The 115343-nt window shown below is 62.3% G+C and carries 85 protein-coding genes and 2 tRNA genes (1 of these 87 only partly in view); 35 read left to right on the forward strand and 52 right to left on the reverse strand.

Translation table 11 applies throughout. The annotated features are described in order from the left end of the window. The 3 genes from BUS06_RS14560 to BUS06_RS14570 form a co-directional block, all read left to right on the forward strand. Positions 1–104: the 3' portion of a quinone-dependent dihydroorotate dehydrogenase gene (locus tag BUS06_RS14560; RefSeq protein ID WP_074264903.1), read on the forward strand. Its footprint begins 919 nt before the window's first position; 104 of the gene's 1023 nt are visible here — the last part of the coding sequence; its start codon lies beyond the left edge, outside the window; its stop codon occupies positions 102–104. A 143-nt stretch (positions 105–247) separates the two neighbouring features. Next, positions 248–1045 (forward strand): cystine ABC transporter substrate-binding protein, encoded by a 798-nt coding sequence (locus tag BUS06_RS14565; protein WP_074264904.1) that lies wholly within the window; start codon positions 248–250, stop codon positions 1043–1045. A 53-nt stretch (positions 1046–1098) separates the two neighbouring features. Continuing rightward, positions 1099–1758 (forward strand): amino acid ABC transporter permease, encoded by a 660-nt coding sequence (locus BUS06_RS14570; protein ID WP_074264905.1) that lies wholly within the window; start codon positions 1099–1101, stop codon positions 1756–1758. Between the two features lie 75 nt (positions 1759–1833). Here the strand turns inward: BUS06_RS14570 and lepB are convergent, their stop codons facing one another. The 5 genes from lepB to BUS06_RS14595 all read right to left on the reverse strand — a co-directional run bounded on the left by lepB (position 1834) and on the right by BUS06_RS14595 (position 7265). Then, positions 1834–2526: a signal peptidase I gene (gene lepB / locus BUS06_RS14575; protein WP_074264906.1), complete on the reverse strand. Its 693-nt coding sequence runs from the start codon at positions 2524–2526 to the stop codon at positions 1834–1836. 141 nt (positions 2527–2667) lie between these two features. After that, positions 2668–3699 carry a Gfo/Idh/MocA family protein gene (locus tag BUS06_RS14580; protein ID WP_074264907.1) on the reverse strand — a complete coding sequence of 344 codons (1032 nt, stop codon included), beginning with the start codon at positions 3697–3699 and terminating at the stop codon, positions 2668–2670. Positions 3700–3783: 84 nt separating this feature from the next. Further along, positions 3784–4485 carry a FadR/GntR family transcriptional regulator gene (locus BUS06_RS14585; protein WP_074264908.1) on the reverse strand — a complete coding sequence of 234 codons (702 nt, stop codon included), beginning with the start codon at positions 4483–4485 and terminating at the stop codon, positions 3784–3786. Positions 4486–4819: 334 nt separating this feature from the next. Beyond that, entirely contained in the window at positions 4820–6343 is a 1524-nt protein-coding gene (locus BUS06_RS14590) for a mannose-1-phosphate guanylyltransferase/mannose-6-phosphate isomerase (RefSeq protein WP_143787603.1), read from the reverse strand. A 388-nt stretch (positions 6344–6731) separates the two neighbouring features. Beyond that, positions 6732–7265 carry a GNAT family N-acetyltransferase gene (locus BUS06_RS14595; RefSeq protein ID WP_074264909.1) on the reverse strand — a complete coding sequence of 178 codons (534 nt, stop codon included), beginning with the start codon at positions 7263–7265 and terminating at the stop codon, positions 6732–6734. 1179 nt (positions 7266–8444) lie between these two features. On the opposite strand from BUS06_RS14595, the gene BUS06_RS14605 reads away from it, so the two are divergent. The 7 genes from BUS06_RS14605 (at position 8445) to BUS06_RS14640 (ending at position 26043) form a co-directional block, all read left to right on the forward strand. Further along, a complete protein-coding gene (locus tag BUS06_RS14605; protein ID WP_074264911.1) occupies positions 8445–9179 on the forward strand; it encodes a Crp/Fnr family transcriptional regulator in 735 nt (244 codons plus the stop codon). 228 nt (positions 9180–9407) lie between these two features. After that, positions 9408–10118, forward strand: a complete 711-nt coding sequence (locus BUS06_RS14615; RefSeq protein ID WP_074264913.1) for a 4'-phosphopantetheinyl transferase family protein — start codon at positions 9408–9410, stop codon at positions 10116–10118. Between the two features lie 330 nt (positions 10119–10448). Then, positions 10449–20402, forward strand: coding sequence for a hybrid non-ribosomal peptide synthetase/type I polyketide synthase (locus BUS06_RS14620; RefSeq protein ID WP_074264914.1), 9954 nt, complete (start codon positions 10449–10451; stop codon positions 20400–20402). Between the two features lie 3 nt (positions 20403–20405). Continuing rightward, positions 20406–22736 carry a condensation domain-containing protein gene (locus tag BUS06_RS14625; RefSeq protein ID WP_074264915.1) on the forward strand — a complete coding sequence of 777 codons (2331 nt, stop codon included), beginning with the start codon at positions 20406–20408 and terminating at the stop codon, positions 22734–22736. Positions 22737–22804: 68 nt separating this feature from the next. Next, positions 22805–23956 carry an SGNH/GDSL hydrolase family protein gene (locus tag BUS06_RS14630; protein WP_074264916.1) on the forward strand — a complete coding sequence of 384 codons (1152 nt, stop codon included), beginning with the start codon at positions 22805–22807 and terminating at the stop codon, positions 23954–23956. Between the two features lie 197 nt (positions 23957–24153). Further along, on the forward strand, positions 24154–25068 hold the full coding sequence (locus BUS06_RS14635; protein ID WP_074264917.1) for a transcriptional regulator: 915 nt from the start codon (positions 24154–24156) through the stop codon (positions 25066–25068). 84 nt (positions 25069–25152) lie between these two features. Then, a complete protein-coding gene (locus BUS06_RS14640; RefSeq protein WP_074264918.1) occupies positions 25153–26043 on the forward strand; it encodes a hypothetical protein in 891 nt (296 codons plus the stop codon). Between the two features lie 33 nt (positions 26044–26076). Here the strand turns inward: BUS06_RS14640 and BUS06_RS14645 are convergent, their stop codons facing one another. After that, the gene (locus tag BUS06_RS14645) at positions 26077–27153 is read right to left on the reverse strand and encodes a glycosyltransferase family 4 protein (RefSeq protein WP_074264919.1); all 1077 of its coding nucleotides are present in this window, start codon (positions 27151–27153) and stop codon (positions 26077–26079) included. A gap of 33 nt (positions 27154–27186) precedes the next feature. Then, entirely contained in the window at positions 27187–28293 is a 1107-nt protein-coding gene (locus BUS06_RS14650; RefSeq protein ID WP_074264920.1) for a glycosyltransferase family 4 protein, read from the reverse strand. Between the two features lie 337 nt (positions 28294–28630). Between BUS06_RS14650 and BUS06_RS14655 the strand changes: the two genes are divergently transcribed. Both BUS06_RS14655 and BUS06_RS14660 read left to right on the forward strand, forming a co-directional pair. Further along, a complete protein-coding gene (locus BUS06_RS14655) occupies positions 28631–30115 on the forward strand; it encodes a flippase (protein WP_074264921.1) in 1485 nt (494 codons plus the stop codon). Positions 30116–30122: 7 nt separating this feature from the next. Beyond that, positions 30123–31229: an acyltransferase family protein gene (locus BUS06_RS14660; protein ID WP_074264922.1), complete on the forward strand. Its 1107-nt coding sequence runs from the start codon at positions 30123–30125 to the stop codon at positions 31227–31229. 5 nt (positions 31230–31234) lie between these two features. Here the strand turns inward: BUS06_RS14660 and BUS06_RS14665 are convergent, their stop codons facing one another. After that, entirely contained in the window at positions 31235–33286 is a 2052-nt protein-coding gene (locus tag BUS06_RS14665) for an acyltransferase family protein (RefSeq protein ID WP_167379389.1), read from the reverse strand. Positions 33287–33662: 376 nt separating this feature from the next. Between BUS06_RS14665 and BUS06_RS14670 the strand changes: the two genes are divergently transcribed. Next, a complete protein-coding gene (locus BUS06_RS14670; RefSeq protein WP_074264924.1) occupies positions 33663–34583 on the forward strand; it encodes a glycosyltransferase family 2 protein in 921 nt (306 codons plus the stop codon). 25 nt (positions 34584–34608) lie between these two features. Here BUS06_RS14670 and BUS06_RS14675 read toward each other — a convergent pair whose 3' ends face one another. The 3 genes from BUS06_RS14675 to BUS06_RS14685 form a co-directional block, all read right to left on the reverse strand. Next, positions 34609–36159 carry a hypothetical protein gene (locus tag BUS06_RS14675; protein WP_074264925.1) on the reverse strand — a complete coding sequence of 517 codons (1551 nt, stop codon included), beginning with the start codon at positions 36157–36159 and terminating at the stop codon, positions 34609–34611. Positions 36160–36222: 63 nt separating this feature from the next. Next, entirely contained in the window at positions 36223–37440 is a 1218-nt protein-coding gene (locus BUS06_RS14680; protein WP_074264926.1) for a glycosyltransferase family 4 protein, read from the reverse strand. Then, positions 37428–38531 (reverse strand): glycosyltransferase family 4 protein, encoded by a 1104-nt coding sequence (locus tag BUS06_RS14685; protein ID WP_074264927.1) that lies wholly within the window; start codon positions 38529–38531, stop codon positions 37428–37430. The genes BUS06_RS14680 and BUS06_RS14685 overlap by 13 nt, the downstream gene beginning before the upstream one ends. A gap of 323 nt (positions 38532–38854) precedes the next feature. Here BUS06_RS14685 and BUS06_RS14690 point away from each other — a divergent pair, with 323 nt between their 5' ends. Continuing rightward, the gene (locus BUS06_RS14690; RefSeq protein ID WP_074266098.1) at positions 38855–40246 is read left to right on the forward strand and encodes a glycoside hydrolase 5 family protein; all 1392 of its coding nucleotides are present in this window, start codon (positions 38855–38857) and stop codon (positions 40244–40246) included. A gap of 76 nt (positions 40247–40322) precedes the next feature. On the opposite strand, the gene BUS06_RS14695 is transcribed toward BUS06_RS14690, so the two are convergent. From BUS06_RS14695 to BUS06_RS14705, 3 genes are all read right to left on the reverse strand, one after another. Then, positions 40323–42536: a GNVR domain-containing protein gene (locus BUS06_RS14695; protein WP_074264928.1), complete on the reverse strand. Its 2214-nt coding sequence runs from the start codon at positions 42534–42536 to the stop codon at positions 40323–40325. Positions 42537–42628: 92 nt separating this feature from the next. After that, the gene (locus BUS06_RS14700) at positions 42629–43843 is read right to left on the reverse strand and encodes a polysaccharide biosynthesis/export family protein (RefSeq protein WP_254368846.1); all 1215 of its coding nucleotides are present in this window, start codon (positions 43841–43843) and stop codon (positions 42629–42631) included. Between the two features lie 268 nt (positions 43844–44111). Then, positions 44112–45230, reverse strand: coding sequence for a sugar transferase (locus tag BUS06_RS14705; RefSeq protein ID WP_074264929.1), 1119 nt, complete (start codon positions 45228–45230; stop codon positions 44112–44114). A 418-nt stretch (positions 45231–45648) separates the two neighbouring features. Between BUS06_RS14705 and BUS06_RS37440 the strand changes: the two genes are divergently transcribed. Then, positions 45649–45861, forward strand: a complete 213-nt coding sequence (locus BUS06_RS37440; protein ID WP_143787519.1) for a hypothetical protein — start codon at positions 45649–45651, stop codon at positions 45859–45861. Between the two features lie 63 nt (positions 45862–45924). Here BUS06_RS37440 and BUS06_RS14715 read toward each other — a convergent pair whose 3' ends face one another. The 4 genes from BUS06_RS14715 to rnr form a co-directional block, all read right to left on the reverse strand. Beyond that, positions 45925–46347: a helix-turn-helix domain-containing protein gene (locus BUS06_RS14715; protein WP_074264931.1), complete on the reverse strand. Its 423-nt coding sequence runs from the start codon at positions 46345–46347 to the stop codon at positions 45925–45927. Positions 46348–46900: 553 nt separating this feature from the next. Next, positions 46901–47596, reverse strand: coding sequence for a ribose-5-phosphate isomerase RpiA (rpiA, locus tag BUS06_RS14720; RefSeq protein ID WP_074264932.1), 696 nt, complete (start codon positions 47594–47596; stop codon positions 46901–46903). A gap of 139 nt (positions 47597–47735) precedes the next feature. Further along, positions 47736–48485, reverse strand: coding sequence for a 23S rRNA (guanosine(2251)-2'-O)-methyltransferase RlmB (gene rlmB / locus BUS06_RS14725; RefSeq protein ID WP_074264933.1), 750 nt, complete (start codon positions 48483–48485; stop codon positions 47736–47738). A 172-nt stretch (positions 48486–48657) separates the two neighbouring features. Further along, on the reverse strand, positions 48658–51156 hold the full coding sequence (gene rnr, locus BUS06_RS14730) for a ribonuclease R (protein WP_074264934.1): 2499 nt from the start codon (positions 51154–51156) through the stop codon (positions 48658–48660). A 273-nt stretch (positions 51157–51429) separates the two neighbouring features. Between rnr and BUS06_RS14735 the strand changes: the two genes are divergently transcribed. Both BUS06_RS14735 and BUS06_RS14740 read left to right on the forward strand, forming a co-directional pair. Continuing rightward, a tRNA-Leu gene (locus BUS06_RS14735) sits at positions 51430–51516 on the forward strand. Between the two features lie 222 nt (positions 51517–51738). Continuing rightward, a tRNA-Leu gene (locus BUS06_RS14740) sits at positions 51739–51825 on the forward strand. A 167-nt stretch (positions 51826–51992) separates the two neighbouring features. Here the strand turns inward: BUS06_RS14740 and BUS06_RS14745 are convergent. Further along, on the reverse strand, positions 51993–52919 hold the full coding sequence (locus BUS06_RS14745) for a LysR substrate-binding domain-containing protein (RefSeq protein WP_074264935.1): 927 nt from the start codon (positions 52917–52919) through the stop codon (positions 51993–51995). Between the two features lie 109 nt (positions 52920–53028). On the opposite strand from BUS06_RS14745, the gene BUS06_RS14750 reads away from it, so the two are divergent. Together BUS06_RS14750 and BUS06_RS14755 are read left to right on the forward strand one after the other, a co-directional pair. Beyond that, positions 53029–54123, forward strand: a complete 1095-nt coding sequence (locus BUS06_RS14750; protein WP_074264936.1) for a tartrate dehydrogenase — start codon at positions 53029–53031, stop codon at positions 54121–54123. Between the two features lie 207 nt (positions 54124–54330). After that, positions 54331–55641: an MFS transporter gene (locus tag BUS06_RS14755; protein ID WP_074264937.1), complete on the forward strand. Its 1311-nt coding sequence runs from the start codon at positions 54331–54333 to the stop codon at positions 55639–55641. Between the two features lie 25 nt (positions 55642–55666). On the opposite strand, the gene BUS06_RS14760 is transcribed toward BUS06_RS14755, so the two are convergent. The 5 genes from BUS06_RS14760 to BUS06_RS14780 form a co-directional block, all read right to left on the reverse strand. Then, entirely contained in the window at positions 55667–57046 is a 1380-nt protein-coding gene (locus BUS06_RS14760; protein WP_074264938.1) for an FAD-binding oxidoreductase, read from the reverse strand. 17 nt (positions 57047–57063) lie between these two features. Then, complete coding sequence (locus tag BUS06_RS14765) at positions 57064–57840, reverse strand: transporter substrate-binding domain-containing protein (protein WP_074264939.1); 777 nt, start codon at positions 57838–57840, stop codon at positions 57064–57066. Positions 57841–57902: 62 nt separating this feature from the next. After that, the gene (locus BUS06_RS14770; protein ID WP_074264940.1) at positions 57903–59057 is read right to left on the reverse strand and encodes a pyridoxal phosphate-dependent aminotransferase; all 1155 of its coding nucleotides are present in this window, start codon (positions 59055–59057) and stop codon (positions 57903–57905) included. Between the two features lie 174 nt (positions 59058–59231). After that, positions 59232–60251, reverse strand: coding sequence for a 2-keto-3-deoxygluconate permease (locus tag BUS06_RS14775; RefSeq protein WP_083611427.1), 1020 nt, complete (start codon positions 60249–60251; stop codon positions 59232–59234). A gap of 292 nt (positions 60252–60543) precedes the next feature. Further along, positions 60544–62292 (reverse strand): methyl-accepting chemotaxis protein, encoded by a 1749-nt coding sequence (locus BUS06_RS14780; protein WP_083611428.1) that lies wholly within the window; start codon positions 62290–62292, stop codon positions 60544–60546. Positions 62293–62747: 455 nt separating this feature from the next. On the opposite strand from BUS06_RS14780, the gene BUS06_RS14785 reads away from it, so the two are divergent. Beyond that, positions 62748–63914 carry an acyltransferase family protein gene (locus tag BUS06_RS14785; RefSeq protein WP_083611429.1) on the forward strand — a complete coding sequence of 389 codons (1167 nt, stop codon included), beginning with the start codon at positions 62748–62750 and terminating at the stop codon, positions 63912–63914. 20 nt (positions 63915–63934) lie between these two features. Here BUS06_RS14785 and BUS06_RS14790 read toward each other — a convergent pair whose 3' ends face one another. Further along, positions 63935–65287, reverse strand: coding sequence for a chloride channel protein (locus BUS06_RS14790; RefSeq protein ID WP_074264941.1), 1353 nt, complete (start codon positions 65285–65287; stop codon positions 63935–63937). A gap of 291 nt (positions 65288–65578) precedes the next feature. Between BUS06_RS14790 and BUS06_RS14795 the strand changes: the two genes are divergently transcribed. The 8 genes from BUS06_RS14795 to BUS06_RS14830 all read left to right on the forward strand — a co-directional run bounded on the left by BUS06_RS14795 (position 65579) and on the right by BUS06_RS14830 (position 77471). Further along, positions 65579–66796: an MFS transporter gene (locus BUS06_RS14795; protein WP_074264942.1), complete on the forward strand. Its 1218-nt coding sequence runs from the start codon at positions 65579–65581 to the stop codon at positions 66794–66796. Positions 66797–67101: 305 nt separating this feature from the next. Beyond that, the gene (locus BUS06_RS14800) at positions 67102–67968 is read left to right on the forward strand and encodes a TetR/AcrR family transcriptional regulator (RefSeq protein WP_074266101.1); all 867 of its coding nucleotides are present in this window, start codon (positions 67102–67104) and stop codon (positions 67966–67968) included. A 154-nt stretch (positions 67969–68122) separates the two neighbouring features. Continuing rightward, entirely contained in the window at positions 68123–70621 is a 2499-nt protein-coding gene (locus BUS06_RS14805) for an acyl-CoA dehydrogenase (RefSeq protein ID WP_074264943.1), read from the forward strand. Between the two features lie 93 nt (positions 70622–70714). Next, positions 70715–72124 (forward strand): 3-oxoacyl-ACP reductase, encoded by a 1410-nt coding sequence (locus BUS06_RS14810; protein WP_074264944.1) that lies wholly within the window; start codon positions 70715–70717, stop codon positions 72122–72124. Then, complete coding sequence (locus BUS06_RS14815) at positions 72121–73038, forward strand: MaoC/PaaZ C-terminal domain-containing protein (protein WP_074264945.1); 918 nt, start codon at positions 72121–72123, stop codon at positions 73036–73038. Before BUS06_RS14810 ends, BUS06_RS14815 begins: the two co-directional genes overlap by 4 nt. 142 nt (positions 73039–73180) lie before the next feature. Then, positions 73181–74482 (forward strand): acetyl-CoA C-acetyltransferase, encoded by a 1302-nt coding sequence (locus BUS06_RS14820; RefSeq protein ID WP_074264946.1) that lies wholly within the window; start codon positions 73181–73183, stop codon positions 74480–74482. 87 nt (positions 74483–74569) lie between these two features. Further along, a complete protein-coding gene (locus BUS06_RS14825) occupies positions 74570–76339 on the forward strand; it encodes an AMP-binding protein (protein WP_074264947.1) in 1770 nt (589 codons plus the stop codon). Between the two features lie 139 nt (positions 76340–76478). Continuing rightward, positions 76479–77471, forward strand: a complete 993-nt coding sequence (locus BUS06_RS14830; RefSeq protein ID WP_074264948.1) for a DUF1571 domain-containing protein — start codon at positions 76479–76481, stop codon at positions 77469–77471. Positions 77472–77506: 35 nt separating this feature from the next. Here the strand turns inward: BUS06_RS14830 and BUS06_RS14835 are convergent, their stop codons facing one another. The 6 genes from BUS06_RS14835 to BUS06_RS38540 all read right to left on the reverse strand — a co-directional run bounded on the left by BUS06_RS14835 (position 77507) and on the right by BUS06_RS38540 (position 81811). Beyond that, on the reverse strand, positions 77507–77896 hold the full coding sequence (locus BUS06_RS14835; RefSeq protein ID WP_074264949.1) for a hypothetical protein: 390 nt from the start codon (positions 77894–77896) through the stop codon (positions 77507–77509). A gap of 82 nt (positions 77897–77978) precedes the next feature. Continuing rightward, positions 77979–79556: an FAD-binding oxidoreductase gene (locus BUS06_RS14840; protein ID WP_074264950.1), complete on the reverse strand. Its 1578-nt coding sequence runs from the start codon at positions 79554–79556 to the stop codon at positions 77979–77981. A gap of 19 nt (positions 79557–79575) precedes the next feature. Beyond that, complete coding sequence (locus BUS06_RS14845; RefSeq protein ID WP_074266102.1) at positions 79576–80034, reverse strand: hypothetical protein; 459 nt, start codon at positions 80032–80034, stop codon at positions 79576–79578. A 278-nt stretch (positions 80035–80312) separates the two neighbouring features. Continuing rightward, entirely contained in the window at positions 80313–81137 is an 825-nt protein-coding gene (locus BUS06_RS14850) for an anti-sigma factor family protein (RefSeq protein ID WP_074264951.1), read from the reverse strand. After that, positions 81137–81655 (reverse strand): sigma-70 family RNA polymerase sigma factor, encoded by a 519-nt coding sequence (locus tag BUS06_RS14855; protein ID WP_074264952.1) that lies wholly within the window; start codon positions 81653–81655, stop codon positions 81137–81139. The genes BUS06_RS14850 and BUS06_RS14855 overlap by 1 nt, the downstream gene beginning before the upstream one ends. A 24-nt stretch (positions 81656–81679) precedes the next feature. After that, entirely contained in the window at positions 81680–81811 is a 132-nt protein-coding gene (locus BUS06_RS38540) for a hypothetical protein (RefSeq protein WP_302050853.1), read from the reverse strand. Positions 81812–82281: 470 nt separating this feature from the next. Between BUS06_RS38540 and hfq the strand changes: the two genes are divergently transcribed. Then, positions 82282–82743: an RNA chaperone Hfq gene (gene hfq, locus BUS06_RS14860; RefSeq protein ID WP_074264953.1), complete on the forward strand. Its 462-nt coding sequence runs from the start codon at positions 82282–82284 to the stop codon at positions 82741–82743. A 98-nt stretch (positions 82744–82841) separates the two neighbouring features. Here hfq and BUS06_RS14865 read toward each other — a convergent pair whose 3' ends face one another. After that, positions 82842–83078, reverse strand: coding sequence for a hypothetical protein (locus BUS06_RS14865; protein WP_074264954.1), 237 nt, complete (start codon positions 83076–83078; stop codon positions 82842–82844). 210 nt (positions 83079–83288) lie between these two features. Between BUS06_RS14865 and BUS06_RS14870 the strand changes: the two genes are divergently transcribed. Both BUS06_RS14870 and BUS06_RS14875 read left to right on the forward strand, forming a co-directional pair. After that, positions 83289–83471, forward strand: coding sequence for a hypothetical protein (locus BUS06_RS14870; protein ID WP_074264955.1), 183 nt, complete (start codon positions 83289–83291; stop codon positions 83469–83471). Positions 83472–83608: 137 nt separating this feature from the next. Beyond that, positions 83609–84826 (forward strand): low temperature requirement protein A, encoded by a 1218-nt coding sequence (locus tag BUS06_RS14875; protein ID WP_074264956.1) that lies wholly within the window; start codon positions 83609–83611, stop codon positions 84824–84826. Positions 84827–84984: 158 nt separating this feature from the next. Here the strand turns inward: BUS06_RS14875 and BUS06_RS14880 are convergent, their stop codons facing one another. The 14 genes from BUS06_RS14880 to BUS06_RS14945 all read right to left on the reverse strand — a co-directional run bounded on the left by BUS06_RS14880 (position 84985) and on the right by BUS06_RS14945 (position 98855). Beyond that, complete coding sequence (locus BUS06_RS14880) at positions 84985–85713, reverse strand: DUF2968 domain-containing protein (RefSeq protein WP_074264957.1); 729 nt, start codon at positions 85711–85713, stop codon at positions 84985–84987. Positions 85714–85761: 48 nt separating this feature from the next. Further along, positions 85762–87153: a sigma 54-interacting transcriptional regulator gene (locus BUS06_RS14885; RefSeq protein ID WP_074264958.1), complete on the reverse strand. Its 1392-nt coding sequence runs from the start codon at positions 87151–87153 to the stop codon at positions 85762–85764. A 10-nt stretch (positions 87154–87163) separates the two neighbouring features. Further along, positions 87164–88963: a TadG family pilus assembly protein gene (locus BUS06_RS14890; RefSeq protein ID WP_074264959.1), complete on the reverse strand. Its 1800-nt coding sequence runs from the start codon at positions 88961–88963 to the stop codon at positions 87164–87166. Position 88964: 1 nt separating this feature from the next. Then, a complete protein-coding gene (locus BUS06_RS14895; RefSeq protein WP_074264960.1) occupies positions 88965–89324 on the reverse strand; it encodes a DUF3613 domain-containing protein in 360 nt (119 codons plus the stop codon). Positions 89325–89346: 22 nt separating this feature from the next. Continuing rightward, the gene (locus tag BUS06_RS14900) at positions 89347–90168 is read right to left on the reverse strand and encodes a tetratricopeptide repeat protein (protein ID WP_074266103.1); all 822 of its coding nucleotides are present in this window, start codon (positions 90166–90168) and stop codon (positions 89347–89349) included. 80 nt (positions 90169–90248) lie between these two features. Further along, entirely contained in the window at positions 90249–91262 is a 1014-nt protein-coding gene (locus tag BUS06_RS14905) for a type II secretion system F family protein (RefSeq protein ID WP_074266104.1), read from the reverse strand. Beyond that, positions 91262–92272: a type II secretion system F family protein gene (locus BUS06_RS14910; protein WP_074264961.1), complete on the reverse strand. Its 1011-nt coding sequence runs from the start codon at positions 92270–92272 to the stop codon at positions 91262–91264. The genes BUS06_RS14905 and BUS06_RS14910 overlap by 1 nt, the downstream gene beginning before the upstream one ends. Continuing rightward, positions 92265–93629: a TadA family conjugal transfer-associated ATPase gene (locus BUS06_RS14915; protein WP_074264962.1), complete on the reverse strand. Its 1365-nt coding sequence runs from the start codon at positions 93627–93629 to the stop codon at positions 92265–92267. Before BUS06_RS14915 ends, BUS06_RS14910 begins: the two co-directional genes overlap by 8 nt. Positions 93630–93632: 3 nt before the next feature. Further along, positions 93633–94874: a fimbrial protein gene (locus tag BUS06_RS14920; RefSeq protein WP_074264963.1), complete on the reverse strand. Its 1242-nt coding sequence runs from the start codon at positions 94872–94874 to the stop codon at positions 93633–93635. Positions 94875–95021: 147 nt separating this feature from the next. Beyond that, positions 95022–96476 carry a type II and III secretion system protein family protein gene (locus tag BUS06_RS14925; protein WP_074264964.1) on the reverse strand — a complete coding sequence of 485 codons (1455 nt, stop codon included), beginning with the start codon at positions 96474–96476 and terminating at the stop codon, positions 95022–95024. Positions 96477–96516: 40 nt separating this feature from the next. Then, complete coding sequence (gene cpaB, locus BUS06_RS14930; RefSeq protein ID WP_074264965.1) at positions 96517–97461, reverse strand: Flp pilus assembly protein CpaB; 945 nt, start codon at positions 97459–97461, stop codon at positions 96517–96519. A gap of 91 nt (positions 97462–97552) precedes the next feature. Continuing rightward, complete coding sequence (locus BUS06_RS14935; protein WP_143787520.1) at positions 97553–98050, reverse strand: TadE/TadG family type IV pilus assembly protein; 498 nt, start codon at positions 98048–98050, stop codon at positions 97553–97555. Then, positions 98047–98544 carry an A24 family peptidase gene (locus tag BUS06_RS14940; RefSeq protein WP_074264967.1) on the reverse strand — a complete coding sequence of 166 codons (498 nt, stop codon included), beginning with the start codon at positions 98542–98544 and terminating at the stop codon, positions 98047–98049. The genes BUS06_RS14935 and BUS06_RS14940 overlap by 4 nt, the downstream gene beginning before the upstream one ends. A 149-nt stretch (positions 98545–98693) precedes the next feature. Next, positions 98694–98855: a Flp family type IVb pilin gene (locus BUS06_RS14945; protein WP_074264968.1), complete on the reverse strand. Its 162-nt coding sequence runs from the start codon at positions 98853–98855 to the stop codon at positions 98694–98696. A 653-nt stretch (positions 98856–99508) separates the two neighbouring features. Here BUS06_RS14945 and BUS06_RS14950 point away from each other — a divergent pair. The 4 genes from BUS06_RS14950 to BUS06_RS14965 all read left to right on the forward strand — a co-directional run bounded on the left by BUS06_RS14950 (position 99509) and on the right by BUS06_RS14965 (position 105201). Then, positions 99509–101017 (forward strand): collagen-like triple helix repeat-containing protein, encoded by a 1509-nt coding sequence (locus BUS06_RS14950; protein ID WP_074264969.1) that lies wholly within the window; start codon positions 99509–99511, stop codon positions 101015–101017. Positions 101018–101153: 136 nt separating this feature from the next. Then, a complete protein-coding gene (locus BUS06_RS14955; RefSeq protein WP_074264970.1) occupies positions 101154–102584 on the forward strand; it encodes a collagen-like triple helix repeat-containing protein in 1431 nt (476 codons plus the stop codon). A 224-nt stretch (positions 102585–102808) separates the two neighbouring features. Next, entirely contained in the window at positions 102809–104509 is a 1701-nt protein-coding gene (locus tag BUS06_RS14960) for a ShlB/FhaC/HecB family hemolysin secretion/activation protein (RefSeq protein ID WP_074264971.1), read from the forward strand. A gap of 206 nt (positions 104510–104715) precedes the next feature. Beyond that, positions 104716–105201: a DUF2147 domain-containing protein gene (locus BUS06_RS14965; protein WP_074264972.1), complete on the forward strand. Its 486-nt coding sequence runs from the start codon at positions 104716–104718 to the stop codon at positions 105199–105201. A gap of 144 nt (positions 105202–105345) precedes the next feature. On the opposite strand, the gene BUS06_RS14970 is transcribed toward BUS06_RS14965, so the two are convergent. The 6 genes from BUS06_RS14970 to typA form a co-directional block, all read right to left on the reverse strand. Continuing rightward, positions 105346–105801: a transposase gene (locus BUS06_RS14970; RefSeq protein WP_074264973.1), complete on the reverse strand. Its 456-nt coding sequence runs from the start codon at positions 105799–105801 to the stop codon at positions 105346–105348. A 204-nt stretch (positions 105802–106005) separates the two neighbouring features. Then, positions 106006–107103 (reverse strand): cell division protein ZapE, encoded by a 1098-nt coding sequence (gene zapE / locus BUS06_RS14975; protein ID WP_074264974.1) that lies wholly within the window; start codon positions 107101–107103, stop codon positions 106006–106008. Positions 107104–107195: 92 nt separating this feature from the next. After that, positions 107196–108626, reverse strand: coding sequence for a dihydrolipoyl dehydrogenase (gene lpdA / locus BUS06_RS14980; RefSeq protein WP_074264975.1), 1431 nt, complete (start codon positions 108624–108626; stop codon positions 107196–107198). 151 nt (positions 108627–108777) lie between these two features. Beyond that, positions 108778–110064 carry a 2-oxoglutarate dehydrogenase complex dihydrolipoyllysine-residue succinyltransferase gene (gene odhB / locus BUS06_RS14985; protein WP_074264976.1) on the reverse strand — a complete coding sequence of 429 codons (1287 nt, stop codon included), beginning with the start codon at positions 110062–110064 and terminating at the stop codon, positions 108778–108780. 123 nt (positions 110065–110187) lie between these two features. Continuing rightward, positions 110188–113049 (reverse strand): 2-oxoglutarate dehydrogenase E1 component, encoded by a 2862-nt coding sequence (locus tag BUS06_RS14990; protein ID WP_074264977.1) that lies wholly within the window; start codon positions 113047–113049, stop codon positions 110188–110190. A 404-nt stretch (positions 113050–113453) separates the two neighbouring features. Next, positions 113454–115280 carry a translational GTPase TypA gene (typA, locus tag BUS06_RS14995; RefSeq protein ID WP_074264978.1) on the reverse strand — a complete coding sequence of 609 codons (1827 nt, stop codon included), beginning with the start codon at positions 115278–115280 and terminating at the stop codon, positions 113454–113456. Positions 115281–115343 lie beyond the last annotated feature (63 nt).

A 115343-nucleotide genomic window follows, 5' to 3' on the forward strand; every position in this document is an offset into this window, starting at 1 on the left:
CGCGCGCTAAACTCGCCGCCGGCGCGGCGCTGGTCCAGCTTTACACGGGCTTCATTTACCGCGGCCCGGCGCTGGTAGCCGAATGCGCGCAGGCGCTGGCTTAAACTAAGGCTATGCCTGCCCGGGCAACGCCCGGCCACGTTATATAGGCATAAACAAACAGTATTTGAGTATTGATAGTCTGCTTTGTTATCCTTTCCGATGTTCTAACCGCCCGTCTGGGCAAAAAAACGAATAAAGGAAGACGATGAAATCTCGCTTGCTGAAAAAACTCCTCGTGGCTGGTCTGATCGGCGCCTCGTTCACCGCCGTAGCCGCCCACGCAGCAGACCTGCTCGATCAGGTCAAGCAAAGCGGCACGCTGCGCATCGGCCTCGAAGGTACGTTCCCGCCGTTCGACTCCAAGGCGCCGTCGGGTGAGCTGGTCGGGTTTGACGTGGATATCGCCAAAGCGGTCGCGCAGAAGCTCGGCGTGAAGCCGGTGTTCGTGACGACCGAATGGAGCGGCATCATCGCGGGTCTGCAGGCCGGCAAGTTCGATGTGATCGTCAACCAGGTCGGCATCACGGACGCGCGCAAACAGGTGCTCGATTTTTCGCCCGGCTACACGTTCTCCGCGGCCCAGCTGATCCAGCGCAAGGACGACTCGCGCGAGTTCAAGTCGCTCGACGACCTGAAGGGCAAGAAGCTCGGCGTGGGCCTCGGCACGAACTACATGGATATGGCGAAGTCGGTGCCGGGCATCGACGTCAAGACCTATCCGGGCGCGCCTGAGTATCTGGCTGACCTCGCCGCCGGCCGTCTCGACGCCGCGCTCAACGACCGTCTGATGCTGGCCTATCTGCTGAAGACTTCGCCGCTGCCGCTGCGCACTGGTGCGATGGTCGGCACCGGCACGCCGTCGGGCATTCCGTTCAAGAAGGGCAATCCGAAGTTCGCCAAGGCGATCGACGATGCAATGACCCAGCTCGAAGCGGATGGCACCTTCACGAAGATCTCCGAGAAGTGGTTCGGCATCGACGTCACGAAGCCCATCGCGAACTGAGCCCCACTGAGCGTTTATGATGTGCGCTTTGCTGCGCACATCACTCATCGCCCATGTCCACCACTTCCCTGCTCGTCCAATCGCTTCCGGTGCTCGCTCAGGGCGCCATTCTGACGGTCAAGTTCGCGGTCCTGTCGATGATCTTCGGACTGCTTGCCGCCAGCGTCATCGCCGTGATGGGCATCAGTCACAACCGCGTGTTGAACTGGATCGCACGCGTCTACGTGAGCCTGATGCGCGGCACACCGTTGCTGGTGCAGATCTTCGTGATTTACTACGGCTTGCCGAGCCTCGGCATCTCGCTCGATCCGACGCCTGCGGGTGTGATCGCGCTGTCGGCTAATGTCGCGGCGTATCTGTCGGAGAGCATGCGCGGCGCCATCCTCGGCATTCCGAGTGGCCAGTGGCTCGCGGCTTACAGCTTAGGTCTGTCGCGGCGTCAGACGCTGCGGTATGTGGTGGCACCGCAGGCACTGCGCATCGCCGTGCCAAGTTTGTCGAACAGTCTGATCAGCCTGATCAAGGACACTTCGCTGGTGTCGGTGATCACCGTGACCGAGCTGTTGCGCAGCGCGCAGGAAGTAATTGCGTCGACCTATCAGCCGCTGCCGCTTTACCTCGCTGCGGCGGCCATCTACTGGGTGCTGTGCCAGGTGCTCGAATGGGTCCAGCACTGGTACGAACAGCGCCTCGCACTACCCACGCGGCACTGAGTCACGTGTGAGGCGAGGCGTGCGGCGTGCCCCCGCCTCGCAGCGTGAGCGCAAGCGAACCTGATCGGCGAGCGCTCAGCGCGCCGCCAGCGGCGCATCCAGCGGCGCCCCGAAGCGGCTGAAGCGCGGCTCGTAGTAATGATCGGGGTCGAGCGAGAACGCGACGCGACGCGTGCGGCCCATCAGTTCCGTGCGCGGGAAAAAGCCGAAGTAGCGTGAATCCGCGCTGTTGTCGCGGTTATCGCCAAGCATCAGATACTGGCCCGGCGGCACGACCACCGGCCCAAACGAATTGCGCGGGCTCGGCGAATCCGGCGAAAGCCGCACGATATGCGACACACCGTCGAAACGCTCAGTCAGATAGTCGCCCGGCGACGACGCATCGCCCGGCAGCGGCCCGAACTTGAGCGGTTGATAGGCCGCGCGCACGCCGTTCACATACAGCACGTTGTCGCGCATCGCCACGCTGTCGCCCGGCAAGCCGATCAGCCGCTTGACGAGCAGTTCGTGGGCCGCCGACGACTCGATCGTGACGATGTCGCCACGCTGCGGATCGTGCAGATGCGCGATCGCGATATGCGTGAGCGGCACGCGCAGGTCATACGCCATCTTGTCGACGAGGATGCGGTCGCCCTCGCGAATGGTCGGCAGCATCGAGCCGCTCGGCACCACGTTCCAGTCGGCGATCGCACTACGGAACAGCACCATCAACACAATAAACGCGACAAGGCTCTTGTTGTCGCGCCACAATTTTCCAAGCATGCGCATCGAAAGCGGCTCCTGCGGAAGGTAATCGAAAGCTTCGGCGGCGCCTGGGCACCGCGTCCGCGCAAATCGTACCACCGCGGCACACCGTGCGCGTCACGGGTGCCCGCAGCGCAGCACTGCCCACACCGCCCTTCGCGCGGCTCACTCTCCCGCGAAACGCAGTCCTAGTGCGGACCGCGCCGCGTCGGTCATCGCAATCATCTGCAATGACTTCGCGTGCGGCATCACCGGACTCTCCAGTTGCCCCGCCCGGATCAGCTCGCAGAAATGCGCGGTTTCATAGTTGAGGCCTCCGCCTTCGAACGGCACATCCAGTTCGACGACGCGCCCATCGGCATAGCGGATCGTGGCGCGGGCCGGGTTCCACCAGTTCTCGTGGATCGTGACGTGTCCGCCCGCCGCCAACAGCAGCGCATCGCCCTTGCCATGCAGGTCGAGCCCGCAGAACAGTTGCGAGATGCCGCGCTCGTGCTGGCTATTGAGGCTCGCAAAAATATCGACGCCGGTCGGCCCGAGCCGGCCGAGCGTCTGCACCTCGAGCGGCGCACCGAGCCAGTCGACGGCCAGGAACATCTCGTAGATGCCGATGTCGAGCAGCGCGCCGCCCGCGTGTTCGAAGGAAAACGACGGATGATCGGGCGGCACGTTCGCCGCCGAACAGCCGGCCCGCACAAGGCCGATTTCGCCGATGGGGTCGTCAGCCAGATGGGCGCGCAAAGCCCGATACAGTGGATAGAAAGGCGGCTTCATCGCCTCCATGAAAAGCCGTCGCGCACCGCGCGCGGCCGTCAGCACGCGTTCGAGCTGGGCGGCATTGATCGTGGCCGGCTTTTCGCACAGCACGTGCAGGCCTGCCTCGAGCGCCGCGATCGCGTAGTCCACGTGGCTGTCCTGCAGCGTGGCGATATAGAGCGCGTCGATACCGCTGGCGAGCAGCGCGTCGAAGCTCGCGCACGCCGTGCCGCCAAACTCCGCGGCAAAAGCCGCCGCCGGTTCGGCGCGGCGCGACCAGAGCGCGGTCAGTTGCGCGGCTTCGACATGCGCGAGGCCCTGGGCAAAGCGGCGGGCGATACGCCCCGTGCCGACGATGCCCCAGCGAATCACGGTGGGGTTCACAGAGGATAAGTGTTCAGGCGCGTCCCCTCCGGGGACGGCTTCCAGAGCGTTGTTCATGTGGCGTTCGAGTTCCGGTGCGGTAGAGACCAGGCGCCATTGTCGCCCAGGTCTCCCCGATCGCACGCAACCGCGAACCGCCAACTAAGCCGAAAACGTGCTGCCGATCTCTTCCGCTGTGAAATCGATCAACGCGAGCGAAGCCGCTTCCGCTTCCTTCGCATCGCGCCGCTCGATCGCCGCGACCACGCGCCCGTGGTTCGCCACCACGGTCTCCCACGCGCCCGGCCTGGCCGTCACGATGGGATTGGCAGCCGCCAGCGCACCGCGGATGATCGCAGCCATCTGCTGGAAGAACTGGTTGCCGCTCGCCACCACGATGCGCGTATGCAGCAGCTCGTCGGCCGCCTGATAGCCGGCCTCGCCCGGGCGGATGGTGCGGAACGCGTCGTAGGCATCGCGAATCCCGGCAATATCCGCCGCACTGCCGCGCGCCGCCGCCTGAGCGCACGCACGCGGTTCGATCAGGATGCGAAACTCAATCACATCGCGCAGAAACACCGGATCGGGCTTTGCACGAAAACGCCAACTCACCACATCCTCATCGATCATCCGCCAGTCGCGCATCGGCCTGATGCGCGTGCCTATCTTCGGCCGCACATCGAGCATATCGCGCGCGAGCAGCATCGACAGCGCTTCACGCATCACAGTTCGACTCACATCGAACTCTTTGGACAACACATCCTGCGGTGGCAGCACAGCGCCATATTTTTCTTCGACGATGCCCGTGACGAGCCCGTCCATGACCTTGCTGACCAACGAACGATCCTTGTTTCCCTGTTCCATGACACTCTCCCCGAAAGCGGGTTATCCCCCCGCGTAGCCTGTTGATCAAGCGGCCCTCGTGTGTCGTTTTGTATTGTTTGTTGTTGTATTAATCGATACGGTGCTAGCTTAAAAACAGATGCGCCAGTTGGGAAACGTCCTGACAGGGTTATCCCTCTGAAGAATTGTTTCGTTCATGTAACGCGCTGGCCGAAGAAGCGCGCCAAGCTTGCGTGATAAGCGTGCGCGGGCCTCACAGATTGCATCGTGCGACGACGCACGCAGCGTCGTCGATTGGCGGATCTACAACAGCTTGTGTCCGACAGCGCACAACCTGGCTCCGGTAGCGGACGGTTCAGCGACCCGAAGTGTCGCTACTCTCATGTGCCGCCTCCGGGGCACGGCCATATTGATCGTCGAAGCGCACGATATCGTCCTCGCCGAGATAGCCGCCCGATTGCACCTCGATGATTTCGAGCGGTGTCTTGCCCGGATTCTCGAGCCGGTGCGTCACGCCGAGCGGAATATAGGTCGACTGGTTCTCCGACATCAGGAAAGTCTCCTCGCCGCGCGTGACGCGTGCCGTGCCGCGCACGACCACCCAATGTTCCGCGCGGTGATGATGCATCTGCAGCGACAGACGGCCGCCCGGGTTCACCACGATGCGCTTCACCTGGAAGCGCTCGCCGCGGTCGATCGAATCGTAGAAACCCCACGGCCGCTGGACCTTGCGATGCTCCTGCACTTCCGGGCCGCGCTCGGTCTTGAGGCGGCTGACGATCGCGCGCACGTCCTGGACACGGTCCTTGGCGGCGACCAGCACCGCATCGGCGGTTTCGACCACCACCACGCCCGACAGGCCGACGCATGCGACCAGCCGGCCATCCGAATGCGCGAAACTGTCGCTCGAACCTTCGAACAGCACCCGGCCGCGGCCAACATTGCCATCGGCGTCCTTGCCCGACGCTTCCCAGACCGCATCCCAGGCGCCGACATCGGACCAGCCCGCGACAAGCGGCACGACCACGCCGGCGAGACCCGCCTCGGCACCGACCTGTTCCATCACCGCATAGTCGATCGAATCGGAAGGACAGGCTGCGAAAGCCGACTGATCGAACTGGCGTGCGCCGGTGCTGTCGAGCGACGCCCGCGCAAACGACTCCACGCACGTCGACGCGATCGAGGGACGGCAACGCGCAATGGCGGCGAGCCACACCGACGCGCGCACCACGAAAATGCCGCTATTCCACCAATACCCGCCGCTCTCGACGTAGCGTTCGGCCAGTTCCCGATCCGGCTTCTCGACGAAGCCGTCGATTGCACACGCCCCTTGCAGCCCGACCGGCGCGCCGATCCGGATATAGCCATAGCCCGTCTCTGCCCGCTCGGGCGGCACGCCCAGCGTCACGATGGCACCCTGCGCGGCATGCAGCACCGCTTGCGCAAGCGCCGCGACGAACGCCTCGTTGTCGGCAATCAGATGATCGGCAGGCACGACGATCAGTACCGGATCCGGGCCGTCGGGCAGATCGGCCTGCGCGGCAAGCGCGGCGAGCGTCAGTGCCGGCGCGGTATTGCGCGGCGACGGTTCGACCAGAACACGCGGCACGCCGCCGCAGCGCTTGAGCCGCTCAAGCGTGGCCAGATGCAGATCGCCGCCGCATACGACGATCGGCGCAGCCCGCACGAAGCCCGGTGCACCCTGAGACTGGCGCTCGCCGGCAAACAGGCGCTCGAGCCGATGAATTGTCGATTCGAGCAGCGACTCATCGCCGAACAGGTTGATCAGCTGCTTGGGGCTTTGCTCGCGCGACAACGGCCACAGCCGCGTGCCTGAGCCACCCGCGAGAATCACGGGCTGCACGACGCAGTCTTCCATTGCCTCGCGTGCCAGTGCTGGCTGCGCAGCCGGCGATGCAAATTCGTTCAAATTGAAATTGTTCATTCGAGCCTCTCCAATGCACACCCCCAGAGCCCCCGCGACCCTGATTGAATCCGACACAATAGGCGTGATAGTTTGATTGGAGCATGCTCAGGCAGCCCGTCTCTGTTCGTACCCACACACTGCCTCACGGGCCAGGCGGCCTTCGATCTGTCTCTACGGGTTCATAGGCGCCAAAGCCGGAAAGACGTACCGACGCCATTGCCGTTCATGTGGTTATAACGATTAGAATACCGAAATAATTAACGTTCTTCGCCGACAGATAACTCGCGAATGGATGCCATCTCTGGCAGCACGCGGCGATTCGGGGCCCACGCCGATGTGCTCACAGATTTTCGAACGTACCCGCACCCGACATGATGCTGCGCTCGCGCCGGGCAAAGGCCATCGGCGCCCGGACGTTACGCGTGCGGCACGTCAAACCGACAGATAGCGCGCCATGGTCGAGGAATGGCCCCTCCACCTTGCGAAAGCCGAACTGCTCATAGAAGGCACGCATGCCTACTGGCGCAGTCACTCGCACGAGGATTCCCGGCCAGCGCTCCGCCGTCGCCCACAGAACCCGCTCGATCAGTTCCTCGGCCGTGCCGTCGCCGCGCCTCGCCGGGCTTGTCAAGACCTTGTCGAGCACCACTTGCGGATGCTTCGTATCGACGCGCCGAATCCGCGCATACGCCATGATCGGCATTGCGTGAGACATGTCTTCGGCCGCGAAAACGTGCAGCGCGTATTCGTCGCGGCCATCGGCGTCGAGACACAGGTGCGACTGTTCGACGACGAATACGGCGCTGCGTGCGCGCATGATCAGATACAACTCACGTACCGTGCATTGCTCGAATTCGAGCGTCTTCCAGTTCATCGCGCGTCCCCTCCTGCGATTTATTCGACAGGACCTGGTCATTGCCATGCACGCAAGGTACGCCGACGCTCCTTTCGAACTCGGTGCGCAAGCGCACCGACGACAAGACGTCACAAGCAGTCAAATGCGAACAACCGGGAAGGACAGAACGGCCTCGAACTACACCTGATCCATGACACCAGTAAGTCGTTGCAGGCACAACCTCGGCATATCTGCCTCAACGACTCAGGAGTCAAGATTGCATCGAAAATCGCGTGCTTCAACTCGCGCCACGCATCGGCCACACACAAGTCACACATCGTGCAGCGCATGTACGCCGCCGACTGTCGTGGACGACTCGTCGACTTCATCTATGCACATCGCTTCGGCCCGCACACGCATGACGTGATGCACGCGGCACTTCGCAATCCGTCAACTGGACAAGCCTGCTCGCGCATGTTCCATCGTGTCGTCCAACTGTTCATGAACGATTCACCAGGTGCCGTTTAACGCGAACGATACAGATGCCGCACTTGAGCCCGAGGTATGCAGAATTAATACTGAAGCACCGTTTTTTTAGCGCTGACGCGATCCGCTGGATCACCTGACTGCCCCACAGCGCGCATGGAACCTCACTCTACGCATTTCGTTGTAGCGAGTTCGAGAAGGTTACGTCGACATCGAACTGGTCGTCAAAAACCACTTCCGTGCGCCAGCCCACGCAATCCGCTAACCACATGTGAATCATTTCTGAGTCATCTTGGACGGCGGTGTATGGTCCCGCCCAGCTAGCATTTCGGCGTCGATTCGCCTTGCTCCGCCGCCTGTCCGACACGAACTAACGCAATCCGATCAAAGACTTGAGTCAAAAACAAATGCTTCGGGCGCGGCCATGACCAGGGAGGCCCCTGGTACAAAATTGAAACAAAAACGCACATTTTGCAGCGCAAACCCCCATTGACCTCTTCGCTGCGTCGCACCAGTACTCATTCCGGACAAGCTGGCACAGTCCTCGCTAAATGAGAAGCGCAACACCAGCGCCGATGTACACAACCCAAAAATAACGCTGGCGCGCAACAGCCATACGGGGCCCGCACTGCAAATCCATGACCGCTCGCCAGGCGGCAACGCAAGACGGATGCAGGGACGGGTAGAAAAAACAAGGAGCTGCCTCACGCGGCTCCACGCGAGGACCGAATCATGCTTACGCTTCAATCCGATCTGCACGGCAATCATTTGCTTGGCGCACTGCCCTCCCATGAGTGGCAAGCCATCGCCCCTCACCTCGAACTCGTCCATCTGCGCACTGAACAGCTTCTGTGCGATTCCGGACAACGTATTCATCACGTTTATTTTCCGACTACCGCGATCATCTCGATGTTGTCGACGATGGAAGACGGCAGCTCGGTTGAGATCGCCGCAGTTGGACGCGAAGGCATGACGGGCGTTCCGGTATTGACGGGCGGCGAGACCATGCCTAACCGAGTGCAGGTGCAAAGCGCCGGTTTCGCCTATCGCATGACGGCGCAAGCCCTCAGCCAGCAGTTCGCGCGCTCCGACTTTCTGCGCCGCCTGCTGATGCTCTATATGCATGCTCTGCTCACGCAGGTTGCACAGACCGCGGCATGCAACCGCCATCACTCGCTGAACAAACAGCTGTGCCGCTGGCTGCTGATCGAGATCGATCGCGTCGCCTCGAACGAGCTGACGGTCACACAGCAACTGATCGCGGACATGCTCGGCGTACGCCGCGAGGGCATCACCGAAGCCGCGGGCAAGTTGCATGACGACGGCCTGATTCATCACAGCCGTGGCCATATCAAGGTACTCGACCGCAAGGCGCTGGAATCGCGTGCATGCGAATGCTACGGCCTCGTGAAGCGTGAGTTCGACCGGTTGCTGCCGCGTATGCGTCAGGCCGACACGGTCAGCTAAGCCTTCACCTTCGTTCGCGCAGTTGCAGTAATAGAAGAAGCATCGCGCTGCCTTCGAGAGCGTCCTTACGCCAGTTCGTTGAACTCTGGCGGCACGATTCGCGAAAACGCGAATCCCAAAAAGGCGCCGAAGGGCGCGTGATAAAGCCGGCGTCCTCCTGAACGCCGGTTTGCTGTCCTGTGCGCCGCGACGCGTGGGTGTCGCTGCCAGTCGAATCCAGGTTTTTCAATGTCCTCTTCTCTCCTCACACCGCCCTCTGCACAGGAAGTGCATGTCTGGCAGTGGGATCTCGATGTCTGCGGTGACGATTTCGATCGGCACTGGGCCATGCTGTCGACGCAAGAGCGCGAGCGCGCCGACAAGTTCCGCTTCGAACGGCATCGCCGTCGCTATGTGGCAGGTCGAGGCGAACTCAGGGAACTCCTGAGCCGCTATCTCGGCTTATCGCCGCGACAGGTCGCCCTCGACTATGGTCCCGACGGCAAACCGTTCTGCAACCTCCAGCCTGTCGGATGGACGGTCTGCTTCAACCTCAGCCACAGCGAGAGTGCGGCGGCTCTCGCCATCTCGAACGGCTTCGAAGTCGGCATCGACGTAGAAAACGTTCGACCGATCGAAGAGTGTGTGCCACTCGAAGTGTTCTCCATACAGGAGTGCGCGGAATTCAGCGCGTTGCCGGATGAAGAACGGCAAGAGGTCTTCTTCGAAAGCTGGGCGCGCAAAGAAGCCTGCCTGAAAGCGCTCGGCACCGGCTTTACCCTGCCCCCGGCCCATTTCGAGTTCGATCTGTCCATTCGCGGCGACACGACACCGCGCCTAGTCGGCGGCGAGGCAGAGGAAGCAACCCAATGGCGCATCTGTGCCCTGTCACCCAGTTCGACCTGCGCGGGAGCAGTAGCGGCCCGAAGCACGGACTGGTCGATTGTCGAAATGAATTGACGGACGGCGTCTGCTTCAACGTCGTGCGGTCTGTTCTCCCGTCAGATTCCAGGCTTTAGCGCGGGCGCCTGACACGCTCTGAACACGCAATCTCGTCGAGCTGATGTGTTGTTGAATCGCTCGTGTGTGCGAAGGCGTACGGAGAGGTGGTCCGCGAAAGATTAACTTTCACTTACAGCATCTTTCGCGCTTGAGACACGGGTCAGGTGCAGAGAGCCTCGTGCTGCTTGCGCCTGCCGGGACCGGCCGCCGTTATGTGCGCTAGCTGCGCGCTAATGGCCAGGCGTAGCTCAGTACAAGGCCTTCATCTAAATTATTAGAGAGCGGCAAATGTCACACAGAGACAACTATCCAGGCGACTTGCCGAACGGGGCAGGTCATGTACCTGGCGTGGCAGCGTGCTTCGATGTCGTATGTGCAGAGTTTCGCGATCATCTTGCTGTGATCGACGCAACGGGTGAAGAGCGTTATGCCGACCTCGGCGAACGGTCGGCCCGCCTTGCCACCGTCCTGTCCCGCATGGGACTGGAACGAGGCGAGCGCTGCGCCATCATGGTTCCACGCAGTCGCGACACGCTGGCCCTGATGCTGGCGATCCTGCGCGTCGGCGCCGTCTACGTGCCGCTGGATCCGGCCTATCCCCGCGCACAACTCGATTTCATCGTGGCCGATTGCTCGCCCAAGCTCATCATCGCGGAAGGGGCGGCTCTCGCCAGCGTCGGCGACCTGAATGGCGCGGCGGTCGATCTGTCGGATATCGTGACATCGGCGGAGACGGTGGATCCCGCTCCGCTCCAGGCTTGCGGCCGCGACGACCCCGCCTACATCATGTACACCTCCGGCTCGACCGGCAAACCCAAGGGCGTGATCGTGCCGCACCGCGCGATTCTGCGTCTCGTGCATGGCCAGAGCTTCGCTGAGCTGTCGCCGCAGACGCGCTTCCTCAACCTGGCGCCGCTCGCTTTCGATGCCAGTACGCTGGAGATCTGGGGTCCGCTGCTGAACGGCGGGTGCGCTGCGATCATCAACGAGGTTCAGCCCTCACTCGACACGATCGCCTCCGAGATTGCGCGACTCGGCGCGACCGGCGCCTGGTTCACAGCCGGCCTTTTCAATGCGCTCGCCGACTATCGGCCGGAAGCCTTTCTTCCGCTCAAGGAGGCGCTGACCGGCGGCGACGTGCTGTCGCCCGTCCATATCCGCAAGGTCATGGAGGCGCATCCCGAGCTGCAGATCATCAATGGCTACGGCCCGACCGAGAACACGACCTTCTCCTGCTGCTACCGCATTCCGCGCAGTGGCGAAGCCCTGGCAAATGGCGACGCCATTCCGATCGGCGACGCCATCGCGGGCACGCGCGTCTATATCGTGGACGAGAAGCTCGTGCCGGTTGTCGAAGGAGAAGTCGGTGAGCTCGTCGTGGGCGGTGACGGCGTGGCGCTCGGCTACCTCAATCGCCCCGAACTGAGCGCGGAGAAGTTCGTCGACGACGTCTTCAGCCCCAGCGGCAAGCTCTATCGCACCGGCGACCTGGTGCGCCGACGCCCGGACGGTGCGATCGATTTCTTGGGTCGCAACGACCGGCAGATCAAGATCGCCGGCAAACGTATCGAGCTCGATGAAATCGAACATGCCCTGCGTGCGGCTCCCGGCGTCGCCGATGCGGCGGTGGCGGCATTCGATGGCCGCAGAGGCAAGTCCATCGCCGGCTTCGTGAAGGCCGATGCGGCGGAGTCTGAAGTCTTCCTCGCCGGGCTACGCGCTTACCTCAAGACTGCATTGCCCGACTACATGGTGCCGACGGAGTTGCGTGTCCTGTCGGCCTTTCCTCTTACGCCCAACGGCAAGGTCAACCGCAAAGCGTTGCTCGAGGAACTCGCGCAGGCCGATGCGCGTGCAGCCGCATCAGCTGCGGCGCAGCAGGTGGACGACGATATCGCCGGCAAGCTGGCAGCCGTGTTCGAGGGAATTCTCGGCAACCCCGTGGATCGCCGCGCGAACTTCTTCGACCTTGGACTGCGCTCGCTGGATCTGATGCGGGCCCACGCCATCATCGCGCGCGATGTAGCGGCAAAGATGGCGCTAGTGGATCTGTTTCGCCATCCCAATGTCGAGGCGCTGGCCGCGCACCTGCGCACCACCCTCGGAGCGGTAAAGAACGAGGCAATCCGGCAACGCCGGGATGCCCAGGGCGGGGCAATCGCCGTCATCGGCATGTCCGGACGGTTTCCGGGCGCGCGCAATGTCTCCGAGCTGTGGGCCAACATCCTCGCGGGACGCGACTGCATCACCCATTTCGACGTGGCGGAACTGGAAGACAGTTTCGACGAGAGCTCGCGCCGCGACGTCAGTTATGTCAAGGCACGGCCGATACTCCCCGACGTCGACCGCTTCGATGCAGGCTTCTTCGGGATGCTCGCGCGCGAGGCAGCGCTGACCGACCCGCAACAGCGCCTGTTCCTCGAGATCGCCTGGGAGGCGTTCGAAGATGCCGGCTACGATCCGGCGACGATCGCTGGCGCCGTCGGCGTATTCGCCGGCACCTCGATGAACACCTACTTCCTCAAGCATGTGCTGACGGACCGTGGCGTCATCGACGAGTTCACGAGCCAGTTCCAGATCGGCGAGTATCAAAAGCTGGTCGGGGCCGGTGACTTCGTCGCCACGCGCACCGCGTACAAGCTGGGTCTCAAGGGACCAGCTCTCTCAGTGCAGACGGCCTGCTCGACCTCGCTGACTGCAATTGGTCTTGCCGTAGAGAACCTGCGCTCGGGCCGCTGTGACATGGCATTGGCCGGCGGTGTGTCAATCACCTTCCCGCAAAAGCGCGGCTATTACTATGAAGAAGGCGGGATGGGCGCGCCCGACGGCGTGTGCCGCCCGTTCGATGCCGAGGCCAAGGGCACGGTATTCGGCAGCGGCGCTGGGGTTGTCCTGCTGAAACGTCTCGAGGACGCGATCGCCGACGAGGATCCGATCTATGCCGTGATCCGTGGTGTCGGCATCAACAACGACGGCTCCGACAAGGTCGGCTTCACGGCGCCTAGCGTCGATGCCCAGGCTCGCGCTATTGCGATCGCGCACGCCGAAGCCGGTGTCGATGCAGCCTCCATTGGCTATGTCGAGGCTCATGGTACGGCGACGCCGCTCGGCGACCCGATCGAATTCGCCGGCCTCGTGCAGGCATTTCGTCTCGGCGGCGTCGAAGGCGGCCAGTTCTGCGCCCTTGGCTCGGCGAAGGCCAATGTCGGCCACCTCGACGCGGCCGCCGGCGTGACGGGCTTCATCGCTGCATCGCTCGCACTGCGCGACCGGGTCTTGCCGCCTCTCCTGCATTTCCGTTCAGCCAACCTGGGCATCGATGTCGCTAACAGCCCCTTCTTTTTCAACGTCGGCGCGAACGCCTGGGCTGCCGGCGCGACGCCGCGTCGCGCCGGCGTGAGTTCGTTCGGCGTCGGCGGCACGAATGTGCACGTGGTGCTGGAAGAAGCGCCGCGCCGTGTCGACGCCGCATGTGAGCCGCAAGAAAAGCCACCAGAAGCGCTGCAGATTTTGCCGCTCTCGGCACGGAGCGCGGCAGCGCTCGAACGGGCCAAGGCCAATCTCGCCGGGCATCTGGCCGCCAACCCCGGCGTCTCGCTCACAGACGTGGCCGCGACGCTGCAAACGGGTCGCCGTGACTTCGCGCATCGCGCCGTCGTCATCGCGGACAGTGTCGACCAGGCTCAGGCCCGGCTCGTCAAAGGAGCGATCGAAGCACAGGCCCCTCAAGCCACGCCTCCGGTTGTGTTCATGTTTCCTGGCCAGGGCGCGCAGTACCCGGGCATGGGACAAGCGCTCTATCGCACCGAGCCGGTCTATCGCCAGTGGATCGACAAGGGTGCCGAAGCGTTGGCTCCGCATGTGGGCCTGGATATCCGCACCCTGCTGTTGAGCGACTCCCCGGAAGGCGACGATACCCCGCATCCCATCCGTTCGACGCTCTACGCGCAGCCGGCCCTGTTCCTGGTCGAATACGCGCTGGCGCAACTGTGGATGTCGCGCGGCATCAAGCCGACGGCCATGATCGGCCATAGCATCGGCGAACTGGTCGCGGCCTGCGTGGCCGAGGCGATCACCTTCGAGGATGCGCTGTACCTGATCGCCAGGCGCGGTGCGCTCATGCAGTCGGCCGAACCGGGCGCGATGCTGGTGGTACGCCTGTCCGAGACGGACCTCGTCCCCCTTCTGCCCGCCGACGTCGATCTGGCCGCAGTCAATGCGCCATCGCTCAGCGTCGTAGCGGGCCCCTTCGCCGCGATCGAGGCTTTCGAAGCCACGCTGAAAGCGGGCGATATCGACCATCGACGGCTGCATACGTCTCATGCCTTCCACTCGCGCATGATGTCCGGTGTGGTGGACGATCTCGCGAAGCTCGCGGACAGTCTTTCTTTCGCAAGGCCGAAGATCCCGTACGTGTCCTCGGTGACCGGACAGTGGGCGTCGATGGATCAGCCGGTGCCGGGACATTACTGGGCCAGTCATTGCCGCAATGTCGTGCGCTTCAGCGATGCACTGGCTACGGTGACCGCCGAGGGCAAACCGCTGCTTCTCGAAATCGGTCCCGGCCGGACACTGTCGACCTTCGTCATGCAGGGGTTGCCCAAGGACCGGCATCTGGGCGCGATTGCCTCGCTGCCTGATTTCGCCATGCGCGACCGTGAACTCCCAGTCCTCGCCGAAGCGACCGGGCGACTGTGGCTGAACGGGGTCACGCCGAACTGGCAAACCGTCCGGGCCGAAGCCGGCCACCGCATTTCGCTACCGACCTATCCGTTCGAACCGGAACGGCATTGGATCGATGCCCCTGCAACCGCTTCTTCACATCACACGACGATGCCCGCCGCGGCGCTCGCCGCTCCAGCTTCGTCCGACGTCATAACCGACATTCCTCAGACCGCCATGGCCCATACTGACCAAATCGACCGCAAACCGCGTCTCATTGCCGAACTGGCATCACTGCTCGCCGAGATGTCCGGCGAGGCGCCGGATACGTCCAATCCGGACGTGACCTTCTGGGATCTCGGTTACGACTCTCTGTTCATGGGACAGGTGTCCCGCCAGCTTCGCCGCCGCTACGATGTCACGATCAGCTTCCGGCAGATCATGAGCGACTACCCGACGCTGCCCGCCCTGGCGCAATTCCTCGATGGCGCATTGCCGCCTGACCCGGAACCGGAGGTCGCGCCGGTCGTGGCCGAGGCCGCGCCTGCCGCAGTGGCAGTTGCCGTTGCAGCGCCGAGCGCGCCCAGCGTGGCCGCACCGGTCACTGTTGTGGCAGCGGCCGCTCCGTTTGCGGCTACCCCGGCCACGGGCGACATTCAATCGGTGTTCCGCGATCAGCTCGCGGCGATGCAGTCGCTGATGTCGCGTCAGCTCGACCTGCTGCAAGGCGCACCGGCAGCCGTCCAGCAGCCTGTGGCAGCGACTGTTGTGGCCACGCAGGCCCCTGCCGCGCCGGCACCGGCCGTGGCTCCAAGGCCAGCCGCAGTGCCCGCGCGGGCCGCTGCCCCCGAGATCAAGTTCGAGGAGAACCGGCCGACGCGCTTCACCGCGTACAAGCCGGGCGCATCCAGCTCGGCGCAGATCACGGATGCGCAGACGGCGTTCATCGCCGACCTGTCGGTCCGCTACTCGGCCAAAACAGCCACCTCCAAAGCTCGTACGCAGACCTATCGTGCAGTGCTCGCCGATCCGCGCACCGCGAGCGGCTTCCGCGAGGAATGGAAGGAACTCGTCTACCCGATCGTCGCCCAGCGTTCCAAAGGTTCGAAGATCTGGGACGTCGACGGCAATGAATATATCGACGTGGTCAACGGCTACGGCCAGACCGCGTTTGGCCATACGCCGGATTTCGTGGTCGAAGCGGTGAACGCGCAGATGGCGGAAGGCTTCGCCATCGGACCGCAGTCGCCGCTTGCGGGCGAGGTCGCCCAGATGTTCGCCGAGATGACCGGCCATGAGCGCGTCACCTTCTGCAATACCGGCTCGGAAGCCGTGATGGCAGCAATGCGTCTCGCGCGTACCGTGACGGGCAAGGAGAAGGTCGTCTGCTTCGACGGCGACTATCACGGCCAGTTCGACGAAGTGCTCGTCAAGCCGGGCAGCGAAGCCGGCGTGCCGCGTGCGTTCCCGCTCGCACCCGGCATCCCGCAGAGCTCCGTGGGCAACATGGTCGTGCTGCCCTACGCCAGGTCCGAAAGCCTCGAGTGGATCAAGGCCAACATCGACGATATCGCCGCGGTCCTGATCGAGCCTGTGCAGTCGCGCCATCCCAATCTGCGGCCGAAGGAATTCGTTCAGCAATTGCGCGAGGTCACCGCGGCCAACGAGTCCGCGCTGATCGTCGACGAGGTTGTGACGGGTTTTCGCGTGCACCCGGCCGGCATGCAAGGCTACTGGGGCATCAAGGGCGACATGGCGACGTACGGCAAGGTGGTCGGCGGCGGTCTGCCCGTCGGCGTGCTCGCCGGCAGCGCCCAGTACATGGATGCGCTCGACGGCGGCCAGTGGCAATTCGGCGACGCGTCGGTTCCCGAAGTCCCGCCGACCTTCTTCGCAGGCACCTTCGTGCGCCACCCGGTCGTGCTGGCCGCGATGAAAGCCGTTCTCCTGCATCTCAAGGAGGCCGGTCCGGCGCTGCAGGAATCGCTCGGTGCACGCATGGAGGGCCTCGTACAGCGCATCAACACGCATCTGGAAAAAGTCGGCATCACCACGCGGGCGGAATCCTTCTCGAGCTGGTTCTATATCAGCTTCGCAGGCGAGGATCGTCTGGGCAGTCTGTTCTATGCCTACATGCGTTACCTTGGCGTGCACATCATGGAAGGCTTCCCCTGCTTCCTGACCACCAGCCATTCGGATGAGGACATTCGCAAGATCGGCGATGCCTTCGTCGAAAGCATTCGCGCACTCCAGAGCGTCGGCATTCTCGGAAGCACGCAGGAAGCACCGTCTCTCACGGCTCCGGTCGAAGCGAAGCCACTCACGCAGTCGCCGCTCACCGAGCCGCAGAAAGAGATCTGGATGTCGGCCCAGCTCGGCCACGAAGCATCGCTCGCGTTCAATGAGTCCTTCACGCTCGAGCTCATGGGCAACCTGAACGAAGCGGCTTTCGAACGCGCCTTCGCGGCGACGATTGCCCGTCACGATGCGTTGCGCGCTCACTTCTCACGCGTCGGCGATACGATGTTCGTGGATGCAGCGACGACCGTGCCACTGGAAAGGATCGACTTCTCCGGCCACGCCGATGCAGCCGGCGATCTCAAGGCCCTCGTCGATGCGGAAGCGCGTGAGGTGTTCGATCTCACCCGCGCTCCGCTCGTGCGTGCCGCGTTGATCCGTCTGGAAAGCCAGAAGTGGGCGTTCGTGTTCACCGCGCACCACATCGTCTGCGACGGCTGGTCGATCAACATCGTCCTGCGCGATCTGCAAGCGCTCTACTCGGCCGAAATTTCAGGCCAAGCGCCTGAGCTCGACGAAGTGCAGAGCTTTCTCGCCTTTGCCAAGGATCAGGACGAGGCCGGCATCGACAAGGAGACGCGCGAGTTCTGGCTGAACCTTCATCGCGAGCCCGCTCCGCAACTCGACTTGCCCGGCGACCGCGCACGCCCAGAGGTGAAGACCTTCAACGGTGCATCGACGACACGTCATCTGGGTGCCGATCTCCTCAAGCAGGTCAAAACCGCTGCGTCGAAGCAGGGCTGCTCGCTGTTTGCCGCCCTGTTCGGCGCCGCTCAAGTACTGTTCGGCCGTCTGTCCGGCAGGGACGATGTCGTCATCGCCGCACCGATGGCAGGTCAGTCGCAAGCCGGCGAAGCGCTGCTGGTCGGGCACTGCGTCAACTTCCTGCCATTGCGCGTCAGGTTCGATGGCGACAAGCCTTTCGCCGCGCACATGAAGGCGGTGCGCGATCACCTCTTCGACGCCGGCGACCGGCAGAACTACACCTACGGCGCGCTGGTGCGCGAGCTCGGTATCAAGCGTGACTTCAACCGGCTTCCGCTGACCGATCTGCAGTTCAATCTGGAGAAGGTCGACGGGCAGCTCGACATGGCCGGCGTCACCACGCGCTTTGCGCCGAACGCAAAGGCCTATAGCAACTTCGATCTGTTCCTGAACGTCATCGAATCGGCGCAGGGACTTCGTCTGGATTGCGACTTCAACACCGACGTCTATGACGAGGCGACGATCCAGCGCTGGCTCGGCCACTACGAAACCTTGCTGACGGCGATCGCCCACGATCCCGAAACGCCGGTTGCGGCACTGCCTCTGCTCAACGATGGCGAAATCCGCCACCTGCGCGACGAGTTGAACGCTTCCGGCCGTGCCTACGATCTCTCGCAGACGACCGCCGCGCTGATCGCCGCGCAGGCCCGCCAGACCCCCGACGCCGCAGCCGTGTCGGACGAGACGACGCGCCTGACGTATGGCGCGCTCGATGCACGCGCCAGCCAGATCGCCCGCAGACTCGTGGCGGCGGGTATCGCACCGCGCGGACGCATCGCCATCGCAATGGACCGCACGGCGATGACCGTGGCCGCCATGATCGGCGTGTGGCGTGCCGGTTGCGCCTACGTGCCGCTCGACATGACGATGCCGCCTGCGCGCCTGCGCCAGATTCTCGACGGTGCCGGCATTGCCGCCATCCTCAGCGATAGCGCAAGCCGCACCGTGCTGGAAGCGGGCGAACATCGCGTGCTGGAACTCGAGGCTCTGCTTGCGCAACGCGACGACGCGGCCGTGTCTTTGCCCCTCGTGCCGGATACCGATTCGGCCTACGTGATCTTCACGTCGGGCTCGACCGGCCAGCCCAAGGGCGTGGATATTCCCCATCGCGGCCTGAGCAACTTCCTGTTGTCGATGAAGGAAGCGCCAGGCTTCACGGCTGGCGACCGCATCATCGCGGTTACTACCTTCTCCTTCGATATTTCCGGTCTCGAACTGTTCCTGCCGCTCATCGTCGGTGGACAGACCTTCATTGCAGGTCATGAGGAAGTACGCACCGGCTTCGAGCTGGTGACCCGGCTGAAGGAGCAGAACGCCACCGCGCTTCAGGCAACCCCGTCGCTCTGGCGCATGCTGCTGGAAGCGGGCTTCAAGGCACCGGAGAGCTTCAAGATCCTGTGCGGCGGTGAAGGCTTGCCGCGCGATCTCGCCGACGACCTGCTGGCGACCGGCGCGCAGGTTTGGAACCTCTACGGTCCGACCGAAACGACGATCTGGTCTGCGGCCTCGCGTGTCGTTGCCAACGGACCGGTGGTGATCGGCGCCCCGCTCGCCAATACGCAACTGCATGTGCTGACAGACGACCTGCGTCTGGCGCCGCAAGGTGTCAGCGGCGAACTGTGGATCGGCGGTGAAGGCCTCGCAAAGGGCTATTTCAACCGTACCGATCTCACCGACGCCGCCTTCAGGCAGGTGGCCATCGAGGGCGCTGCGCCGAGCCGGCTCTACCGCACGGGCGACCTCGCAAAACGGCTCGCCGACGGCTCGTTGCAACACCTCGGCCGTCGCGACCAGCAGATCAAGCTGCGCGGCTTCCGCATCGAGATCGAGGATATCGAAGCTGCCCTGCGCAAGGCGCCTGGCGTCGCTGCGGCAGCCGTGGCCCTGCATACGGTCAACGGCAGCCCTCGCCTCGCGGCCTACATCGTCGAGACGGCCTCGGACAAGACCGACCAGGGCGCGGTCGCAGCACACGTTGCCGCGCAACTGCCGGCCTACATGGTGCCGACTCTGTGGATGACGCTCGACGCGCTGCCGCAGACCAGCAACGGCAAGCTCGACCGTAAAGCGCTGCCGGTACCGACGGCGGATATGGTGGCGGCGCCTGTACGTCAATCACACGCTGCGCTCAAGGTGGTTCAGCCTGCCTCCACGCCAGTGGAACCAGCCGCGATGGAACCGGCGGAGCCCGAACTCATCGTGGTCAAACCAGCAGCGATGACGCCGACCCAGGCTACCCTCGCGGCGATCTGGGCAGACGTGCTCGGCCTGCAGCATGTCGGCATCGACCAGCAGTTCTTCAGCCTCGGCGCAGACAGCCTGCAGCTGTTCCGCATCGTCGCGCGAATGAACGAGCGCGGACTGGGCGTGGATGCCCGTCAGCTCATGAAGAATGTCACGATCGCCGAATTGGCGGCAAGCCTTGACGGCACGCAGGAGAACGAATCGATGGAGGCTCCTGCGGTGAACCGGCCATCGATCCTGAACTTCAAGCGCAAGAACGCGGGGGGGATCTGAGCAATGAACGGGATAGCCTTAAGGATCGCCGAGACCGACGAGAGCGAAGCCAGCTTCGCCTTGTTCCCGGCGACCGCCTGCCAGGTGCGGTTCTGGCATGAACAGAACGCATCGCCGAAGGCGTCCGCGCTCAATATCGCCTTCCGGCTGCAGTTGTCCGGGCCGCTGAATGCCGCGAGGATCGAACGCGTACTCAGCGAACTGGTTGCACGGCACGAGATATTACGCACTGGCTTCCTGATGACGGGTGCGGGGCTGCAGCAGCAGGTCTGGAGCTTCGCGCCCTTCCAGCTCGAAGTGGTCGACCTTGCCGGTTTCGACGAGAAGGCTGCTCTTGCCGAGGACGAACGTGTCGGCAGACAGCAGGCTCGCACGCCTTTCGCATTGTCGTCCCCCTCCTTCTTCCGCGCCGTGTGGTTGCCACGGTCGAACACGCAGGGCGAATTGCAGCTGACCTTCCACTCGCTTGTGATGGACGGCTGGTCCTTCGCAATCCTCACGCGCGAGCTAGTGGAAGGCCTTGCCGCATTGCATGCCGGCCATGACGCCGAATTTCCCGAAGTCGACCTTCATCATGGCGACTACGCGTTGTGGAAGGAAGCGTTCCTGACCAGCGGCGCGCTCGATCGCGCCCGCACCCATTGGCGTCAGGAGCTTCAGGGTTTCAGCCGCTTCGACGTTCCTGGCGATCGTCCCCGGCCGCAGGAGCGGCGCTTCCAGGGCGTCATTCGCTCCATTCTGTTGCCCGCTGCGCTGAGCGATCGCCTGATAGCGGCCGCCAAGGCCCAGGGCGTGACGCTGTTCAGCGTGGCGGCTGCGGGCCTCGCGATGGCGCTGCAAACGGCGGCCGGCCAGACCAGGGTAGCGATCAGCACGCAGATGTCGGTGCGCGATCAACAGGAACTCGAGGGCGTCGTCGGACCGCTCATCAACACGGTGATCCTGCGCCTCGATGTTCCGGAAGGCAGCACCGTTGCCTCCATAATCGCGCAGTGTGGCGCCAAGCTTAGCGACGCCATCGAACATCTGCACTTGCCGTTCGAAGAGATGATGCAGATGGCCGGCGAGGTTTCCGGCGTAGATCGCCCGCCGCTTTGCTCGGTGAACTTCGCCCTGCAGCAAAGCTTCGTCGGCATGGGCGACGAGGTTCGCCGCCAGGATTTCGCCGCGACGACCTCGCCCTCGTTCAACGCGGGCGCGCTCTACGATCTCAACTTCTTTATGGTGCGGCGCCCGGATGGCTGGCGCATCTCCTGCGAAGGCGACACGGACCTCTACGACGTCGAGACGATCGACCGTCATCTGGCGAAGTGGCGTGAGGTGCTGGAAACCGTTGAAATCGTCACGCAGCGCTCGCCAGCACCCGCACCCGCGAAAGAGACGGTGAAACTCACGGCAGGCGTCGGCGCCAGCGGTTTCATGAGTCAGGCCGAGATCGAGGCAAAAGTGCGCAACATCGTGCGCTTCAACGAGAACGCGCCGGGCACGCCGATCATCGTGCTCAACAACACGGCCGTATTCTACGAACTGGCCCGGCAGATTGGCACCGACCGGCCCATCATCGACATTCCGATGGTGCCCGAAGGGCCGCCGCGCGAGTTCCCGCCGCGGGCCTTCCAGGATATCGCCGCGGACGCCGTACGCCTGATCAGGCTGGCCCGGCCAACAGGTCCCTACATCCTCATGGGACATTGCGTGCTGGGTTCGCTATCGCTGGAGGCGGCCCATCAGCTGCGGCGCGAGGGCGAAACGGTGGAGCTCGTCGTTCTCAACGATTCATGGTGCCCGGGTTATCGCGAGTCGATGCCCTGGTACGATCAGAAATTGCGCAAGATGCAGGTGCGTGCGGACAACATTCCGCGCGACTTCCGCAAGGCCATGCGCGGCGAAACCTCCATGGTCACCTTCCTCAAGCAGTATCGGATCGTGCGCTGGCTCGGCATCGCGGACCTTGCTCTCAGGCTCGGCCTCATCAAGGGTAATGCGTCGGAGCATATGGTTTCTGAGAATCGCTGGTACATCGAGTATTTGCTGGCTCAGCAGGCCCGCTACCGTCCGGCACCCTATGACGGCGACGTCCAGATCTTCCGCAGTGGTCAGGTGCTCAAAGGGCGTCTGTTCGCGTGGGACCTGGGATGGCAACCGGTGGTCGGGAACAGGCTGGTCGTCACCGAGGTGCCGGGCATGCACGATCAGATTTTCCGCCCCGCCGGCTCTGCGGTGATCGGCAAGCAATTGCGTGAACGCCTGGGCGGAATCGGAGCGAACAGGGTTGCAGCCAGTTCGGGTGAGCAGGACGCCCCGGCAGCATTGCTGAGCCGTGCCGAGGCCTAGATCAGAAGTGGCTTCAAAAATAGTCCTTTGCGCCAGAACGGGACGTGACTCGACAAGGCGGCTGGGTTATGTCCCGTTTGCGTAGAGTGCTATTGGCAGCGTTTCTGGGTGCACTGACCGTGGCCGGCCTGATCTTTGTCACGCTCGCCATGCCTTACCTGTTCCGCCGGCCGCCCACCGCCCTTGCTGCCGGCTTGCCGATGCCGTCTGACAGGATACGACTTGCAGTGCTCGGCGATTCCGATAGCCAGTCCTACCATGACACGCGGATGTTGGGAGACCCGAACATGCGAGGCGGCCCCCGGCGCGCAACCACCTGGCAGTGGACCGAAGTCCTCGCCCGGCTGCGGGGCAACCAGATCGACCTCGGCGACTGGGGGACGTGGGGCACCGGCAAGTATCGCGCCTATTTCGACGAGGCTTTCGGTGCTCTCGCCCGGGCGCCTCGCAAGGACGACTATCGCTACAATTTTGCCGTCAGCGGCGCTACCTGCAATCAACTGATGGGCCATCCGTTGCGCGAGACGCCCCGCCTCGTCGACCTGATGGACACCGAGCCACAAGCCTGGCGAGGCGGCATCGTGCTGATCCGGATTGGCATCAACGATCTCGGTGCGCAAGACATCCTCGACGAGCTCTCCCGTGATCCGAATGCTTCGCGCCCCGGGGCCGCGATCAACGCCTGCATTGGCGCAATCGCCGAGAGCGTCGCTCTGATCCGCAGAAAACACCCGGATACGAATATCGTGCTGGTGGGTGTGCTCAGCAATGCGGACTGGTCGATCAAGTTCGACAATTGGCAATCGGCCGGACAGATAGCCAATATCGACGCAGGCCTTGATCGCTTCGACAACGGCTTGCGCAAGTTGGCCGCGGCGGATCGACATGTCCACTTTCTCGATGATCGCGCCTGGTTCAGGAGTCTGTGGGGCACCCGCGACGACCAGGGCCGTCCGCTGTACAAGACCGTGCATCTGTCGCCTGGCTGGGCAATCACCAATGCATCCGGCGATGATCCGCACAACGCTGTCCTTGCCGACGGACATGCCGGCGTAGTCTGGAATACCCTCTGGACGCAACACCTTGTCACTTCCCTGAACACTGCGTTCGGATTGCATCTCAAACCGGTCACGGATGCCGAGGTGTTCGGCTTTCTGCAGCCGAGCTTCACTGCAAGCACGCGCGCAGACGCGCCACTACTCACACCTTTAACCAAATAGCATGACATGAGCGACGGCGCACATTCGCCGGGGCAAACACGGACCACACTTCAGGCCATATGAGCCAGTTGCAACAAAGCGGTTTATTCGAAACCCCTGAAATAGTACCGTTTTATAGATAAAGATTTTAATACCAGTGCCGCCAAGCGAGCGGCTGGATGAGACGGCTTCCTGATCAGACTGCAAGGAGCGATCGCATGGACATGTCCACGGTTCCCCCAGTACTTGAAGCGACATTGCCTGACAAATGGATCGACTCGGACTCTTCGCTGTTCCGCGAGAATTTCGAGCGGAAGAGCTTCGAGGTCGCCCACCATCTGGCGGGCCATCCGCTGTTTCAACTCCCTCAATTGATGGGCCTGGCGGAGCGAACCCTAAAGACGCGCCCATTTGATCTCTACTACGACATGGGCAACGTCGCACCTGGTCAAAAATGGCGCGATACGAATCGCGCGTTCTCACCACTGAACGCGCTAACCCAGCTGGAAGAGTCAGACGCCTGGTTCATTTTCAGAAGTGCGCAACGAGATCCGCTCTATACCGAGCTGTACAGACAAGCGATGGAAGAGGTCAAGGATCTGGTCGGACGCCACATCGAACCCCAGATCAGCAGGGAAGACATCATCATCTTCGTGACGTCGCCGAAGCGGGTGACGGCCTATCACATCGATCGTGAATGCAATTTCATTCTTCAGCTCCAAGGGGAAAAGGATCTGTACGTCTTCGATCGTCAAGACCGGCAAATTCTTCCAGAGGAGGAAATCGAGGAATTCTGGGCGGTGGACAACAACGCGCCGAACTACAGACCCGAACTGCAGGACCGCGCGCGCCTGTACAAACTGGCTCCCGGAAATGGCGTTCACGTTCCTGTCAACTGTCCCCACTGGTTGAAGAACGCCGACAACATCTCTGTGACTTTGAGCGTGAACTTCCAGTTTATCGACTCCGTGCGAGCGGATATCTATCGGGCCAACCATCACCTCAGGAAGCTTGGAATCAATCCCACTCCACCCGGACAAAGCCCGGTGAAGGATCGCGCCAAGGCTATGGCGTTTGGGACAGCGAAGGCCGTTCGCGAAGCTGCCAGGTCGGCTTTGCGCAGAGGCGGTTAGTGCCGCAGAACGCGGAGTTGGATGAATGGGCATCGGTTTCTGCCGCGTTTGAGAAGTTGTTTCACCTAGTCCGGATTGACAATAATGCTACCTTCTGCCGATGCTCTACTGACCGTTGATCCCGCTGTCTACAAGACCGCGTTCAACAATACGCCGTTCAGTTTCAAACACTATCTGCATCAGCTGCCGATGTTCCAGCCGGAGGCATTGACGGAGCTGGCAAAGAAGTATCGTGAGAAACCCGCGGATTATTACGTCTCCAACTCGGCCCCCACGCCAGGGACCAGGTTCTTCGATGTCAAGGCAAAACCGTCGAAACCGGATGAAGCGCTCGCCCAGCTTGCCATGGGGCCGACGCGCGTGCTTTTGAAGCGGCCCGAAAATTATGACGCCGGCTTTCGAGAACTGCTGGACACACTGTTTGCAAGAGTGGCCGAACTGCGCGGCGGTCTCAACGGTGAAAAGATCGTGCGGCTCGAATCGGCCATCTTCATCAGCTCCGCCTCCTCGACCACACCGTTTCATTTCGATCCGGAAATCAATCACTTCTTTCAGATCGAGGGCGGCAAGCAATACCACGTCTATCGTCCGAGTGCGGTTCGGGAAGATGAACTCGAGGATTTCTACGTGCAGGGCAAAATAGAGATCGGCCAGGTGGATCTCGCCACGCGCGACAAGAGCCTCGAACACGTCTTCGACCTCGTGCCCGGTAATGGCTTTCATCAGCCGCAGGACGCGCCCCATTGGGTTCAAACCGGCGCGGAACGTAGCGTGTCCTATGCGTTCGTCTACGAGACCGACGCGAGCCGGGCCCGTGGCCGTATCTTTGCCGCCAATCACTTCCTGCGCAAACTCGGTGTCACTCCCCAGCCGCCCGGTACGAACCCCGGCACCGACAATGCGAAGTCATCGGTGATGAAGGTTGTCGTTCCCGTGCGCAGGCGTATCGTTCGCAATCTGGAGCGGGTCCGCTAATCCCGCATCACAGTCGTAATTTTCCTGTCCGCTTCAGCTCACCCTCTCGATCAGCTCTCTCCAGCTGGCGAGGATGGGTTCGCGGGCAAAATTCAGGAGATGCGAGCGGGCCTGGGAAATTCGCCGGGCACGTTCCTCATCCGGCATGTCGGCCAGCAGCCGCATACCCGATGCGATCGATTCAGGATCAAGCGGATCGGCGTCCAGCATCGCCTCCCCACCTATCTCCGTCAAAATACTGGAGCTGGAAACGAGGCACGGCAAATCATGCTCCGTTGCTTCGACAACCGGCATTCCGAATCCTTCCAGCAGACTCATCAGCACAAAACCGGATGCGTTACGGTAGAGCCAGCGAAGCTCCTCATCAGTCGTATATCCCGGCATCACAACCCCGGGGGTTTGCTTCGCCAGCTGGATAGCGTTATCCGCACCGGGCTCGCGCCCACCGACGATCACATACCGCCACCCTTTCTCCGCCAGCCCGCTTGCCGCGAAGGCCTCGATACAACGGGCCTGGTTTTTACGGTCACCGATACTTCCCACGGTCAGGATAAAGGGGGACTGCAGTCCATCCACCGGGCGCCCTTCGCCCTCCGTTACCCCCAAGCGGGTCGGAATGTAGATGACATTCGACGAAGCAAAATCGTCGCCGTAGAGCCGATGAAATTCCCGCTGGGACGTCTTGCTGACAAACACCATGTGAGGCCTGGTTCGACGGATCTGCTCATAAGCCTGGCTGTACAGATCATTCACGCCCGGGGCAAAGTATTGCGGATGCGTGATTGGACCGACGTCGTGACAGAGCACGATGTCCCTCGCCTCCAGGCGATGACGCACGACGCTGAGCGGATCGAGATGCAACGTAGGACGGGGCGTACGAATGACCGGCATGAACGAAGCCAACCGGGGCCTATACACCCTCGCGATGGTTTCCTTGTGGGTCAGGCGACCCACCACACGGCGCATGAAATTATTGGGCGGAAATCCGTGAAAGCGCCCGTAGCGGACCTTCGCGATCCGGTGACCGAGCGAGGAAATAATGTCCCTCCCCAAAAAAAGCTTCCCGGTACGATCATTCAGCGCCAATGAGAAATCAACATCAATCGACATTGTTTACTCCAAATATCTCTGTCTTCAGGCAAGTTAGCGGTTCGCGGCCCTCAGGGCGTCGCACAGGTTGCGCGCCGCCTGTTTCCAGGTGAAGCCGTCAGCCTGCCGGCGTCCGGCGGATATCAGGTAGTGCCGCACGGCTTCGTTGTCGAGCGCCTTCAGAATATTCAGACGCCACGCGTCCGGGCTGAAAGGGTCCGCAAACAGCGCGGCCTCGCCGCACACCTCAGGAAGTGCGCCGAACGGCGCGGCCACAACCGGACAGCCCAGCGCCATCGCTTCCAGCGGCGGCAAACCAAACCCTTCCGTTAGCGACGGAAAGGCGAGCGCGCCGGCATTAATCATCAGTCCAACGAGCTCCGGATCGCTAATGCGGCCGGCAAATCGCACGTTGGGCGGTACCACGTGCCCCAGATTTTCGAAATCGGCCTGTGTCGCGCCACCGAACAGCACGAGCTCGACGCCCCGCAGCTCCGCATCGGCGAAGGCCTTGAGCAGGACACCGATGTTTTTGTGCTTCTGGGTATTCGCGAGCGCAAGCACATAGCGTCGCGGCGTGAGGCGCAATGCCGCGAGTTGCCCCTCGTCCGGCACAACCTGCAAAACATGGTCGCAACCGTTGTGTACGACGACGATCTTGTCGGCACTGGCAACGCCGTAACGTACGAGTTCCTGTTTGGAGAACTCCGAAACGGTAAAAATGATCTTGTGCCGCTTGCCGATGAAAAAGAACAGAAACTTGTACCACGTCCGAAAACCCCGGGAATAGGATTCGGGTGCGGAATACACCTGGGCGTCGTGAATCATCGTCGCCGAATTGCGATGAAGCAGCGGCCCAAGATTGCAGAGATTGAGAATGAAATCCTTCCTGCGCGCGAAAGGAAGATAGCCTTGTTCCCACGCGATCCTGTGGATCTTGCGAGCCCAATGACTCTCGCGAACGCACGAAATATTGCGGTAAGGCGGAATCTCGACCCGATCTCTGACTACCACGGCGTAGTTCACGCCGTTACCGCCCTGCCCGGCGATCAGGGCATCCGTTGCGGCGACCAGTTGCTCCGCAACCCTGTGCACGCCCGTCGGCGCCGCTCCGAAGAACTTGCCGTTGAACGCTATCGTTTTCGATGCGATCGTTTTCATAGCCTTTCCGTACGCTCACGCGTGAATGTTCTTCGCAATAGTGCGCACGATGTTGCGGACGACCGGATGTGACGACATCACGCAGGACCAAGCAGTTTTCTCAAGAAGACAGGTTATCGGCGCACAAAACGCGGCACTGCTGCCTACCGCACGCAACTGCAGCACGCAACTGCAGCATGCAACATGCATGCCGCTGCGGCACGCAAACGCCCGTCACCGCGTTGCCCCGCGGTGCAGGCGAATTTTAATAATGCAAAGCCCACCCCACCGTGCGCCGACACACAAACGCTCCGGGCCGCCTCGGCCAGAATGTGCAAGTCGCGCATTGGAGTACCACATGACAGCTAGACCCAGCCTCAAACGCAGCGCCACGCTCAACTTCATCGGCGGAATCTTGCCCATGTTCGTCGCGCTGGTGACGACGCCCATTTATCTGCACTACATCGGCGCAGCACGCTACGGTGTGCTCGCCATCGTCTGGATGGTGCAGGGCTATTTCGGCTTTCTCGATCTGGGGCTGTCATCCGCGACGTCCAACCGCATCGCGCAACTCGGCGAAGAGCCGCACCGCGAGCGCGAGGCCGTCCTGTGGACCGCGTTGATCCTCAACGCCGCACTGGGTCTCGCGGGCGGCGTCGCACTGTATGGGCTCATGCACGTTCTGCTCTCGTACTTCGACATGGGTCCGGACCTGCGTAACGAGTTGTTGCCCGCGCTGCCCTGCGTGGCCTGCCTCGTGCCGCTCTCGAACCTCATTTCCGTTTTCAACGGCGCACTGGTGGGGCGCGAGCGTTTTGGCACGCTCAACGTCGTCACGCTTCCGGTCACCCTGATGTACCAGCTCGTGCCGCTTGGGGCGGCGCTTCTCTTCGGCCCGAACCTGCGGTATCTGGTGTACGGCACGCTAGTGGCCGGGATCGCGGCGCTGCTGGTGACCGCGTTCGCGGTGTGGCGCGTCTTTCCGCTGCGCCTCGCCGCCGGCCCGCGCCGCGACCTGGTCGGCAAACTCTTCTCGTACGGCGCCTGGATCAGCGTGACCAGCCTCGCGCAGCCTCTGCTGGAGACCGCCGACCGCCTCATGATCGGCCACGCGCTCGGACCGCAGGCGGTCACCTACTATCAGGTGCCTTTCAATCTCGCCGGCCGTGTGCGGATCTTTCCCTCGGTCATTGTCCGGACGCTATTTCCGCGCCTCTCTGCGCTCGACGCCGCGAGCGCCGCAGCGCTCTCCTCCAGTTCGATACGGGGCCTCGCCGCCGCACTCACGCCGATGACCGTGTTCGGCATATTCCTGATGCATCCGTTTCTCTCGCTGTGGGTGGGCCAGGACTTCGCCGCACGGGCCGCGTCGGTGGGTGAAACGATTCTCGTCGGCATCTGGCTCACCTCGATTGCATCGCTCGCTGCCTGTCACCTGCAGGCAATCGGCAAGCCCGGCATCGTCGCGCGTTTCCAGGCCTACGAAATGTTGCCGTTCTTCGCCCTGCTGTGGTGGATGCTGCAACACTTCGGCGTACTGGGCGCTGCGCTCGCATGGAGCGCGCGCTGCCTGCTCGATGGCGTGCTGCTGCTCCATGCCGCGCGCCTCGATGCCCGGCCAACGCGCATGCTGGCCGTGCCGGCGCTGATCATCGCGCTCGCGTATGTCGGCACACTCGTCTTCGCTCCACTCACGTGGCCCGCTATCGTGGTCTGGCTCGGCACGACAGCCGTTGCGCTTGCATGGAGCGCGCGCACCGAACCACGGGCCTACGCGCGTTTGCTCGAACTGGTCGCGTCGATGCGCAACTACACGCGCCGCTGGGCGCAAAGTAGCCAATGAGCCGCCCATGACGAACAAGCTCCACTCGCTAACCGTGCTGCGCGCCATCGCAGCCACGACGGTGATTTTCTTTCACACCCTCGCGCCGACCGGCCACACGTTCGGCGGATTCGGTGTGGACATTTTCTTCGTGCTGAGCGGCTTTGTGATCGCACTCGTGCTGGATAGCCCCGGCATGACCGCACGGCACTTCCTCGCCGACCGCATTGCCCGGATCGTGCCGCTCTACTGGCTGCTGACCTTCAGCGTGTTCGCCGCCACCCTGATCGCCCCGTCATTGTTCAATTCAACCACGGCCAATCTCGGGAACCTGCTCAAGTCACTGCTTTTCATTCCCTACCGCAAGGAAAGCGGCGAAATCTTCCCGATGTTGTTCGTCGGCTGGACGCTGAACTACGAAATGATGTTTTACATGGTCGCCGCCGTGTCGTTGATACTGATGCGCCGCCATCGGCTGCTATTCGCATCGGCGTTGATTCTCGCGATCTTTTGCGTAGTCAGGGCATCCGGCTCGCACGGCGCGATTGCCACGTTCTACTCTCACGAGCGTGTCTTTGAGTTCCCGCTCGGCTTCACGGCCTGGTGGCTCTGGAAGCGTGGGATCCGGATCAATCCGGTCCTCGCCGCCTGCACGGTGGCAGGATGTTACGTGTGGATGGCGTTCGTCGACTGGCACCAGATGGCCGATGCGCCGCTGCTGTATTTCGGCATTCCGGCGTTTCTGATGGTCTTCGGCAGCCTGAGTCTCGAATCGATGATCGGTTCCGACCCGCTGACCCGTGGCGCGATATTCGTTGGCAATGCCAGCTATGCCGTCTACCTGAGCCATCCCTACTGCGTCGAAGCCGCGCGCAAACTGTTGCCAAAGGCGATCCACGGTTTTGACGTCACGTCGCCCATCGGGGTGGCGACCATCATCGTCGTGGCGACCGCCGTGGGCGGCATGCTCTACTGGTTCGTCGACAAGCCACTGCACACCGGCGCGCGCCGGCTGTTGCACCGGCTAATGAAGATGCCGCGGCATGGAACGAGGCACGCGGTAATCAACCAGCCGGTCATGGCTGCCCATGACGTCCCGGCACGCAACGTGTCCGTCAAACAGGACGCGATCTGACTGGCTCAGGTCCCGTCTGCGTCTTCGACGTCTTGCGCGAGCCACTTGCCGACGTAGCGTGAACCGTCAGGCGTCAGGTGATCCCGGTCCGCGTACATGAACTCGCCGCCCCGCCGCGCGTAGCAATTCTGCGCATCGCACAGGAACGGCAGCGGATTGAACACCTTTACACCGGGATACCTCGCCAGCACCGCGAGGATGCGCGTTTCCGCGCGCGTCAGTCGACGCTCGACTTTCGCGCGTGGGACCGCGCAGGGTGAGCGCAGCGAAAATTGCACAGGACGGCGTACGCAGGTGCTGGGATCGAAATCCAGCTCCGGCGTGTCGAGCACGAACACCACGCGCTTACCTGCGGCAGTGAGCCGGGTCAGGGTGTGTTCGAGACCCGCGAGATAGACGCTCAGGTTGCTCCCGTCGCTCTGACCTACCGTCGTCAGACCCGCCCGGCCGCTGTCCGCTGTCAGCAGACGGATGGTGTCGCCCTCGCCATAGTCGAGGCCACCCGCGATCGTCGAAATGGCATAGCTCGACAGGATCACCGAATGGACGTCGGGCGAATTCACAACGTAATCGAGCACGCTGCGGAACAGCTCCGAGCAATGCTTGACGTGTTTATCAAGATAAATGTCGACGTCGGAGAACGGTGGGCAATTGCCGGCGCCGACCGCAAAGAGGCTATCCCCGTCGGATGCCAATGCCGGTTGCAGCCCATCGTAAAAGTGATTGGCGTGACTGTCGCCGAGCAAGGCAATCTCGGGACGGCCGTTGGGCGCGGGCATTACACATAGCTCGGAGGCCGGGAAGGCCTTCTTGCACGCATCGGTGGATGCCCAGTGTTCCGGATTCGCACCAAAGTTCGCATCGGGGAAACGGCCGGGCAAGCCGTTGTCGCGCGAGATCGCGTAGCTGGACAGGCCGATGCCCATCATCATCGCGACGAGAACGCACGCTGCGCGCAGCGGATACCATTGCACCACGCGGCTGTAGCGCACAGGCCTCTCGATAAACCTGAATGTGATGGATGACAACGCAAAGGCGACGACGATGGCGGCGACCAGCATGGCAACGGTTGGCGTATCGCTGCTCAACAGACGCACAAAGACCAGTATCGGCCAATGCCAGAGATAGAGCGGGTAGCTGACGAGTCCGATGTAGGTCATCGGCTTGACGGAAAGCACGCGCCGGTTGAACCACGCCGCCGGACCCGCGGCAATGATGAGCGTAGCGCCGCCGGCAGGCAGTGCCGCACGCCAGCCCGGAAACACCGTACCCGGATCGAACAGCGCGAAGCTCGTGGCAAGGAGAATCGCGCCTGCCGCCGAGGCCAGATCGCGCAGCGTCAGGCGGCCTGCCTGCACCGTGTCGCCTGCAGGCATGGCGGCGCGTTTGGCGGAATGAAACTGCGCCCATGCGAGCGCGGAACCGAACAGCAATTCCCAGAAGCGCGTGAGCGGCAGATAGAACGCTGCGATAGCGTGCGTCCTGCTCAGCACGATACTGCAGGCAAGCGAGAGCAAGATGGCCGCCGCGATCGCAAACGTCGCCACGCGCCGGCTCGTGAATCGCCAGAGCACGAACAGCGCTACCGGCCAGATGATGTAGTACTGCTCCTCCACGCCGAGCGACCACAGATGCAATAGCGGGCTTGCCGACGCGCCCTGCGAAAAGTAGTCGCGCGTCATATAAAAATAGATGTTCGCGACGAACGCGACGCTCGCGAGCGCATCCGCGGCGAGCTGCCTGAGTTCGCCCGAGGCCATCAGCGCGATGCCCGCCGCAAGCGTGGCGACCATCACGGTGATGAGCGCCGGATAGATGCGCTTGATCCGCCGTACGTAGAAGTCAATCAGGCTGAAACGTCCCTGATCGAGCGTCTCGATGATGTGCTGCGAAATCAGGTAGCCGGAGATCGCGAAGAAGATGTCCACACCGGCGAAGCCACCGGCCAACACTGTCGGGAACGCATGAAAAATGACGACTGAGATAACCGCGACCGCGCGTAATCCATCAATGTCCGGCCGATAGCCGGCCACGGGCCTGCGTAATGTGACGCTCACCGGGAATTCCCCCAATCATTCTTTTGACTGCGGGCCTGGCCAATGGCTGGTCCGCTCGATGACGACGCGCGACGCAGCGCCGGTCAGTTTGTCCCTGAATAGTATCGGCTCGCCAGTACGCGTACTGCGACCTACCCCACGTAAGCGCAACCATCCTTCATGCTCAGGCAGCGTCCTTTCGGCACATTCCATGCGGAACACACTCACCGCGGCCCCCGCTCGAGACGCGTGCGCTTGCGTGTGCGGTAGGCAGCAGTGTTGTATCTGCGTCACCCATACCATGCCCTCCTATATGCGGGCTGGCGTTGCTTGTGGCATCTGGGATTTTCAGCCCGAGACCAGACCGCGGAAGTTGGCTCCAGCATAGGAACTGAGGATGGAAACTGTGAAAATAAGCCCCGACAAAGGCTCCTCTCCCGGCAAACGATCAAGAATCTGCCTGATCTTCGCCACGCGGGGCCGCGCCGAACTCCTTGAGCATGTCATCGCCTTCGTCGATTTGCAGACTGTCAAGCCGGACCTGACCATTGTCTCCTGCGTGTCGGATGAGGATGTGGGCAACGTGGCCAGCCACCCCGGAATACTCGTGATCAAGGGGAAGCCCGGCCTCCCCGCGCAACGTAACAATGCGTTGAACCATGTGCCGGACGGCTTCGATGTCGTGATCTTTCTGGACGATGATTTCCTGATGCATGGCACATGGATTCAGGAAGTCCTCAAGGTCATGGACAGCGACCCCTCGATTGCCTGCGTGACTGGAACCGTCATCGCGGATGGCATCCATGGACCGGGTTATTCTTTCGAAGAGGGACGGGCAATCCTCGCCAGGACGAATGAAATTCCGGAGAGGTTATCCATCACTTCGACGGGCGGTCCCTATGGATGCAATATGGCATTCCGGGCGCGCAGCATTGCAGGCCTTCGCTTCGACGAGCGCCTGGTTCTCTATGGCTGGCAGGAGGACCGCGACTTTGGAGGCCAGATCTGGAATCTGGGCAGCCGCGTGGTTCGCATCAATACTGCGCTCGGGGTGCACCTGGGCGTCAAGCGCGGAAGAGTATCTGGGCGCAAGTTCGGCTATTCGCAGGTTATCAATCCGCTCTATCTGGTGAGAAAGAATACGATGCCGTTGCGCGATGCGCTTGACCATGTTCTGCGTAACGTGGGCAGCAATATTGTGCGAAGCGTTGCGCCGGAGCCTTGGGTCGACCGTCGGGGCCGTCTGAGCGGCAATCTGATCGGCCTGTGGGACTTTCTGCGCGGAAGGCTGACGCCCGAACGCGCGGCCAAGCTGTAACTCAGACGCGCCGGACCAAAAGGTCCTAAAAGGTCCGGCGCACTCTCGCAAGCTTCTCTTCGACAGAACGCTTGCGGCCGCGCCGCGGCTCCATCACCACTTCGACATTTTCCACGTTCACCGTTTCTACGTTCGCAGCTTCTGCGTGCATGACGGGTTCCGCGTTGTGACTGGGCCAGACATAGGCCGCAGATGCAACCCGTGTCTGGCGCCTCGACACGCCCGTCGATGCAAGCGGCGAGAGTGCGCCCGCAGCGGCCGCAAACAGGTAGAAACACGAGCCAAGCTCGAACACCCCGGCCGAAGTCGAAGCCACGATCAATGCTGCGATCATGGCGTGCCGGGACGCGTAGCAGACGGCGCGCTCCGTGAACGAGTAATGGGTTGGCATGGGCGACAGCAAAGACTTGCCCACGAATATCCCGTAGCAGACCACACCCACCACACCCAGGCTCCCCAGCAAGACCACCAGGAAGCTCGATGCCCGGATGCTGCCCAATCCAACGCCTATCCCATAGGTATCGAAGAAGTTGGTGATGCCCTGATTGTTCCACCCCATCCGTTCGACGCCGGAGGAGCTGCCCGCTTTACTCAGGATCGCGGCGTCGACAAAATCGCCAATCGTCGTTACCACAGCCGGCAGGAAAAGCATGACATAGATCACTCCGAGCATGCCGAGGCAGGCCGAGATGAGCCACATGCGCTGCTTGCGTGCGGCGGCGTCACGCGTGACGAGACCGGGCCGGCTGAACACCAGCACGACCAGATACCCGGCCATCCCGACATAGGCGCTCCCCGACGTGGACAGCAACATCAGTATCCCCGTCGCAACAGCCAGCGCGCCAGCCAGTTTCTGACGCCACCCGACCAGCCACAGGTTCAGGCAAAAGACAAACAACGGCAGCGTGAAGGTCGAGAATGCGGACGTCTCGCTGAACGTGCCGCTGATGCGCACCAGTCCACCCAGTTCCTCGCCGCTCAGGTCGGCGAACTGGGCAGTCTTGACGGACGAAAGAATGTCCATGCCGGCGATGTGCGACACGGCATCGAGCACGCCCGCGACCACGTCGAGCAGGGTCAGCAGAAGGAGAGCGTTGGCGAGCGTCCTGTACGTGCCACGCCACTTCAGAAACGCATACATGCAGCAATACACCAGCACGTCGCCAATGCAATACACCGCTTGGGACAGATTGCCCGAGACGGGAGCGAGCGGCTTCAGCAGAATTTCCGTGGTACTGCGATCGACGGGAAACACGAGCGTCGTACCGAGCAACAGGCGCGGCAGCAGCATGGCGCCCACGCTTGCCCACACGCAGTTGCACAGCAGCCAGAAGCCCGGCTGATCCATCGAGAACGCCTCGTTAATCTTCTTCCCGCCCCCCATCTGGAAGGCCTTCAGGACGAAGAATGCGAGAAAGAGCTGCGGGGGCAGGATGCCGATTCCGCCCAATCCGAGCGCGAGCGCACAACCGAACAGCGAGTACACCGCCATTCCGTACACCACGCCGCTATGCGACGTGTAGAGCGCCACCATGCCGGTGACGATCACCAGGATCCCAAATACCGTCAGTTCCACTTGCTTGAACCCCTATCCGTTCACCGCACGCTCATGCGCGAACGATCCTGTTGCTGCACCGTCTTATGCGGAGCGTCGGTACTGGAGCGCCGGCTGTGCATCGGCGAACCCCTTGTTGTCATGCATCGCGCGTTCCACGACATCCATGAATTCGTGTTTGAACCGTTCCGCTGTAAAGCGCAACGCATTGCGACGGCAGACTTCCCCGCGAAACGCCGGGCGCTGCTCGAAACGCTCCACCGCATCGACGATGGACGCCACAGTCTGTTCTTCGAAGAACAGCCCGGTGCCGCGCTCGGGATCCGCCGAATCGACGACGATCTCCCGTACACCGCCGCGGCCCAAAGCGATCACCGGAGTGCCGCAGGCCTGTGCCTCGACCACCGAAATGCCAAAATCCTCTTCCGCGGCGAAAACGAAGGCACGCGCGCGCTGCATGTAGTCCACCAGCACCGCATCGGGCTGATAGCCGAGCAGCGTCACGTTGGGCGTCGCGCTCGCTTTGGCGCGCGCGAAATCAGTGCCGTCGCCGATTACCACGAGACGCCGCGAGGGCATCGCCGCAAAGGCCTCGACGATCAGCGGAATCCGCTTGTACGGCACCATGCGCGAGGCAATCAGATAGAAGTCCTCATGCTGGGTGCCAAGCTCGAATCGCTCGACATCGACCGGCGGGTAGACGACGGTGGCGTCGCTACCATAAGCCTTGCGGATGCGCCTTCCGACGAAGGCCGAATTGGCGACGAAAGCGTCCACGCCGTGAGCGGTGCGCTGGTCCCAGATACGCATGTAATGCAGCAGCAGGCGCACGATCCAGCTCTTCATTCCACGTTGCATGCCGGCTTCGGCCAGATATTGATGCTGCAGATCCCACGCATAGCGAATCGGCGAATGCACATAGCTCACATGCACCTGATGCGGTCCGGTCAGCACGCCCTTGGCCACGGCATGGCTCGACGAAATCACGAGGTCGTAAGACGAGAGATCGAACTGCTCGATCGCCAGCGGCATGAGCGGGAGATAAGCGCGAAACGATTTGCGCGCCCGCGGCAAGTGTTGAATGAATGAAGTATGGGCGCGCTTGCCGCCCAGCACACTGCGCTGCGACTCCGGGAAGAAGTCGACGATGCTGTAGAGATCGGCATGGGGAAACAGTTGCAGAATCTGTTCCACCACCTTTTCCGAACCCGCGTATGCAGCGAGCCAGTCGTGCACAAGGGCGACCCGGCCGAAACGACGTGTGTCGCTTGCAAGGGTTGCGGCAAGCGTTACATTAGCCACGGCGAGATCTCCTCGATCAGTTTGACTGCGGTGGCACGCCAGGTCAGTTCCGCGGTACGCGCGCGGCCCCGCTCACGCAGGCTCGCGCGCAACGCAGCGTCGCCGGTGATCTGTTCAAGCAGGCGCGCCAGTTCCGCGGGATCGTCCGGTGAGGTATAAAGCACGGCATCGCCGCACGCTTCCATCACGGCCGGCAACCTCGAGGCGATGACGGGACAACCGAGCGCCAGCGCTTCGACCGGCGGAAGCCCGAAACCCTCGTAAAGCGACGGATACACAAAACAGGCCGCACGCTGGTAGAGCGCTGCCAGTTCGCCGTCGCTCACGTAACCGAGGTGCTTCACGAATTCGGGCAAGGCATTCTGGCCCGCTCCATACACCCGCGCATCGCCGCCGCCCACCACCACGATGTCGAACTGCGCATCGTTAATAAGGCGCGCGGCCTCGGCCACGAGACGAAAATTCTTATGCCGGTTGAGGCTTCCCACCGCAAGCACGAACGGACGTCCGTTCAGCGTGGCCTTCACGGCGCCTTGCTCCTGCTGGACGCGCAACATGTGCTCGCCGCTCTCGGGCACGACGCCAATCTTGCCGGCAGGAATCCGGTAAGCGTCGCTCAACTCGCGCCGCGAGAATTCCGACACGGTCAGCACGCGGCGCGATACCTGGCCGATGCGCGGCGCCATCAGGCGGTACCAGGCGACAAAGGAGCGGCTGTAGCTGTCCGGCACGCGCGCGGGCGCCGCGTCGTGCAGCACCGTCACCTGGCGGCCGTACAGCAGCGGCCCGGAGTTGCAGAGATTGACCAGCAACCGTCCGGATGCGGCCTTCGGCAACGCCAGCTGTTCCCAACGCAGACCGCCGCCTTTACCGCTCGCCCGCAGTCCGACGTGCCTGAACGGATTGGCCATATCGGCCAGTGCTTCGGGCACGACGATCTCGGTCCTCAGTCCGGCGACGAGCGGATCGCCCACTTCGATCATCTGGTCGAGCGCCCGAATGGTCTCGAATGCAAAGCGATCGACGCCCGTCGCGCGTCGGCCCAGAAATCGGCCATTGATTACCAGATTCGGAATATGCAGGGATTTCATCGGCGGGTTCCGGGCATCGCTCAAAGTACGTCGTTACGCGTGCGCAAAGTCACCGCGACACACAACCAGATTCGGCAGACCATGTGATACAGGTCTTATGGCCCAGAGTGTGACCGACCCACCGCCAGAAAAATGTTCGCCGTCGCTCATGCAACGCCAGTTTTCAGAGGGGGCGCCCTATCCGTTCGCCGCCCCACACACGAAGCACGCCACCACGCATCAAAATGATCGATGAATACGCCTCCATACTAGGTGAACCCATCGAGCTGCCGGCATGGCGCAAAGCGCGCGGAACCGGCAACCTTCCCGCGCAAGGAGTCCCCGTGAAGCATTCCGCAGCAACCGCCCATAACGTGCTCGCCAGCCCAGCCGCCCCTCCCGGCGCGCGACACGCGAGACGGGAAAGGCCCTACAGGGCGTTTGGCGTGCGCACCGCCGCAAGCCTCGCAGCCAGCCTCTGCGCGCTCGCATGCGCATCGACGGTGCAAGCCGCCGATGCCGTGCACGCCATGCCAACCGACGCCTTCATCGAAACGCTCGCTGTCATCACGCACGTGAACTACACCGATGGCGCCTACGTCAATGTGCACAACGTCGCCGACGATCTGGCATGGCTCGGGATCCACTACGTTCGCGACTATGCACCCGGCGACTCGCCGCCGTTTTCGACTTATGTCTATCTCGCGCAACGCGGCGTCAAATTCAACTTCCTGACGGGCTCGAAGTTCGTGGAAGCGATCGGGCAAGCGGCGAAGCTGAACGCCGCCGTGCCTGGCAGCGTCGCGGCCGTCGAAGGTTTCAACGAGATCAACAACTGGCCCATCCCTTATCACGGCCTCACGGGCACGGCCGCCGGACTGGCCGTGCAGCGCGAGATCTTTACACGCGTACACGCTACGCCTGAGCTCAAGGGCGTACCCGTCTACGATCTCACGGGCTACGACGAAAAGACGGTCGACACACGCGCGGATTCGGCCGATTACGCGAATCAGCACGTCTACCCGCAAAACGGCGAACAACCCACCTATAACGCGAACGGCGACAGGTGGATGGGCTCGGCCATCGATGTCGTCAAGAAGTACCATCTACCGCTCGTCATCACCGAGTTCGGCTACTTCTCGATGCCTCAGGCGGGCTGGTACATGATCGGCGTCGACGAGCGGACCCAGGCCAAAGGCATTCTCAACGGCTACATGGACGCAGCGGCGGCGGGCGTGAAGCGGACCTACGTCTACGAACTGCTCGACGAAAAGCCCGACCCGGACAGCAAGAGCGGCGAGATGCACTACGGCCTCTTTCGCAACGACAACAGTCCCAAGCCGGTGGCCGAGGCGATCCGCAATCTCACGTCGATCCTGAACGACGGCGCGCCGCACCGTGCCAACGGCGCATCGCAAGGCACGCTCGCGTATACGCTCCAGGGAATGCCGGTATCGGCCAACAGCCTGTTGCTGCAGAAAAAGGATGGTCGCTTCGTGCTGGCGCTATGGAACGAAACGCCGATCTGGAACCGGGAGAAGGGAAAGCCGCTCACCAGCCCACCCGCCAGCGTCGAACTGGACCTCGGCGCGCAGGTAAGCCGTATCGACGTCTACGATCCACTCGTTTCGGCAACGCCGGGCGCAAGCCATCGCGACCTGCGCCAACTCACCGTGGATGTACCCGATCATGTCATTCTGCTCGAAATCACACCGGCGAATACACCGGGAACCTGAGCACCTGCCAAGTTAGCACCTGAAAGTGCAACCGCCGCGTCTCGCGCGGCGGTTTTCACTTGCGAATCAGTCAACCCTACGTCGGCACGTCATTGCCATGGCTGGCGTAGCCGTAGGTGGTATACGCCCTTCCGTAGCGGCCTGGCCTCGTCGGCATCGCGTCGTTGAAAATCACGCCGCGAATCGGCACGCCGATCTGCTCGAACCTGCGCGCGGATTCGCGCAGCTCTTCAACCGTCGTCACGCCGTGTCGCGCAATCACGAACACCATGCCGGCGAGAGATGCCACGATGCCCGAGTCGGCTACCGGCAGAATCGGCGGCGCGTCGATCAGCACCACGTCGTATTCGCTGTCGGCCTGCTGGGCGAACGCGAGGAAGTTCCGATGTTTGAGAATCTCGCTCGCACTCTGCATGTAGCCGCCGTTAGCAACGAAATCGACGCCAGGCAGTATGTTGCGGTGTACCGCATTTTCGAACGTACGGCCACGCGTGACGATATTCGAAATGCCCGGGCTGCACGGCACCCCGAGGTACTGATGCAACGTGCCCCTTCTAAGGTCGGCGTCGACGAGTAGCACACGCTGTCCCGATGCGCCGATCAGCGCCGCGAGATTGACGGACACGAACGACTTTCCGACGATCGGTGTCGGCCCGGCGAGCAGGACGATCCGGTTCGGTGCGTCGACCAGCGCAAATTCAAGCGCGCTTCTGAAGCTTCGCAGACTTTCGATCGCCGCATCTCCGCTTGCCGAATGCGCTAGCACCAGGTTCGAGTCGACGTTGGTCTGGAGGCTCCGCGTGAGCGTTTCCTGCACCTTGCTGCGCGGGATGGTGGCGTACACGGCCAGCCCCGTTCCTGTTTCGATATCGTCCTGAGCCGTGATGCCGTCGAAGACCTTGCGTTTGAGCAATACCACCGCGACGCTCACGAACAGGCCCGCCATCAGGGCTCCGATCAACGCGAGCGCACGTTTCGGACGAACCGGACTATCCGGCACGATCGCCGGGTCGACCAGTCGCACATTCGACACCTTACCTGCCTTGAGCAGGCGGAGCTGTTCACGCGTGTTCAACAGGTTCGTGTAAATGGTGGTGTCTACCTGAACCTCTCTCTGCAGCCGCAGCAGGCTCTGCTCCATGGGCGGCAGTTGCCGCGTGACGGAGGCAATGCCGCCAACCTCCCTTTCGGCCTCGGCCAGTTCGTCATTGACGGCGATCACCGCTGGGTTTTCCGACGTGTACCGCGCAAGAAGCAACGCCCGCTGCTGCTGAAGATCGGCAACCTTGCCTTGCGCGAGAGCCGAGCGTTGCAGAAGCGCGGCGGCCTCTGCGTTCAGATCCACCGTCCCGTTCTTCGCGCGGAACGTGTTGAACTCGCTTTCCGCGGTCTCCAGTTTGGTCTTCAGTTCAGGCAACTGACCATCGAGGAAGGTGATCGACTTCTGCGCCTCTTCCTGGGTCCGCAGGACATTTTGCCGGACATATGCCGTGCCGATCGCGTTGAGAATGGCGCTGATCTTCTTCGGGTCGGTGCCTTCCAGCGCAACGCCGATCACGTCCGAGTCCTTGCCCTTCTCCACAATCAGCAAGCCCGATTGCACATCCTGGATCGCGGAAAGCTCGGAAGTCCGAACCAGTTCGAAACGTACGCCCGGCTTTCCGACAACCTGGTCGACGAGAAGAGCGATCGGCCCGTACTCCGTGTCTGCCTGCATGAGCTCGCCGACGCGCCCGGACAAATCGATATCTTTGTACTTCAGCGAATAGTTGCCGTTCTTCTGCAGCGTCAGGACGAATTTCTCGCCTTGCAGCGCGTCAGGCACATCGAATTTTGAAACGCCGATCCGCTCGTCACCCCATGCATAGCCGCCCAGGCCCGAGTGGGACAGGTCATTCAGATGGTTGGCAATCCACCGGCCGACCACCGGAAAATAGCGCGGCACCGCGCTGAGGTTCAGTTGCGCAGCGGTCACGGCTCCTGCGATCACCAGCCGCGAACGCAAAACCTCGATCTCGGCCGAAGCGGCCGTCTTGACGGCGAACATCGACTTCACGTCGCCCAGGGCGTCCTTGGCGGCGGTCGGATTCTCCTCGACCTGGATCAGAATGTCGGCCTGATACACGGGCGCTGCAAGCAGTGCATAAGCCGCACCCACAAAGAGAAAGCAAGCGGTGATCAGGAAGATCAAGCCGCGGTTCTGATACAGGACGTCTATATAGCTACCAAGGTGGTCGCCCTGCGGGGGGCCTATATCTATCGTATCGACTGACGTATCACGGTATTTCATGCGCCCTCTCCCCATTCCCACGCGTTCCGGCCGCGCCTGTTCCAACGCGCTACCGGATGCCTTGCCACCTGGCCGGACAAATAGTTGGCTCATCAGTAACCAACGGCCCGGCTAGCGGCCGCCGCCTGGGTGCTTGGCACAATCAGACCCATCACGCGGCTCCACCTGACCAGCGCAGACGCATCGACAAACACAACATCATTAGGCTTCAACGCAAAGCCATCTGCGGTCGCCATCGCAGCCGGTGACCCGGCATTCAGATGGTAGACCACCGGCTTGCCCGCGTCGCGCCCACGCACGACAAAGACCTGCGAAGCATCGCCCGAGGTCTGGCTGATGCCGCCGGCATCGCCCAACGCTTCATTCAGGCTCATCCGGCCGTTGTTGAACGTCAAACTTCCGGGTTTGTTCACTTCGCCGAAAACGTACACTTTCGTGTCGGTCTGCGCGAAGACGCGCACCAGATCACCCCTGCGCAACTCGATGTTATCGGGATTCACACCCTTGGCGATCATGTCGGGAATATTGACAACCACAGTCTTGTCGCCACGCGTAATCGCGACCGTCGACCGGTCTGCGATCGGCGTAAATCCGCCGGCACGATTGATCGCCTCAGGCAAAGTCATCGGCATGTCGTTAAGAGCGAGCACGCCCGGATTCCTGACCGCGCCGTCCATATAGACCCGCTTGCTCCGGTAGGCCTCGATCCGCAAGGTGACCTGAGGCGCCCGCACGAAACGGCTGAGCTTTTGGGCCAGCGCATCGCGCGCTTCCATTTCGGTGAGCCCTGAAACCTTCAGCGGACCGATATAGGCATACTGGATCATGCCGCCCGCATCCACCGTATAGCCCGAGGTCATCGAATCGGTGCCAGTCGCTTCCGGTCCATTGGTCGCCGCGGCTCCGGGCATATTCAGCTCGGGGTGATCCCATACGACGATGCTTAATATGTCACCCGGGCCCAGCGTGTAGGGCGCAGGCTTCGCAAACAGTTGCGTGACGTCTTCGGGCACGGCCTTCGAGCGTTCGGCGCGTTCCGTCTCAACAAGGTCGTCGGTGATTTCGATCAGTTTGCCCGCTGGCGGCGCGTCGGCGCCCTTACTTGGGTGAACATCGGCCGTCGTGCGCATGCCGCTGTCGACTGTGCTGTTGCCAGTGTTCGCGGGTGTCTGATTGGCCACCCCTGAAGGAGCGTTGTACGACATCCCCGGCGACCACGCACAGCCTGCCAGGCATGCCGCCAGCACAACGCCGGTGAACGCGGCCCTAACCCGGTGCGGATGACGCCCAGCGTCAGACTGAGTCAATGAATCGTGTACCTCGGCCGCCGGCGCTTCGATCAGCACGTTTGACTTTGATGCGTTCGTGGTCCTTTCCGAACCCAACTTGTTGCATGACATCATCGCTACTCCCTTCCGTCGCGCGCCCAAGCCACTGCCCCCGCTGAGACGCACACACCGCTATGTAGATTTTTTTATGCTCTAGTCCGGGACGGCTACCGCCTTCATCGCCGACGATACCCGGCCCCCCAAAATCAACCCGCCATATCACCTTCAACCAACCCGGCCCGCTGTTTCAGTACGCCCCACTACCTTTGAAAACAACCTTGAAAGTCTTGAACAGAATCGAGACATCGCGCAGCAACGACCAGTTCTTTACGTATGCGACGTCCAGTGACACCCGCGTCGCGTAGTCCGTGGTGCTGCGCCCGCTCACCTGCCACAAGCCGGTCATGCCAGGCTTGGCCATCAGGTAGTACCTGACGTTTGCGCCATAGCGCTCCAGCTCCTGATCGATGACGGGCCGTGGTCCGACGAGACTCATGTCGCCGCGAACCACGTTCCACAGCTGCGGCAATTCGTCGAGACTCGTGCGGCGCAGAAACCGCCCAATCCGCGTGATACGCACATCGTTCTTCAGTTTGAAATCGCGTTCCCACTCTGCACGTACCTGTGGGTCGCTTTCGATCAAGGCCTTGAGCACCTGATCGGCGTTCAGAACCATCGAACGGAATTTCAGGCAACGAAAGCTCTTGCCGTTACGTCCTACGCGAACGTGTCCGAACGTCGCGGGACCGCCGTCGCTCATCACCAGAACCGCAAGCAGCGCGAACACGGGCAGCAGCGAGACAATCAGCAAGGTGCCGAACACGATGTCAAAGCCGCGCTTGACCACTTGTCGCGCTGCTCCTGCGCAGTCCAGACCGGTCTTGCCGGAGCTCGCCGCGCTAGCGGGTGCCGCGGATCCCGCGGAACTCGTATTGAACTGCGGCGCGTCGACCGTCGCGGTGCGGAACAGGCGCAGTCCTGCATTCCGGGCAAGGTTGAATTCAGCAAAGATCAACGTATGCGAGCCAAGCAGCGAGATGCCGGTCGTCAGCGTCCAGTACAGAAACCACGGCATGGACACCTGATTCTCGCGATGAATGGCGTACAGCAAGGCGAGACCGCAGAGCTGCACTGCCAGCCACGCGAACGCTGTACGGCTCGCGAGACTCACCACCGAGCGGGTGCGTCGCGACGGGTAGGTTCCGCACGCAGGAAACACGGACAACGCAAGCGCGGCCACGAACGCGACCAGTGAAGGATCAAGCTGATGCGGATGACCTGCCTGCGGCAGGTTCAGATGCAACGCGCCGACCGCACCCAGTACGATAAGTACGATGTCGATCACTCGATGGACTAGTTCTGACATTTCGGTTACCCCAAACCTTAACGTTCTCCGCACCGAGCGTTTCGGCCTCGTCGCGACACATGGTTACTGCGCTTGCCATCCGGATGGCCATAGACCAGCGACGGAAAGCTCGCTTCCTGTATCGCTAGCGGCGAGACGCGCCCTATCGTCCACGCCGACGTATCCCATCGACCGCACCTTGTTGATCCCGAACGGCAGCTTGCCCCGGGGTTCGGCTCTTCCACGCCGTTCAGCGCGGAGCATGCACACTCGTTCACGGGTACTCCGTGCCGGTGCGCGTCACCGTTTTATCCACCGGTTAAGCACTCTTTCAGTCCACAGTAATAAGCTACGTCCTCGACCGGATACATTCCGTGCGGCATCACACCAACCGCACGGTTTCATCGGCGACGACGGAAAATCGTCCAAAGAAGCAGCGATGAATTTTCAAAAGATTGTCAAGAAAACGTGTGGCCGCCTTCCTCGTGTAAAGGCCGAAGAAGTTCGCGTTTTGGGTGTCCGGCAGCGTGAAAAGCAGCGTGCGATTGAAATGCGAAACGCCAGGACAGAGGCCTCGCGCCCGTTTAATAATCAGACCCGGCGAATTAATTCGCACAATGCTGATTCATTAGGAAAACGAATTTTCAATTAGTCATGCATTGCTGAAACACGCCCGGTACTTTCGTGCGGGCGATTCAACGTCCTTGATGTGGCGTCAGATAAAAACGCTGACGTCTGTTCGAAAGCGCACGGCCAGCGCCTTTGCCACGTTCTTGCTGATTGCCCGGCGTCCTGCGAGGATGTCGCTGACCACAGTGGGCGAGGCAATATCGGCCAGGTCCTTTTGCTTGAGACCGTGGGTTTCCAGCAGATGGCGCAGCACCTCACGCGGCTCCGCGCTGGGCACCACCACCTGGCGAGACTCCCAGCCGCCGATCAGAGCGGACAGAACGCCGAGCAGATCCGTTAGCGGATTGTCCGCGTCGCCGTGAAGGTGGTTCGTCAGCGCATTCGCGAGCTGCGTCAGCTGCTCGTATTCCTGCTCATTGCGAATAGGCTTGAGAGGCACCTTGCTCTGCAACGCAGCCCAAGCTTCAACGATATCGGGGACCTGGCCCGAAAGGCGATCGGCATTCATGTTGTTTGAATTTTCCTTGTCAGAAGATCGTATTCTTTAGGCGTTGGTCAATGCGGGCTGACAGCGAGCGCTGTTCTCTCACGACTCCCTCTCCCTGAATGACGGCAATTACCCATATCAATCTTTTCATTTTAATAAGGATGACGAATTGCTAACAGTTCGAAAGCATTTAATCGATCCGTACCGCCGGCGTGGTCACCGGACGATGAGGCGAACAGTGCCGCTCATCGCTTTCGCGACTTCACCTGGGCGTAACTGTCCAACGCCACGAGACCGAGTTTAAAAGGAGCGCCGTCCGCAGAGCGTGCGCCCGACCACACTCCGCAATCGAGAGACAGCAAAATGTGAGGGTTTGTCGACTAGCCGAAAGCGGAACGTTGAATGTGGGGGAACGGCAAACGCGATCGGAGCAGGCTGGCGCAGAGGAGAGAGGACGTGGGCCGGCAACCGGGAGAGGATGACGGCGCGGCGGGTCGCCTGGGAGATGCGCATTCGCGCCACCGTCACCGCGTCGCGCCTGACGCGGTGCGGTGCCTTGAACGCGCAGCTTTATTTAGCGCGGCGTGTAGCGAATGGTTTCTACGCCGGTGTCGGTGCCAAGCAGCGACAGGGTCGCTCCGCGTTCTGCGAAGAGACCTACAGTGACGACGCCTGGCCACGCATTGATCTGTGCTTCGAGCGCGCGAGGATCGGCGATCTTCAGCCCTTTGATGTCGATGATCTCGTTGCCGTTGTCGGTAATAAACGGCGTGCCGTCCTTCGTCACGCGCACCACCGGCACGCCGCCCAACGCGATCACGCGGCGGCCGATTGCGGTGCGTGCCATCGGCACCACTTCAACCGGCAACGGAAACTGGCCGAGCACATCGACGCGTTTCGATGAATCCACGATGCAGACGAACACTTCCGACACCGACGCCACGATCTTCTCGCGCGTCAGCGCACCGCCGCCGCCTTTGATCATCGCACCGCTGGCGTCGATCTCGTCCGCGCCGTCGACATAGACCGGCAGCGATTCGATTTCATTCAGATCGAGCACCTTGAAGCCGTGCGACTGCAGGCGCGCGGTGCTCGCCAGCGAGCTGGACACGGCGCCGCGATAACGGTGCTTCGTGGCGGCCAGTGCATCGATAAAGCAGTTGGCGGTCGAGCCGGTGCCGACGCCGATCACGACGCCTTCGGGTACGTTGGCGTTCACGTAGTCGGCGGCGGCCTGACCGACCAGTTGCTTGAGTTCGTCTTGAGTCATGGGAATTGCTGGCTAGAGGCGGAAAACCGCAAGTTTACCGGACTAGCATGCGCCGCTCGCACTTATCCGGCAAGTGGGCACAATCGGGACCGGAAGACCCGGCGCGGCACGACGGTCATCGTGCATGCCGCGTCCTGAATCAGGTCTTGACCTTCACCGAGCGTTGGCGCACGGCTTCGAACAGGCACACGCCGCTCGCGACCGACACGTTCAGGCTTTCCACACTGCCGGCCATGGGAATCTGCATGACTTCGTCGCAAGTATCGCGCGTCAGACGGCGCATGCCCTCGCCTTCCGCACCCATCACGAGCGCGACCGGACCGTCGAGCCTGGTCTCATACAGGCTTTTGCTCGCCTCGCCCGCCGTGCCCACCACCCATACGCCCGCGTCCTTCAGTTCGCGCAGTGCGCGCGCCAGATTCGTCACCGTGATGTAAGGCACCGTATCGGCCGCGCCGCTCGCCACTTTCGCGGCCGTCGCGTTCAGGCCGACAGCACGATCGCGTGGCACGATCACCGCATGCGCGCCAGCCGCATCGGCGACCCGCAGACACGCGCCGAGGTTGTGCGGATCGGTCACGCCATCGAGCACCAGAATCAGCGGCGAACCGTTGATGCCATCCAGCAGCTCCGCGAGATTCTGCGCCAGCGGCATGTCCCCTGCCCGCGCCACCACGCCCTGGTGGCGCTCCGTGTGCGCGAGGCCCCACAGGCGCGTTTCGTCGGCAGCAATCAGACGCACGCCCGCTTCCTTAGCCGTGTGCAGGAACTCCGTCATGCGGCGGTCTTTGCGCGTCGCGTCGTAATAGACCTCTTCGACCGTGGACGCATCGTGACGCAGACGGGCGGTCACCGCGTGGAAACCGTATAGAACCTTGAGACGTGACATGACTGAACAACCTTTGATTGAGCGCGCCGCGACGCGGCTGCGCTACTGGGATAAAGACAAACCGAAATGCAGACCGCGCGCAACCGGCACATGAACCTGTACCGGTTGCGCGCGGCGAACCCGCTGCAGCGAGCCTGCTGGTGCCGACTCGCCACGCGATTTGCGTGTGAGCTCAGCGCTTCTTGCGTGTCTGTGCCTTCGAAGAAGAAGCAGACTTGGCCGAGGCGCCGTGTTTCCTGGCGGCGCTGCGTGCCGCGCGCGCCTCCTTGACCGCGAGCGTCGGTGCCGGTGCGGCCTTCTTTCGGCGTGCCCCCGCGCCGGCTTCGGCCGGCGCCAGCGAGCGTACACGTGCACCGCCGCTTTCAACGGCAGCCTTGTCGGCGAGCGCGGGACGCGCACCCGGCGACTTGATCGGCGTATCGCGCACCAGCCGGAAGTCGATCTTGCGTGCGTCGAGATCGACGCGGCTCACCTGCACGCGCACACGGTCCGACAGGCGGTAGCGGATGCCCGTGCGTTCGCCGCGTAGCTCGTTCTTGATCTCGTCGTACTGGAAGTAATCGGAGCCCAGTTCGGTGACATGCACGAGGCCTTCGATAAACAGCGCATCGAGCTGCACGAAAATGCCGAATGAAGTCACGCCGCTCACCATGCCGCCGTACTCTTCACCGAGCTTGTCGCGCATGAAGTAGCACTTGAGCCAGGCTTCGACGTCGCGCGAGGCTTCGTCCGCCCGACGCTCGTTGGCCGAGCAGTGCAAGCCGAGCTCCTCCCAGATCGCCACGTTGTTCGAACGCGTACGGCCGCGCTTTTCGTCGTCGGCCTGCTGCATCGCGCGGGCGCGCGGCGACAGCGCCGTATTCAGATCGACGCCATGCGGCGCTTCCGGCGTGTACTTGCGCCCCTGCAGGACCGCGTAGATTGCACGGTGCGTCAGCAGATCGGGGTAGCGCCGGATCGGACTCGTGAAGTGCGCGTACGCCTCATATGCGAGACCGAAGTGGCCGATATTGTCCGGACTGTAGACAGCCTGTTGCATCGAGCGCAGCAACATGGTCTGCAACATCTGCGCGTCGGGCCGGTCGCGGATGTGCGCCATCAACGCGGCGTAGTCGCTCGCGTGCGGCGAGTCGCCGCCACCCAGCGTCAGGCCCATGCCACGCAGGAAGGAGCGCAGGTTCTCGAGCTTTTCGGCGGTCGGTCCGGCGTGCACGCGGTACAAGCCCGGGTGCTTGTTGCGCTTCATGAAGTCGGCCGCGCAGACGTTCGCGGCCAGCATGCATTCTTCGATCAGCTTGTGCGCGTCGTTGCGCGTGCGCGGGATGATCTGTTCGATCTTGCCCTGCGCATTGCAGACGATGTAAGTCTCGGTGGTGTCGAAGTCGATCGCGCCGCGTTTTTGCCGGGCGGCGAACAGCGACTTGTACACGCCATACAGATTCTGCAGTTGCGGCAACAGCGCCGCGCGGCGCGTTGCTTCCGGGCCCTTGGTGTTCTTCAGCACCGCGGCGACTTCGGTATAGGTCAGGCGCGCTGACGAGTGCATCACACCGGGATAGAACTGGTACGCCTTGATCTCGCCACGCGCGGTGATCACCATGTCGCACACCAGCACGCAACGGTCGACGTGCGGGTTTAACGAACACAGGCCGTTCGACAACTTCTCCGGCAGCATGGGAATGACGCGGCGCGGGAAGTAGACCGAGGTGCTGCGTTCGATCGCGTCCACATCGAGACCGCTCTTCGGATGCACATAGTGCGAGACATCGGCGATCGCCACGATCAGGCGAAAGCCCTCGCCCTTGCCGACCGCGATTGGCTCGCAGTACACCGCATCGTCGAAGTCGCGGGCGTCTTCACCGTCGATCGTAACGAGCGGCACATCGCGCAGATCGACGCGATGGCGAATATCCACGGGACGCACTTCGTCCGGCAGCCTTGCGGCGTCGTCGAGCGCGGCCTGGCTGAACTCGTGTGGCACGCCGTACTTGCGCACGGCAATTTCGATTTCCATGCCGGGATCGTCGATATCCCCCAGCACTTCCACCACGCGGCCAAGCGGCTGCGAATGGCGACTCGGGAAATCCGTCAGCTCGACCACCACCACCTGGCCGACCTTGGCCTTCTTGGTGTTCTGCGTGATCAGGATGTCGTGGCCGATTCGCTTGTCTTCAGGTGCGACGATCAGCGCGCCGTTCTCGTTCAGCAGTCGCCCGATCACGCGCTTGTTGGCGCGGTCCGTGACTTCGACGATGTGGCCTTCGGGCCGTCCGCGCCGGTCATAACCGACGATCCGCGCCAGCACGCGGTCGTTGTGCATGACCTTCTGCATCTCGCCGGTGGGCAGGAACAGATCGTCCTGACCGTCGTCGCGCACGAGGAAACCGTAGCCGTCGCGATGGCCCTGCACTCGGCCGCCGACAAAATTGGACGGATGCGTAAGCTGGTAATGGTTGCGCTGATCGAGCCGGATCTGGCCGTCGCGCTCCATGGCCGCGAGACGCTTGAAAAATCCTTCGCGCTCCTGGCGCTTGATCGACAACGCTTCGGCAATGTCATTCGCTGCAAGCGGCGCTTCACTCGTGCGGAGCACGCCGAGGATTTCCTCGCGGCTCGGAATCGGGTACGGATATTTGCTCAAGGGCTTGTCGATGATTTTTTCTCGTTGCATGGACGTCGGTCGGCGTTATGACGCGGCTCTGTTGCACCTGCGATTGACTGCTCGGGTCTGGCTCATTCAAAGCTGAGTCCGACGGGCCTGGGCACCGTGCCAACGAACTACTGCGAGGCATTCTAACACCCGTATTGCGCGCCAAGCGGCGCGTCAATACTTGCTGCAGTACTTGCCGTGAACCGCAATCCGACGCCATGCGGAGGCTTTCTCGAAATGCTTGACAGCTTTGAAGCTGTCGCTATAATAGCGGTCTCTGTTGTACAGACACCTGCCCAGGTGGCGAAATTGGTAGACGCACTAGGTTCAGGTCCTAGCGGTGGCAACACTGTGGAGGTTCGAGTCCTCTCTTGGGCACCAGATTCAAAAGCAAAGCCGCTTCCGAGCGGCTTTGCTTTTTGTGTGAGGCTCTGCGGTTCGTTTGAACTTGTTCGAATGAATAACAGGGTATCGGCAGTGCGGAAGTCAGTATCGAACCTGATTCGATACCTGAAAGTCCGGACGGTGCAATGAAGCGGTTGTTGAAGTCCCCATTGACACGCTGAGTCGTCCCGTTAAAATAACGGTTTAGCTTGAAAATGTGCCCAGGTGGCGGAATTGGTAGACGCACTAGGTTCAGGTCCTAGCGGTGGCAACACCGTGGAGGTTCGAGTCCTCTCCTGGGCACCATCGGTTGTTCCGGCATAAGCCGGCGAAGTTCGAGAAACCCCGTAAGATCAACGTCTTACGGGGTTTTTTGTTGCCTGCGCTGTTGCCTGCGTTCTTGTCTGCGCAAGCCAGCAACGCCATCGTATGTCGACAAATGCAGTTGGGCTCCGAATGAGCGTGGCTGCGTTTCACCCCAGTTCGCCCGCTTCGCTTCGAAGATCCCCGGCGATGAAATCGACAAACGCGCGAATCCGCGTGGACATCTGGTGCCGTTGCGAATAGACGGCGAAGATATCCGCGTTCGGCGTGTCGTGATCGGGCAATACGAGGACCAGCGACCCATCGGCCAGATATTGCTTGATGTCCCACTCGGCCCGCATCAGGATGCCGTGTCCTTCCAGCGCCCACTTCACCGCGATTTCGCCGTCGTTCGTCGTCAGCGTGCCGTTGATGCGCACGGCCTCCGTTTTGCGTGACGCTCCCCTGCCCGAAGTCAGACGCCACACGCCGTAAGCCTCGTCACCCTGGCGGATGCCGATGCAGTTGTGCCGCGTCAGGTCATGCGCGGTCACCGGCATCCCACGTGCGGCGATGTACGAAGGCGCCGCACACAGCAAGCGCCGGTTCGTCGCCAGACGACGCGCGACCACCCGCGTATCGGGCGGCTCGCCGAAGCGGATGCAGACATCGAACGTATCGTCCGTCAGCGGAGGCGGCGTGACCGATAGCTGAAGCTGAACCGATACTTGCGGGTGCTTCGCGACAAAGCGCGAAATCGCAGGGGCGACATGGCTGCGCCCAAAGCCAAGCGTCGCGTTCACGCGCAGCAATCCCTTCGGACTTTTCTTCGCGGTACCCAGCAATTCGGCCAGTTCGTCGATCTCGTCGAGAATCCGGCGCGCATGCTCGAGGTACAACTCGCCCTCCGGCGTCAGCATCATCCGCCGCGTCGTGCGGTTGATCAGCCCCACGCCCGCGCGACTTTCCATCTGCGTCAGGTGCTTGCTGACCGCCGCTGCCGTCAGTCCCAGTTCCCGCGCGGCGGCGCTCAGGCTGCCGGACGCCGCAAGCGTCGAGAAAAAGCTCAAATCCGACGGATCGACCGTATCTCGCATGGCTTTCACTTGTGAATGAAAGTTAAAGATGCTTTGAGTGTAGCACCGGTTTTTGCGCCCGGAGATAGGTAGAGTTCATTCATTCGTACAACACCTGAAGGACGGAGACATGAAAACCTATCGCATCGCGACCATCCCTGGCGACGGCATCGGCAAGGAGGTCATCCCGGCCGGCGCGCAGGTGCTCGAAGCACTGGCAAAGACGACGAAGTCGTTCGCATTCGAATTCGAGAACTTCGACTGGGGCGCAGACTACTACCGCGAGCACGGCGTCATGATGCCCGCCGACGGGCTCGACGCGATCCGCAACAAGGACGCGATCCTGTTCGGCTCGGCGGGCGATCCCGACATTCCCGATCACATCACGTTGTGGGGCCTTCGCCTCAAGATCTGCCAGGGCTTCGACCAGTACGCCAACGTGCGTCCGACCCGCATCCTGCCGGGTATCGACGGACCGCTCAAGCGCTGCGGGCCGGAGGACCTGAACTGGGTCATCGTCCGCGAAAACTCGGAAGGCGAATATGCCGGCGTAGGCGGACGCGTCCACCAGGGACACCCGATCGAAGCCGCGACGGATGTGTCGATGATGACGCGCGCCGGTGTCGAGCGGATCATGCGTTTTGCGTTCCGTCTCGCGCAATCCCGTCCGCGCAAACTGCTGACCGTCATTACGAAGAGCAACGCGCAACGTCACGCCATGGTGATGTGGGACGAGATTGCGCTGCAGATTTCGAAGGAATTCCCGGACGTCAAATGGGACAAGGAACTGGTGGACGCGTCGACCGCCCGCATGATCAACCGTCCCGCCTCGCTCGATACGATCGTCGCCACCAATCTGCACGCCGACATCCTCAGCGACCTCGCCGCGGCACTCGCCGGCAGTCTCGGCATTGCACCGACAGGCAACATCGATCCGGAACGCCGCTATCCGTCGATGTTCGAACCCATCCACGGCTCCGCGTTCGACATCATGGGCAAAGGTCTCGCCAACCCGGTGGGCACGTTCTGGTCGGTTGTGATGCTGCTCGAACATCTGGGCGAATTCGACGCGGCAAAACGCGTGATGCAAGCCGTCGAAGCGGTGACTGCCGATACATCGCTGCACACCCGCGACCTTGGCGGCACGGCAACGACCGCGCAGGTGACCGCGGCCGTCTGCTCTTTCATTGAAAAAGCCGCAGTGCCCTCGGCCAACGCAGCTTAACTCTCCACAGCGGCTCCCCAGGAGTCTGGAACGCACGGCCGTCATCCGGCGGCCGTGGCCCCGCTCGCCCCGAGCGCGGCGATACGAGGGTTTGACCGGCAAGCGCGCCGAAAAAAACAGGAGAGCCGCACCGGACGGCCACGACGCGCTTTGTAACTCAACTCCGTTTCTGAATAGAGCACTGCTCAAGCCTCCACGGAGGAGACAATGATTTCCGAACTCGAAAGCCGGGTTTCGCGCAAGCTCATGCTGCGCATTATCCCGTTCGTGATGCTGCTGTATTTCGTGAGTTTTCTGGATCGCGTCAACGTGGGGTTTGCGGCGCTGTCGATGAACAAGGCTATCGGTCTGTCGCCGACGGCGTTCGGTCTCGGCGGTGGACTGTTTTTCATCGGCTATTTTCTGTGCGAAGTGCCGTCGAACCTGATTCTTCACAAGGTCGGCGCGCGCCGCTGGATTGCCCGCGTGATGGTGTCATGGGGGATCGTGTCGGCGGCCTCCGCATTCGTGATCGGCCCGAACAGCTTCTACGCGCTGCGCTTCCTGCTGGGCGTCGCCGAAGCGGGCTTCTTTCCCGGCATCATTCTGTATCTCAGTCTGTGGTTCCCATTGCGTCAACGCGCGGTCGCTGCAGCATGGTTCATGGCCGCGGCGCCGATCTCCACCGCGATCGGCTCGCCGATTTCCGGCGCGATCATGAAACTGCCTCCGCTCGCCGGACTTGCCGACTGGCAGATGCTCTACATTCTCGAAGCGGTGCCGGCAATCATCCTGGGCTTCTGCGTGCTGAAGTACCTCACGGATACACCGGCGAAAGCGGAGTGGCTGCAGCCGGAAGAGCGCGAATGGCTGATCGCAAAACTGACGACGGAAGCAGCAGCGAAGCAGTCACATGCCGGCCACACCGCCGGTGCACTCACCGCCTTGCGCGACCCACGGGTTCTGGCGCTGGCGCTGATCTACTTCGGCACGTCGGCAGGACTTTATACGCTTGGACTGTGGGCACCGCTGATTATTCGCCAGTATGGCTTCGGATCGTTCGAAACGGGCCTGCTGGCAGGCCTGCCGAGCATTCTCGCGGTCATTGCGATGATCTGGTGGGCGAAGCATTCGGACCGCACGGAAGAGCGCACGTGGCACGTTGTCATCCCATGTATCCTGGCATGCCTCGGATTCATCTTTGCCGGTAGCGCGACTACAGCGCTGATGATCATCCTGGCGCTCGTAATCGTGAACATCGGCATCAGTGCAGCCAAGGCACCGCTGTGGGCGATGCCCAGCATGTTCCTGTCAGGCGCCGGCGCGGCTGCGGGGATTGCGATGATCAATTCGGTGGGGAACCTGGGCGGCTTCGTCGGCCCGTTCGCGATCGGATGGCTCAAGAACGTAACGGGCGGCTATGCAGCAGGCTTGTATGTGGTGGGTGCGACGTTGGCGGTGTCGGCCGTCGTCACCGTGATGCTGAGCCGGCAGTCGAAGCAGCCACCCTCGCCTGTTGCCGAACGGCACAGCCACTGAGCGGGGATTCTGCCCCGCCCTCCCGTCACAGCACCTTGCCGGGATTCAGAATGCCGAGCGGATCGAGCGCCGCCTTGACGCGGTGCATCAGCGCGATTTCCGTATCGCTGCGCGTGCAGCCAAGATACGGGCGCTTCAGCGCACCGATGCCGTGCTCCGCCGAGATCGATCCGCCCATCGCCTGCACGACCGCGTAGACGCAGTGATCGAGCGCGTCCACCGTCGCGCCGTCCATCTCGCGCAGCGATACGCCGACATGCACGTTGCCGTCGCCGACATGCCCGAAGAACAGGCACGTGATGTCCGGCCATCGCCGTCGCAGTTCGGCCTCGCAACGCGAGGCGAACGCGCCGAGCTCACCCGTCGGCAGACTCACGTCGAAGCCCGCCAGATGCGGCAACTCATCGATCGCGTGGCTCTCGCGCAGCGCCCACATATCGCGCGCCTGCCGCTCCGACGTCGCGAGCGCCGCGTCGTCAATCAGCCCCGCGTCGAAGGCATCGGCAAGACACGCCTCCAGGCCGGCCGCGGCGTCGCCATCCGGTGCGCTCGTCGCGAATTCGATCAGCACCACGAAATTGCCGTCGGCCGCGAACGGCGCGACGACACCGGATGTGTTCGCAGCCACATGCGCGTAGAACGACGGCCACATCGCTTCGAAGCTGACGACATCGGGGCGCGCACGCACGCGGTCCCACAGCCGCAGCAGCGCTTCATAATCGGCGACGCGGCCCAACGCAGTCGCGCTCGCGGCGAGCTTCGGATGCAGCCGCAGTACCGCACGCGTGATCACGCCGAGGGTGCCCTCGCTGCCAATGAAAAACTGCTTCAGATCGTAGCCGGCATTGTTCTTCAGCATCCGGTTCATTGACGACACGATCGTGCCGTCGGCGAGCACCGCTTCGAGCCCGAGCACCTGCTCGCGCATCAGCCCGTAGCGGATCGCGCGCGTGCCACCCGCGTTGGTCGCGAGCATCCCGCCAATCTGGCACGAGCCGCGCGCGCCGAGATCGACGCCGAACGTGAAACCCGCCGCCTCGGCCGCTTCCTGCACGATCTGCAGCGGCGTGCCGGCGCGTACCGTGATCGTCGCTGCAGCCGCGTCGAGCGACTCGATGCCCGCGAAGCGCTCCATCGATAGCACGACCTCGCCGCCCAGCGCGACGCCGCCGCGCGCGAGTCCGGTCATGCCGCCCTGTGGGACCACCGGTTGCCCGAGCCGTGTGCAGAGCGCGAGCGCACGCGACACGTCGTCGACGCACATCGGCCGGATGAGCGCTCGCGGTCTGACGCCCGGCGCTTCGTTGTACGCGGTGAAAAAACGCGGCTCGATGTCTTCGGACCGCGTGACGACGTCCGCGCCTAACTCAGCGGTCAGCGCGGCGTCGATCTGATTGTCTGGCATCGCATCGTCGTCCGGCGTTACTTTGTCGAGATGTCGATATCGCCGAAGTATTTCGCGCCGAGCGACTTCACGCTGCCGTCCGCCTTGAGTTTCGCGATCGCCTCGTTCAGCTTCGCCTTCAGCGCGTCGTCGCCCTTGCGCACGCCGAACGCGATCCCGCTGCCGAGGATCTTGTCGTCGTGCACCGGTTGCCCGACGAACGAGAAGTCCTTGCCGTCCGGACGCTGCAGGAACGGCTGGCCCGCCGGCGCGAGCAGCAGTGTGCCGTCGAGGCGGCCCGACGTCAGATCCGCGAACACCTGGTTCTGATCCTGGTACGGCACCACGATGACGCCGGCCGGTTCCCAGTGCACTTTCATGAACGTCTCCTGGATCGAACCCTGCAGCACGCCGATGCGCTTGCCTTTCAGCGATTCCGTCGTCGTCACCAAACCGCTGCCGGTGCGCGCGATCAGTTCGGTGGGCACGCGGTAGATCGGTGTCGTGAAGTCAATCGCCTCGCGCCGCTTGTCGGTCGCATTCATCGCCGAATTGATCGCGTCGAACTTGCGGCCGTTCAGCGCCGGAATCAGGCCGTCGAACGACGTCTCGGACCACGCGCACGTCATTTTCGTGGCCTTGCACACTGCATTGCCGACATCGATGTCCATCCCTTGCAACTCACCGTTCGGCGCCTTCGATTCGAACGGCGGATATTGCGCCTCGAGGCCGAAGCGCAGCGTCTGCGCATCGGCGAGCGCCGCACAGGAACCGAACGCGCAGGCGAGCGCAAGCCAGATTTTCAGGTGCTTCATCGTGATGTCCTTCTATTGGAATCGTGAATAGTCGGGCGGGTGGCTGCCGTACGTCGACGGCCTCAGATATTGCTCAGACGGCGCGCGCCTTCAATCAGCGTCGCGTCGTCCTTCGAAAAGCTGAGCCGGATCACGCCGGGGTCGGTGCCATCCGTGTAGAACGCGGACAGCGGAATCGTCGCAACGCGCGCGTCGCGGATCAGGCGCAACACGAAATCGCTATCGCGCTCGTCGGAGAAATGCCGGAAGCGCGCGAGCATGAAGAACGAGCCTTCGCTCGGTAACAGCTCGAAGCGCGAACCCGCGAGCTCGCGCGCAAGCAGGTCGCGCTTTGCCTGATAAAACGCGGACAACCCCAGATAGCTGTCGGCCTGTGCGAGGTGCTCAACGAACGCGAACTGCATCGGCGTGTCAGCCGAGAACACCATGAACTGATGGATCTTGCGGATCTCGTCCATCAATGCGGCAGGCGCGAAGCAGTAGCCGACGCGCCAGCCGGTCACGTGAAACGACTTGCCGAACGACGACACGATAACGCTGCGCTCCGCGAGCTCGCGATGCCGCGCCATGCTCTCGTGGCGCACACCGTCGAACACGATGTGCTCGTAGACCTCGTCGGACAGGATCACGATGTCGGTCTGCCGCGTGAGCCTCGCGAGCTGCTCGATGTCATGGGCCGAGAACACGGTCGCGGTCGGGTTGTGCGGCGTGTTGACGATGATCATCCGCGTGCGCGGCGTGATCGCGGCGGCGACCGCGTCCCAGTCGACGCGGAAGTCCGGCGCCGCGAGCTTGATGGCGACCGGCGTCGCGCCCTGCATCCGCACGATCGGCGCGTAGCTGTCGAACGACGGCTCGAAGTAGATCACCTCGTCGCCATGATGCACGAGCGCGCTGATCGCGGCATACAGCCCCTCGCTCGCACTCGCGATCACGGTGACTTCGGTCTGCGGATCGTAGCGCGCGCCGTACAGGCGCTCGGTCTTGTCGGCGAGCGCTTCGCGCAGCGCCCCGATGCCGGCCATCGGCGCGTACTGGTTGTGTCCGTTGCGCATCGCACGCGCCACGCCTTCGACAAGCGCCGGATCCGGCGCGAAGTTCGGTGCGCCCTGTGACAGGTTGAGCGCGTCGTGCTCGGACGCGAGCTGGCCGATCACGGTAAAGATCGTGGTGCCGACGTCGGGTAGCTTCGAACGGGGCGCGCTGGCGCTTCGCATGGGTCCTCCTCGGGGATCGGGTCCGGATGAACGCTTCCGTGCATCCGGGGTGTGCGGAGGAATTTAGCCCGAGCCGATATCAGCGGCCAATCGAAAGTTTGTCATGGCGTCCATGAGCGGATGTCATGGACTCAAAGCTCAAAGCGCCGGTGCAAGACACGGCGCATCGCCTGCTCACTCATTTGCACCGATTGGCGGCGGATAGTGATCTTCGTCGGCTTGCGATTCGCGGTTCTCGCGATCGATCTGTGCGTCCGGCTGCAGCTGTTTCTTTTGTTGTTTCCGGAATACCCAGGCAGTCAGAATCGGCGTAAGCACGGCCGTCACGATCACCGATGCCGCCACCTGGATGGTTGCAGCCGGCGCGATCGCCGCATAGGAGTGGTCCGCCAGCGCGATCGCCTGCGGCGTGCCGGTTGCATTGCCTGCCGTGCTCGACGCGGCGGCGCCCGCCACGCCGGAGCCGCCCAGCAAACGGTCCGCGAAGATGCAGACGATGCCGGTCACGACAAAGACGGCCACGCCCAGCACGATGCCTGGCACACCTGCCGTAAATACCGCTTTGAGATTGATCCCCTGTCCAAGCGTGAAGGCCATGAACGGCACGATCAGCGGTTCATGCCTGCCAAAGAAATCACGCAGTTCGCTGTCGAGATTACCAAGAATCGCGCCGGCGAAAATCGGCGCGATAACCGATAGCATGGTCAGCCACGGGATATTGGCGAGGCCGGCGCCGACAAGGACGATCATCGTCACGAACGGACCCGTCTCGATGCTTTGCGCGACATACGTGCCGGAATCTTCCTTGCTGCCAAAGGTGCTTGTCAGCGCGAGGAACATACCGCCATTGGTGTCGTTCATGGCGGCCAGCACCGCGAGCGTGCTGAGTCCCAGAAAATTACCGTGAAAGAAATGCGAGATGGCGAGTGCAATCAGAACCGCGATACCCACCTTCGAAAGCAGAATGCCGAAACCGCGTTTGAGCATGCCGGGGGCCGCTCGCAAGGTCATCTTGGTGCCGACCGTGAACAGATACATCGCAAGGACAGTTGGATATCCCTGATTAGTCAGCGCCTGGGTAAAGCCGCCGATTTTTAAAGCGTTCGGACAGAATGTATTGATCAGCATGCCGATAAACAGCGGAACCACCATTAGCCCGCCCGGCACCTTATTGATGAACTGGTAAATACGCATGCTTACCGTCTCCTGGGTACACCGCGTTGTCCCTGACTACATGATCGTTATCCGTTGCATTTTGAATTCAATATTTTGAATATATTAGGCGAATAAACTGACGCTGCGGTATCACGTAAACCCTGCGCGTACCCGTGAGAATAAGAGCAAAGCGATGAGCGTGCACCGCGCTATTGCGGTCGCCATGATGCGCAAAGGGGAATGCCGCCGCGACGAGGATCGGGCGGCTCCATGCGGCAGGCGGTGGCGGTGACTTACGCGCGGGAATTTCAAAGTCCCGCGAAATCCGGACTCAGAATTTCTCCCAGTCCGCAGCACTGGTATCCGCCACGATGGCCGTCGGCCTGTCTGCGGCGGCGGCAGGTGACGGCTTTGCCTTCGTTGTACGGGCTGGCGGCGTGCGAACGGCCACCGCAGGCCGGCGTGATGCGCTTTGCGAGGCAATGTGCGGAGCCACGGCTCGCGACACCGTCGAAGTGCCCGTCTCGGCGACCCTGAACACCGCTACTGCGTCGCTGAGTGTGCGAGCCTGTCCAGCCATCGATTGCGCAGCGGCCGACGCTTCTTCGACCAATGCCGCGTTCTGCTGGGTCACCTCGTCCATCTGCGCGACGGCCAGGTTGACCTGATCGATGCCCACGCTCTGCTCGGCTGAAGCCGCCGCGATCTCGTTCATGATCGAACTCACGCGTGCGATCGACTGGACGATCTCGGTAATCGTCGTGCCTGACTGGTCGACCAGCTCGGAGCCCGACTGCACCCGGGAGGTCGACTCGGCGATCAATCCTTTGATCTCCTTGGCGGCGCCGGCGCTGCGCTGCGCGAGCGCACGCACCTCGCTCGCGACCACCGCGAAGCCACGTCCCTGCTCGCCCGCGCGGGCGGCTTCCACCGCTGCGTTCAACGCCAGAATATTGGTCTGAAAGGCGATGCCTTCGATCACCCCGACGATGTCGGCGATCTTGTGCGAATCACCGACGATGTTCTGCATCGTGCCCACCACCTGCTGCGTCAGCTCACCGCCTTTCACGGCCAGCCCGGATGCGCTCTGCGCGAGCTGGCTCGCCTGCCTGGCGTTCTCCGCGGTCTGTTTGACCGTCGAGGTCAGTTCTTCGATGCTCGCAGCCGTTTGCTCGAGCGATGCTGCCTGCTCTTCCGTGCGTTGCGACAGGTCGGCGTTGCCCGCGGCAATTTCGTTCACCCCAACATTGATCGATTCGGTGCCACCCCGCACGGAGGTGATCGCTGCACGCAGCGAATCCTGCATCTTCTGCAACGCGGCCGTGAGCTTGCTCATCTCGTTGGCGCCCGTCGCGACGATCCGGCCCGTCAGGTCGCCCTCGGCGATACGGTTGAAATACCCGATCGCCGCGTTGACCGGATCGACGATCGCGCGCATCAGCATCATGCGGCCGCCCAAGGCGAGCAGCAGTGCGGCTACGAGACCGGCGGCGACCGTCACGCTGACCATGTGGAAGCGGTTTTCCGCATCCTGGTAGCGACGCGCACCGCGATCGAGTTGCGCATTGATGAGCGCCGCCATCGCCGTCGAATACACGTTGAACAGTTTTGGCATGACGTGCGCCTGAAGTTGCACGAAGGCTTGCGTGTCGCCGGATTTGATCGCGGCGAGAGCTGGCTCCAGGCCCTGATGCAGGAACGCGGCACGCTTGTCCTGCATGTCCTTGACGAGGGCCTGCTCCTCATCGCCATGGCCTGCATGGCTCAAATAGTGCGACAGGTAATCGTTGGAGGCCTGCAGGTAGGTACTTAAGCGGCCCAGCACGGCGTCCTGGCCAGCCTGATCCTTCAGTTCGGCAAGCGACGCGTAGGTCGCAAGCGCGAGCCGTGCGTTCAGCAACTTGACGGAATCGCCCTCGAGGTCAGCCACGGCAGGCGTATCGACGGTGTACATCTGGCGCAAGGATTCATTGCCATCACGCATTGATAAAAGCCCGACCGCAGCCCCTACCGCCAGCAGGATCCCGAACAACGCGATCATAAGGTTAAGGCTGGCGCGAATCGACAGGTTTTTCAACATGCTTTTTGTCCCCCGGCAGATGTGGTCTCTATCTACTTGTCCTATGTATATCGGGTTGAAATGGCCGAACTTTAATCGAAATGGCCCCACAGCCGATGTTCAATCGTTTTCTTTTTCTCGTTCGTATTTTATGAACATCGAATAGAGCTGAACAAACACAAGCTTCGGATATGGAGCGCGCTTGCCACTTCGCTGGAGCCGTCGGGGCGGACAGGTTGCGGTGGCGTGAAGAATCCGGGCAGCTGCAAAGAACGGGGAGCTAAAGCCCGCCTACAGGGCGCCGTACACGGCTGACTGTGCGCCAACCAACAGTTCACGTGTTAGCGGCTGGTTAGGATCAGTTGCAAAGCCGTTTTGTCCATCACAACGATGGCGACTTTGGTCGTGCAGTAGATGCAATTGCCATCCCGCGGTCAACCCGCAGGCATTCTTCTCCGCTCCAAAGGATCGACAGCATGACGGCCACCCAACCCGCCAGCATCCTCTCTGAAAGCAACACCGAAGGCGAAAAATCACGGAGCAAAATATTAGGTCTCGAATGCATACGATTTGTATCTGCACTCGCGATTCTTGTCTGGCATTACAAACACTTTTCATATCTTGGCAGCGAGCCCGTTGAATTTTCGCCGTCGACCCAACCGCTCTATTCTTTATTGCTCCCGATATATCGATATGGATACCTTGGGGTCCAGATATTCTGGTGCATAAGCGGCTATATTTTCTTCTGGAAATACGGTGAGGCGATAGCAACGGGATCGATTTCAGGATGGAATTTCTTTGTCTACAGACTATCCCGCCTTTATCCTCTCCACTTCGTCACCCTTCTGGCTGTAGCGCTTCTGCAGTACGCTTACTTCCGGAAAAGCGGCGTTTATTTTGTTTATCAGAACAATAATTTTAGGGAATTCTTTCTCCAGATCTTCATGGCGAGCAGCTGGATCGGTACGGCTCCAGTTGGATTTAACGGTCCGATCTGGTCGATTTCAGTGGAAATCTTGATATATTTTATATTCTATGCATTTTTGCGAATTTTTTTAAATAACATCTTTCTCTCTGGAATGGTGGTGGTTGCAACTGCCGTTGCAATGGGCTTCGGCGTGTCAAGCCCAGTACTTCAGTGCCTGGCCCTGTTCTATGCCGGCGGGGTGCTGACGATGGCGGGTCCGTTTATGCGGAGACACCGAACGGCGGCGGGAGCTTCTTTTTTTGTGGTCATTGCAATGATAGCCGGTTGGCATTTCCTTAACAGCAGACCCGAACTTGAAATTCAGCCAAAATTTTTCCTGATGGCGGCAACCCTATCCTGCGTATATTTTATGTCGGAATATTTCAATCCTCCGGCGAGGATTCGCGGCGCTATTGAAACAGCGGGGAATATGACATATTCCAGCTATCTGCTTCACTTCCCTATCCAGCTATGCATTATGCTGGTCTGTCGCGAAACTGGCGTGGCTGTGCCCTATTGGAGCGTCTGGTTCTTTCTCGGGTTTATTGCCGTAACCCTGGTGTCTTCAAAATATGCTTTCGCGATGATTGAAAGACCTGCCCAGGCATTCATACGAAGACGGCTAGCGAGTCACCATAGAATTAAACCCATGCAAGCCGAAGATGCACCAATATGAGCTGGGCGGTATCTACCCCCTTAGCCCTCGCCCGCCGACCTCGCCATCACCGCGCCCGCCGGCTTCGCCGACGCCGCGGCCGGCACGTTGCGCGCCGCCCATACGGTCGCCAGCAGCTTGAAGGTCGACACGGAGCCAGCCACCGCGAGCAGGATGGGAACAAGAAAGTCATGGCTCACACGAGTGAACTCGAGAATCAGCACGACCGCCGTCAACGGCATCTGCATCGATGCGGCCAGAAACGCCCCCGCGCCGACAATCGCAAAAGCCCCCGAAGACGTGCCCGGCCAGATCATGTTCCATATCCCGCCAAGCACGATCGCGAGCAATGCGCCGTTCGCGAGCCCCGGCGTCAGCAGACCGCCTTCGGCACCGGCACGCAGACTGCCGGCTGTTATAGCAACCTTCAGAACCAGCAGTACGGCCGCCAGCCCGATGGTCAGCTCGCTATTGAACGACAGACCCGCCGGGCCCTTGCCATTGCCGAGCAATTGCGGAAACTCAATGGCCAGCACACCGATGATGGCAAAGTTGATGAGCGCCAGAACCGGCAGTCGCCAGTCCTTCGGCGCATGAGCGCGGGCGCGGGTGGTCAGTTGCGTGAAGCCCCACGCCGCCAGCCCGAAAATGGGACCGCACAGCGCCGACCAGACGACCAGAGGCGTGCTCAGCAGCAGCTGCGGAACCGAATACTGATGCTCATCGCCCAGACCGATCCAGGCGACCACGGCGGCAATCGAAGACGTCGCCAACGCCGGCACCAACGCGGCCCAGCCGAACGTGCCCAGCAACACTTCGAGCACGAACACCGCGCCGCCTAACGGTACGTTATAGACGGCAGCCAGCCCCGCCCCGGCCCCGCACGCCACCATGATGCGGCTTTCGGCAACCGTCAGCCCCGCGCGATGCGACAGCCAGCCGGCCCACACCGAGCCGATCTCGCGTGGCGCCACCTCGCGGCCAAGCGGCGAGCCCAGCGCGACCGTCACGATCTGCAGCACGGCATGAATCACCGTGCTGACGACAGGCATACGCGGATCTTCCGATTTGACCGCCTTCTTGATGCTGACGAGCGGACGCCCGTAGCGATACAGCGCCCACCAGCCGAGACCGGCGACAAGGCCGCAGACGACCATCACCAGCACTCGCCGTTCGGGCGCCGCGCCGCTCACGCCGCTCAGGAAGCTCTCGTTGCTGATGACGTGCTCGAGGCTGTAGCCAAACGCAACGTGCTGGATCCAGTGCAGCAACAGCGCCAGCGACATGCCGCCGAGACCTGCGCCGACGCCGGTGAGCAAGGTCACGCTGACAAGCACGGCGAACGGGCTTCGGTGATCAGCCGCAGGCTCGGAGGGGATCGGTCTGGTGGACATGGTGAGAGCAATGATAGGAGCTATTTTCGGATGCCGTCATCGTATGCCGCACCACAGCATGAGGCAAATTTATTTTTATAATTTATTGATTCATTTTATGAATATATCTATAGCCAGCACGCGCTCGGGGACGTGCAGACATTAGGGACATCTACTGAGAAACCGCATTTCAAGCATGCAGACGCTTAACCGTCGGCGTACACTCCCTGCGAGCCCGCTGCACGGGGCGCGCGGGTCGCCTTGCGATCCGCCGTAAGGCACGGGTTGTTCGGAGACTTGGAGAAAAAACACATGAGTTGGACTCGGGAACAGAAAAACGTCACTATCGCCGCCTATCTCGGGTGGACGCTCGATGCATTCGATTTCTTTCTGATGGTGTTCATCCTGAAAGATATCGCGAGCGAATTCGGTACGGACGTCAAAACCGTAGCCTTTGGCATCACGTTGAGTCTCATGATGCGCCCAGTCGGCGCACTCATCTTTGGCTGGCTCGCCGATAAATTCGGCCGCCGCCCCACGCTGATGGTCAACATCGCGTGCTATTCGTTGCTTGAACTGCTGTCCGGCTTCTCCCCCAACCTCACCACACTGCTCGTGCTGCGCGCGCTGTTCGGTATCGCCATGGGCGGCGAATGGGGCGTGGGCGGCGCACTGACCATGGAAACCGTGCCGGCCAAATCGCGCGGCATCGTCTCCGGTCTGCTGCAGGCCGGTTATCCCAGCGGCTATCTGCTCGCCTCGGTCGTGTTCGGCGTGCTGTATCAATACATCGGCTGGCGCGGCATGTTCATGGTCGGCGTGCTGCCTGCACTGCTGGTGCTTTATGTGCGCGCGCACGTGCCTGAGTCGCCGGCGTTCAAAACGCTGGAAAAGCGCGCAAGGCCAGGGCTGCTTGCAACGCTGAAGAAGAACGTCACGCTGTCGATCTACTCGATCATCCTGATGACCGCGTTCAATTTCTTCTCGCACGGCTCACAGGATCTGTACCCAACCTTCCTGCGCGAACAGCATCATTTCGATGCGCATACGGTCTCGCTGATCTCCATCGTGCTGAATATCGGCGCGATCTGCGGGGGCCTCTTCTTCGGCTTCTTCTCCGAGAAAATCGGCCGCAAGCGCGCGATCTTTATCGCAGCACTGATCGCACTGCCGGTTCTGCCGCTGTGGGCGTTCTCGACCACGCCGGTGCTACTGGCGGTCGGCGCGTTCCTGATGCAGATTTCGGTGCAAGGCGCCTGGGGTGTGATCCCGGTCCACCTGAACGAAATCTCGCCGGATGAAATCCGCGCCACCTTCCCGGGCCTCGTGTACCAGCTCGGCAACCTGCTCGCTTCGGTCAACGCGCCGCTGCAGGCAGGCCTCGCCGAGAAACACGGCAACAACTATGCGCTCGTCATGGCCGTGGTGATCGGTATCGTCGCCGTGGCAATTGCGGTACTTATTCCGTTTAGTCGTGAACGTCGAGGCATAGATATGACACAATCTGCCAAAGAGGTTGCAGCGGTTTAGTATCAGCAGCACCGAAAGACGCGAAACACACTTATAGGCGGCCCCAGGCCGCCACGCCAGGCAGTACCCGCGAGGCCGTTCCGATTGCTATCGGAACGGCCTTTTTTATTCGGCAACCGGAACAGCAACCGTGCGGTGTCCGAAGCATTTGATGCACCGCAGCGGTGCTTTTTTAGAGGAGTCCGTCCATAGAGAGCCCTTGCCCGATGATCCATAACCTTCTTATCCTGAAAAAAACGCGCGTTTCAAATGCGCATTTGAATCGCTTGTTTGCGGCCGGGCAACCGGTAATTGGGAGACGCAACATGGCAGTTCGTACGACAGGCCGGCACACCGGCGACACGAAGTCTCGCATCCTCGATGCCGCAGAAACGCTGTTCATTGAATGCGGTTACGAGGCCATGTCGCTGCGTCAGATTACCTCGCGCGCCGAGGTCAATCTCGCAGCGGTCAACTATCACTTCGGCAGCAAGGAAGCGCTGATTCACGCGATGCTCTCGCGTCGCCTCGACCGCCTCAACCAGGAACGGGTCAAGCTGCTCGAGCGTTTCGACGGCATGCTCGGTCCCCGGCTTACCTGCGAGCACGTGCTGGGCGCGATGTTCATTCCGGCGTTGCGGCTGTCGCGCGATCCGCGGGTGGGCGGTAAGGCGTTCCTGCGTCTGCTCGGACGCGCGTACACCGATCCGTCGTCGTTCATTCGCGACTTTCTGAATGGACACTACGCCCTGGTGGCGGAGCGTTTCTTTGCAGCGTTCCAGCGCGCGCTGCCGCATCTGCCGCGCGACGAACTCGGCTGGCGCCTGCACTTTGCGATCGGCGCGCTCTCCGGCGTACTGGCGGGCACCGATACCGACAGCCTGATCACGGAGTTCTCGCAAGGCAAGTCGATGAACGATCTGCAACTGATCGCGCGCCTCGCCTCGCTGATGGTCGCCGCGCTCAAGGCGCCGCTACCCGATGCGACCCAGCTGGCCGCCTTCGCGGCCGTACTGGGCGATGCCACCGACGGTACGGGCGACGGTCAGGACAGTGGCAGCGGCTGCAACGCAGCGGCTGCGCTGGGCGCCACCGAACCCGAGGCGCTGTCACGTGAACCGGAACGCCTGGGCGGTGGACTGAGTGGCGGCCTGAGCGGTTCATTGCGGCACGTCGCGCACGGCGCAGCCTGAGCAGGTCACGTCCGGGCCGGCCCGGATGTGACCGCCCTGTCTCCCACCGGCGCCGCGGTGCACCTGGCACCGCATGTGCTGTCAAACAAACAATGCGAACCTTCCGCATCCTGCGGACGCGTCCGCGCGCACCATCAAATCAGGAGGAAACGCCATGTCATGGTTCTTCTTAGTGCTGGTTCTCGCCGCTGCGGCACTCGTCTATGTGCAGGCCCGCGCCTCGTGGTGGCTTGCCTTCCTGATCGTATGGGTCGCCGCCGCGCATCTGAGCGGCGCGGCGGGGCCGGTTGCTACGGCTATCCTCGCCATCGTGTTCGTGCTGCCCGCGCTTGTTCTCACGCTCAAGCCGTTGCGGCGTGCCTGGATCTCGAAGCCGGTGCTCGAGATCTTTCGCAAGATCCTGCCGGAGATGTCGCCGACCGAGCGCGATGCCATCGAAGCAGGGACGGTCTGGTGGGACGCTGCACTCTTCTCCGGACGCCCGCATTGGGACACCCTGCTTGGGCACGGCCCCGCGAAACTCACCGCTGAAGAGCAGTCGTTTCTCGACGTCGAATGCCAGCATCTGTGCGATCTCGCCAACGACTGGGAAACCACCGCTGTCTGGCAAGACCTGTCGCCGCAAACCTGGCAATACATCAAGGAGCGCGGCTTCCTCGGCATGATCATTCCGAAGCAGTACGGCGGCAAGCAGTTCTCCGCTTACGCGCATTCGCAGGTCATCATGAAGCTTGCCACGCGTTGCTCGGCCGCCGCCGTTTCGGTGATGGTGCCGAACTCGCTCGGGCCGGCCGAACTGCTGATGCACTACGGCACGGAAGAGCAGAAGAACCACTACCTGCCGCGTCTCGCGCGCGGCATCGAAATCCCCTGCTTCGCGTTGACGAGTCCTTACGCGGGTTCGGATGCCGCGGCAATTCCCGATGTGGGCATCGTCTGCAAGGGCACCTTTGAAGGTCGCGAGACGCTCGGCTTTCGCGTCACCTGGGACAAGCGCTACATCACGCTCGGACCGATTGCGACCGTGCTGGGCCTCGCGTTCCGTGCGCTCGATCCCGATCATCTGCTCGGTTCTACTGATGAACCCGGCATCACCTGCGCGCTGATTCCGACCAGTCATCCTGGCGTCAACATCGGCCGCCGTCACTGGCCGCTCAACGCCGTGTTCCAGAACGGTCCGAACTCGGGCAAGGACGTCTTCATACCGATCGACTGGGTGATCGGCGGACGCGATCAGGTCGGCAACGGCTGGCGCATGCTGATGGAATGCCTCGCCGCGGGCCGCGCGATCTCGCTGCCGTCATCGAATGTCGGCATGGCGAAGATCGCCGTGCGCGGTACCGGTGCCTACGCCGCCGTGCGCCGCCAGTTCCGCACCGCGGTCGGCAAGTTCGAAGGAGTACAGGAAGCGCTCGGCCGCATGGGCGGCAACCTGTACGTCATGGACGCGGCACGGCGACTCTCCGCGCACGCAGTCGATCTCGGCGAAAAACCTTCGGTGATCTCGGCGATCGCGAAGTATCACGTCACCGAGCGCGCCCGCAAGGTCATCAACGACGGCATGGACGTCACCGCCGGCAAGGGCATCTGCATGGGACCGTCGAACTTTCTCGCGCGTGCCTACCAGCAGGTGCCGGTGTCGATCACCGTCGAAGGGGCGAACATTCTCACGCGCTGCCTGATCATCTTCGGCCAGGGCGCCATCCGCTGCCACCCGTATGTGCTCAAGGAAATGGCTGCGACGCGCGAAGCAGACCGCGGCAAAGCGCTGCGCGAATTCGATGAAGCGTTCTTCGGGCATGTCAGCTTTACGCTGTCGAACGTCGTGCGCAGCTTCATCTATGGCATCACGGCCGGCGCATTCATCAGGAGACCGCAGCGTGCGTATGCGCCGCTGGTCCCCTACTATCGCGCAGCCACGCGTATCTCCACGGTGTTCGCGCTGCTCGCCGACGTATCGATGTTCGTGCTGGGCGGCGATCTGAAGCGGCGCGAGCGGATTTCCGGCCGGCTGGGCGACGTGCTGTCGCAGCTCTATCTGATCTCGGCGACACTCAAGCGCTTTGAGGACGAAGGCCGTCAGGAAAGCGACCTGCCGCTCGTGCGCTGGGGCGTCGAGGATGCATTGCATCAGGCGCAGGAGGCTATCGACGGCGTGCTGGTTAACTATCCGAACCGTCTCGCCGCGGGTCTCGTGCGTCTGCTGGCGTTTCCGTTCGGCCTGCCACATCGTGCGCCTTCCGACACGCTCGGAACGGCAATCGCCGAGCTGATGCAAACGCCGGGCGCAGCGCGTGAACGGCTGGTATCCGACTCCTATGTGCCGCATCCTGACGTCGACCCGCTCGGGTACGGCGAACTGCTGTTCGCGCTGAGTCCGAGTATCGACGCCATCGATCGCAAGCTGCGCGATGCGGTCAAGCAGGGCCTGCTCGCGCCGATGCCGCAAAGCCTCGCCCATCTCGCGGAGTGGACCGCCAATGCCCAACAGCAGGGTCTGCTCGACACCGACGAGCGGCGAGTGCTCGACGACTATGCCCGCTATGGCGCCGAGGTCATCAAGGTGGACGACTTCGAACCGGACTTCGGCATGCTCGAAGCGCTGCAGCGGCGCAAGGAGGCACTGGAAAAAGCGATGCAGCTTGCAGCCTGAGCGTTGCGCCGTGCACACTGATGCATCACGTAATCCAAACCTGAAACCCAGGCATACGAAAGCAACCCCGACTGGCCAGCGGAGCAACAGAAGATGAACGACACCTACCTGAACTTCGTGAACTCGCCGTTCGGCGCGCGCCTCGCGCGCTCGATCGGCTTGCCGAAGCCCGAGGTATTGCGCCGCTATCGCGCGGACCAGCCTGAGTTCGATGGACTCGTGGCGATCGGCGCGGGGCGCGAGCCGCGTCTGCTCAATGCACTGGCGGGTGTGATCGCGCGCACCGGTTTCACCAGCGTCGCGCACCAAAGCGCCGGATTGTGGGTATCGCTCGCGGCGCGTCATGGTCTGATGACGGGCCGCTTCGAGCCCGCCGAAGCCGGACCGCATGGACGGGTTGCCGCGCTGATTTTCGACGCGAGCGGTATCGAAGACAGCGGCCAGCTCGATACGCTGTTCGCGTTCTTCCACGACACGCTGCGCTCGCTCGGCAAATGCGGCCGCATCGTTGTGCTTGGGCGACCGCCCGAAGCGTGCGCGAGCTCGCGGCAATGGACCGCGCAACGTGCGCTCGAAGGACTCACGCGTTCGCTCGGCAAGGAGGCGCGGCGCGGCGTCACGGCGAATCTGGTCTACGTTGCAGAAGGCGCTGAACATGAGGCCGAGGCGACGCTGCGCTTTTTTCTGTCGCCACGCTCGGCGTATGTTTCGGGTCAGGTGGTGCGCGTTGCTGCGAACGGCACCTCTCACGCAACCACGTTCGACTGGGCTCAACCTCTCGCCGGCAAACGCGCGATCGTAACCGGTGCGGCACGCGGAATCGGCGCGGCGATCGCCAGTGCCCTGTCAGCCGAAGGCGCGCACGTCATCGGCATCGATATCCCCTCGGCCAAAGACGCGCTCGACGCCACCATCCGGCCACTCGGCGGTACCGCCCTCGCCTTCGATATCGCCGCCGCCGAGACACCCGCGCAGATCGCCGCGGCGCTCGATGAACTCGGTGTCGACATCGTCGTGCACAACGCCGGCATCACGAAGGACAAAACCATCGCCCGCATGACAGAAGCCGCGTGGCACAGCGTGATCGACATCAATCTGTCCGCGCAGGAACGCCTCGACGACGCCCTGCTCGCGGCCGGGACGCTGCGCGACGGCGGCCGCATCGTGTGCGTGTCGTCGATCAGCGGCATCGCCGGCAACATGGGTCAGACCAATTACGCAACCTCGAAAGCGGGCGTGATCGGCCGCGTGCAAAGCATGGCTATCCCGTTAGGCAAACGAAACATCACGATCAACGCCGTGGCCCCCGGTTTCATCGAAACGCAGATGACCGCAAAAATTCCGCTGGCCATCCGCGAAGCCGGACGCCGGATGAATTCGATGAGTCAGGGCGGCCAACCTGTGGACGTGGCCCAGACTATTGCGTGGCTCGCGCATCCTGGATCGGCAGGCGTCACCGGCCAGGTGGTGCGCGTCTGCGGTCAAAGCTTGATCGGAGCATGAGCATGCACGAGCCCTCCGGCATCGGCCAGGCTTACGGCGCGGTGCGTCCGAAGACGGTGGTCATCGAGGCGTTACCCGCGCCGGCGAAGCTGTATGCACGCGCGCTGTCCGGCCTGATCAAACGCGGCCGCCCCTCCCAGTTGCCGGCGCTGCGGCTCGTGCGTCCGGCGGCGCCGCTCGAGCCGGCAGCGATCGAACGCTATGCGCGGGTCTGCGGTTTTATCCCCGAGCACGGCGTGCCCTTGACCTTCCCGCATCTGCTCGCCTTCCCGCTGCATCTGCTGATGCTGACCGATCCGGCCTTCCCATGGCCCGCGCTCGGGCTCGTGCATCTCGCCAATCACGTGCGGCTGCGCAGACCGCTCGCGTACAACGAGGCGTTGCGGGTTGAGGTCGAATTCGGTGCCTTGCTGCGTCACGACAAGGGTCAGGCGTTCGTACTGCATACGCGCCTGTACCGGCGCGGCGAAGCGGTGTGGGACGGCGACAGCGTCTATCTGAAGCGCGGTGCCGCCCCAATGGGCGATCCCCTGGCCGCACTCGAGATCGAACGCGACACGTTGCACCGAGTGGCACGCTGGCAGCTTCCTGCGCAACTCGGGCGGGACTACGCACATGCGTCCGGCGACTACAACCCGATTCATCTGACCACGCTGACGGCCAAGGCATTTGGTTTCCCACGCGCCATCGCACACGGCATGTGGACGCTCGCGCGCAGCGCCGCCGCACTGCAGCCGCCCAAGCCGCTCGCCGAAGCGGTCATCAGCGCGGAATTCAAGCTGCCGATGCTGCTGCCCGGCGACGCCTCGTTATGGACCAGCTCACCCTCGCCCAGCACACGCGAACTGGAAGTGCGCGACGCGGCTGGTGACAAACCGCATTTGCGCGGCCGCTTTCAATGGACATCTCTATGAACCGGCCACCGTCATGACCCATCGTTCGCCCTTTTGAGCTCGCGGTGCGCCATACCCGCAAAGCTGCAAACGGCCCATCCACGCAGCAGTCGTGGCCACCGCTCAACCCAATCAACCCGCTTCACCCTGCAAGGAGTCACGCATGTCCCACCCGCTTCCCGCTGTGCGACGCGTCGCCATCATCGGCGGCAACCGGATTCCGTTTGCGCGTTCGAACACCGCCTACGCGAGCGCCTCGAACCAGGACATGCTGACCTTCACCCTGCAAGGGCTGGTTGACCGCTTTAACCTGCACGGCGAGCGCCTCGGCGAAGTGGCAGCGGGCGCGGTCATCAAGCATTCGCGCGACTTCAACCTCACGCGCGAGTCGGTCCTCTCAACAACCCTCGCGAAAGAAACCCCAGCCTACGACGTGCAACAGGCCTGCGGCACCGGCCTGGAAGCCGCCATCCTCGTTGCCAACAAGATCGCGTTGGGACAGATCGAAGTGGGCATTGCAGGCGGCGTCGACACCACCTCGGACGCGCCGATCGGCGTCAACGAGCGGATGCGCAAGATCCTGCTCGAAGCGAATCGCGGCAAGACGCCTGGCCAACGGGTCGGCGCGCTGACCAAACTAAGGCCCGGCATGTTCTTCAAACCGCTCCTGCCGCGCAATGGCGAACCGCGCACCGGCCTCTCGATGGGCGAGCACTGCGAGCTGATGGCCAAGCGCTGGAGCATTGCGCGCGAGGCGCAGGACGAACTGGCCTACGAGAGCCATCGCAAGCTCGCCGACGCCTACACACGTGGCTTTCTCAACGATCTGATGACGCCCTACAAAGGCCTCGCGCGCGATAACAACCTGCGCGCCGATCTGACGCTGGAAAAACTGGCCGGCCTGAAACCCGTGTTCGACCGCGATGCCGGCACGCTGACCGCCGGCAATTCGACGCCGCTCACCGACGGCGCCTCCGCGGTGCTGCTCGCCAGCGAAGCGTGGGCTGCAGAACACGGCCTGCCGGTGCTCGCCTATCTGAGCTGGTCGGAGACCGCTGCGGTCGACTACTTCGACAAAAAAGAGGGCCTGCTGATGGCGCCCGCCTACGCCGTGCCACGCATGCTGGCCCGCGCCGGACTCAGCCTGCAGGACTTCGACCTGTACGAGATTCACGAAGCTTTTGCGGCCCAGGTGCTATGCACGCTCACAGCGTGGCAGGATGATGAGTACTGCCGCACACAACTGGGCTTATCCGGAACGCTCGGTGCGATCGACCGTGCGAAACTGAACGTCAATGGCAGCTCTCTCGCCACCGGTCATCCATTCGCCGCAACCGGTGGACGAATTGTCGCCGGCCTCGCGAAGATGCTTGCACAGCTCGACAAACCGGCTGGCACAGCGCGCGGTCTCATTTCGATTTGCGCAGCGGGCGGCCAGGGCGTTGTTGCGATTCTCGAACGCTAGCTCCCGCCATGCATTTTCACCGTACATAGCCAGCCATAGGCATACATAACGGACACAGACGAAGCGTTTCGCTTCAGGAGACAAAAGATGAACCAACCTATCCAGTCGGCGCCTACCGCGCCTCTCGATGCCAAACCGGCACCGCGCGCACCGAATACCGACGGCATCTGGTATGCGTCGTACCCAGCGGATGTGCCACACGAAATCGACGTGCGGCAGTACGAATCGATCGTGCAGTTCTTCGACGAATGCACCACGCAGTTCCGCGAACGGGTTGCGTATGTGAGTGTCGGCGCCAATCTGACCTATGGAGAACTGGCGCGCAAGGCCACGGCTTTCGCCGCATGGCTGCAGGACATCGGCGTCAAACCGGGCGAACGGGTCGCCATCATGCTTCCCAACACCTTCCAGTATCCGGTCGCATTGTTCGGCATCCTGAAGGCTGGTGCGGTGGTGGTCAACGTCAATCCGCTCTACACGGTGCGTGAACTGGCGCATCAGCTGAAAGACAGCGGCGCGCAGACCATCATCGTGTTCGAGAACTTCGCGAAGACCGTCGAACAGGCGCTGCCTGGCACACGCGTGCAGAACGTGGTGGTCACCGGTCTCGGCGACCTGCTCGCCGACGGCCTGAATCTCAAGGGACGGCTACTCAATTTCATGCTGCGGCACGTGAAAAAGATGGTGCCGAAGTATCACCTGCCAAAGGCGGTGCGTCTGCTCGACGTGCTCGCCATCGGTTATACAAAACCACTGACGCCAGTGCGTCTCACGCAGGGCGATCTGGCATTCCTGCAATACACGGGCGGCACGACCGGCGTCGCCAAGGGGGCAATGCTCACGCATCAGAACATCATCGCCAACCTGCTGCAGGCGAAGGTCTGGTCGCAGGGGCAATTGAGCGGCGAGATCGAGACCGTGCTCACCCCGCTGCCGCTTTATCACATCTATTCGCTGACCGTGAATGCGATGATCTTCATGGGGCTCGGCGGGCGCAACATCCTGATCGCCAATCCGCGCGACACCAAACGCGTGATGATGATCATCCGTCACGAGAAATTCACCGGCATCACCGCCGTCAATACGCTCTACAGCGCGTTCCTCGAAAACGAGGAGTTCAGAAAGCGCGACTTCTCGAACCTGAAACTCGCCATGGCCGGCGGCATGGCGACGCAAAAGGCTGTCGCCGAGCGCTTCAAGGCGGTGACAGGCAAGCCGATCATCGAAGGCTATGGCCTCACCGAATGCTCGCCGATCGTCTCGATGAACCCGGTGGACCTGAAGAACCTGCGCGATTGCGAAGGCTCGATCGGCCTGCCGGCGCCCTCCACCCAGGTGCGCTTCAAGAAAGACGACGGCGCCTGGGCCAATATCGGCGAAGCGGGTGAACTGTGCGTCAAGGGCCCGCAGGTGATGAAAGGCTACTGGAACCGGCCCGACGAAACCGCCAAGGTCTTCGACGAAGATGGCTGGCTCGCTACCGGCGATATCGGTGTGATGGATTCACGCGGTTTCATGCGCCTGATCGACCGCAAGAAAGACATGATTCTCGTCTCCGGCTTCAACGTCTATCCGAACGAAATCGAGGATGTGATCGCCATGCACCCCGATGTACGCGAAGTGGCGGCTATCGGTATTCCCGACCCCGCGCAGGGAGAACGCGTCAAGGTGTTCATCGTTTCGCGCAATCCCGCGCTGACCGCTGAGAAGGTCATCGAGCACTGCCGCAAGAATCTGACCGGCTACAAGGTGCCGAAGGCCGTCGAGTTCCGCAGCGAACTCCCGCAGACCAATGTCGGCAAAATCTTGCGGCGGGCGCTACGCGACGAGGAACTCGCGAAAGAAAAGCGTGCCTGAGAGAAAGCACGCCTCGAACGGCATGACCGAGCGCGATTCCGCCAACACTGGATCTGGAGGGAGATGAATGAAGCACTGCCGCTCGTGCAGCCTGGATCACCGTCTGGATTACCTTCCCCCCCTTGACGATGGGTGTCGCTTGCATCCATCGCTCAAGCCTGCTCCGGCCGCATCAGCAGCGGCGCTCAGGCGCACCGCGCACCTGCTGCGGCGCGCACTGGCCTCCTCGTTGCTCGCCGGCGCGGCGCTGGGTTTGGCGCCTGCTGCGGCATTCGCGCAATCGGCCCCGCAACCCGCCAGCGCGGCGGCCTCGGCGGACGCCGGCGCAGCCAGCACCGCGCAGGCGCCCTCCACGCCGCCATCGCAGGCCGGCAAGCTGACCCTCGACCAACAGGTGCACTGGTTGCGGCAGGCGCAGGAAAGCGGCGAACTGGAAAAGCTCGACGATGCGCAACTCACGTCGTTGTTCCAGTCGCTCGATCCGCTCACGCTGCCGCGTTTAATCAAGGACGGGCCGAACGGCTACCCATCGTACGAATTCACGATGCTGCGCTGGGAGCGTCTCAAGGGCGAGTGGCCCGACAAGCCCGATCACATGCTGGTGCGCATCGCTCACGACCCGCTGCGAATCTACGCGAAATGGTTGCCGGATGGCGCGCATGCAGGCCAGGAGATCATCTACGACGAGTCCAAACGGGCCGATGAAATGTATGGGCACCTGGGCGGCATACTGGGCGTGATGCCGTTGTGGACTTCGACGACAGGCGCATTGGCTCGCTCGCAATCGAACCACCAGGTGCGCGATCTCGGCACCGAATACATCGCCGGCCAGTATCTGGATGAAGGGAAAAAATACGTCGAGGCAGGCGTGCCGCGCTCTACACAGATCGGTATGCAAACTATCGAAGGGGTACGGGTCGTTACCTTCACATACGAAACGCCGATCGGTCAGCCGCAGTTCTATGCGAAGAAAGAAACGCTCGGGCTCGATTTGCGGCATCCGTATTTCCGCACGGCCGAGTCCTACGCGAACGACGGGAAGATCTTCGAGAAGATCGTCTTCGAGAGCATTACGCCGAAGACTTTCGACGATGCGACGTTCGATCCGAAAAACCCGGCCTATAAGTTCTGAGCGATAACGGCGGTGCTACCACCGGCACCACCGCTTCAGCTTTCGCGCGGGCCCATCAGGAATGCAATCGCGGCGCTGCCTCCCGCGTACTGATGACGGGAGTGTTCGACCAACCGACCCGAACGCAACGCAAGTTGTTGAAGCACGAAATGATCGGATGCGCGCGTGACGCCGACCAGCAAACCTGGCGTCGCAGCGAGCCGCGGTGCAAGTGTCGTGTACCAGAGCATGCCGATGTCGTCGCCGGTTTCGAAAACCGGCATCGCGCCGCGGCCCGCATCGACTGAGAACGCTCTCGCGTCCACGAGGCTGGCATCCAATACCGCGACTGTGGTGGGCGCGCTAGCGGCGCGAGCCATCCACGGCCAGGCAGAACCTGTCGTAGAGAGCCACGCGCCGGTCATCAGAAATGTACGCCTGTCCATCGTTCGTACCTGCGTGATTCACTCAGACGTAAGCCTCCATCGCATCCGCCGTTGCGCCTTTGCGCTGACATCTGTACATCACTCACGTATAACCACGCCGGTCACGCCACGCCGCCGGCCATACACCCTGTTTCCCAGGCGAAAGAATCCCGGCTGGATCCAGCGCGTCCTTGATCGTTTCCGACAAACGCAGCAAGGCGCCGTCGTTAAAGTTGTACTGCGCCGCTGCAAAATCCATATACGCAAGATGCGTTCGATACTCGCCATATCCGGCCGCGCGCGCGTCGCTGATCAGCACGCGCAGCAGATCGCCCGCGAGGTCCGCCTGCTGCGCGTCGTCGCGATCGAAAATCGCGGCAAAAATATGGTGCAAATGGCGCGTGCCCACCGTGAATCCACCGTAGTAATCGAAGCCGTATTCGGTCGCGCGCGCCTTCGCCATCGTGTATTGACGCATCGCATCGCGCCCGGTCGCGGGACATATCGGCGAGAAGTCCACATGCGCACCCGCGCCGCCGCGCCAGTCGAGCATGCGGAACGCGGTCATCGCGGGAATGCCGGACATGTTGCGGTCACCGCCACCGGACGGCTGTGCATCCCCGCTATAGCGGCTCGCCAGAAAGCGGGCCTGCGGCACCTCTGCGAAGGCACGCTTCACAAGCGCGTACTGCGCGTCGATCACCTCCGGTGTGCCGTACAGCGCGAAGTGCAGATTCCACCGGCCGACCTTCAGGTGCTCGAGCATCGCCGCAAGCGCGCTTTCTGGCATCGCGCCCGGGCCGTCATACCACTGCGTCCGCGACGCGATACCCGCCGCGCGGCGCAGGCCGCCTTCGATCACCGCGTTATTGCGAATCGTCTCAGCGAGGCGCAGCGGCCGCAATATCTCGACAATCGCTTCGAGGTCCTGCTCATGTTGAAACTGGATTTCGCCGAGCAGATAAGCGGGCGGCGCGGGCATCAACCACACGCCCATTTTCGTGACCACACCGTAGTTGGACTGCATGAACATCGCGTCGAACGATGGTCCGTAGCCCGGCTGATAGGTCTGCCAGGAGGTGCCGATGTCGATCCCTCCCATTCCTGTGCGCACGACATCGCCGTTAGCCAGCACGATCTCCATGCCGCACTGGGTGGCAGCGTGATCGCCGTACGACGTGTAGCCGAAGCCGCGTTCCAGCGTATTGCCGATCACGCTGCCCCAGCCGGCGGCCGGCGGATCGACCCACAGCCGGTAGCCCTTGCTGCGTAGCCAGGCGTACAGATCGAAGTAGCTGACGCCGGGCTCGACGAGCGCGTAAGCCAGCGTTTCGTTAACCTCAATAATGCGGTTCATCCGCTGCAGATCGAGCACCACTGAGCCCGTCAGCCGCGGCGCGGCGCCGCCATAGGCAAAGTTGCGGCCGGTGGACACAGTCCATAGCGGAATGCGGTAGTGCGTCGCGATGCGCAGAATGGCCTGGATTGCTTCGACCGAATCCGGCCGCAGCGCGGCAGATGCAGAGAACGCCGCGGCCTGACCGGGCGCGAACGGATCGCGATACGACGCGAGGTCGATCCCGGAGGACACGACGTTCTCCTCGCCGACAATCGCCGTCCATTCGGCAAGCGCCCGGTCGAACTGGGCTTCCGCGATATTCGGCGGCAAGATGCGTGTCAAAACGTCTCCTTCACTGTCACTACCGGCGCATCCCACCTCCGCCGCCCCAACCGCCATGCATGCCACCGCCACCGTGCCAGCCGCCGCCGTGCCAACCCCCGGCCGGCCTGCCGCCACGGAATCCCACCCGGCTGAAGTGAATATGATCCAGCGCATAGCGGTGATGAAACCGGTCGACGAAAATAAACGGCCCACCGAATCCGACGGTCACGACGCCGCTCCAATACCACGGATCGTAGTACGGATAGAGTCCCGCTGGATACAGCGCCACGGCATTGTCGTCGCCCTGCACGATCTGCCAGGTGCCGTCCGGTTGCTGGCACGCGAGTCCGGTGATCTGCTGCATGGAGCCGTTGATTTCGGCCTGACCCGCGACCGTCTGGCATGGCGGCCCGTCCTCACTGGATTGCGCTGCTACCGGCCCCGCACACGCGACACACAAGGCTAATACTGCCCAACGTCCTTTGATATAACGCATGATTCCGTCCTGTCCCGACGCTTCGGTGTTGCGTCCGCACTCGCGGCCGTCGCCGTAAAGACCACGTCGTTTCGCCTCGCATCCGCCCATGCGGCTGTCTGCTCAAAACCGCGCAAGCGGCGCAAGCAGAAGCCGCATTAGCATGGGCTTGCAACGAGTAAACGAAATGCCGGACAACGCTATTCCGATGATGCGCCGGGCGCGCGGCCCGGTTGCGTTACATCATGTTTCAGCAGGCCTTGCCGCCAGGTGTCGGGCGGCGCGCCAGCCGCGCCGGTCTATTCTTTCCACGACGACGGTTTGCCGCCCAGCGAGCCGCACACGTCAATGGCGATCTCGCGTAGCTTGCCCTCCGAGATCGGCCCCGACAACGCGTAGCCCATGTGGCTGTTCACCCAGTAAAAGGTGCGCCGGTTGCCTTCGCGAAACAGCCGGAAGGCAGTTTCATCGTCTGGAATCCCGGTCACATAAAGCGTGAGCCGCGCGCCGTCCGAATTCTCGTACATGAATTGCGCCGCCGGCCCCGCTTCGCCCGGCAACAGGCGGCCGCCCACCAGCGAATAACCGTACTCCTGCAGCGACGGCACCGAGAGCGGCCTATTCAGCCGTTTCGAGAGCCAGCTAATCAGATGTTGTTCTTCGCTAGCCGCGACCTCGACCGGATGGCGCTGCTCGGGCGTATAGACCGCATAGGCGACGTCCGCACGTCGGGCGAAGCTCAGCGGCTGCGCGCCGATCCAACCGCTCGGCAAGCGCGACGCGAGCGGTCCCGCTGCGAGCGCAAGGCCCGCGCCCGCAGCCAGCCAGCACGCCGCGAGACTGACGCGGCGCCACCACGGCGGCGGCACGCGCACGACTACGAACGACGGCGCGCCATCGCTCGCATCGCGCTGGGATACACCGCCGCACAAGGCCTGCAAGGCAGATTTCTGCGCCCGCCACGCTTCCACCCGCGCGGCCGCCTCCGGATCGTCGGCGAGATGTTCGAGAACGGCCGCGCGCGTGCCTTGCGGCAACTCACCGTCGATGAACGCCGAGAGCGCGCGCAAATCCGCCGGTTTCAGCGAATCGGGAAGAGCGGAATCGTGGTCGTCTTGGCTCATCACGGCGTTCTCACTACTTTCAACGGCGTGGGGATGCGCGCCGGCCCTTCGGTCAGCAGCACACGCATGTGCTCGCGGGCACGGGACAAGCGCGACATCACCGTGCCAATCGGCACGCCGAGCGCAATCGACGCCTCCTGATAAGTCAATTCCTCGACGCACACGAGCAGCAGCACTTCGCGCTGCTCGATCGGCAGACAATACAGTGCCCGTTGCAAATCGCGCAATACCAGCCCGTCTACTTCGCCGGGCGGCGCTGCGAGATCGCGCCACGGCGCGGTTTCCTCATCGACCGTGACCTCGCGGCGCACCCGCAACTGATCGATGTAGAGATGCCGCAGGATCGTCAACAGCCATGCGCGCAGATTGCTGTTCGGCCGGAACGCCGCCCAGCGTGCAAGCGCGCGCTCGGCGGTGTCCTGCACCAGATCGTCTGCCCATGCGGTATCGCCCGTCAGTGCGCGCGCATAGCGGCGCAACTGCGGGAGCCATGAAATCACTTCCGCTTCGAACTTCACGCAGCGAACGGCGCGCGCGGGCTGTTAATAACCGCCAGTGCTGCTCGTGCTTCCGCCGCCGGACGAATCCGCTGTCGTGCAAGCCGTGGTGCCGAAGGCTGTTAGCGCGAGCGCCACGATGACGCACGCGGTTGAAACCAGTTGGGACAATTTCATATGCAGTCTCCTGACGACACCCGCTTTGGGGCCCGCGCCGGTTTGCGACCGGATGCCGGGATGTTGCGGTGTGTCATGCGTTGAATTGCCACGCGACGGGCGCAGCGGACCGTGACCGCCGGCGCGTCGAGACTGGCCCGCCTGCAGGGCCGTCCGGACGCGGGCTAAGTCGAAGCAGGGCGCCGACGAACACGCCGCCCATGCAACGTTAACGCCGCGACAGCAGGTTTATTCCGCCCTCTTGCAGATAAAGCGCGGCAAGGTGGAGCGGCGGCAATGCCGGGAGCCGGGCCAGCCTTCCTCCGCCAGAGTCCTGCCAGATTGGTAACTCAACGTTACGAGGGTCAGTTATCAGATGCTTCTATCCGCGCAAGCCGTTATAGTGGACGCAGAGAACGCTCCCCCCGCGCGCTTTTCCCTGAAAAGGGTAGAATCGCGGCGAGCAACTGTCCTTCTTACCTGACTTGTCCATGGCATCCGCAGAATCGCATCCGCAAAACGACTTCATGAACGCAGCGCGCAAAGAAAGAAAGCGCGTCGAGATCTATCTTGTCAACGGCATTCGCCTGACGGGGTGTATTGAGTCGTTCGATCAATATCTGGTGATGCTGCGCACGCCGGTCGGCCTGCAAGGCATCTACAAGCGCGCCATTTCGACCATCCAGCTCGACACCGGCACGCGTCCCGCGCCGCGGGCCGGGCGGCCGTCGCACGGCGAGCACACCACGCGCGGCCCGCATGGCTCGCGCGAGCCGCGGGAACACCGCGAACCGCGTGAGCCGCGCGAATCGTATGGCGCCCAGCCGCCTGCCGAGCGCACGCCGTCTTCTGACCGGGCGCCTTCGGACGGCCCGGTAGTGGTCACGCGCCGCCGGCGCCTGTTCGGCACGGGCAATGGCGACGGTAACGGCAACAACAACGGTCAGGAATAGGTTGTGTTGCAGAGGCGGGCCGGCTGGTCCGCCTTGCTTGATCCGCTTGACTGGCCAGCTTCGCTGGCCTGAGTGGCTCGCCCGGTTACCCCACCGCTTCAGCCGGCCGATTGCGCCGCATTCCCCAGACGCTGCAAGATCTGTTCAAGACGCACCCCCTGCTGGTGCGTCAGTTCGTACCCGGCTTTGACCGCGAGCACACGCCGGCGCCAATAGCCGGCGTTCAGGATGCGCTGCATGGGTTGCTGTGTGGCCCAGTCGAGGTGCTCCAGTTCCGCTTCCACGACATGCAGTGCGTTTAAGCGTTGCGCCTGCCGCGATCCGTTCGATTCCATAGCTGCGCCACCTCGTCTTTGAGCCGCCCGGATGCGACCGATGCCGGCCGTCTCTCGCGACACACCCAAGACGAGTCACAAGGCCCAAATTTCAAGCATTTTTGTGACGTTTTGTGGCTTCGTGCGGCGCATCGATCCACAGAAAAGCCGTGGAACGCGGCGCCGGGTTTGCGCTATCCTGACTATTCGACACTCTTTGCGGAGCACGACATGTCCAAGCCGAAGCCACACGCGCCGCCTCCCGCCCAAACGGCCGAAGACCGTCTCGATGAGGCTCTCGACGAAACCTTCCCCGCGAGCGACCCGATCGCTGTCGATCCCACCGAGCGGCCGCATCCCACGCCTGTGCCTCCAGCAATCCATCACCCCGACAAAGCAAAGAAACACCACTAGACACCGCGTCTGAGCGGTACGCTGCTGCACGCCGCGCCTGACTTTGACTTACGGCGCCCTACAGCTGCCCGCGCAATAGCACGCAGCATGAACGCCACCGAACCACCCTGCCCGCTCCCGCCAGAAGGAACGACAGCATGTCCAGCGACACCGCCCGCGGGCTCACCCGCGCCCCCGCGCGTTTCCTGCGCGAACGCGACGGGCACGAGGCCCACGTTACCAACGTCGAACTGTTTTTCGACCTGATCTACGCGTTTGCCGTCACGCAACTCTCGCATCGGCTGATGCATAACCTGAGCGCGTTCGGCGCGCTCGAAACGCTGGTCCTGTGGTTCGCGGTCTGGCTCGGCTGGCAGTACACCTGCTGGGTCACCAACTGGTTCGATCCCGAGCGCATCCAGGTCCGTCTGCTGCTGTTCGCGGTGATGGTGATCGGCATGGTCATGGCCGCGAGCCTGCCGCTCGCCTACGGCGAACGCGGCCTTGTCTTCGCGATCAGTTATGTGGTGATCCAGGTGGGCCGTAGTCTGGTCGTGCTGGTGTTTCTGGGCCGCGACCATGCGCTCACCGCGAACTTCCGGCGCATCTGCGGATGGCTCGCGATTTCAGGCGCCGCATGGATCGCGGGAGGTCTGCTCGACGGCATGCCGCGCTTCGCCTGCTGGAGCGTAGCGGTGCTATGCGAGTACCTCTCGCCGATGTTCGGCTTCCCACTACCGGTGCTTGGCCGCTCGACCAGCGCGGACTGGCGAACCACCGAAGGAGGCCACATCGCCGAGCGCTGCCAGGCATTTGTGATTCTCGCGCTCGGCGAGTCGGTGGTGGTGACGGGCGGCACGCTGTCGGATCTGGCCACATGGACCGCGCCTTCGATCATCGCGTTTCTGGTGTGCTTTGCCGGCAGCGTCGCCATGTGGTGGGTCTACTTCGACACCAGCAGCAGCGCCGGCAGCCGCGCCATCGCAAGCTCGCGCGAGCCTGGCCTGATGGCAGCCTATTTCCACTACGTGCACGTGATCCTGATAGCCGGCGTGATCGTGTCGGCCGCCGCCGACGACCTCATCATCCTGCATCCGCCCGAGCGTATCGACTGGCCGACGGCGTGGCTGCTGCTCGGCGGTCCGGCCATCTACGTGGCGGGCAACGGGTTGTACAAACGCGTCGTCTATGGCCTGTTTCCGCTATCGCACGTGGTGGGGCTGGTGCTGCTCGCGCTTCTCGCGCCATTCGCATTTCACACCGATCTGCTCATGACGGGCGGCCTCACGACTGTCGTGATGATCGTGGTAGCCGCCTGGGAGAGCGTATCGCGCCGCGGCTCGACGCAGGCTGAGGAGCCTGCTAGCGCGGAGTAACCGCGCGCGTTGCTCCCGACTGGCGGCTACCCTGCGGCAGATAGTCGAACGGCCGACGCGTGCACGCGGCGAACGGCGCCGCAAAAGCAACAAAACCCCGCACGGCGAACCGGGCGAGGTCATGTTTTACCGCGACGGCGATGAGCCTGGCGTTACGCTCAGTGCTGCGTCCCGGTCGTCGGCAAGCCGCTATCCAGTTGACGCTGCAGTTCCTGCACCTGACGCTGCGCATCGCGCAACTGGGCCTGGGCGGCACTCTTCTGCTGCGCAAGCGCCGTGGCTTCGGCACGCGTCTGCTGCTGCTGATTGTCGACGATGTTCTGTTGCTGACGCGCGACAGTAAGGTCGGCCTGCAGACGGTTGGCGCGGTCTTGGGACAACGCGATCATCCGGTCGGTGAAGGCCTTTTGCGCCTCCAGCCGGGTGCGGCGGATCTCGATGTCTGACAGCTGCACGGTCTGACGGGCGAAGTCCTTGTAGATCATCTCGGCGCGCGTTTCATCCCCGGTCTTGATGACTCGCCAGAAGGTTTTCTGCTGGAACAGCGCGACGTAGTACGTCATTTCCTGCGGGTAGAACAGCATGCTCGCGCCGTAGCTGCCGTTGTACGTCGTGCGCAATTCCTTCAGATCCGAACCCCGGATCATCTGCTGCAATTCCGCGACGTTGCCGGCAGCGGATTGCTTTGCCTCGTCCGCTGTCAGCGCTGCGCTCTGCCCTTGCTGGTCCTGGGTCGTGGCGGGCAACGGAGCTGTCGTACCCGGCTGGGAAACGACCGCGGCGCTTGCTCCGCTATCCGGCAGAGACTGCGCATAGATGCCCTGCACAGTCCCGAGCGTTATCAGAGCGCCCAAGGCAATCTGTCGAAGTTTCGACTTGTGGTCCATGTAATTCCTGCTTGAACAGTTTTTGTTTTGTTACATCTTGTCTCATTATTACTCACTTTCGCGGGTTTCGGGCTCCTCGTCGAAAATTTGATACTTACGCATTTTCTCCCAAAGCACCTTGCGGCTGATCCCCAATGTGCCGGCCGTATCTTGCCTGCGCCAACCGTTTGCTTCAAGCGCCGCGAGCACGCGGTTGCGTTCGGCCATGTCCCATTTGCTGCGGTCCACCAGCACTTCTGCCGCGCTCTCCGCGGGCACCGGCTGGCTACTGCGCGCGAGCGCCAGCAGCCGATGCAGCCTGGCCGCATCCCACGCGCCGATCTGGCGCACGGTCACGCCGATCCGCTCGGCGAGGTTGCGCAGTTCGCGCACATTACCGGGGAAATAAGTATCGGCTACTGCGTCGGCCAGCCAGTAAGGAATATCCGGCAGCGTGGCGAGCCGTTCGGCTCCCACTACCGAGGCGATAAACGCCTTGAAGATCGCGATCTTGTCGACCGCCCCGCGTTCTTCGAGCGAGGGAATTTTTAGTTCGATCACCGCAAGCCGGTAGTAAAGATCGGCGCGGAAGGTGCCATCCTTGACGAGCTGCGGCAGGTGCTTGTTGGTGGCGGCGACGAGCCGGAAGTCAAGCTTGATGGGCGTCGCCGAACCGATTCGGGTGACCGCGCTGTCCTCGAGCACGCGCAGCAGCTTGACCTGTTGATAGAGCGGCAGGTCGCCGATTTCGTCGAGAAACAGGGTGCCGCCGTCAGCCTGCTCGAAGTAGCCTTTGTGGGCCACCACCGCGCCGGTAAACGAGCCTTTCGAATGTCCGAAGAAAAGCGATTCGAAGAGGCCATCAGGAATCGCGCCACAGTTCACCGGCACGAACGGGCCCTGTCCGTAGCGGCGGTGCTTTTCGTGCAGAAGCTGCGCGATGCGCTCCTTGCCGACGCCGGTCTCGCCATGCACGAGCACACTGGTGTCGCAGTCGGCGAACGTGTCGACTTCGTGCAGCAAGGCCTGCATGCATTCCGAATTGGCGACCAGCGCGCTCGACTCGAGCGTCTGCGCGGTATGGGCGCGCAATTGCAGCACGAGCTTGGTGACCATGCCGCGCAATTCGGCGCAAGTGAAGTCGAGCGGCAGGATGTGCGAATACTCGGACGGGTACATCGCGGGATCGTGATCGCGCGGCGCCGCGCCGACCCACACCACTGGCATGCCATGGGCGGCTTGCCAGTCGCGCAGGATCAGCGCGCCGCTGTCGATCACCGACACGCTGATGATGGCGAGCGACGGGCGCAGTGCAGTGCGTTCGGGGGAGATCGCGATATCGTCGGCGCGGATCACTTCGACATCGAAGCTCGCCATGCAGCGTGCGACCCGGTCGACGATGTCGGCCTTACCTTCCCAGACGTAGATATCGAGTTCGTCGATTTTGGCGGTGGTTCTCATTGGCGAAGAATCAGTAAACCAGTTGGGCCTGGCCGCAGGCGAGTCCGAGGTCGTGGACCGTGCTTACGCCGATCTGGACACCCAGCAGTTGCAATAAGGGGACGAGGAGCGCGTCGAGCGAGGCCAGGATCGGATTGAGCACGGAGACAAGTGCACTAAGCAAAGGCGCTGCCGCCGCGCTGACGTCGCCACCAAGCAGCGTTGCATGAATCGAAGTGGCCATCTGCGCTGCAAGTTGAGTCAGCAAGCCGGCAGCGGCCGAGCCGACCGCGTTGGTATTAGTGGACTGGTATGCGGTGCTGCTGTTCGGCACGCCATTGAAGGTGAGCGTGGTCTGCGCCGGCTGCAAGGTGAGATTCAGGCCCGATGCCGGCGAGGACGATCCAACCGATACGTTGACAGCTGACATCCCCAGCGCGTTCACGGACGTGATCGTCGCCGGCTGGTTGCACTGCATCGCAGTGGTCGTATTCGTGAAGTTATTCAGCGCGTCCCCGCCGATGCATAGACCCGCGATGCCAGTGTTCGCGACAATGGTGCTTTGGCTCGTGGCCTGTTGAGTAGTACACATCGTATTTGTCAAAGTGGCGGTTCCATACCCCGCCTCGATGTAAATCGGCAGGTTCAAGGCACTGACGCTAACGAGATCCGGCAGTCCCAGAAAGGTCAAGCCTAAGCTCAAATTCAGCAGGTTGACGTTCAGATAGACCTGCACTTCCGCCGAACGCGCACTCGCGCGTGGGGTGCCGTTCGCATACGTCCCGGCTTCGCCCACTGCAATGACCGGTGGCTGGATGATCTTCGCCTGCGCCGAAATGTTCGCTAACGGACCTAGATTAAGCGCGGTGTTGAGGTTGATGGCCGAGTTGCCGTGGGCAATCTCGGCGGCCGCCATCAATACGTCGAGCGCATTCACGGTAGCGCTGACCGCCGCTTGCGGATCGTCGAGCGCTACGGCTAACAAACCGTTGGTGCCTGGCGTGTTGCCGAGCGCGACTTGCAGTCCGCCCGGAATGGCAGCCTGAATCGTACCCAGATCGGTAATAGCCGTCGCGCCCACCAACGTGCTCTTGCTCGCGGCCGTGACCATCGCTGAGACCAGGTTCGGAAGCGATATGTTGGTGTTGAGCAATTGAGTCATCGAACCGACACCGATCGCCGCAGCCAGGTCACCCAGCTTGATCTGAGTAGTAGCCAGTCCTTGATAAGACGCCACGCTCAGATTCAGGTTAGTGCCGAGCAGGCTGTTCAACAGGCCATTCACGAGTCCACCCGAGAGGGTCGCCACGGCGGAGGTGATCGAAAACGAGCGAACGTTGGTCGCTTCTGCCGTGCTGACGGCCTGGACGTTGCGCGCCGGTCCCAGGAAAAAGTACGGCACCTTCTCGCTGACGGTGACCTGCACCGCATTCATCGGCGAACCAGAAGTCGAAAAATAGGATTGACCGGCATTGGCCGACGGATCCCAGCGGCCGCACACTACAGTCACGGTGGCACTCGTCGACAAATTGTTGCCCTTCACCGCATTGTTCTGCGCCGAAGTGGTGGCCGAGGCACATGCCCCACCGTTGCTGACGGTCTGCGCACCAGCCGTCGCCGCCATATCCGCGGTCCGCTGCATCTCCCGCCGCGCAAAGTAGAGGTTGCCGATATCGATCGCGCCAAGCGCCACCACCGTCAATCCGAGACAAAGCGCAGCCATCAGTATCGTGACGCCGCGTTGGCGCCGCATCGACACATGGCTCGCGCGGCGCCGGTGCGCGAAGCGCACACGCCGGACAAAACGGAGAGATGGTTCGGATGCCGACATATCAGTTCTGCGGCAGCGTGCCGCCCTGTGAACCGCCTGCGCCCGCCTGACTGACTGAGGAACCGAAGAAATCGGGAATCTTCGAATTGAACGACTCGAGATACCGCTTGTAAGCGAGGCCGGCTTCCGCGCCGAGCATCGGCCGGGCGGGTGCAGCCTCTGCATTGCTGCGCTGAAGCGCGAGCCACTCTTTGGTTGAGTGATCGATCTCGCTGCTCCGCGGAGGCTGCTGTGCCGAGTCGCTCTCCGCATAGGCGGAATCCGCGCCGCCGGCTATCGTCAATGCGAGCGCCGCCATAGCAGTTGTCAGCGAGAGGCCCGCGATACGCGCCCTGCCTGTTTTTCTGTCCTTCTTCGTCATGTTCGCCCCCTTCTGCCGCCTGTTATTGTGAGAATCGCTGCAACAAGCGCGGTGCGGGTTCGACTCCCTGCACGCCAACGACCGGCGCAGACCGTGCCGTCTGTTGCGCTAGCGCGACCTTTGCCTGAGCCTGTGCCGCCTGCGTCGCCATGGCCACCTTCGCCGCCTCGCGGCGAATCGCCAGGCGCACATCCGGTGAGAACTTCTCCTGGTCCATCAGGGCTGCAGCCTGCGTGTCCTTGCCATCCGCCAGCAAAAACAGCACGACGTTGCTGACGATTTTCGGATTGGCGTGATCGAGTTCCGCCGCTTTCATCAGCGGCACACGGGCGCCATTGACATCCCCCTCGCGCAGCCTTGCGTAACCGAGATCCGAGAGTGTCGGTGCATCGGTCGGCGCGAGCCGGACCGCTTCCTGCAACTGTTGCGCGGCATGGCCAAAATCTCCCGACGCCCCAGCGATCAATCCAAGCCCACGATAGCCGCGCGCGGCAAGCGGCGTCTGCAGCAGTTTCGTGTAAGTATCTGAAGCTGCCTGCGGCTGATCGGTCATGCGCAACGCGTCGGCACGCAGCAGGGTTGTCTCGGGCTTCACGCCATACTGCTTTTCGAACGCGTCGATGTGAGCAAGAGAGGCGTAGTAAAGCCCTTGAGCCTGCATGCGCTCGATCAGATTGAGGTACGTGCTCGGCGCGTCCGGTGCAGGGTCGCGGTTCGCCTGTTCGATGTCGGCCTGGCGTTCTGCTTGCGGCCCCACTCCGTAGCCCGACAGCTTCGACGCGCAGGCGCTGAGCAAGGCGAACGCGAGCAGGATGACCAGATGCCGGGTGCTCCGCAATCTCACGGTCGAAGCTTTGCGTTCAACCAGTACGGTCTGAAAGCAAAGATCGGATGTCGCATCGTTAGTCGTTACCATTTCATTACCTACCGTTTCGCCGTACCTAGCGAGTGAGTGACGGACAGCACGCCTGGCCCAGCGGTCACGATCAGGAGCGCCGGCAGCAGCGTCATGATCATTACACCCGTCATCTTCACTGCGAGACGTCCGATCCTCTCGCGTAGCATCGCGCGGCGGGTTTCACGCAGGCGTTCGCCAAATTGCTTTAACGGTTCCTGTACCGCACCGCCATGGCGATCCACCTGAATCAGCAAGCGCACGATGGCGCGCAAATCTTCGTTCCCATAGCTCGATGCGAGTCGCTGCAGCGACTGTTCACGTGTGCGGCCCGTTGCGAACTGGCGCTGGGCAATCTCCAGTTCGCTCGACAGTACTGGCAGGACGCCACGGAAATCACCGACCATCACCTGCAGACTCTGATCGATCGACAATCCAACCCCTTGAAGCAAACGCAGCAGGTCCACCAGCATCGGCAGTTCGTCAATCACGCCGCGCCGCCGCGCGGCCGCGCGCCGCTGAATAAAAAACTTCGGCAGCATGAAGCCGACAATTGCCGCGCAACCCACCAGAGCAACGTAGCGCCGGCCGTCGAGATAACCGCTTGCGAGCACGCCGCAAAGCAGAGGCAAGACGACCGCACAACCGATTCGTGCGATCAGGAACAATCCGCGTGCTCGCGTATCCACGAAGCCGCATTGTTCGAGCATGCGCCGGTCTTCATCGGCGACCAGTTGTCGTCCCAGCGGCGTATCGAGCCAGCGGATGCCGGTGTGCGCGAATCGTTCCAGCAAGGCCCGCAGTCCACCGACGCGGATGGACTTCGGCGCGTCCGCGGCTGTGCTTGAGACTGCGTCAGAACGGCGCGCGGCGCTCGCGGCAGCGAGTGCTGCGCTTTGCACAGCGTGTTGATCGAGCGCGTGCGCCAATGTGCGCTCGCTGCGGCGCGCCGCCGCCAGCCTCGCTAGCAATAGTCCGGCGATCAACAGGAACGCAAAAGCGACGAGCGCCAGTGCAAGCGCAGCGACAAGGTTGACTTGCATCATGTCCCCGGCAACCGCGTCAGGCGGTAAAGTACATACGCACCGACGATCTGTAGTCCGAACGCGAGGTATACCAGCTGTCGCCCGCTCGCATCGAACCACATCGCGCCAAAATAGCGCGGATTGGTCAACATCAGAAAACCACCAATGCCAACCGGCAGCAAAGCAAGAATCCAGGCTGACAAGCGTGTTTCCGCAGACATCGCGGCCAGTTCTCGCCCGGCTTGCTCGAGGTCGCGCATGAAAGACGCCATGCGATCCAGCATGACATCGGCACGACCACCGTACTTCACCGAGAGGCGCAACACGGCGCCGACCAGTTCGAGTTCACGAGCGCCGTACAGCACCGCCGCCTGCGACAACGCACGGTCGATCTCGATGCCGCTGCGCAACATCCGGGAAACGTGATCGAGACAGTCACGCAGCGGCGCTTCGGTGATCTGCATCGCTCCCTGGAACGCCGCCGGCACGCTGTTGCCCAGCGTAATCAGACGCACAATGCCATCCAGAAACGACGGCAATTGCTGCACTATCTTCTGACGGCGCTTCTGGGTTCTCACGGACACGATGAATGTGACGAAACACACGCACGCGAGCAGCATCACCGCCGCAGCCAGTGCCCCGCCCTCGCGCGCCGCCCAGACGCATAACCATAACGAGACCGCCGCCACGATGATTACCAGCGTGCGGGCATGCGAAATGCCCGCGCGGTTCATTGCGTTGTCGACGAGAAAGCGTAGCCGCGCCTTCAGATAAGCCAGTTGCTCGCGCGTGCCGGAACCTGCCTCGGGCGCATGCGGCATCACACCGCCATGTACCGTCGACGCCTGGCGCACGGACGCCACTCGCGGACGCTGGACGTTCACGGGCGCCGTCGGCGCCATCCGGCTGTCGATGAAGCGCTCGGTGCTGACCTGCTCATCGCGTCGTGCCCCACGCTGCCACAACAGCAGCGCACCGGCCGCGCATAACAGCGCGATCGCCGCGAAGAGCATGGTGGCGCTAGACATTGAAGCCCCCGCCAAAACCACCGCCACTGCCGCCAAAACCGCTGAACCGGCCGGATGGTTCAGGCGAGCCACCCAGCGCCTGTCTGAAGCGCACCAGCTTCGGCGAATGCGGATGGATGCCGAGCGAAGTCCAGTTATCGATCTCTTCGCCATCCTGAGCGGTTATCGGCTCGTAGCGATACAGCTCCTGAGTGGCGATGATGTTGTCGGACAGACCCGTTACTTCGGTAACCGAAAGAATCCGTCGACGCCCGTTCGAGAGGCGGCCGATCTGCACGATAAAGTCGATCGCATTGGCGATCTGCCGGCGCAGGCTCGACTCGGTGCCCTGAAAGCCCGCAAAACCCGCCAGCATTTCGAGCCGGTACAGACACTCGCGAGGCGAGCTCGCGTGCACCGTGCCCATCGAGCCGTCGTGGCCCGTGTTCATCGCCTGCAGCATTTCGAGCACCTCGCCGCCGCGCACTTCGCCGACGATGATGCGGTCCGGACGCATCCGCAAGGTGTTACGCAGCAGGTCGCGAATCGACACCACGCCGGCGCCATCGAAGCCTCCCGGGCGGCTTTCGAGCCGCACCACATGCGGATGGTTCAGCGAGAGCTCTGCCGTGTCCTCGATCGTCACCACGCGCTCTGCTTCGGGAATGTGGAAGGCGAGCGCGTTGAGCAGCGAAGTCTTGCCCGAGCTCGTGCCGCCCGACACCAGCACGTTGCAGCGCGCGGCCACTGCCGCTTCGAGCAGCGCACCGATTTCCGGACTGTATGTGCCGTTGCCGAGCAGATCGTCGGGACGCAGCGGGTCCTTGCGGAATTTGCGGATCGAGACGATCGGCCCATCGATCGAAAGCGGTTCGATCACGACGTTCACGCGCCCGCCGTTGGGCAGGCGCGCGTCGACCATCGGATTCGATTCGTCGAGACGCCGCCCGATCGGCGCAAGAATGCGCCGCACGATGCGAAGCAGATGGGCGTTGTCGGCAAAGCGCACCGGGATTTTCGTCAGGATGCCGTGGCGCGACACATACACGTCGTTGTAGCCGTTGATCAGGATGTCTTCGACCGCTGCGTCGTTGAGCAGGTCCTCGATCGGGCCGAAGCCCGCGAGTTCCTTGGTCAGCGCTTCGGCAATCAGCCGCACCTCGCTCTCGTTGATCGGAATCCGGCGCAGCCGTACGAAGCTGTCCATTTCCAGATCGACGAACTGGTTAATCGCATTGCGCGACCAACGGCCGAACTCCGCGCCGAGTTCCTCGATACGCGTAAGCAGATGTTCGTGCGCCGCGTTCTTGATGTCCTGGAACTGCTGGCTATGCGCAAATGAAGGCGCGTCGTCGGCAAATTCGATGTCTTTAGCCATCGTCTATGACCGCTTGTTTGAGGTTGGAATGAAGCGCTTGAGCGCACCGAGTGCCGACTTGCCACGTGCCTGCGCTGCCGCTTTCGCCTCACCGCCGAGCCGCTCGACGAGCGGTTCGAGCGCGCGCACATACGGGTCGCGGGCGGATGCGTCGACTAGCAGATGTCCCTGATTGACCGACTGCCCGAGCGCCACGCGGCGCTCCGGCAAGGTACCGAGCAAGGGGATGTCGAGACGTTGCGCGATCTGCGTAGCCGAGAGGCCGAGATCCGGATCGAACTTGTTGACAAGCAGGTGCACCTGACTGACGTCCACGCCTTCTTCGCGCAACGCGTCGAGTACACCGACCGCCGAGACGATCGACGCCACGCCTTGATCGCAGAGCAGCCAGGTTTCATCCGCGGCCTGCACGACGTGTGCGATGAACTCGCTGTTGGTGAAGCCGCCCAGGTCGATGATCTGCTGGTCGAAGAACGCGCGCAGGCGGTTCAGAAGACTGATCGAACTCGAGTACGACACTTCGCGCATGTCGGTCAGGTTCGGCGGCAGCGACGTGAGTGCAAGACCGCTCGGATGATGCGATAGCGCCGTGTGGACGAAGGTCTGATCGAAGCGGCGCAGATTGCGCACGGCATCGACGAAATTGAATTCGCTGCGCGTGTTGAGCAGCAGCGAGCCGTCGCCGGCTGGCAGGCCCAGGTCGAATAACGCGGTCTGCCGCCCCTGCGCGGCGTCGCGCCGGTGCAGCAAGGCGGAGAGGTTGGCTGCGAGCGTGCTGACGCCCATGCCGACTCGTGCGCCGAGCAGGACCGTCACATGGCCATGCCGGCTGACCGGCTCGACCAGGTTGTCGAGCACCTGGCGCGTGATGCGCAACGCGTCTTCCGCGGGCGCCGACAGATCGATGAAATCGCGCACGCCCACGCGCAGCGCAGCGAGCGCACCCTCAGGTTCGCCAAGCGAGCCCACGGCGACAATCTGCAGCCCCGGATAGGCCGCCCGCGCCGCACTGGTCGCGGCGCTTGCGGCGGCAGCGCGGCCGCCCGAAAAATCGACAAAAACCACCGACGGATTGAGCGTCGCGATGCGTTGCGTGAGCATCGACGGGTCGAGCGACACCCGTTCGACCGCACCCGCCGCCACGAGGGTATCGGTCAACCATTGGACGTGCTCGTCGGCCAGCGATGCGAACACGAAATAATCGGTGATCACCCGTTCAGTCAATGAATGCGTTCTCGCGTTCATGTTGGACATCCTTTTACGGCATCGGCCAGACAGCGGCCGATTCGTACTGCGCACTGCCACGGTTGAACGGCAACGACATACCGCCCTGCTCGTCCTTCCGGTTCGTCACATCGCACGGCACGCACCGCGCGACGCTTCGAACCACGTTCACTTCGAGAACCCCGGCGCCGCGTCCGGCGACGCCACACCGCCCAGCAACGCACGCCAGACCGGCCCGTCGCGCTGCTCCGACAGCTCGCCGGGCGTCGATGGGAGTGCCGCTCCTTTCGCGATCGGCGAGACCAGATGCGGGGTCACGATAATCACCAGCTCCTCGTCGTTCTGCGAGTAGCTCATGTTCTTGAAGAACGCGCCGATGATCGGCAGATCGCCGAGCAACGGCACTTTCGACACATTCGAGACCGTCTGGCGATCGATCAGGCCACCGATCACAAAGCTCTCACCGTCCCCCAGTTCCACCGTGGTATCCGCGCGCCGCGTCGTGATGGCCGGCACCGAGACGCTGTCGATCGTGATCGCGTTCGTAAAGTCCAGCGCACTCGCTTCCGGGGCCACCTTCAATGCGATCCGGTCGGGGCTCAGGACAGTCGGCGTCAACGTCAGGCCGACACCATACGGCTTGTATTCGATCGACACGGTCCCAAGTCCTTGCGGCACCGGAACGGGAATCTCGCCGCCCGCAAGAAAGCTCGCGCTCTGGCCTGACAAGGCGACGAGCGTCGGCTCCGCAAGCACGCGCGCAAGGTTGTTGCTCTCCATCAGACTCAGGTCGGCGCCGATACCGTGCGTGACCGAGTTGAACACCAGATTGAAGGCCGATGAGATCGGCGTGGTCGAGTTGAACGAAGGTGACGAGCCGAACGTTGCCGATGTCAGCGACGACGGAGCAAACGAGCCAAACGTGAAGCCGTTGTTCTGCTTCAGGATGTTCAGACCGATCTCCTTGAGCACAGATCGGCTGAATTCGACCACCCGTACATCGACCTGCACGACCGAGCGCGTCGCTACCGTCGAAGCGTCTACCACGTTCGCACCACCTCCGCCCGCTGCGCCAGCAGCAGATCCGCCGCCCCTGCCGTAGCTGCTGCCCTTGCCTCCCGCGCCCGCGTCGGCCCCGCCGTTCAGGCCACTGCCGAGAGACGCAGCACGAGCGCGCGCTTCGGCTTCAGCGACCGCAACCGCGCGCTGATGTTGTTCCATCGACGCAGCCGAACCGGAAATCACCGCCGTATCACCCGACGTCTTCACGTTCGGCGAGCCGGGCCCCAACAGCGCGCCCGATGCCGTCGTGCTCACGTTGACCGTGTAGGTCATTGGCGCGTCCTGGTTGCGCTCCCACAACATTACGTTGGTGGTGCCTGGAGACTTACCGATCAGCAGCACGCCCCCGCGCTTGTCGCCTTTGATGATCAGCACGTCCGCCACGCTCGGGTCGCCGATCGCGATCCTCTGCAAACTGTGGCCAAGCGCCAGCGACTGCTGCGAGCCCACTGTGATATCGACTGTCCGCGCGCCGTTCTCCGCATGACCAGCCGGCGATATGACAAGCGACGCCGCGCAGAGCCACGCCGCGATCCCACCTGCAAAAATCCGTTTTTTCATATTCTTATGGACGCGACTGGCCGCCCGCTCCCTGAAACCTTTATCGGGCGACCGTTTCGGCACGCCCACCCCGAATGACCTCAATATTGTCGACCGGCGCGGCGGCGACCCGCGTAACCGGGCGGGCAATGTGCGGCGCAGCTTGTGGTCGCGCTGCTACGTTGCCCCCGGCGCCGGACAATTCATCGAGCGCCACGCCCGCTGCAGCGCGCGTGGAATCCTGTGTCGCATCCCCGGCTGGCGCATTGGCGGAGATTTTCACCACACCTGTGGGCGGCGCAAAAGCATTCGGATCGACTACTTCGTCATCCTTCGGATTGCGTAGTGCGAAGATGAGACGTCCGGAGGTTTCGGCCAGCGAAAGTTCGTCGATATCGGCGACCGGTACCGCAAGTACTGCTGTGCGCACCATGCCGTTCGCGTCGCCCGGGTTGTCGGCTCCCGGCGTCGCGTTGCCGAATGCGAGCACACGCACCTTCGACATCAGGAGTCGTGCCTGGCTCCGGTCGATTTCAGCACCACTGCCATTGCCGTTACCCGCATTGCTGTCACGCTTCAGCGTGAAGAACACGTCGACGAAATTGCCTGGTCGCAGGCGGTTGCCAACTGCGTTGCTTTCATCGACGCGCACCGCTACCGCGCGCTGCCCCGGGTCGATCCGCTCGGCAAGTCCCGACGACAGCTGAGCTTCGAGTACCGGCGACTCAGGACCGATATCCGACGTCGGCACACGTCCGGCCAGCATCGACGGATCGACGAACGCTCCATTCGGATTGATCGGCAGCGACTGGACGCGCAACGCATCGACGGTGATTGGCTTGCCAGCGGGCAGCACACGCGTCGCCACTACGACGGGGAACGTCGCTTGTGCGGTCTGCACAACCGGATGCGATACAGGCCGGCGTGACAGGGTCCACGCAAAAATGCCGAGCAGCAGTGCGAGCGCAATCAGGACACCTGCCAGGATTCGAGTCAGATTCGGCATGAGGAGCCGCCTGATTGTTCGGGTTCGAACCCGCCTGAGCGCAGCTCAGGCAGCCGAGACGAGACCGGAAAGGAAAGAGCGAACGCGTACATCACAGTATGTTTTCCGGGTTGAGTTGCACCATCGCACTGCTTACCAATGAAGCAGGCAACACAAAGCCTGTCAGCGGCAAATTTGGCACGAGCGGATTGTCTGCGTAGTCGTAGGTGAGCGTCACGTTGACACAATCCATCGTTGCGTCATAACTACATGTCGTCCCGCTTGACACACACTTCGCCTTGCTGATCAATGACGCGACCATATTGCTTGCCGCGGTGCATGCTGCGGCCGTACGCGCAGCAAGCGCGTTGGCCGTGCTGGTGGCCGTCTGGTAGTTCAGCGCGGCGCGTGCGCCCTCTTCCGCCGCCAAGGTCAGGTTCTGCTGCGCGACGAAGATCAGGCTGAACGTGACGATGCCGTAAAGAATCACGAAGAACAGCGGAAAAATCATCGCAAACTCCACCGCAGCGGTACCACCTTCACGGCGCGAGCGCAATTGTGCCCTTCGCACATCGGAGCGGGAATTCGGTTTATCAGTTATCCTTTTCATTTCACGCTCACAGCGAGCGCCTGCAAACCCATCCAGGCGATGGCCGGCACCGTCAGGCAGGCCGCATATGGCGTAGCACGCTTGCCGCCCAACTCGAAGGTCGGCTCGCCCACGCGGCCTATCGCGGCAAGCCCGGTGCGGGTAGTGATCAGCAACCAGACCGCATGACAAGCCGCCATCAAGCTCGCGGCGATCCACAGTCCAAGCAGCGCATGCATGCCACACCAGGCACCGAGCACCGCAAAAACCTTTACGTCGGCAGCGCCCATCACGCCCAGCGCGAAGAAGGGCAACAGCGCGCACAGGCCAACGAGCGCACCGAGTGCCGCTTGGGTAATCGAGATATTGAATGGACCATGATCGAGCACCGCGCACGCCAATGCTGCTACCAATCCGGCAACGACGAGCGCATTCGAGACGCGGCGACTGCGGCAATCGCATACGGCAACGACTGCACCCCAGACGGCGAACAAGAAATCGCTGAGCAGATTCATATGGGACTCGACGGGCGTGACAAGCCGATGCGGGCTGCAATCGCAACCCGCATCTGTCAAATTGGCAATGCTCTTAAGAAGCGCGCGAAGTCACCCGGCCCGCAAGCCGACACGCGCTTATAGGAACTGCTGCCACCGACCCCTACGAATTAGAGAGCCGCGACAATGTCACCGAACACGGTCGCTAACTTGCTCTCGACGCTGTTCAAGCTGGTGACAAGTACAACCGCGATCAATCCGGCGATGAGTGCATACTCAATCGCCGTAACCCCGTTGTTTTCTCTCAGGAATTTCGTTGTGAACTTTTTCATTTTCGCCCTCGGAACTTCAGTATATCGTTTGTATTCACGCTGCACGTGATGAAGGTCCGGTCAGTGCCGTGGCCGATGATTCTCTCGTTCATCGACACCGGGTCTTTTGCACTGCCACACCATTTTCATCGCAGCCGGCTTCAAAGGATCAGGTTTCGTTTGGCCGTCTGTTCGATATCGCACCTCCCTCGTCAAACTTCGATGCTCCTGGCTTTTATAGCGTACCAATCGTATTAAAGCAATTGTCCGTTGCGCGCTTGGTACTATTTTGTTTTAAGCCGGGTGTCCATCTAGATTAACGGCACTTCGTGCGTTGCAGCACATAGGACTAACCATAGGTTAGATTCGCTGCACTAAATATCTGTTTGAACAGGTCGTTTCAAGCAACGTCACTGCTCTCACGTTACGCATCCCACCGTAACGTCGAATCCGGATCGTTACGTTACGCGAGTTCCGAAACCGATTTACTAAAGCGCGCATCCCGCGTCATTTCGATTCGACAAACACTCCATCAACCACAAGCAAGCCCGCGCTGCGCCTTGCTCGCAGCGATTAAAACAAAAGGCCCCACGCATTATGCAGTTGAAATGGCACGGCTGTTGCAGAGGTAGGCACGCAGCACTACCCAACAACACATGCGATCCGAGGGCGACATGAACATTCAAACGAACAACATCACGGTACGGGCAACATTAATCGCGGCAACGGTGGCAGCCATGCTGTCATTGAGCGCCTGCGGGGGCTCGGGAACCTTGAGTACGGGGACGGGGAGCAGCGGTAGCGGCAGTGCCGGGGGCACACTGTCGACGACCAGCGGCAGCGGTTCAACGGGGGCAAACGGTTCAGGTTCGGACACAGGCGCAGCTGGCGGTTCGGGCTCGGCGAGCACGGGAACAGGAACGACCGGTACGGGCAGTGGCTCGAGCACCACGACCGCACAGGCGAACGCACTCGGGACGGTGGCCGGCAACGCAGGCAACGTCGTCAGCAGCGTGGGCTCCACGGTCTCGGGCATCGGCTCGGTGATCGGTTCGCAATCGATCCCAGGCGTCAGCTCGTCAACGACGCAATCGGCCGGCGGCATCGTCGAGAACGTGGGTGCAGCCGTCTCGACACTCGGCAATGGTGTCACCGAGGGTCTTGGTCAACTCGGCACCGGCGGCAACGCGGTCGGCACAACCGTGTCGAGCCTGGGCGGTGTGGTCGGCAATGTCGGCGGTGCGGTCACCAGCACCGGCAATCTCGTGACGAGCCTGGGCAGCGGCCCGCTCGCTCCGCTCGCAGCCGTTACGTCACCGCTCGGCGGTGTGATCGATACCCTCGGCGGCGCTGTCACCAACGGCGGCAGCACGCTGACAACGGCGCTCTCGACGGGTCCGGTCGAGCAGGTCACGCAAACGCTCAGCACGGCAATCACACCGATCACCACAATGGTTGCGTCCACAACCCAAACGGTCGGCACGGCAACCGGTCTCGGCGCGCCGCTCAATGGCCTGCTGTCGACGATCGGTGGCGGGCTCGGCAAGGCCGGCACGCTGCTCGCCGCGACCGGCGGTAACCCGATCACCACGGGCCTCGGCAACGTCGTGACCAGCACCGGCACTACGGTCTCTTCGGTAGGCGGTCTGTTGACGGGCGGCACCACGAATCCGCTGGCACCGCTCACCGGTTTGCTCGGTGGGCTGGGTTCGGCCGCCGGCGGCACGACCGGCAGCGGTCCGCTCGCTCCGTTGACAGGCTTGCTCGGCGGTCTGGGTTCAGCCGCAGGTGGCACCACCGGCAGCGGTCCGCTTGCCCCCATCACCGGCCTGCTTGGCAACATCACCGGCGCCGCAGGCGGCACGTCGGGCAGCAACCCGCTCGCGCCTGTCACGACGCTCGTCTCGAGCCTCACGGGTTCCTTGAGCAGCGCGACCGGCGGCAGCAGCAGCCCGCTTGCGCCGGTCACGGGTCTGCTGACGACTGTCACCAGCACGCTCACCACCGCCACCACGACCGCCACTACGGCGGCCAACAGCACGACCAAGAGCGTTACCACCACCGCATCGAACAGCCCGATCGGCGGCCTGAGCTCGACGACCGGCAGTGGCACGACGGGCAACCTGCTGTCGCCTGTGACGTCGCTCGTCGGCAGCCTGCTCGGCGGCGTGACCAAGAAGTAATCGATAACCCGGTACGCAGGTGGTCGCAAAAGCGCGGACACCTGCTTCGACTGAGCTGAGCGGCGCCGCTCGGAAATAGTTGCACAGGCGCGCGGAGACCATCCAGCAGGACCCTAAAGAGATCGAGGAGCACCCCATGTCCACAGCACGTTTTTTTGTTTCCGATGCGGCCCGCGTGAGGTTGTCGATGCTGCGCGTACCGCTCACCGCAGTCGCAGTCGCATGCCTGCTCGCCGCTTGCGGCGGCAGCGACGTCACCGCCCCGCCAACCTCCAGCAACGGTGGCGGTAGCGGCGCAGGCGGCACGACGACAACCACCGGTTCGGGTGGCGGCAGCACCAGCACGGGCGGCGGCACGACGACCACGACCGGTTCGACCGGCACTGCAGGGACCGTGACGACCGCAGCCAAAACCGTCAACGACCTCGGCAATACGATCTCGTCGCAATCGATTCCCGGTGTGAGCTCGCAGGTGACGCAGGGCCTGGGCAACACCGTGTCGGCCGCGAGCAATCCGCTGACGGCACTTGCCAACGCGGTCAGCACCGGCGTCGGCCAGACCGGCTCGATTGCGAATCCGGTCGGCACGACGGTCGCCGGACTCGGGTCGGTGGTCTCCTCGACGAGCGGAGTCGTGCAGGGCTTGAGCACGACGGTCGGCGGCCTCGGTACTGGCACGCTCGCACCGCTAGCGCCGGTCACGACGCCACTTGCCAGCACGCTGACCACCGTCGCCAACGCGCTCAATGCAGGCGGCACGACGCTCGGCAACACGCTGTCGTCAGCACCTGTGCAACAGATCACGCAACCGGTCAGCACCGCCATCACGCCGCTCGTGCAGACCGCGGGCATCCTGACGCAGACAGTAGGCACGACGACCAGTCTGGGCGCGCCGGTGTCGGGCGTGCTGGCGCAAGTTGGCGGTGCGCTCGGCACGGCCGGTTCGAAGGTCGCCTCGACGACACAGAATCCGCTTGGCACCGACGTGGGTAACCTGGTCGGCTCGCTCGGCAATACCGTCACCAATGCGGGTGGTCTTGTCAATCCGAATGGCCCGAATGGCGCAGCGCCGATTCCCGGTCTGATCACGAGCCTCGTCGGCAGCACCACGGTGGTCGTGGCGAATGGGCCGCCGACCGGCGCCGCCGCCAACGGTCTGTTCGGACCGTTGAACGCGACGCTGACCAGCCTCGGGCTCGGCACGAGTCCGCTCAGCTCGGTGACGTCGCTGCTCGGCAACACGCCGCTATCCGCGCTCTCAGGCGCGACTGCCGGCACGCCGCTGGCATCGGTCACCGGCTTGCTCGGCAATCTGCCGCTGGGTTCGGTCACATCGGCACTGGGCGGCGCAACGAGCAGCTCCAACCCGCTCGGAGCAGTCACCGGTGTGCTGGGGACCGCCACCAGCGCTACCAGCACGACGCTGGCCGGCTCGCTGTTGGCGCCGGTCACGGGCCTGCTCACAACAGTAACCGGCGCACTCGGTTCGGCGACAGGCGCTGCGAGCAGCTCGACGGGCGGCACTACTTCGCTGCTGAGCGGATTGCTCCCCGCGCAACATAAGTAGTCCGCAGCACCGATGACACGCCCGCCTCTCGCGGTCGCACCATGCAATGGAAATAGCACTTCGTACAGGCAGTTCGCATGAGTCACGTGCTCCGCATCGCACGGAGCACGTGGCATAACACGCGCAGGCATGGCAGTATGCGCGAAGCAACACACAGGCGTCCACGATCAGCCAGGCCAGGCAGTGGGTTCGCTCAATAAGAAAGACATACGAGGGAAGATCCGATGAAACTCGGGTACAGCAGATGGACACTCCTGCTCGCGGTCATGGCCGCGAGCGCGGTGCAGGCGCAATCGCGCCCGGCAGTCGGCAGCAACCCCGTGGGGGGTAATCCGATGGAGTCGATACCGCAAATCAACGCGCCCGACAAAGGGCCCAACGTCACGTTGCAGGTGCAACAGCAGGCGCCGCAATTGCAGGCGTTGCTCGCAACCCACCTGACGCCCACCAAGTTTCAGGTCGAAGGCGTGAAATCGATTTCGTTCGATGAAGTCGCGCGACGCTTCACTCCGCTCGTCGGCAAGGACATCACCATCGGCGATCTGATCCAGGTTGCCGACGGCGTCACCAAGCTGTATCAGGCGCGCGGCTATGCGTTGTCGTTCGCTTTCGTGCCGGCGCAGACTTTCGAAAACGGCGTGGTGCGCGTGACGGTCGTGGAAGGTTATGTGTCGGAGGTGAAGATCACCGGCAATCCCGGCAACGAGGAAGACAAGATCCGCGCGATCGCGGAACACATCCGCGCCGACCGGCCTCTGCGGCACGCCACGTTCGAGCGCTACATCAACGTGCTGGGCCTGCTGCCGGGCATCAAGGTCGCCGCCAACGTGCCGGCCCCGCAGAATACCGACGGCGCCACCACGCTCGAGCTGAAAGTCGAACACCACCCGGTCAACGTCAGTACCGGGATCGCCACCACTCAACCCGGCGTGCAGGGGCTGCTGACTGCGACCGAGAACGGCCTGACCTCGCTTGGCGAGCAATTGAGCGTCTCGGCGCTGCTGCCCAAAGGCCCCAACAATGTGACTTACCTCGCCGCTCATCTTGCGGTGCCGATCGGCAGCGACGGCCTGACGGGGAAGATCGATGCAACGCATTACCGCGGCAATCCGACGGACAATCCCGGCCTGCCCGGCTACGTGCAGCGCACCGTGATCAACGACAAGATCGGCGGCTCGCTCTCGTATCCGCTGCTGCTGAGCAACAGTCAGAGCTTGATGGGCACCGTATCGACGTACGCGTCGCACGACGAAGACGACTATCACAACACGATCAACGGCGCGCAGATCGGGCTGCGCTCGCAAATCCGCGTACTGCAGTTGCAGGCCGACTACACAAGCGTGGCGACAGGCCAGGTGCGCAAGGCGAGCGTCAATGTCGGGCAGGCGTTCAACATCCTGGGCGCCTCGAAGGCTGGTGACTCGAACATACCGGGGCTGGTGGAAACCAATCCCGTGTCGCTGACCTTTACGCGCTTCGGCGCGAGCTTCTCGCAAACCAATGAATGGCCGCTCAAGATCGGTACGGCGGTGGCGATGACAAGCCAGTACAGTCCCGACTCGCTGCCCACGTCGGAACAGATCTCGTTTGGCGCGCAGCATTTCGCGCAAGGCTACGAGCCGGGTGAAGCATCGGGAGATTCAGGCTGGGGAGCATCGGTCGAGATCAATCGTGGCTTCACGCCAGGCTTCACCTATCTGCAGTCGTTCACGCCGTATATATCGTTCGACATGGCGCGTGTGTATCTGCATTCGGGCACGCCGTCGCCGTCGAAGCTCTCGTCGGTCTCGTTCGGCTTCCGCATCTCCGATTCAAAGTACTACACGCTCGACCTCTCGGTGGGCAAGGCGCTCGGCGATGCTCCAGTGGAAAGCCCGTCGCGCAGCCCGCGTATCAACGCCACGTTCTCGTATTCGCTGAATTGAGCGATGCGGCGATTCAGGGTGCAGCGGGTGCACTTGGCGGGCCTGAGCCGCCGTTTTGATTAGAGGGTCCACTATCAAACGGCGGGCGCACTTTCACGTATTCTGCGCTGACCAGGACCGAAGCAATCAGCAGGCATCTTACCGCCTGCCCTGTCAATAACGCCGCGCGACCACGATCGCGCCGACTTTTATCAAGGAGGAAGACAATGACGCTATTCACCCAACGCACTCGCACCATCGTGACGCGCACCGCCAGACACGCAGCCCTCGCCGGTGTGCTGCTCGCCAGCGCCGTCACCGCAATGGCGCAAGCCGACAGTCCGATCGGCACGTGGCAAACCATCGACGATCACACGGGCCAGCCTAAAGCGCTCGTACAGATCACCCAGGAAAGCGACGGTGCGCTGGATGGCAAAGTCATCAAGGGACTCGGCCCGAACGATCAGCCCGATCGCCGCTGCACGGCGTGCACGGATGATCGTAAAGACCAGTTGATTCTCGGCATGACGATCATCCACGACATGAAGAAAGTTGATGACGGCTGGGATGGCGGTCAGATTCTCGACCCCGAAAACGGCAAGGTCTACAAGTGCAAGATGCACCTGGAAGACGGTGGACAGAAACTGGTGGTGCGGGGATATATTGGGGTGTCGCTGCTGGGCCGATCGCAAACCTGGATTCGCCAGCAATAAGGCTTATCAGATCACTGCATGCGAGGCAAGCGAACGCGCCACACCGCCATGCACTCAAACTTCGCAGTCCAATGAAAAAACCGGCCGACGATCTTTTCGTGCGGCCGGTTTTTTTGATTAAGCAGATTCAATTGGTTGGACTCGTCATGCAGCGCGCTTGTAGGATCCTGCGATACCGAATACCGAAGGCAGCGCCGGTTGAGAGCCTGCCTGACCGTAGAGCGCGGGGCGTGCCGGCACCATAGGTACCGCTTCGGCACGTGCAGCCTTTTCTTCGGGGCTCACGTGGATACGCATCCGCGTCTCCATCATGCTGCACAACTCACCGGCCGCTTCGCCGAACAACTCGTCCATCACACGCTTGAGGACGCCTGATTCATGCCAGGCCTTAAAACGGCGGTGGCACGTTTGATACGACGGGTATTTGCGCGGCATGGCGGACCAGGTGGCGCCGCTGTACATCACCCACAACACGCCATTCAGCACGGAGCGCGTGTTGGCGAGCGGGCGGCCACGCAGTTCGGAGCGCGGGCGCAGTTCGGGAAGCAACGGTGTCACACGTTGCCATTCTTCATCGTTGATATCGCGGTAGGGTGTCATGGATCTCTCCTTCGTCAAAATCTATGACTAAGAAGATATCCGCTCGCCTCTGGACGGAATATAAGACCAATCCGAATCTTGAAAATACGACTCGGGGCCGCCGGGGAAGTCGGCCGGCAGAGCACGCTCTATCGGAAATACAGCGCGCGTCTGTAGGAACCGGCGCCGAATCTTAAGAATCGCTGGGGTGTGTTCAGGTATCGCTCAGGTCAGCGATGTATCGACAATCCGGCGCGGCGCATCGAGATATTCCTTCGACTGCATCTCGACGATACGAGAGACCGTGCGGGCAAATTCGTTAGCCATCGGGCCATCCGTGTACAACTGCTCGGGCGCTACCGCGGCGGACATCAGCAGCTTGACCTTGTGGTCGTAGAACACGTCGATCAGCCACGTGAAGCGCCGCGCTTCCGAGGCCATGCGCGCGCTCATCTGCGGTACGCCCGAGAGGATTACCGCGTGAAAGCGGCTCGCCAGTTCCAGATAGTCGTTCTGTGAACGCGGACCGCCGCAGAGCGTTGCAAAGTCGAACCAGACCACACCATCTGCACGTCGCAACGCTTTGAGCTCGCGCTTTTCGATGCGCAGAATCGGGCTTTCGTCGGGCACGGCGGCCAGACGCGCGAAAGCGTCGCGCAGCGCCTTGTCCGAGGCCGCGCCTAGCGGCGTGTGATACACCTCGACCTGGGCCAGGGTACGCTGCCGGTAGTCGACGCCCGCGTCGACGTTGATCACATCGAGCTTGGCTTTAATCAGTTCGATCGCGGGCAGCATGCGGTCTCGATGCAAGCCGTCCGGATACAGCAGATCTGGGTCGTAGTTGGACGTCATCACGAACTGCACGCGGTTCTCGAACAGCTTGTCGAGCAGACGGTACAGGATCATCGCGTCAGCGATGTCGGAGACGTGGAATTCGTCGAAACAGATCAGGCGGTAGCGCTTGCCGATGCGGCGCGCCAGTTCGTCGAGCGGATCGGCCTGGCCTTTCAGCTCCTCGAGTTCACGGTGCACTTCGCGCATGAACTCGTGAAAGTGCAAACGCGTCTTGCGCTGCACCGGCACGACCGTAAAAAAGCTGTCCATCAGGAAGCTCTTGCCGCGCCCCACCCCGCCCCACATATAGACGCCGCGCGGCAGATCAGGGTGAATCAGCAGTTTCGTGAAAGCGTTCGAGCGGCGTGACTTGTACTCGACCCACTCTTCGTAGCACCGCTGCAGACGGTCCACGGCCGCGCGTTGCGCCGGGTCCGATTGATAACCCCGGGTCTGCAGTTCTTTTTCGTAGTATTCGGTGACGTTCATTTTCTGGCTGCAAAAAAGAAGGCGGGAGGGATTGAACCCGCCCGCCTTCGTCGTGATGCAAAGGTGCTGCGATCAGTCAGGCGTGCGCGTGATTACATGTTCAGCGCGCGCTTGTCGACGGCCAATGCCGCTTCGCGCATTACTTCGGACAACGACGGGTGCGGATGGCAAATGCGGCCGATGTCTTCCGACGCCGCCTTGAATTCCATCGCCACCACGGCTTCCGCGATCAGGTCCGATGCGTTGGCCGAGATGATGTGCACGCCGAGCAGTTCGTCGGTCTTCGCGTCGGCGATCATCTTGACGAAACCATCCGCCTTGTTGATGCCAAGCGCGCGGCCGTTGGCCATGAACGGGAACTGGCCGGTCTTGATCTCGCGGCCTTCCGCCTTCAGCGCCTGTTCCGTCTTGCCGACCCACGCGATTTCCGGTTCGGTGTAGATCACCCACGGAATGCAGTTGTAGTCGATATGCGGCTTCTGACCGTCGATAATCTCGGCCACCAGCACACCTTCGTCTTCAGCCTTGTGCGCGAGCATCGGGCCACGCACCACGTCGCCGATCGCGTAGACGTTCGGCACTGCGGTTGCGCAGTGATCGTCCACGTCGATGAAACCACGTTCGTTGGCCTTCAGGCCGATCGCTTCGAGACCGAGGTTGTCGGTGTTCGGCACGCGGCCGATCGACACGATCAGGCGGTCCGCTTCCAGCTTCTGCGCGTTGCCGTCCTTGTCCGTGTAGTTCAGCGTGACGCTGTTATCAGTCGTCGTGACTTCGCCGACCTTCACGCCCACGTGAATATCCAGACCTTGCTTCTTGAACTGCTTGGCCGCTTCCTTCGCGAGTGCCTGGTCAGCCGCGCCGAGGAATTCCGGCAGCGCTTCGAGCACCGTTACGTCAGAACCCAGACGACGCCACACCGAACCCAATTCCAGACCGATCACGCCGGCGCCGATTACGGCCAGCTTCTTCGGCACGGAGTCGAAGCTCAACGCGCCTTCATTGTCGGCGACGATCTTGTTGTCGACCGGGATGTTCGGCAGATGACGCGCCTTCGAACCCGTAGCGATGATCACGTTCTTTGCCGTGACCGTTTCCGTCTCGCCTTCGCCGCTCACTTCGATCTGCACGCCAGCGTCCGTCTTGCCGGTGAACTTGCCATGGCCCTTCAGCCAGGTGATCTTGTTCTTGCGGAACAGGAATTCGATGCCCTTGGTCATCTTCTCGACGATGCCTTCCTTGCGGGCCAGCATCTTCGTGATATCGACCGAGACGTTTTCCACGCTGATACCGTGGTCCGCGAGGTGATGCGATGCGTTTTCAAACTCTTCCGACGACGCGAGCAGCGCCTTTGACGGAATGCAACCCACGTTCAGGCACGTGCCGCCGAGCTTCAGCGCGCCGGCCGGGTTCTTCCACTTCTCGATACAGGCCACGCTCTTGCCGAGCTGCGCAGCGCGGATAGCTGCGATATAGCCGCCGGGACCGGCACCGATCACGACGACGTCAAATTCTTTGGACATGACAATCCTTTTGATGACGGGACGACACGCTGCCACGCTTCGAGGCGCGCGCGTTCCAGTACTGCGGAATGCTAAAGACGTGCTGCTTGCGCTTTACTTATATGGCGCCGACTCGTGCGATCACAAGCCGGCGCCCATGCCGTCGCGCTGCTTACAGGTCGAGCAGCAGGCGCGCCGGGTCTTCCAGCGCATCCTTCATGGCGACCAGCGACAGCACTGCTTCGCGGCCGTCGATGATGCGGTGGTCGTACGACAGCGCCAGGTAGTTCATCGGGCGGATCACGATCTGGCCGTTTTCGACCACAGCGCGTTCCTTGGTGGCGTGCACGCCCAGAATTGCTGACTGCGGCGGATTGATAATCGGCGTCGAGAGCATCGAGCCGAACACACCGCCGTTCGAGATCGAGAACGTACCACCGGTCATTTCTTCGATCGACAGCTTGCCGTCCTTCGCCTTCTGGCCGAATTCCGCAATCTTCTTTTCGATGTCAGCGAGGCTCAGCTGATCTGCGTTGCGCAGGATCGGCACCACCAAGCCGCGCGGCGAACCGACCGCGATACCGATGTCGAAGTAGCCGTGATAGACGATGTCGTTACCGTCGATCGACGCGTTCACCAGCGGGAACTTCTTCAGCGCGTGAACCGCCGCCTTCACGAAGAACGACATGAAGCCGAGCTTCACGCCATGTTCCTTCTCGAAGCGATCCTTGTACTTGTTGCGCAGGTCCATCACCGGCGCCATGTTCACTTCGTTGAACGTCGTGAGGATGGCGTTGGTTTGCTGCGACTCGAGCAGACGCTCGGCGATACGCGCACGCAGACGCGACATCGGCACGCGCTGTTCCGGGCGATCCTTGAGCCATGCTTCGGCGGAGGCCGGAGCCTTCACGTCCGGCAGCGACGGCTTGGCAGCCTTCGGTGCAGCGGCCGGAGCCGGTGCCGGGGCGGCCTTGGCAGCCGGAGCGCCAGCGGTCAGGACATCACCCTTGGTGATGCGGCCGTCGCGGCCCGTGCCCGACACGTCGCCTGCGCCCAGACCCTTCTCGGCCATCAGCTTGCCGGCGGCCGGCGATGCTGCGGTGTTTGCACCCGTTGCGGATGCAGCTTGAGCGGCCGGAGCAGGCGCTGCGGCGGGAGCCGGTGCGGCTTGCGGAGCCGGCTTCACTTCGGCTTCGACGGCAGCGGCGCCAGCCTTGCCTTCCGTGTCGATCTTCGCGATCACCTGATCAGCGGTGACGGTATCGCCGTCGTTGGCGATGACCTGTGCGAGCACGCCAGCCGAGGGGGCCGGCACTTCCAGCACGACCTTGTCGGTCTCGATTTCGATGAGGATCTCGTCTTGCGCGACAGCCTCGCCGGGTTTCTTCTTCCACTGCAGCATGGTGGCTTCCGAAACCGACTCCGAAAGCTGGGGAACTTTGACTTCTACAATAGCCATTATGATTTTCCTGAATACGTATCTGGTGACAACGAACCGTCTGCGAACCCTGTTCTGCGGCGTATCAGCCGTCAGATGCGGCGCGGGAAAGCGCACTGCGCTTCCCCGGTTCGGTTCAATAAGTTATTTAGCGATCGACGCGCTCTTCAGACGGCCGAATGCACCTTCGACCAGCGCCTTCTGCTGCTCGTAATGCTTCGCGTAGTACCCAACTGCAGGCGATGCCGAAGCCGGACGGCCGCTGTACGCCAGCTTCTGTCCGTCCTTCATGCCTTCCTTCAGGTGATGCTCGATGTAGAACCACGGGCCTTGATTCTGCGGCTCGTCCTGCACCCAGACCACTTCGGTCGCATTGTCGTACTTCTTCATTTCCGCTTCGAACTGCTTGTGCGCGAACGGATAGAGCTGTTCGATACGGATGATCGCGACGTCGTTCGCCTTCGCTTCGCGGCGATGAGCGAGCAGGTCGTAGTACACGCGGCCCGAGCAGACCACGACGCGCTTGACCTTCTTCGCTTCGATGGCTTCGTCGATTTCGCCGAGGATCGGCTGGAACGCACCCTTCGCCAGTTCGGACAGATCCGACACGGCTTCCTTGTGACGCAGCAGCGACTTCGGCGTAGCGACGATCAGCGGCTTGCGGAACAGGCGGATCATCTGACGGCGCAGCAGGTGGAAAATCTGCGCCGGCGTGGTCGGCTGAACGACCTGCATGTTGTGGTCTGCGCACAGTTGCAGGAAACGTTCGATACGGGTCGACGAGTGCTCCGGACCCTGGCCTTCGTAGCCGTGCGGCAGCAGCATCGTGAGACCGGAAACACGGCCCCACTTCACTTCGCCCGACGAGATGAACTGGTCGATCACGACTTGCGCGCCGTTCACGAAGTCGCCGAACTGCGCTTCCCATGCGACGAACGTGTTCGGTTCAGCGGTCGAATAGCCGTATTCGAAGCCGAGTACCGCTTCTTCCGACAGCACCGAGTCGATCACCGTGAACTTCGCCTGACCTTCGGCGATGTTCTGCAGCGGCACGTACGTGCCGTCGTTCCAGCGTTCGCGATTCTGATCGTGCAGCACCGCATGACGGTGCGTGAACGTGCCGCGGCCCGAGTCCTGACCGGTCAGACGCACAGCGTAGCCCGATGCGACCAGCGACGCGAAGGCCAGATGTTCGCCCATGCCCCAGTCGAGCTTCGCTTCGCCACGGCCCATCGCGCGACGGTCGTTGATGACGCGTTCGACGAGCGGGTGAACCTTGAAGTTTTCCGGCACCGTGGTGATGCGCTCAGCGAGGCGCTTCAGTTCAGCCAGCGGCACTGCGGTATCCGCTGCGTCGGTCCACTTGCGATTCAGGAACGGCACCCAGTCCACCGCGTACTTGCTCTTGTAATTCGAGAGCACCGGGTCGACCGTGTGATGACCTTCGTCCATCGCCTTGCGGTAGGCCTTGACGAATTCGTCGGCTTCTTCCGCGGTGATCACGCCTTGTTGCACGAGCTTTTCGGCGTACAGCGCGCGCGTGCCCGGGTGCTTCGCAATCGTCTTGTACATCAGCGGCTGGGTGACAGCCGGCGTGTCCTGCTCGTTGTGGCCCAGCTTGCGGAAGCAGACGATGTCGACCACGACGTCTTTATGGAACTGCATCCGGAAGTCGATGGCGATCTGCGTAGCCAGCACCACCGCTTCGGGATCGTCACCGTTCACGTGCAGCACCGGTGCTTCGATCATCTTGACGACGTCCGAGCAGTACAGCGTCGAGCGCGAGTCGCGCGGATCCGACGTGGTGAAGCCGATCTGGTTGTTGATGACGATGTGCAGCGTGCCGTGCGTGCCGTAACCACGCGTTTGCGCGAGGTTCAGCGTTTCCATCACGACGCCCTGACCTGCGAAAGCCGCGTCGCCGTGAATCTGCACCGGCAGCACTTGCAGGCCGCTGTCGTCGCCGCGACGGTCCATCCGTGCCTTGGCCGAGCCTTCGACCACCGGGTTGACGATTTCAAGGTGCGACGGGTTGAACGCGAGCGAGAGGTGAACCGGGCCGCCTTCGGTCGAAACGTCCGACGAGAAGCCCTTGTGGTACTTGACGTCGCCAGCCGGCAGATCGTCGACGTGCTTGCCTTCGAACTCGGCAAACAGGTCAGCCGGCATCTTGCCGAGCGTATTGACCAGCACGTTCAGACGGCCGCGGTGGGCCATGCCGATGACGATTTCCTGCACGCCGCGGGCACCGCCGTGACGCACGACTTCGTCCATCGAGGCGATAAAGCTTTCGCCGCCTTCGAGCGAGAAACGCTTCTGGCCGACGTACTTGGTGTGCAGGAAGCGCTCGAGCCCTTCAGAGGCGGTCAAGCGATTCAGAATGTGTTTCTTCTTCTCGTTGGAGAAGTTCGGCGTCGAACGGATCGATTCGAGCTTTTCTTTCCACCAGCGCTTCTGTTCCGGATCGCTGAGGTACATGTACTCGGCGCCGATCGTGCCGCAGTACGTGTCGCGCAGTGCCTTGACGATCTCACGCAGCGATGCGCGTTCAAACCCGAAGTACAGGTTAGTTGCGCTGAACTCCTGGTCCATGTCGGCTTCAGTGAAGTCGTAGAACGCGGGTTCAAGTTCGGGGATCGCGGGACGTTCGCGGCGCTTCAGCGGGTCGAGGTTGGCCCATTGCGTGCCGAGGAAGCGGTACGCGCCGATAAGGGACTGCACGTAGACTTGCTTGCGCGCGGTAGCGAGGTCTTCGCCGCCAGTTGCGGTGCGCGGGATGAAGGCGTTCGCCTTGGCCCGTTGTGCAAATGATTCGACGATCGGGCCATGGGCCACGTCGTTGGCATTGCTGCCATCCGATGCAGGAACGTTCTGCAACGCGTCGAAATACACACGCCAGTTCTCGGGCACTGACGCCGGATTATCGAGATACGCTTCGTACATTTCTTCTACGTACGGAGCATTGCCGCCGAACAGATAGGAGTTCGACTGGAATTGCTTCATCATTTTTACGCTCACCTTTCTTCGAGTTTCTCGAGAAATAGCGGGTTACCGAAACCTTCCGCGACACGGCCTGACCGTTTGGCGGATTGCGCGAATCAAGTCTTGCTTGGAAGGACCTTAACTTGCATCCGCGGAAGCATATCACATAACAGATACTGCAGATAGCAGACGCACTGGCGCAGAACCCTTTCCTGACGGGCTTTTGCGGACATTTTCGGGATACACAACAGTGTCCTGCAATTTACCGTAACGACAAACAACACTTGATCGCGCCATAAACGGCAAAAGCCACCCGAGGGTGGCTTTTGCATTGCATCAATTGACCGACTATTGATCTGCTATTGGCCGGCATTAGCCGGCATTGACCCGCTATTGCCGGGCCAACACAGGCCCTCGGCCCTGCTGCTTTAGTCCACTGCGCCCTTACGGCTGGCGCTGCGGCGCTCGTGTTCCTTCAGGTAACGCTTGCGCAGACGAATGGATTGCGGCGTGACTTCGACCAGCTCGTCGTCGTCGATGAATTCCACCGCGTATTCCAGCGACATCTGGATCGGCGGCACGAGGCGCACGGCTTCGTCGGTGCCCGACGAACGCACGTTGGTCAACTGCTTGCCCTTGATCGGGTTGACGACCAGGTCGTTGTCGCGGCTGTGAATGCCGATGATCATGCCTTCATACAGCGGCTCACCCGGCGACACGAACATGCGGCCGCGATCCTGCAGCTTCCACAGTGCATAAGCAACCGCAGCACCGTCGTCCTGCGAAATCAGCACGCCATTGCGACGCTCGCCGACGCCGCCTTCCTTGACCGGCTGATACGAATCGAACGTATGGCTCATCAGGCCCGTGCCGCGCGTGAGCGTCAGGAATTCGCCCTGGAAGCCGATCAGACCACGCGCCGAAATACGGTACTCGAGACGCGTACGGCCACGGCCGTCCGACGCCATGTCGAGCATTTCGCCCTTGCGGCGGCCCAGTTCTTCCATCACGCCACCCTGGTGGGCATCTTCCATGTCGACGGTCAGGTTTTCGTACGGCTCGTGCTTCACGCCGTCCACTTCCGTCATCACCACGCGCGGACGCGACACGGCGAGTTCGTAACCTTCACGACGCATGTTTTCCACGAGAATGGTCAAGTGCAGTTCGCCCCGGCCCATCACCTCAAACGTGGTTTCGTCGCCGGTTTCATTCACACGCAACGCCACGTTGTGGTTCAGTTCCTTGAACAGACGATCGCGAATCTGACGGCTCGTCACAAACTTTCCTTCGCGGCCAGCCAGCGGCGACGAATTGACGAGGAAGTTCATCGTCAGCGTCGGCTCGTCGACCGTGATCATCGGCAGCGCTTCCGGTTGTTCCGGCGAGCAGATGGTCACGCCAATGCCGATTTCTTCGATACCGTTGATCAGCACGATGTCGCCGGCTTCAGCCGACTCCACCTGCACGCGCTCAAGACCCTTGAACGACAGCACCTGGTTGATCTTGCGGTTCAGGATCGCGCCGTCCGGACCCGAGCGCACGGTAACCTGCATACCCGGCTTGATACGGCCACGCGTGATGCGGCCCACACCGATACGGCCCACGTACGACGAATAGTCGAGCGACGTGATCTGCAGTTGCAGCGGACCTTCCGGATCGGCCGGGCGAACCGGAACGTGTTCCAGCACGGCGTCGAACAGCGGGCGCATGTCGCCCGAACGCACGTCCGGGGTCAAACCGGCATAACCATTGAGACCCGACGCATAGACGATCGGGAAATCGAGCTGTTCATCTGTTGCGCCAAGCTTGTCGAACAGATCGAACGTCTGGTTGATCACCCAGTCGATCCGCGCGCCCGGACGGTCAACCTTGTTGACCACCACGATCGGCTTGAGGCCGAGCGCCAGCGCCTTCTTCGTGACGAAGCGCGTTTGCGGCATCGGACCTTCCACGGCATCGACCAGCAGCAGCACCGAGTCGACCATCGACAGCACGCGCTCCACTTCACCGCCGAAGTCGGCGTGGCCCGGCGTGTCGACGATGTTGATGTGGGTGCCTTCGTACTCGACCGCGCAGTTCTTCGACAGGATCGTGATGCCACGTTCCTTTTCGATGTCGTTCGAGTCCATCACACGCTCGACCATCTGCTGGTTGTCGCGGAAAGTGGCGGTCTGACGGAGGAGCTGGTCGACGAGCGTAGTCTTGCCGTGGTCGACGTGGGCAATAATGGCGATGTTGCGTAGGGCGCGGGTCATAGGAACCTGGGGACAGTTGAGTGCGCCAGCAGCAGCATTGTGTACAAAGCCAACAAAGCCCAA

It is taken from the genome of Paraburkholderia phenazinium, from assembly GCF_900141745.1.
GTDB lineage: Bacteria > Pseudomonadota > Gammaproteobacteria > Burkholderiales > Burkholderiaceae > Paraburkholderia > Paraburkholderia phenazinium_B.

What these genes read in the sequence shown, in the direction of transcription:
- BUS06_RS14565 (WP_074264904.1), top strand. Translation starts at nt 248, where the DNA reads ATGAAATCTCGCTTGCTGAAAAAACTCCTCGTGGCTGGTCTGATCGGC.
- BUS06_RS14570 (WP_074264905.1), top strand. Translation starts at nt 1,099, where the DNA reads ATGTCCACCACTTCCCTGCTCGTCCAATCGCTTCCGGTGCTCGCTCAG.
- lepB (WP_074264906.1), bottom strand. Translation starts at nt 2,526, where the DNA reads ATGCGCATGCTTGGAAAATTGTGGCGCGACAACAAGAGCCTTGTCGCG.
- BUS06_RS14580 (WP_074264907.1), bottom strand. Translation starts at nt 3,699, where the DNA reads ATGAACAACGCTCTGGAAGCCGTCCCCGGAGGGGACGCGCCTGAACAC.
- BUS06_RS14585 (WP_074264908.1), bottom strand. Translation starts at nt 4,485, where the DNA reads ATGGAACAGGGAAACAAGGATCGTTCGTTGGTCAGCAAGGTCATGGAC.
- BUS06_RS14590 (WP_143787603.1), bottom strand. Translation starts at nt 6,343, where the DNA reads ATGGAAGACTGCGTCGTGCAGCCCGTGATTCTCGCGGGTGGCTCAGGC.
- BUS06_RS14595 (WP_074264909.1), bottom strand. Translation starts at nt 7,265, where the DNA reads ATGAACTGGAAGACGCTCGAATTCGAGCAATGCACGGTACGTGAGTTG.
- BUS06_RS14605 (WP_074264911.1), top strand. Translation starts at nt 8,445, where the DNA reads ATGCTTACGCTTCAATCCGATCTGCACGGCAATCATTTGCTTGGCGCA.
- BUS06_RS14615 (WP_074264913.1), top strand. Translation starts at nt 9,408, where the DNA reads ATGTCCTCTTCTCTCCTCACACCGCCCTCTGCACAGGAAGTGCATGTC.
- BUS06_RS14620 (WP_074264914.1), top strand. Translation starts at nt 10,449, where the DNA reads ATGTCACACAGAGACAACTATCCAGGCGACTTGCCGAACGGGGCAGGT.
- BUS06_RS14625 (WP_074264915.1), top strand. Translation starts at nt 20,406, where the DNA reads ATGAACGGGATAGCCTTAAGGATCGCCGAGACCGACGAGAGCGAAGCC.
- BUS06_RS14630 (WP_074264916.1), top strand. Translation starts at nt 22,805, where the DNA reads ATGTCCCGTTTGCGTAGAGTGCTATTGGCAGCGTTTCTGGGTGCACTG.
- BUS06_RS14635 (WP_074264917.1), top strand. Translation starts at nt 24,154, where the DNA reads ATGGACATGTCCACGGTTCCCCCAGTACTTGAAGCGACATTGCCTGAC.
- BUS06_RS14640 (WP_074264918.1), top strand. Translation starts at nt 25,153, where the DNA reads ATGCTACCTTCTGCCGATGCTCTACTGACCGTTGATCCCGCTGTCTAC.
- BUS06_RS14645 (WP_074264919.1), bottom strand. Translation starts at nt 27,153, where the DNA reads ATGTCGATTGATGTTGATTTCTCATTGGCGCTGAATGATCGTACCGGG.
- BUS06_RS14650 (WP_074264920.1), bottom strand. Translation starts at nt 28,293, where the DNA reads ATGAAAACGATCGCATCGAAAACGATAGCGTTCAACGGCAAGTTCTTC.
- BUS06_RS14655 (WP_074264921.1), top strand. Translation starts at nt 28,631, where the DNA reads ATGACAGCTAGACCCAGCCTCAAACGCAGCGCCACGCTCAACTTCATC.
- BUS06_RS14660 (WP_074264922.1), top strand. Translation starts at nt 30,123, where the DNA reads ATGACGAACAAGCTCCACTCGCTAACCGTGCTGCGCGCCATCGCAGCC.
- BUS06_RS14670 (WP_074264924.1), top strand. Translation starts at nt 33,663, where the DNA reads ATGGAAACTGTGAAAATAAGCCCCGACAAAGGCTCCTCTCCCGGCAAA.
- BUS06_RS14685 (WP_074264927.1), bottom strand. Translation starts at nt 38,531, where the DNA reads ATGAAATCCCTGCATATTCCGAATCTGGTAATCAATGGCCGATTTCTG.
- BUS06_RS14695 (WP_074264928.1), bottom strand. Translation starts at nt 42,536, where the DNA reads ATGAAATACCGTGATACGTCAGTCGATACGATAGATATAGGCCCCCCG.
- BUS06_RS14705 (WP_074264929.1), bottom strand. Translation starts at nt 45,230, where the DNA reads ATGTCAGAACTAGTCCATCGAGTGATCGACATCGTACTTATCGTACTG.
- BUS06_RS37440 (WP_143787519.1), top strand. Translation starts at nt 45,649, where the DNA reads ATGAATTTTCAAAAGATTGTCAAGAAAACGTGTGGCCGCCTTCCTCGT.
- BUS06_RS14715 (WP_074264931.1), bottom strand. Translation starts at nt 46,347, where the DNA reads ATGAATGCCGATCGCCTTTCGGGCCAGGTCCCCGATATCGTTGAAGCT.
- rpiA (WP_074264932.1), bottom strand. Translation starts at nt 47,596, where the DNA reads ATGACTCAAGACGAACTCAAGCAACTGGTCGGTCAGGCCGCCGCCGAC.
- rlmB (WP_074264933.1), bottom strand. Translation starts at nt 48,485, where the DNA reads ATGTCACGTCTCAAGGTTCTATACGGTTTCCACGCGGTGACCGCCCGT.
- rnr (WP_074264934.1), bottom strand. Translation starts at nt 51,156, where the DNA reads ATGCAACGAGAAAAAATCATCGACAAGCCCTTGAGCAAATATCCGTAC.
- BUS06_RS14745 (WP_074264935.1), bottom strand. Translation starts at nt 52,919, where the DNA reads ATGCGAGATACGGTCGATCCGTCGGATTTGAGCTTTTTCTCGACGCTT.
- BUS06_RS14750 (WP_074264936.1), top strand. Translation starts at nt 53,029, where the DNA reads ATGAAAACCTATCGCATCGCGACCATCCCTGGCGACGGCATCGGCAAG.
- BUS06_RS14755 (WP_074264937.1), top strand. Translation starts at nt 54,331, where the DNA reads ATGATTTCCGAACTCGAAAGCCGGGTTTCGCGCAAGCTCATGCTGCGC.
- BUS06_RS14760 (WP_074264938.1), bottom strand. Translation starts at nt 57,046, where the DNA reads ATGCCAGACAATCAGATCGACGCCGCGCTGACCGCTGAGTTAGGCGCG.
- BUS06_RS14765 (WP_074264939.1), bottom strand. Translation starts at nt 57,840, where the DNA reads ATGAAGCACCTGAAAATCTGGCTTGCGCTCGCCTGCGCGTTCGGTTCC.
- BUS06_RS14770 (WP_074264940.1), bottom strand. Translation starts at nt 59,057, where the DNA reads ATGCGAAGCGCCAGCGCGCCCCGTTCGAAGCTACCCGACGTCGGCACC.
- BUS06_RS14775 (WP_083611427.1), bottom strand. Translation starts at nt 60,251, where the DNA reads ATGCGTATTTACCAGTTCATCAATAAGGTGCCGGGCGGGCTAATGGTG.
- BUS06_RS14780 (WP_083611428.1), bottom strand. Translation starts at nt 62,292, where the DNA reads ATGTTGAAAAACCTGTCGATTCGCGCCAGCCTTAACCTTATGATCGCG.
- BUS06_RS14785 (WP_083611429.1), top strand. Translation starts at nt 62,748, where the DNA reads ATGACGGCCACCCAACCCGCCAGCATCCTCTCTGAAAGCAACACCGAA.
- BUS06_RS14790 (WP_074264941.1), bottom strand. Translation starts at nt 65,287, where the DNA reads ATGTCCACCAGACCGATCCCCTCCGAGCCTGCGGCTGATCACCGAAGC.
- BUS06_RS14795 (WP_074264942.1), top strand. Translation starts at nt 65,579, where the DNA reads ATGAGTTGGACTCGGGAACAGAAAAACGTCACTATCGCCGCCTATCTC.
- BUS06_RS14800 (WP_074266101.1), top strand. Translation starts at nt 67,102, where the DNA reads ATGGCAGTTCGTACGACAGGCCGGCACACCGGCGACACGAAGTCTCGC.
- BUS06_RS14805 (WP_074264943.1), top strand. Translation starts at nt 68,123, where the DNA reads ATGTCATGGTTCTTCTTAGTGCTGGTTCTCGCCGCTGCGGCACTCGTC.
- BUS06_RS14810 (WP_074264944.1), top strand. Translation starts at nt 70,715, where the DNA reads ATGAACGACACCTACCTGAACTTCGTGAACTCGCCGTTCGGCGCGCGC.
- BUS06_RS14815 (WP_074264945.1), top strand. Translation starts at nt 72,121, where the DNA reads ATGAGCATGCACGAGCCCTCCGGCATCGGCCAGGCTTACGGCGCGGTG.
- BUS06_RS14820 (WP_074264946.1), top strand. Translation starts at nt 73,181, where the DNA reads ATGTCCCACCCGCTTCCCGCTGTGCGACGCGTCGCCATCATCGGCGGC.
- BUS06_RS14825 (WP_074264947.1), top strand. Translation starts at nt 74,570, where the DNA reads ATGAACCAACCTATCCAGTCGGCGCCTACCGCGCCTCTCGATGCCAAA.
- BUS06_RS14835 (WP_074264949.1), bottom strand. Translation starts at nt 77,896, where the DNA reads ATGGACAGGCGTACATTTCTGATGACCGGCGCGTGGCTCTCTACGACA.
- BUS06_RS14845 (WP_074266102.1), bottom strand. Translation starts at nt 80,034, where the DNA reads ATGCGTTATATCAAAGGACGTTGGGCAGTATTAGCCTTGTGTGTCGCG.
- BUS06_RS14850 (WP_074264951.1), bottom strand. Translation starts at nt 81,137, where the DNA reads ATGAGCCAAGACGACCACGATTCCGCTCTTCCCGATTCGCTGAAACCG.
- BUS06_RS38540 (WP_302050853.1), bottom strand. Translation starts at nt 81,811, where the DNA reads ATGAAATTGTCCCAACTGGTTTCAACCGCGTGCGTCATCGTGGCGCTC.
- hfq (WP_074264953.1), top strand. Translation starts at nt 82,282, where the DNA reads ATGGCATCCGCAGAATCGCATCCGCAAAACGACTTCATGAACGCAGCG.
- BUS06_RS14865 (WP_074264954.1), bottom strand. Translation starts at nt 83,078, where the DNA reads ATGGAATCGAACGGATCGCGGCAGGCGCAACGCTTAAACGCACTGCAT.
- BUS06_RS14870 (WP_074264955.1), top strand. Translation starts at nt 83,289, where the DNA reads ATGTCCAAGCCGAAGCCACACGCGCCGCCTCCCGCCCAAACGGCCGAA.
- BUS06_RS14875 (WP_074264956.1), top strand. Translation starts at nt 83,609, where the DNA reads ATGTCCAGCGACACCGCCCGCGGGCTCACCCGCGCCCCCGCGCGTTTC.
- BUS06_RS14880 (WP_074264957.1), bottom strand. Translation starts at nt 85,713, where the DNA reads ATGGACCACAAGTCGAAACTTCGACAGATTGCCTTGGGCGCTCTGATA.
- BUS06_RS14885 (WP_074264958.1), bottom strand. Translation starts at nt 87,153, where the DNA reads ATGAGAACCACCGCCAAAATCGACGAACTCGATATCTACGTCTGGGAA.
- BUS06_RS14890 (WP_074264959.1), bottom strand. Translation starts at nt 88,963, where the DNA reads ATGTCGGCATCCGAACCATCTCTCCGTTTTGTCCGGCGTGTGCGCTTC.
- BUS06_RS14895 (WP_074264960.1), bottom strand. Translation starts at nt 89,324, where the DNA reads ATGACGAAGAAGGACAGAAAAACAGGCAGGGCGCGTATCGCGGGCCTC.
- BUS06_RS14905 (WP_074266104.1), bottom strand. Translation starts at nt 91,262, where the DNA reads ATGCAAGTCAACCTTGTCGCTGCGCTTGCACTGGCGCTCGTCGCTTTT.
- BUS06_RS14910 (WP_074264961.1), bottom strand. Translation starts at nt 92,272, where the DNA reads ATGTCTAGCGCCACCATGCTCTTCGCGGCGATCGCGCTGTTATGCGCG.
- BUS06_RS14915 (WP_074264962.1), bottom strand. Translation starts at nt 93,629, where the DNA reads ATGGCTAAAGACATCGAATTTGCCGACGACGCGCCTTCATTTGCGCAT.
- BUS06_RS14920 (WP_074264963.1), bottom strand. Translation starts at nt 94,874, where the DNA reads ATGAACGCGAGAACGCATTCATTGACTGAACGGGTGATCACCGATTAT.
- BUS06_RS14925 (WP_074264964.1), bottom strand. Translation starts at nt 96,476, where the DNA reads ATGAAAAAACGGATTTTTGCAGGTGGGATCGCGGCGTGGCTCTGCGCG.
- cpaB (WP_074264965.1), bottom strand. Translation starts at nt 97,461, where the DNA reads ATGCCGAATCTGACTCGAATCCTGGCAGGTGTCCTGATTGCGCTCGCA.
- BUS06_RS14935 (WP_143787520.1), bottom strand. Translation starts at nt 98,050, where the DNA reads ATGAAAAGGATAACTGATAAACCGAATTCCCGCTCCGATGTGCGAAGG.
- BUS06_RS14940 (WP_074264967.1), bottom strand. Translation starts at nt 98,544, where the DNA reads ATGAATCTGCTCAGCGATTTCTTGTTCGCCGTCTGGGGTGCAGTCGTT.
- BUS06_RS14945 (WP_074264968.1), bottom strand. Translation starts at nt 98,855, where the DNA reads ATGAAAAAGTTCACAACGAAATTCCTGAGAGAAAACAACGGGGTTACG.
- BUS06_RS14950 (WP_074264969.1), top strand. Translation starts at nt 99,509, where the DNA reads ATGAACATTCAAACGAACAACATCACGGTACGGGCAACATTAATCGCG.
- BUS06_RS14955 (WP_074264970.1), top strand. Translation starts at nt 101,154, where the DNA reads ATGTCCACAGCACGTTTTTTTGTTTCCGATGCGGCCCGCGTGAGGTTG.
- BUS06_RS14960 (WP_074264971.1), top strand. Translation starts at nt 102,809, where the DNA reads ATGAAACTCGGGTACAGCAGATGGACACTCCTGCTCGCGGTCATGGCC.
- BUS06_RS14965 (WP_074264972.1), top strand. Translation starts at nt 104,716, where the DNA reads ATGACGCTATTCACCCAACGCACTCGCACCATCGTGACGCGCACCGCC.
- BUS06_RS14970 (WP_074264973.1), bottom strand. Translation starts at nt 105,801, where the DNA reads ATGACACCCTACCGCGATATCAACGATGAAGAATGGCAACGTGTGACA.
- zapE (WP_074264974.1), bottom strand. Translation starts at nt 107,103, where the DNA reads ATGAACGTCACCGAATACTACGAAAAAGAACTGCAGACCCGGGGTTAT.
- lpdA (WP_074264975.1), bottom strand. Translation starts at nt 108,626, where the DNA reads ATGTCCAAAGAATTTGACGTCGTCGTGATCGGTGCCGGTCCCGGCGGC.
- odhB (WP_074264976.1), bottom strand. Translation starts at nt 110,064, where the DNA reads ATGGCTATTGTAGAAGTCAAAGTTCCCCAGCTTTCGGAGTCGGTTTCG.
- BUS06_RS14990 (WP_074264977.1), bottom strand. Translation starts at nt 113,049, where the DNA reads ATGATGAAGCAATTCCAGTCGAACTCCTATCTGTTCGGCGGCAATGCT.
- typA (WP_074264978.1), bottom strand. Translation starts at nt 115,280, where the DNA reads ATGACCCGCGCCCTACGCAACATCGCCATTATTGCCCACGTCGACCAC.